This is a genomic window from Pseudoxanthomonas sp. PXM04 (assembly GCF_014851695.1).
GTDB classification, from domain to species: Bacteria; Pseudomonadota; Gammaproteobacteria; order Xanthomonadales; family Xanthomonadaceae; genus Pseudoxanthomonas_A; species Pseudoxanthomonas_A beigongshangi.
In genome coordinates this window covers 223,735-337,831 of the sequence record NZ_JACVAG010000002.1, presented here as the reverse complement: position 1 = coordinate 337,831, position 114,097 = coordinate 223,735, and the positions used below count along the sequence as shown (strand labels likewise).

Here is a 114,097-nt window from a genome sequence, read left to right as displayed (position 1 = left end):
TGGTGCGCGTGACCTGCTAGCGTTCCCCATCCCCTTCTTCATCCTCCTTCATGCAGACAGCGCGCTGGCGTCTCATCCTCAATGGCAAAGCGGCGGGCGACGATGCCCTGCGCGCGGCGGTCGCGCACTGGCGCGAACGCGGGATCACGCTGGAAGTGCGGGTGACCTGGGAAGCCGGCGACGCCGAACGCCACGTATCCGAAGCAATCGCCGAAGGCGTGGACACGCTGGTGGCCGCCGGAGGCGACGGAACCCTGAGCGAGGTGGCGACCGCCCTGGCCCATCGCGAGGAAACCGCCGACGCGCTTCCCACGCTGGCCCTGGTGCCGATGGGCACGGCCAACGACTTCGCCGCCGCGGCCGGCATCCCGCCCGAGCCCGGAGACGCGCTGGGACTGGCGGCCGCCGAACCCGCGGTGCCAATCGATCTGCTGAGGATCGAAACTGGCGACGAGGTCCATTGGTGCGCCAACCTGGCCAGTGGCGGGTTCGGCACGGAAGTGACCGTGGAAACCGATGAAGGCCTGAAGAAAGTGCTGGGCGGGCTGGCCTATCTGGTCACGGGGATTGCCCGCCTCGGCCGCATCGAGCCGATCGTGGCGGAACTGCGCGGCCCGGATTTCGCCTGGGGCGGCGAGTTCATCGCCCTGGGCATCGGCAACGGGCGCCAGGCCGGCGGCGGTCAGGCGCTGTGTCCGGATGCCGTCGCCAACGACGGACAACTCGATCTGACCATCGTGCCGACGCTCAACGGGGAAGTGGGCGCGACCGTGGGAACCCTCCTGACCCATGGCAAGCGCGAGGCGCTGGAGCGGATCGCCACGCATGCGCGCCTGCCCTGGGTCGAGTTGTCGGCAGCCGAACCCATCACACTCAACCTCGACGGCGAACCGGTGCGTTCACGGCATTTCCGCATCACCTGCGTCCCCGGCCGTCTGCGCATGCACCTGCCACCCGACTGTCCGCTGCTGGCGCACGGCTGACCCAGCGTTCGCTGGATGGCGACGGATTTCGCGTCGGACCATATCCAGCCTCCACCAGAGGACGATTTAAAGTCCGCCTCCCACCATCCCAGCGAAAGCCGGGACCCATTTCCACCCAGTGATCCGCAGCCCCGAGGACTGGCCCCGCGGCCCGGCCATCGGGTAGAGTAGCCCCGTGTTCAGCCAGACGACCCCGCTTTCCGTTTCTTCCGCACGCCGCTGCTGGCGATGGTGGCCCGTTGCCGTCGTCTGCCATGCCCCCGCGTCCCGGAAGGAAAGCCGTCTTGATTTCGCTCGAGCAGTTCCAGCGCCACGCCGCTGAAGGTCACACCCGCATCCCCGTTGTCCGTGAAGTGCTGTCCGACCTGGACACGCCGCTCTCGGTCTACCTGAAACTCGCCGACGCCCCGCATACCTACCTGTTCGAATCGGTGGAAGGCGGCGAGCGTTTCGGCCGCTATTCGATCATCGGCCTGCCGGCGCGGCGGGTGATCAGCTTCCGCGGGCACACGCTGGAAATCCGCGAACGCGGCGAACTCGTGGAACGCCGCGAAGTGGCCGACCCTTTCGCCGAGATCGAGTCCCTGCGCGCCGCGCATACCGTGCCGCGACTGGAAGGGCTACCCGGTTTCACCGGCGGGCTCGTGGGCTGGTTCGGTTTCGAGTGCATCGGCTATATCGAGCCGCGCCTGAGCGGCGGCGACAAGCCCGACGAACTCGATACCCCTGACATCCTGTTGATGCTGTCGGAAGAACTTGCGGTGTTCGACAACCTCAAGGGGCGCCTGTACCTGATCGTGCACGCCGATCCGCGCGAGGACGGCGCCTGGGAAGGCGCGCAGGCGCGCCTGGACGCGCTCACCGCCAAGCTGCGCCAGCCCGGCGCGGGCTATCCGGCGCCCATCACCCGCGATGTGCTGGATGAAAGCCACTTCGTCTCCGGCTTCACCCGCGAGGGCTTCATCGCCGCGGTGGAAAAGTCCAAGGACTACATCCGCGCCGGCGACATCTTCCAGGTGGTGCTCTCGCAGCGGCTGAGCGTGCCGTTCAGCGCGCGTCCGGTGGACGTGTACCGCGCCCTGCGTGCGCTGAATCCGTCGCCCTACATGTATTTCCTCGATGTGGGCGACGTCCAGGTGGTCGGTTCGTCGCCGGAAATCCTGGTACGCCTGCAGGACGGCGAGGTCACCGTGCGTCCGATCGCCGGCACCCGTCCACGCGGCCGCACCCACGACGAGGACCTGGCGCTGGAAGCCGAGCTGCTGGCCGATCCCAAGGAGCGCGCCGAACACTTGATGCTGATTGACCTCGGCCGCAACGATGCCGGCCGGGTCTCCGAGGCGGGGACCGTGCAGGTGGGCGAGCAGTTCGTCATCGAACGCTACAGCCACGTCATGCATATCGTCAGCGAGGTGACCGGCCGGCTGCTGCCGGGCCTGAGCTATGCCGACGTGCTGCGCGCGACCTTCCCGGCCGGCACCGTCAGCGGCGCGCCGAAGATTCGCGCGCTGGAAGTGATCCGCGAACTGGAACCGATCAAGCGCAACGTCTACGCCGGCAGCATCGGCTACATCGGCTGGCATGGCGATGCCGACACCGCCATCGCCATCCGCACCGCGGTGATCAAGGACGGCCGCCTGCACGTGCAGGCCGGCGCCGGCATCGTCTACGACTCGGATCCGGACAAGGAATGGGACGAGACGATGAACAAGGGCCGCGCGCTGTTCCGCGCGGTGGCCGAAGCGGCGAAGGGATTGTGAGAATCCACGGGACGAAGGAGCTGTACCGATGCGAATGATGAATCGATTGTTGTGGGCGATAGTGTTCCTGTCCGCCCCGATGCTGGCCGCCGCGCAGATGAATGCCTTGCCGGCCCTGCCGCATCTGTTGGTCAAGGGGCAGGGCACGCGCACGGTGGTGCCGGATCGCTTCACTGTTTCCCTGGACCTGCAGGTGACTGACCTGGACACCGACGCCGCCAGGCGGAAGGTGCAGGCCAGCGCCGCCCAGGTCATCGAGGCCTTCAAGCGCAATCAGGTGATCGAAGACTCCCTGCAGGCATCCTCCCTGAGTGTTTCCCCTGACTATGATTGGCGCGACAACAAGCGGGAGTTCAAGGGAAGCCAGGTGCGCCGGAAGGTCCTTGGAACCTTTTCCCGGTTGGAAGATACGCAGGCTTTCCTGGCGCAAATCAAGGCCAGTCCCGAGCTCCAGATCGCCAGTCTCGAACCGGGCTACTCCGCAGAGGCCAGCTTGCGCGGGCAGCTCAAACGCGAAGCCGGTGAGCAAACCCGGCATACGGCCGAGCAGCTGGCCAAGGCATACGGTACCCGGATTCGTGGCCTGTACAGCATTTCCGATGTGGCCCCGGATTTTGCCTATGGCGTGCAAGCGGGAACATGGCCCAGTGGTCCCGTGGCGGCCATGGAGCCCAGGCCGGCCGATACCTACCTGCCGCCGGCCCCCGCGGCACCGCCGCTGCAGGCGGAAAGCCTCGCGGCCGGCACCCTCACCTTCACCGAAAACGTGTACGCGATCTTCCTGATCGCACCCTAGCCCCCCGCATTCCTCTTTCCATCGAAATGAAAGAGGGGAGTTCCGCATGCTCCTGATGATCGACAACTACGACAGCTTCACCTACAACCTCGTGCAGTACCTGCAGTCGCTGGGCGCCGAGGTGAAGGTGGTGCGCAACGATGCGCTGACGGTGGACGAAATCGTGCGGCTCGCGCCGGAACGCATCGTCATTTCGCCCGGTCCGTGCACGCCCAACGAGGCCGGTGTCTCGCTGGACGTGATTGAATCGCTGGGACGGAATACGCCGATCCTCGGCGTGTGCCTGGGCCACCAGAGCATCGGCCAGGCCTACGGCGGCAAGGTGATCCGCGCCGGCCAGATCATGCACGGCAAGACCTCGCGCATCCGTCACGAGGGTCGGGGCGTGTTCGCCGGTTTGCCGGATGCCTACGAGGCCACCCGCTACCACTCGCTGGTGGTCGAGCGCGGCTCGCTGCCGGACGCGCTGGAGATCACCGCCTGGACCGAGAACGAGGACGGCTCGTTCGAGGAGATCATGGGACTGCGTCACCGGGAGTTCCCGGTGGAAGGCGTGCAGTTCCACCCCGAGTCCATCCTGACCGAGCATGGCCACGCCCTGCTCAAGAATTTCCTTGAACGATAGCGCCACCGGTCGGCCGCCCCACGCCGCCAACCAGCCACGCGGGAATCACACCATGCCCCTTACCCCCCAGGAAGCGCTGCAACGGACCATCGAGCACCGCGAGATCTTCCACGACGAGATGGTCGACCTGATGCGCCAGATCATGCGCGGCGACGTGTCGCCGACGATGACCTCGGCCATCCTCACCGGCCTGCGGGTCAAGAAGGAAACCGTCGGCGAGATCGCCGGCGCCGCCACGGTGATGCGCGAGTTCTCGCGGCCGGTGCCGATTGCCGACACCCGCCATCTGGTCGATATCGTCGGCACCGGCGGCGACGGCTCGCACACCTTCAACATCTCCACCTGTTCGATGTTCGTGGCCGCGGCGGCCGGCGCCAAGGTCGCCAAGCACGGCAACCGCAGCGTGTCCTCCAAGTCCGGCAGCGCCGACGTGCTGGAAGCACTGGGCGCGGCGATCGAACTGCAACCGGAACAGGTGGCGAGTTCCATCGAACAGGCCGGCATCGGCTTCATGTTCGCGCCGGTCCATCATCCGGCGATGAAGGTGGTCGCCCCGGTCCGCCGCGAAATGGGCGTGCGCACGATCTTCAACATCCTCGGTCCGCTGACCAATCCGGCCGGCGCGCCCAACATCCTGATGGGCGTGTTCCATCCCGACCTGGTCGGCATCCAGGCGCGGGTGATGCAAGAACTGGGCGCCGAACGCGCGCTGGTGGTGTGGGGCCGGGACGGCATGGACGAACTGTCGCTGGGCGCGGCCACCCTGGTCGGCGAACTGCGCGACGGCGTGGTGCGCGAGTACGAAGTGCATCCGGAGGATTTCGGCATCGCCATGTCCGCCAGCCGCAACCTGCGCGTGGCCGATGCCGCCGAGTCGAAGGCGATCCTGCTGGGCGTGCTGGACAACAAGCCCGGACCGGCACGCGATATCGTCGCGCTCAATGCCGGGGCGGCGCTGTACGTGGCCGGCGTGGCCGGCAGCATCGAGGACGGCATCGTCCGCGCACGTGAAGCCATCACCGACGGTCGCGCGGCCGCGCGGCTGCAATCCTTCGTCGAGACCACCCGGCGCCTGGCCGGGGAAGGGAAGTAGACATGGCAGGCAACGGTTTCGCCCAGCTCCCCAAGCCGCCGTACTACGCGGTGATCTTTTCCTCTCAACGCAACGGCCAGGATGATCCGGGCTATGGCGCGATGGCCCAGCGGATGGTCGAACTGGCCGTGCAGCAGCCGGGCTTCCTGGGCATCGAGTCGACCCGGGGGGCTGACGGCTTCGGCATCACCGTGGCGTACTGGGACAGCGAGGACGCGATCCGCGCCTGGCGGCAGCACGCCGAGCACACCGCGGCGCGGGAGCAGGGCCGGCGCGACTGGTACGATCACTTCGAACTGCGCGTGGCCAAGGTGGAACGCGCCTACGGCTGGGATCGCGGCTAGGACTTCCCGCGCCGCCGCACCACCGAAGACTGGACATTGATCGGAACCCCATGAGCGACATCCTCAACACCATCCTCGCCCGCAAGACCGGGGAAATCGCCGAGCGCAGCGCCCGCGTGCCGCTGGCCGAACTGGTCGCGCGTGCCGCCGACGTGCCCGACACGCGCGGCTTCGCCGATGCGCTCAACGCGATGATCGCGCAGGGCGACCCGGCGGTGATTGCGGAGGTGAAGAAGGCCAGTCCGTCCAAGGGCGTGATCCGGCCCGACTTCCGCCCGGCCGACATCGCGGTGGGCTACGAGTTCGGCGGCGCGGCCTGCCTGTCGGTGCTGACCGACGTGGATTTCTTCCAGGGCGCCGACGACTACCTGCGGCAGGCACGCGAGGCCTGCACGCTGCCGGTCCTGCGCAAGGACTTCACCATCGATCCCTACCAGGTATACGAAGCGCGCGTGCTGGGGGCCGACTGCATCCTGCTGATCGTCGCCGCGCTGGATGACAACCAACTGGTCGATCTGTCCGGCCTGGCGATGCAGCTGGACATGGACGTGCTGGTGGAAGTGCACGATATCGACGAACTGGAGCGTGCCCTGCAGGTGCCGGTGCCGCTGGTCGGCATCAACAACCGCAACCTGCGCACCTTCGAAGTCTCGCTGGAGACCACGTTGGCGATGAAGGACGCGGTGCCGCGCGACCGGCTGCTGGTGACCGAGAGCGGCATCCTGGTACCGGACGATGTGGCACGGATGCGCGCGGCCGGGGTCAACGCGTTCCTGGTCGGCGAGACCTTCATGCGCGCGGACGAACCGGGCGAGGCGTTGCGTCAGCTATTCTTCGCGTCATGAGCGATCTTTCCTACCCGAAGCCGCGTCCCGAGGCGCCGCTGGTGGTGTTCGATTTCGACCATACCCTGTACGCCGGCGATTCCGGCGGCCATCTGGTGACCTGGCTGATCAGGCGCAACCCGCTGCGTGCCGCCGTGGCGATCCTCGCCTCGGTGGTGCTGGGCCCGATGGTGGCCTTCCTGCCAACCCGCCGGCATGGCATTTCCGGCTACATCTGGATCGGTACCTTTGGCCTGCATGGGCGCCGAAGCTTCGACTCATTGATCGATCGCTACGTCGCCACCCATCGCGAGGAAGTGCGGCAGCGACTGCTGCCGGTGGCGCTGGAGGTATTCCGCCAGCATCGCGCGTCCGGTGACCGGGTGGTGGTGGCCACCGGCGCACCACCGGAACTGGCGCGGGCGATCCTCAGCTTCGTCGCCCACGAGGACGTGCCGGTGATCGGCACCGCGGTGGGGCCGCGCCTGGGCGCGGTGGTCGCGACCCGTCATTGCCACAACGAGGAAAAGATGCGGATGTTGCGCGAACGCGGCTATGGCGAAGTCGCCGTGGCCTATTCGGACAGCAGCGCCGATCTGCCGCTGCTCAAGGCCGCGCGCGCCCCGGTGGTGGTCAACCCGAAACCTGGCCGGATCGAAATGTTCCGGCGGGTATTGCCGGCCGGCACGCCGATCCTCAACTGGGGCTGCCGTGATCGCGGTGGCGAGCCGGTGTCCTGACGGAACGGGCGAAACTTACAGTCGCTCGGGAGCGTTCCAATCCCTGATCAGGTCCATCAGGTCGTGATGGACGAAATCCTGGTACTCGCCGGCGTCATAGAACCGCCCGTAGCAGTTCTTGCAGCTCTCGAACCAGATGTGCGGCTGCTGCGGATCGACCATGCGCACCAGATCCCAGTGGCCGATGCAGACGGGGCACTGGATGCGGTCGACGTCGTTGCATTTTTCGCCCTGCGCCGGATCTCCGGTATCGATCTCGTCCACGCGCTCCTTCAGGAGTTCATGGGTACGCATGTCGAACCACAATCCCTTGCAGTGCGTGCAGCGGTGCACGTCGGCCTCGGGCAGGTTCAGTCGCTCCATCGCGTGGTGGCACTTGGGGCATTGCATGGCGGGGCGGCTCGCGGCGGGAAACGTGGCGGATACGTTAGCGGGCGCGGCCCGGCTTGCCCAGCGCTCAGAACAGCCAGGCCGCGCCGATGTGGTACAGGCTGATGCACAGGACCAGCACGCCCACCACGGTCAGCACGACGCGCTCCGGCACATGGCGCACCAGATAGGCCGCCAGCGGTGCGGCGAGCACGCCGCCGATCAGCAGGCCCAGCACGATTTCCAGGTGCTGCAGGCCGATGGTCAGGAAGAAGGTCAGCGAAACGGCGAGGGTGATGACGAACTCGGCCGCGTTGACCGTGCCGATGGTGGTGCGCGCCTTGCCGCCGCCGGCAAGCAGGGTGGAGGTCGCCAACGGGCCCCAGCCGCCGCCGCCGCTGGCATCCAGCAGTCCGGCGAAAAAGCCCAGCACGGGCACCCGCTGGATCTGCTTTTTCGGCATGAAGCGGCCGAACGAGCGCAGCAGGATCAGGATCGACAGCAACAGCAGGTACAGGTAGACGAAGGGACGGATGGCCTCGCCGGGCAGCCGGGTGAGCACGTAGGCGCCAATCACCCCGCCGAGCGCGCCGGACAGGGTCAGGCGCCAGAACAGGCGCTTGTCGATGTTGCGGAAATAGGCATGCGAGGCGCCCGAGACGCCCGTGGTGAAGACCTCGGCCGTGTGGACGCTGGCGCTCACCGCCGCCGGCGGCAGGCCCATGCCCAGCAGGATCGACGAGGAGACCAGCCCGAAGGCCATGCCCAGCGCGCCATCCACCAGTTGCGCGCCCAGGCCGATGAGGATGAACCAGTAGAACTCGCTTCCAAACGCCATCCAGCGCTTCCCGTGGGGCAGGAATGCCCAGTTTGCGCGGTCAGGATAACCGGAGGCGGGGAGGCCGGGTCCATCTGGACCCGGCGGAGCAAATCAATGTGACCCGTCAGCGCGTGCCGTACAGCACCACGGTCTTGCCGCGCGCATGCAGCGTACCGTCGGCCTGCAGCTTCTTCAGCACGCGGCCTGCCATCTCGCGGGAGCAGCCCACCAGACGGGCCAGTTCCTGGCGCGACACGCGCAGCTGGGTACCCTGCGGATGGCTCATCGCCTCCGGCTCGCGGGCCAGATCGTGCAGGGTGCGCACGATGCGGTCGGTGACGTCCAGGAAGGCCAGCCGGCTGGCTTTCCTGCTGGTATCCAGCAACCGGCGCGAAAGCTGAGCGCCGATGGCGTAGAGCAGCTTGGGCGCATCCGCCGACAGCGAGCCCAGGAACAACTGGTGCAGGCGCTCGTAGCTGATCTCGGCCAGTTCGCACTGGGTCCGGGTCCGCAGGATGACTTCCCGCCGGTCGGACTCGATGAACAGGCCCATCTCGCCGACGAACTCGCCGCCGCCGAAATAGCCGAGCACCAACTCGCGGTCGTCATCTTCTTCCGTGATGATGCTCACGGAACCGCTGACCACATAGTAGAGTGTGCCGGCGGGATCCCCCGGGCGGAACACATCGGCCCGAGCGGGATAGCGCCGGCGATGGCTGTGGGCGAGGAAACGCTCGATCGTGGCTGCATCCGGCGTCAGCGGGCTGGCGGCGGTGCGAGCGGGGGCGGAAAGAGGCAGGCCAGGGCTCATGATGGTCGGGGCGGTGAATTCAGGAAGCTTAGTCCCAATACGCCCCGGACGGCAAACCCGGGCCATGCAAGCGCCGGGCCAAACCCGCGTCGGCCGGCCGTCGGCCCCGGACATTTCGTTGTCACGTCGTTTGCCCCATAATTCCGCCCCTTCCCCATTACCCCCAAAGAGGGACCGCTGCCGTGGTAAAACCACTGCCTCGCCTCAGGCTGCAAGGTTTCAACAACCTCACCAAGGCGCTGAGCTTCAACATCTATGACGTGTGCTACGCCGTTTCCGAAGACGAGCGCCAGCGCTACATCGAATACATCGACGAAGAGTACAACGCCGATCGCCTCACCCAGATCCTGACGGATGTGGCGGAGATCATCGGTGCCAACATCCTCAACGTGGCCCGCCAGGACTACGACCCGCAGGGTGCGTCGGTGACGATCCTGATCTCCGAAGAACCGGTGATCGACAAGAAGCAGGCAGGCAAGGAGATCATCTCCGACGCGGTGGTGGCGCACATGGACAAGAGCCACATCACCGTGCACACCTATCCGGAGACCCATCCGCAGCACGGCATCGCCACGTTCCGCGCCGACATCGACGTCGCCACCTGCGGCGTGATTTCGCCGCTGAAGGCGCTGAACTACCTGATCGAGAGCCTGGAGTCCGACATTGTCATCATGGACTACCGGGTGCGTGGCTTCACCCGCGACGTGAAGGGCAAGAAGCACTACATCGATCACAAGATCAACTCGATCCAGAACTTCCTGGCGAACAACATCAAGTCGCGCTACGAGATGTTCGACGTCAACGTCTACCAGGAAAACATCTTCCACACGAAGATGCACCTGAAGGACTTCGATCTGGATCAGTACCTGTTCGAAGAGAAGGCCAAGAACCTGTCGTTCAAGGAACGGATGAAGATCGAGGCGCTGCTCAAGCGCGAGATCGAGGAACTGTTCCACGGGCGCAACCTGTCCGAGTAATCGGCGGGCCCGCGCCGGTTACATCCGGTTCGGGCGCGCGGGTTCACACTGGCGCGCAAATCAGGCGGGACGACCCGCCCGCGGCCCGCAGGCCGCGAAAGCAGGACCGACGGCGGTCCGGAGCGAAAGTTCCGGGCCGCTTTTTCGTTGGCGGCCCGGGCACAACCTGGAGGAAAGACGTATGGCGTGGGTATATCTGGTGCTGGCCGGCCTGCTGGAAGTGGTGTGGGCGATGGGCCTGAAGTATTCGGAAGGTTTCAGCCGGCTGTGGCCGAGCCTGATCACGGTGGTCGCGATGGTGGCCAGCTTCTGGCTGCTGGCGACGGCGCTCAAGCAGATCCCGCTCGGCACCGGTTACGCGATCTGGGTGGGCATCGGCGCCGTGGGCACCGCCCTGCTCGGCATGCTGGTGCTGAAGGAGCCGGCCACGGTGGCGCGGCTGGTCTGCATCGGCCTGATCATCGCCGGCATCGCCGGGCTCAAGCTCACCTCGAACGGGTAAGTGGCCCCGGGCGCCATCGCCGTTTCCGGCTGGCGCATGGCGATACGCCGTGGTCCCGGGCAAGGCCGGGACCCATTTGCCGTGACTCCAATCGGGACGGACGTGCCGGCGGATCCTGTCGCTTCAGGAAAGGGCGAGAAGCGGGGGGCGGGGCGGTGGGGCCGTAAAGATGGCTTTCCGGACCAGCTACAGGCGGTAGGCGACCGTCTTCATGAACCGCGAGGCGGCGGCCATCAGGGTGGGAATCGGCGGTGGCAACACCCGCGCGCCGGCCTGTTCGGCGTGCTCGGCGTGGCGGGCCTCGTCGGCCTTCATCACCTTGAGGATCTCGCGGCTGCGCAGATCCGCCTCCGGCAGGGTTTCCAGATGCTCGTCCAGGTGCGCTTCGACCTGGTGTTCGGTTTCCACCACGAAACCCAGGCTCCAGCCGTCGCCGCGCAGGCCCGCGAGCGCGCCCAGGGCGTAGCTGCCGCCGTACCAGAGCGGATTGAACAGGCTCGGCCGGCTGTCCAGTTCGCGCAGGCGGTCGGCGCACCAGGCCAGGTGGTCGGTCTCCTCCTGGGCGGCTTCCAGCAGGTGGGCCTTCGTCGCATCGTCGCGTGCGACGGCCGCCTGGCCGAAGTACAGGCCCTGCGCGCAGACCTCGCCGACATGGTTGATCCGCATCAGTCCGGCCGCGTGGCGGCGCTCGCCGGCGTCCAGTTCGACCTCCGGGGTGTCCCCGGCCGGGTTCGGGCGCTGCGCGGCCGGGCTGCCGAACACGGTTTCCAGGGCGCGCTGGGTCTCGATCAGGAACTGGTCCAGCGGGGTGTGCAGGCGGAGCGGACGCATGGGACGGGCAGTGGCGAGTGGGGTGGACGGATTCTCGCCCCCGCCGCTTCCCCTGCCAACCCGGCGAGCGCCGCCGCCCGGATTCCCCCAGGGGGCCGACTTGCACGCCGCTCGACCGACCAGTACAATCCCGCTTCTTTCGCTCCACCCTTCACATCGCGTGGCAAAGTTCCGTCGGCGCCCGCCGGCGCAATCCGCCCGACCCACACCTAGAGTTCCGTCATGAAGACCTTCACCGCCAAGTCCGAGACCGTCCAGCGCGACTGGTATCTCGTCGACGCCACCGGCAAGACGCTCGGCCGTCTGTCCACCGAACTGGCCCGCCGCCTGCGTGGCAAGCACAAGCCCGTCTACACCCCGCACGTCGATACCGGCGATTACCTCGTCGTGATCAACGCCGAGAAGATCGCGGTGACCGGCAACAAGCTGGCGGACAAGAAGTACCACCGCTTCACCGGCTACATCGGCAACCTGAAGACGGAAACCCTGGCGCAGGCGCTGGAACGTCATCCGGAGCGCGTGATCGAGACCGCCGTGAAGGGCATGCTGCCGAAGGGCCCGCTGGGCCGCGACATGTACCGCAAGCTCAAGGTCTACGCCGGCCCGAATCATCCGCACGCCGCTCAGCAGCCGCAGGTCCTGGACATCTAATCATGGCTATCACTCAGAACTACGGCACCGGCCGTCGCAAGTCTTCCACCGCCCGCGTGTTCCTGCGCAAGGGCACCGGCAACATCACCGTCAATGGCCGTCCGCTGGACGAGTTCTTTGGCCGTGAGACCGCGCGCATGATCGTGCGCCAGCCGCTGGAACTGACCAAGAACACCGAGAATTTCGACATCGTCGCCACCGCTTCCGGCGGCGGTACCACCGGCCAGGCCGGCGCCATCCGCCTGGGCATCGCCCGCGCGTTGGTGGAATATGACGAAACCCTGAAGACCGAGCTGCGCAAGGCCGGCTTCGTGACCCGCGACGCCCGCGAGGTCGAGCGCAAGAAGGTCGGTCTGCACAAAGCACGTCGTGCAACCCAGTTCTCGAAGCGCTAAACTACGCTCCACACGTTTTACAGCCCCGTCGCCAAGCGGTAAGGCACCTGACTCTGACTCAGGCATTCGGTGGTTCGAATCCATCCGGGGCTGCCAATTCGAAGACCGGTCACTCTGGCCTCGCCAGGGAACCGGAATCCAGCAAAAGCCCGCCTCGTGCGGGTTTTTGCTTTTGCCGAGGACCATGCGATGGTCGCGACGTTCCTGCCGCCCTTCATTCCCGCCGCGCAACTGCTGCCGCAGATGCACCAGCGCGGCTATGCCGTGCTCGAGCCGGTCGCCGTCGGCGAACTGTGCGGCTTTCCGGTCCCGGCCCTGGACGTGTTCAAGCCGGACTGGGACCACCTGGCGGTCGATGAGTATCTGAAGGACGGCGGACGCTATCGGCGACGGCGGCATTCCTGTTTCGTCGTCGAGGGCGATGAGTTGGGCCAGGCGCCACATCGCGCGCATTGGCAGTCGCTGGACTACAACGCGCTGCACGGTGGCATGCGCCGCTGGTTCGAGCCGATGCGGCCGGAAACCGCTGGCCATCCGCTGTGGCGGCATCTGCTGATGGCGCTGGGCCGGGTCTGCTCCGAGCTGAAAGGCGCGCGTGCCTGGTATGTCGAAGCCCACCAGTTCCGCATCGACACCACCGACGGCATCGGCCGCCCCACGCCCGAGGGCGCCCATCGCGACGGCGTGGATTTCGTGGCGGTGATGCTGGTGGATCGGGTCGGCATCAAGGGCGGCGAAACCCGGGTGTTCGAGGCGGCCGGCCCGGACGGGCAGCGCTTCACACTGGAAGCGCCCTGGTCACTGATGTTCCTGGATGATGCCCGGGTGATCCACGAATCCACCCCCATCCAGCCCGTTGAAGGGCAGGCGGGTCACCGCGATACGCTGGTACTGACTTTCCGCGCGGATGGCTTCCAGGGCGACTGACAGCGTGGCGCGCGGGTAGTTACAATTGAAACCATAATCAGCAGAGGTCCGCAGAGCGATGAAACTGGGTTCTTTGAAGGAAGGCGGCCGCGACGGCACGCTGGTGGTGGTGTCCCGTGACCTGGCCCGCGCCGTGCGCGCGACCGGCATCGCCGCGACCCTGCAGCAGGCGCTGGAAGACTGGTCCAATGTCGCGCCGCGCCTCAATGCCCTGTCCGAGTCACTCAACCATGGCGACGCCGACGGGGTGTTCGATCTGGATCACAAGGCGCTGGCCGCGCCGCTGCCGCGTGCGTACGAATTCGTCGACGGCAGCGCCTACCTGCCGCATGTCGAGCGGGTGCGGCGTGCCCGCAACGCCGAAGTGCCGGAAAGCTTCTATACCGACCCGCTGATGTACCAGGCCACCAGCGCCGGCTTCCACGGCCCGCGCGATCCGGTCCGGGTGGTCAGCGAGGACTACGGCATCGATCTGGAAGCGGAAATCCTCGTGGTCACCGACGACGTGCCGATGGCCGTCACTCCCGAGCAGGCCGCAGGACACATCCAGCTGATCGGCCTGGTCAACGATGTATCGCTGCGCAACCTGATTCCGCCGGAACTGGCCAAGGGCTTCGGCTTCCTGCAGTCCAAGCCGCGTTCGGCGCTGTCGCCGGTGTTCGTCACGCCCGACGAACTCGGTGACGTGTGGCGCGGCAACAAGGTGCACCTCCCGCTGCTGACCCATATCAACGGCGAATGGTTCGGCGCGCCGGAGGCCGGCGTGGACATGCAGTTCGACTTCGCCCAACTGGTCGCCCATGCCGCCAAGACCCGCCCGCTCTCGGCCGGCACCCTGGTGGGTTCGGGCACGATCGCCAACGAGGACGTCTCCAAGGGCGCGTCCTGCTTCGCCGAGCGACGCACGGTGGAGACCCTGCGGGACGGCAAGCCGAGCACGCCGTTCATGAAGTTCGGTGACGTGGTTCGCATTGAAATGCTGAATAGTGACGGCGATTCCATTTTTGGCGCAATCGAGCAGCGCATCGAGCCCCAGTCCTTGCCTTGAGCCGGCCGGAGAGCGCAAATGGACCAGACTGTCGCGTAGGGGGGCTCATGGGCGTTCGGCAACAGGGAAGGCAAAACAAAACGGAACGGAGTTTCCGCCATGGGTGAGCAACTGAAGCTCTATTCGTACTGGCGTTCCAGCGCGGCCTACCGCGTGCGTATCGGCCTGAACCTCAAGGGCCTGGCCTACGAGACGATTCCGGTCCATCTGGTCCGCGAAGGCGGGCAGCAGCACCATCCCGATTACGTCGCCAAGAATCCGCAGCACCTGGTACCCACCTTGCTGCACGGGACCCGGGTGATCCGGCAGTCGCTGGCGATCCTCGAATACCTCGACGAGGCCTGGCCGTCCCCGCGACTGCTGCCAATGACCGCGCGCGACCGGGCGCGGGTGCGCGCGCTCGCGCAGATGGTCACCAGCGACATCCATCCGCTCAACAACCTGCGCGTGCTCCAGTACTTCGAGAACACCTGGCATGTCCCGCATTCCGAGCGCGACGACTGGATCAAGCATTGGATCCTTGAAGGGTTTTCCGCGATGGAGACGCTGCTGTCAGGGGATGCGGCGACCGGCGCCTATTGCCATGGGCAGACGCCGGGCATGGCCGATTGCTGCCTGATCCCGCAGATCTTCAATGCCCGCCGGTTCGGCGTGGACATGGAGGCGTTCCCGACGCTGGTCAGGATCGAACAGGCCTGCCTCGCGCTACCGGCCTTTGACCTGGCGCGCCCGGAAAAGCAGCCCGACGCACAGCCCTGAGGCGGCCGCGTATCGGTGTGGTGGAGCCAGAGCGTAGCGGAGCAAGCTCCGCTCTACCTCTGTCAGCCGAAGCCGTGGGTGATGCGGGGGGACGATGTGCCCGGATTGGAATTCTCGTAGTCCGCGTAGGGATCGTGCTCGCCTTGGCTACCCTCCGAGAGGCGGAACTTCAACGCCAGGCCATCGCGCGAATCCGCGGCGCGCAGCGCCTCCTCCTGCTCGATCTCGCCGTCCTTTGCCATACGGAACAGGCACTGGTCGAAGGTCTCCATGCCTTCCTCCAGCGATTCCTCCATCGCCTGCTTGATCTCGTGGACCTGGCCGCGGCGCAGCAGGTCGCGGATCATCGGCGTGTTGATCAGCACTTCCGCGGCCGGCAGGCGGCGCCCGTCCACGCCCTTGACCAGGCGTTGCGACACCACCGCGCGCAGGTTCAGCGCCAGGTTCATCAGCACGTTCTTGTGCGCGCTCTCCGGGAAGAAATTGAGGATGCGCTCGATGGTCTGGTCGGCGTTGTTGGAGTGCAGGGTCGCCAGGCACAGGTGACCGGTTTCGGCGAAGGCGATGGCCGCCTCCATCGTGGTGGCGTCAAGGATCTCGCCGATGAGGATCACGTCCGGCGCCTCGCGCATCGCGTTCTTCAGCGCGTTGTGGAAGGCATGGGTATCCAGGCCGACCTCGCGCTGGTTGACGATCGATTGCTTGTGCTTGTGCAGGTACTCGATGGGATCCTCGATGGTGAGGATGTGCCCGGTGGTGTTGCTGTTGCGGTGGTCGATCATCGACGCCAGCGTGGTCGATTTGCCCGAGCCGGTGGAACCCACGATCAGGACCAGCCCGCGCGGGGTCATGATGATGTCCTTGAGCACCGGCGGCAGGTGCAGGTCCTCGATGGACGGGATCACGCTGCGGATGGCGCGGATCACCATGCCGACCTCGCCGCGCTGCTTGAACACGTTGACGCGGAAACGCCCCGCATCCTGCAGGGCGATGGCCATGTTCAGTTCCAGCTCGCGCTCGAACACGGGCACCTGGCCCTCGTCCATCAGCGAGTAGGCAATCTTCTTGACCATGCCGGGCGGCAGGCCGGTATTGCCCAGCGGATAAAGCTTTCCCTCAATCTTGATATAGACCGGCGCCCCGGTGGTCAGGAACATGTCCGAGGCGTTTTTCTCGGTCATCAGCTTCAGGAAATAGCCGATGTCCATGTGCGAGCATCCCCATTTGTGGCGGCCCACCGTTGCAACGGGGGCGCAGGCTTCCGACAATGGCCGCGCGATCCCCTGATACGTCACGGCACCCAGATGATTCGTAGCTTCGCACAAATCCGCTTGCCCCTGTATGTGATGGTGGCCGCACTCACGGTCGCCGGCGGGTCGGCATTCCCGATCCGGGCCCAGACCGCGACGACGCCGGAACTGGAAACGGCGCGCCAGGCCGTGGAGCGCGCGGATCAGGCCGACGCCGATCAGTACGCCCCGGACCGCATGGCCATCGCGCGCCAGTTGCTCGCCCAGGCCCAGGCCGCGCAGAGCAGCCGCGACAAGAAGCTGGCCCTGGACCTGGCCATCCGTGCGGCGGCCGATGCCGACGTGGCGCGCGCGCTGAGCCTGGAGGCGGTGGCGAACGCCGACCTGCAGCAGCGACGCGCCGAAATCGCGGATCTCCAGCGCAAGCTCGGTATGGAGGGCGGCCAATGAACCGCAATCTCCGTCGCGCGGGCCTGCTGGTCCTGCTGCTGTCGCTGCCGGCCGGCGCATTGCTGGCAGCGGACAATCCCGTCGTCATCCAGCTCGGCCAGCGCCTGGCGGCATTGCGCGCCAATCCCGAATACGCTGAATTGGCGGCCTTCGAACGCCTGCAGGCCCAGCAGGCCATCAGTGAACTGGCCGAAGCGCGGCGCAGTGTCCGCGAGCGGGCCCAGTACGTCGCCGAGCGGCGGGTGGAAATCGCCGAGATCGCCACCCGCACCCAGGCCGCGCAGCGCGAAGTCGGACGCCTCGATCGCACCCGCAGCGAGCTGCTGGTGGAAGCCAGCCGGCGCGAGGCCGAACGCGCCCGGCAGGAAGTCGAGCGAATGCGCATCCAGGCGCAGATCCAGGCCGAGGAAGCCGAGCGCCTGCGCCAGGCCGCCGAAGCCGAAACCCTGGCCCGCCAGGACGCCGAGCTGGCGCTGACCAGCGTGGCCGGGCAGCAGAGCGCCAAGCTCAGTGCCGCCCGGCAGAAGGAAGCGCGGCTGGCCCGCGAGGAGGCCGAACTGGTGTCGGGGACCAAGCTGCCGGCTTCGAAGTTCGAGGCGCGCGGCGAAGTCTTCACCCTGCCGGCGAGCGCGTTCTCCGGCGGCTCGGCCAAGCTGTCGGAGGCGGGCCAATCCAGCGCGTCCGCGTTGGCCGCCTACCTGCAGGCCAGTCCCAAGGCCAAGGCCCGGATCGAGGGTTTCGGCGACAAGCAGACCCCCGGCCAGCGCCGCGCCGACGCCTTGCGCGATGCCCTGGTCGCGGCGGGCGTGTCCAAGGGCCGGATCCAGGCCGCCGGCAAGGGCAATGGTTCCAGCAGCAAGGCGGCGGAGATCGTGGTCACGCAGTAGTTTTGTTTTTAAAAACAAAGACCTGCACGAAAAACGGGGCGTTCCGGACGAACAGTCTGAACGCCCCGTTTGCCGTTCTTGCCTTGTCGGATCAAGGACTTGTGAAGGGGCTTGTCGGGTCCGGGGACGAGGAGTAGGGTCATATACCCAAGCGACCCCCGTCGCTTGGCTCACCGGAGAGTCGAGCCGATGACGTTGTTCAAAGCCCCAGAGGAGAACGCCCCCGACGGCCAGGTCCGTGCGGGTGTTCCCGGTGGAGGCGCCCGCCATCCCGCTTCGACGTTCCGCTCCCAAGCCAACGCCCCGAGCCTGCCCAGGCCGGGGCGTTCGTTTTTCCGCTGAAGGAGGTACTCCCCATGTTCGAAGGTCAACCGCAGACTGAAATCGACGCACTGATCAAGGCCGACCCGGAATTCAAGCAGCTGTACCAGCGCCATCGCGAACTGGACAAGAAGGTCACCGATGCCGAGCTGGGCGTGCTGCCCATCGACGACAATCTGCTGGGACAGATGAAGCGCGAGAAGCTCGCGACCAAGGAACGGCTGATCCGCATCTACGACGCGAAGCCGCACTGACCCACGACCCGCTCCATCGTCGCGGGCGGCGGCGGCCTCCTCGTCGGCCGTCGCCGCCCGCGTCACTCGATGCGATAATCCGGGCTCCATCACGATCCGTGAGCGCGAGTCCGCAATGGCGATTCAATCTTCCGTTCTCCAGCTGATCGGCAACACGCCGATGATCAAGGCCCAGCGCCTGGACACCGGCGTCTGCGAGCTGTTCCTCAAGCTGGAAAGCGCCAACCCCGGCGGATCCATCAAGGATCGCATCGGCCTGTCGATGATCGAGGCCGCCGAAAAGCGCGGCGATCTGAAGCCCGGCGCCACCCTGGTCGAAGGCACCGCCGGCAACACCGGCATCGGCCTGGCGCTGGTTGCCCAGCAGAAGGGCTACAAGCTGATCCTCGTCGTCCCGGACAAGATGAGCCGGGAAAAAATCTTCAATCTCAAGGCGATGGGCGCGGAAGTCGTGCTGACCCGCTCGGACGTGGCCAAGGGCCATCCGGAGTACTATCAGGACCTGGCCGCCCGTATCGCCAGCGAGACGCCGGGCGCCTACTTCATCAACCAGTTCGGCAATCCCGACAATCCGGCCGCGCACGAATTCGGCACCGGCCCGGAAATCCTGGCCCAGATGGATGGGAAGCTAGACGCGCTCGTGTTCGGCTGCGGCAGTTCCGGCACCATGACCGGCCTGTCGCGCGCGTTCGCCAAGGATGCCCCGGGCGTGGAGATGGTGTTGGCCGACCCGGTCGGTTCCATCCTGACCCAGTACATCAACGAAGGCACCCTCAGCGAGAAGTCCGGTACCTGGCTGGTGGAAGGCATCGGCGAGGATTTCCTGCCGCAGATTTCCGATTTCAGCCGGGTGAAGAAGGCCTATTCGATCAGCGATAAGGAGAGCTTCCTGACCGCGCGCGAGCTGCTGGCGAAGGAGGGCATCCTCGGCGGCTCCTCCACCGGCACCCTGCTGGCCGCGGCCCTGAAATACTGCCGCGAGCAGACCACGCCCAAGCGCGTCGTGGTGCTGGTGCCGGACACCGGCAACAAGTACCTGTCCAAGATGTACAACGACTACTGGATGCTGGACAACGGCTTCATCGAACGCCCCCAGTACGGCGACCTGCGCGACCTGATCCTGCGCCCCTACAGCCAGCGGGACACCGTGGTGGTCAGCCCCACCGACCTGCTCACCACCGCCTACCAGCGGATGAAGCTGTATGACGTGTCCCAGCTGCCGGTCATGGAAGGCGACAAACTGGTGGGCATCGTCGATGAAAGCGACGTGCTGCTGCACGTCTACGGCGACGAGGCCCGGTTCCGCGACCCTGTGTCCACCGCCATGGTCAGCAAGCTGGATCGCCTGGACGTCCGTTCCCCCATCGAGGCCCTGCTGCCGGTGTTCGACCGCGGCCAGGTTGCCATCATCACCGATGGCGACGCCTTCCTGGGCCTGATTACCCGGATCGATTTGCTGAACTACCTGAGGCGCCGGGCGCAGTAACCGCCCGGGGTCCCGGAACCGCGTGAAAAGGACGGTACGTTAAGCCGCGACTGCTAGAATTCGCGGTCGGTTTGAAAGGAACAACTATGTCGGACTCCAAGCCCAATGGCGGGGGAGAAGCCTCCTACGCCCTCGGCACGCTGGCCATCCATGGCGGACAGGCTCCCGATCCGAGCACCGGGGCGGTCATGCCCCCGATCTACGCCACCTCGACCTACGCCCAGGCCAGCCCGGGCGTGCATCAGGGCTTCGAGTACTCACGGACCCACAATCCCACCCGGTTCGCTTACGAGCGCTGCGTGGCCGCGCTTGAAGGCGGTACCCGCGGTTTCGCTTTCGCCTCCGGCATGGCCGCCACCTCCACGGTGCTGGAACTGCTGGACAGTGGCAGCCATGTAATCGCCATGGACGATATCTATGGAGGCAGCTATCGGTTGTTCGAGCGCGTGCGCAAGCGCAGCGCAGGGCTGGAATTCAGTTTCGTCGACCTGACTGATCCCGCCGCGTTCGAAGCGACGGTTCGCCCGAACACCCGGATGGTCTGGATCGAAACCCCGACCAACCCGATGCTCAAGATCGTCGACATCCAGGCGATCGCCGAGGCCGCCCGTAAGCACGGCCTGGTCGTGGTGGTGGACAACACCTTCGCCTCGCCGATCCTGCAACGTCCGTTGCAACTCGGCGCGCACATCGTCATGCATTCTGCCACCAAGTATCTCAATGGCCACTCGGACATGGTCGGTGGAATCGCCGTGGTTGGAGACGACAACGCGCTCGCCGAACAGATGGCATTCCTGCAGAACTCCATAGGCGCGGTACAGGGACCGTTCGACAGCTTCCTGGCGCTGCGTGGCCTGAAGACCCTGCATCTGCGCATGAAGGCGCATTGCGAGAATGCGATGGCGCTGGCCGAATGGCTGCAAGGCCAGTCGGTAATCGACAAAGTCATCTACCCCGGCTTGAAGTCACATCCTCAGCACGCATTGGCCAGCCGACAGATGCATGGCTATGGCGGCATCATGTCGATCGTACTGAAGGGAGGTTTCGAGGCCGCGCGCAAGGTCTGCGAAGGTACTCACCTGTTTACCCTTGCGGAATCACTCGGTGGTGTGGAGAGCCTTATCAATCATCCGGCAGTAATGACACATGCGTCGATTCCGTTGGAGCGACGCACCGCATTGGGGATAAGCGATGGATTGGTGCGCTTAAGCGTGGGTATCGAGATCATCGAAGATCTCAGGAATGAACTTCAGCGGGTGTTCTCTTGAATTCAATGTGGAAAGACTTGTTGGCCAGCTTGAAGGAGCCGGAATTCTGGGCGTACTCATGTTGGCTGGATATCGTGACCAAGTATCGTCGCTCAAGGCTTGGTCTGCTTTGGCTTCTCATTCCGCCGCTAATCTATGTGCTTGGAGTTGGGTTCTATTTCTCCAAGTTGCAGGGCATTCCGCCGCTGGATTTCATTCCGCATCTGGGCTTGGGATATCTTCTTTTCCGCCTGCTGATGACGGTCATCGTTGAATCGTGCAGCATCCTCACGAACAACTCCAGTTTCATTCTGGATGGCCATGGGCGGCTAACGGATTTCGTGATGCGTGTGGTGGCGAAAGGAATTTTCTACTTTGTCGTCGCCATCCCCGTGCTTCTCGTAGCGCTCTTGCTCTCTCCGAAATTCCAGGTTATCGGGTTAGCCACTGTGCTTCCCGCGACCCTGCTCTTGTTGATAAATGCAGTGTGGATAGGCATGGCCGTAGCACTGCTGGGTGCGCGCTTCCCGGATATCCACGAGCTGATGGCCAGCGTGTTTATCTTTGGCTTTATTCTCACGCCTATTCTGTGGAGTGCTTCGGCGGCGCCGATGGGAACAATCCATGGCACCTTCATGAGGATTAATCCTTTGTTCCATTTGATAGAACTGGTACGTGCGCCATTGCTTGGAGAACCCATGGAGACGATGAGCTATGTCTACCTGGCTGTTTTCACTGTCGCCGGCTGGATCATTACGTCAATCCTCTATCGACGCTATGCACGCTTCGTTCCACTTTGGGTTTGAAAAGTCATGACGGTTCGGCTTGTTGCACACCACATCTCGCTACGTTTGCCTATTTATCTGCAGAGCGACCGCTCGGCGCGCTCTTGGTTGGCGATGCTGGCCAAGGCAGCCATAGAGCGTCCCCGTCGCGAGTTCAGGACGATCCTTGACGACGTTCATTTTTCTGCCCAGGAAGGCGACCGAATCGGAATTGTGGGCAGGAACGGAGCGGGCAAATCGACCCTGCTCAGGGTGTTGGCCGGTGCTTACCAGCCGACTGAAGGCTGGCTCGAGTCCCAAGGAACACGGCAAGCCCTGTTAAATATTTCACTGGGCTTCAATAACGAAGCCACGCTCAAGGAAAACATCTATCTGCGGGGAACCGCGATGGGCCTCAGAGCCAGCCAACTTGTCGATCTTGTCGAGCCAGTCCTCGACTTTTCGGAATTGCACGACAAGGCCAATCATCGTTTGAAGACGCTCTCCTCTGGTCAGAGGATGAGGCTTGGCTTTGCGATTGCAACCGCAGTGCAACACGACATCATGGTAATGGATGAGTGGATCGGCGCAGGAGATGCTTCGTTCATTTCCAAAGCCAAGGAGAGAATGGCAAGCCGCGTGAATGGCGCCAAGATTGTCGTGCTTGCCAGTCATAATTTTCAGCTGATGCGCGACGTGTGCACAAAAGGACTGTTGATGGTCGGAGGCAGGGTTGAGTTCTTTGGCGATATCAATAGCACCTTGATTGAGTACGACAAGCTGCTGAAGAGCGGCGGGCCACCTCAGACGGCAGCATGAAAGATGCGAGTTTTGCTGATCGCCTATGATTTTCCTCCTATACCCTCTCCGCAGTCTCTGCGCTGGGCCTACTTGGTCCGGGAACTGGCCGATGCGGGTCATGAGGTGCGCGTGCTTGCGCCGGATGTTGCCGGGTACGGATCCGGGGGACTGCCCGAACTCCCGGCGAGCGTCAAAGTGCACAGGGTCTGGCCCGGCCCCTATGCGGCGACGTTGACCTGGTTGGCGCGACGCAGGCAGCCGCAACGCCACGCAGGATCACAAGCCTCACCGGAACCGCAGGGATTCAATGATTTGCTGGAAGACAATGCCGGCTATGCCGATACCCGACACCCGCAGCTCAAGTTGAACTGGAAAGGAAGAATCGTCGAACGCATTCGTCGATTGAACCGGCGTGTCTTCAATTTGCACACGGTTGTTCCCGACGCACTTGGACGAGTGATGTTTCCGGATATCCGAGCAGAGTGGCTGCCATGGGCGCGACGCAGGCTCAAGCATCTTCTTGGTGAGATGGTGCCGGATGTTGTTATCACATCGCATGAACCTGCGAACTCGATTCCGCTGGGAATCTATGCGAACAAACTCGGATTCAGATGGGTTGCTGATCTGGGGGATCCGGTGCTTGCGCCCTATACGCCTGAGCGTTGGCGGAAAACGGCATGGGAGCTGGAAGAGGAGATCTGCAAGCGCGCAGAGCTCGTGTTGCTGACCAGCCAGCACGCCATCCATGATATGCAGAAGCGCCATGATGTCCACGCCTCGAAGCTGAAGTTGCTGACACAGGGATTCGATGGAACATCGCACCGCGGACCGCACCTGCGTTCGAATGGGCCTTTCGATCCGGAAGTGCTCGAGTTGCTCTATACAGGAAGCTTCTACGCATTTCGTGATCCGTCCTCACTGTTGGAGGCCGTGCGCAGGGTGCCCGGTGTCCGGTTGAACATTGCAACGATTGCTGCACCGCACGGTGTCGCAGAAGCTGCGCGAGACAGCGGTGGCTGCATAAGGCTACTTGGGTTCCTGCCACATACCCTCGCTTTGTCGTACCAGCGGCAATGCGACATGCTTGTCAATATCGCCAATGCGAACCCATTGCAAGTTCCTGGAAAGCTCTACGAGTATTTGGGAGCTCATCGGCCAATACTGCATATTGGCGGTGACCGCGCGGATGCCGCCAGGATTCTTTTGGAAGAAACAGGTGCCGGCAACCCGGTTGCGGCGGAGGCGACAGCCATTGAAGCGGTTCTCCGGAATGCGCTCCACAAGAAACGGCTCGCGCCTCGGGAGCCAAGTGCCGTAGTCGATGATGGGCGCATGCGCTATTCCTGGAAGTCATTGGCATTGCAGTTAGCAGATCTGCTCGAAGCTGGTGGAACAACTTCAAGTAGGGCACAGAATAATCTTAGTAAGGAGTCAGTATGACCGAGTCCATGCAGCAGAAGGATCGCGACGAACATGTTTGTGTAATCGGTCTGGGCTACATTGGATTGCCCACCGCCGCCATGTTCGCCTCCGCTGGAAAGCGCGTTTCCGGCGTGGATATCTCGAAACGAATCGTAGATGCCGTGAATGGAGGCGAGGCGCACTTCGAAGAGGCGGGCCTGTCGGAGCTCGTGGAGGAATCCGTTGGAAGCGGACGCATGCGTGCGATGCCGACACCTATCCCGGCGGATGCTTTCGTGATCGCCGTTCCGACCCCGCTCGACCACGGAAACCACGAGCCCGATATCAGCTTCGTCGAAGCTGCAGGACGTTCTCTAGCGCCGGTGATAGGCCGGGGAAACCTGATCGTACTCGAGTCGACGTCTCCGGTCGGCACCACAGCCAGATTGGCCCGGCTACTGGCGGAACTTCGGCCGGACCTAAAGTTCCCCACCGGCGATTCGCATGATGTTCCGGATGTAAACATGGCGTACTGTCCGGAACGGATCATTCCGGGGAAGATGCTGCAGGAGCTGGTCGAGAACGATCGCATTGTCGGAGGAATGACATCCTCATGTACTGAGCGCGCGTCCTCGCTCTATCGTTCCTTTGTCCGGGGGAGCTGCATTGGGAGCGACGACCGGACGGCCGAGCTCTGCAAGCTGGTGGAAAATTCATTTCGAGATGTGAATATCGCATTTGCCAACGAGCTTTCCATGATATGCGGTGATCTCGGGATCGATGTGCAGAATGTCATTCGCTTGGCCAATCATCATCCACGAGTGAACATCTTGAATCCGGGACCCGGCGTTGGGGGGCACTGCATCGCAGTGGATCCCTGGTTCATCGTGGCGGGTGCAAAGGAGCGGGCACAGCTCATCAGCACGGCCCGACAAGTCAATGATTCGAAACCCGGTTATGTGTTGGCACAGGTTGAGGCAGCAGTAGCAGGATTGGAGAATCCCTCCATATGCTGTCTGGGATTGACCTACAAGGCAGATGTTGATGATTTCAGGGAGAGCCCTGCCCTGGACATCGCGCTCGCGCTATCGGAACGTTATGCCGGCAACGTACGTTGCGCCGATCCCTTCTTTGATGTGCTCGAATCGGTACACGGTATATCAGGGCTGGTTTCCGCAGATGCGGCGTCCGCCATCGCGTCCGCGGATGTAGTGGTGGTTCTCGTGGGTCATACATCTTTCCGACGGCTTCCCAAACCGCAGGGCAAGAAGGTGGTTGACACCATCGGATTCTGGAAGTAACGGGTCGGAACCTCAGCGGAGACAGTAGTCATGCACGACGACCACGCACATGAAGGTACCCAGGGACAGGCTTCCGGGAAGAGCAGCAACCCATGGCCGGATCGGGTAAACGAGGCCTACTACGATCATATGGGGGAGACGTTTGGTCGACAGACTCGCGCACGAATTAATTGGATGTGCTCGCAGGCCAAGCCTGGAAGAGCATTGGATGTAGGCTGTAGCCAAGGTATTGCAGCCATTCTCATGGCACGGGAAGGGAAACACGTGCTGGCCATCGATATCTTCCAGCCGGCCATCGACTATGCAAACGACGAGAGAGCGAAGGAAATCCAGTCAGTACAGGATCGTGTTGAGTTCCGCTGCACAGAGCTTGCTGCGCTGAAGGGCATGCAGTTCGACACCATCCTGATGGGCGAGGTCATCGAACATCAAACGGATGTTCCCGCGTTCATCTCCCAGGCCGTTGATCTTTGCGCTCCGGAAGGACGAATCGTCATCACCGTTCCGTTCGGATATCACCCATGGCCGGACCACAAGGCCACGGTTTTCCCGGATGACTTGCTGGATGCGCTTCGCGAGACGTTTGAAATTTCGGTCCTTGATGTGGTTGATGGCTATATCAGATGTGTGGCGAATCGGATTTTGACAAAGCCGTCTCTTGAAAACAGCTTGGCAATGGCAATCAGGGCTACGGAAGCTGGGGCATGGGAAGTGCAGAAGCGAAATATCGAGCTCAGCACCTCCTTGAGCGATGCGAAAAAAGTTATCGCGGAATACAAGGCGGAGGCCGGAAAGCGGGGTGACGCATCGAGCGAACTGACCGTGGAACGTGCGCTCCATAAAAGGTCAAGCGAAACCATTGTCAACCTCAGCGAAGAGCTTGCTGCTCTGCGGCAACGGTCGGAAGTTTGGATTCGGGAAGCGGCGGAGCAAAAGTCCGTCGTTGATGAATTGGGGCGCGGAATCCAGGTATCCAATCATGAGAGTGCTCTGCTTAGGGAACAACTGTCCGTTCTTCAGGCCGAAGTAGGTCGACTTGGGGAAGAAGTAAATCAAGGGCACGAGGAACTATCAAAGCGTGAGCGCGAATTGGAGCGTGCCCGCGTGTCGCTGCGCCTACTGGGATCCAAGGACAGGGACCACAGGGCCACCATTAAGAGAATGGAGGAAGGCTGGAGGGCGAGGGACAAGCGGCAGAAGGACGTCATCTCTACGATCAATGAGGAATTATCCGAGCTGAAGCTCCGGATGAAGACGCTGCAAGAAACCCTCGTCGATGCACAGCACAAGCGCTCCAGCCATTGGGCGAAGCTTGAAGCCGAGCGCGCGCGCGCGCAGGAACTCATACAACTGTGCGAGTCACTCCACAATGACAATCAGTTGTATCGGAACTCGCTTGCACTTGCTCTAGGCCAGGCACTGATTGGTCTTAAGAGTCCACGTGGAATCCTTGGATTCCCAAAGGCGGTCGCGGCCATATTGCTTCGTTATCGCAGGCGCGGAACGTCGAACCATCAATCACAAGCGCTTAGCTTGCCGAAGCTACGACATGTACACATTCCCGATCCCAAAAAGGTGGTGGATGATTTTGCCGTGGTCGCGAATCCACAAGCGGCAAGAAATGAAGAGGTGGACGCATTATCCATCGACGGATGGGAAGAGGTACGTACCGGAAAGCCTCTATTGATGGGAATTCTTGACGAATTCACCCTCAATTGCCTGCAACCGACGGCTGACTGGTTGCTGCCGCGCCCGGACAACTGGCGCGGACTACTGGAGAAGTTTCAGCCAACCTTGCTGTTTGTCGAATCCGCCTGGAATGGCAACCATCAGGCTTGGCAGTATCGCGTCGCTCGGAGTGAGTACATGCCGGGTGCCGAGCTGGTTGAGTTGGTGGAAGCATGCAAATTGAAGGGAATTCCTACTGTGTTCTGGAACAAGGAGGATCCATTGCACTATGAGGATTTCATCCAAGCAGCGGCCCATTTTGACTACATATTCACGACTTCGATCGAAGCCAAGCCTCGCTATGCGGTGGACGCTGACGTTAGGTCCGTTGACCTGCTTCAGTTCGCTGCTCAGGAAGCAGTTCACAACCCTATCCAGTCAGGCAGTCCGCGTGAATCCAAGGTCTGCTATGCAGGAAGCTTCTATCCAAATCTGGAAGAACGGTCCCACCAGCAGGCCATGCTTCTGGATGCAGCGTCCGGCTTTGACCTTGATATTTTTGACAGGAACTATTCGGATAGTTCTCTCGATTCTCAATATCAGTTTCCGGAACGTCATCAACGGTTCGTGCGTGGAAAGATCCAATATTCGGAGATTGGTGACGTCTATCGAAAGTATCGTGTATTCCTGAATGCCAACAGCATCCAGGATTCCGACACTATGTTCTCCCGCCGCGTATTCGAGCTTCTTGCCTGCGGTACTCCGGTCGTGAGTACGCCGTCGCCGGGATTCGCAGCGACATTCGGACCGGACGTGGTCTGGGAGGTCGCCACGGAAGAAGAGGCACGGCACGCAATTGACACTTTGCTGAATGATGACAAAGAGTTCCGGCGCAGGAGCGCTGCAGGCATCCGCGCCGTCATGTCAAGACATACCTATCGCCACCGGATGGAACAGGTGATGCGGACAGTCATGGGTGTCAGCAAGACGACGATGCGACCACAGCGTGTCAGGGTCGTACTACTCGCGAATCAGGATGGGGTAAATCCCGAGACTATCTCCTGGATCAGGGAACAGCGCATGTGCAATGGCGAAAGTCCGCAGGTCACGGTGCTGGGAAATGTACCTGCTGGAACTGGGAAGGTCGGATTTGACAGTGTGGATGGTGATCCTCGAATGGCTTTCCGCCAGCTCGTAAAGGCAACGCGCGCATCGGATGAACAACTGGTTCTGGCGGTTGGCCATCAGGGACAGGATGCACACCAGATAGAGGACCTCCTCCAGGCGTCACGCTACTCCCGCGCAGGGTTGATCGGAATGGCGGTGATTCCGGAAGACGAATACAGGCTTGGTGGTGCGATAGCGAGAACTTGTCTTCTTATCAATAGTGATGACCCAGATGTCTGTGACGCGGCATTTGCATTCGCGGACGGCACCAGTAAGAAACTGGCGCTGAAGGACGAAACGGACGTGCTTGCCATCCGGATGATGGCTGATGAATGATCCAAAAATACGGCGCCCGCTAGTCACTACAGGGCGGACAAGGTAACTCCATGAAGAAAAGAAAGACACGCGTGGGTGTGAGTGGCCACGACCTCAAGTTCTGGACGCCGATACAACTACAGCTGGAGCAGACAGGGGACTTCGATTTCCGTATCGACGAATGGAGTGGCCACGCAGATCACGACGAAAAGTTGTCGCGAGAGTTGATTGAATGGGCCGATGTCCTGTTCGCGGAGTGGGCGCTTGGCAATGCGGTCTTCTATTCTCGCAACAAGCGACCAGACCAGAAACTGGTTATACGTTGGCATCTTCAAGAAAGGAGGACGAGTTTTCCCAACGATATCAACTATGGCGCGGTTGACGACCTTGTCTTCGTTGGCGCTCATATCCTTGGCGAATGCGTAGAAAAATTCTCCATTCCCCCCGAGAAATGCCGGGTTGTAGGAAACCTGATCGAGCACGAGCGTTTCAATCATGAAAAGCTGCCAGGGCACGAGCGAACCTTGGGCATGATCGGTGTTCTACCTGCTAGGAAGAGGCTGGATCTCGCCCTGGATACACTTGAATTGCTTGTCAGGGCGGATGACCGCTTCCGGTTGCGGATTAAGGGACAGAACCCGGCGGCGGTCGATTGGCTGTGGCAGCAGGGTCAGGAACGCGACTACTATGTCAGCCTGTTCAAGCGGATAAACGCCTCGCCGGTGTTGCGCCACCGCGTCATCTTCGACCCGGCTGGAAAGGATGTCGAACAGTGGCTGAGACTCGTCGGTTCCGTCTTGTCGCCGTCGGATTTCGAGAGCTTTCATGTGGCCGTCGCGGAAGGCGTGGCCTCCGCGGCACTTCCTGTGGTTTGGAACTGGGAGGGCGCCGGGGAGATCTACCCAGGCATCCCCTTGGTTGAATCAGCGGAAGCCGCGGCGCAACTCATCCTCGCAAAAGAGCGTCATGCGGAGATAAAGGAACGGGCGCTTGATGGCGTAAAATCAAGCTTCGGTCCGGAAGCATTACTGCCGATCTGGCGGACTCTTCTTACTCCGATCAATGAACAGGTAGTCGCCTACAATTGGGGGGAGGGGGGCGAGAAGTCAGCTTCGGTAGAGTGCGATAAATCCTTGCGCCGGCTAAAAGTCGCGCTCATCTGCGATGAATTTACTTACAACAGTTTCAAGGGAGAATTTGTTCCCGTCGTGCTGGAGCCAGGAAGCTGGCGTGAACGAATGGAGAGCGAACGCCCGGAGCTGCTCTTCTGTGAATCCGCCTGGTCGGGCGTTGATTCTGAGACGCGGCCGTGGAAGGGAAGAGTTTATGCCAGCTCGAACTTTACTAAAGAAAATCGCGGAGAACTGCTCGCGATTCTGGACTATTGCAAGGAACATAACATTCCAACCGCCTTCTGGAACAAGGAGGACCCATCGCACTATGAAGACAAGGTGCATGACTTTGTAAGTACGGCAAAGCTTTTTGATGTGGTCTTCACTACTGCATCGGAATGCGTCGAGCGGTACAAGAAGGAGCACGGGGTCAAGAACGCTTACTGTCTACCGTTTGCGACGCAGCCGCGCTATTTCAATCCAATCGAGGTGGAAGGCGCTCGCTCGAGAAAAGTTGTATTCGCCGGAAGTTGGTATGCATACCATCAGGAACGCTGCAAGGCGATGGAGGCGATGCTGGACAAGTTCATCGAAGATGGCCTGGAGCTGGAAATATACGACCGGCACTTCGGAACCAGCGATAAGAATCACATATTCCCTCAGAAGTATCATCGCTACTTGAAGGCGGCCGTACCTCATGCCGAGATAGGCAATGTCTACAAGTCGAGCCAGTATGGCTTGAATTTCAATACCGAGACGAGTTCGCCGACCATGTTTGCGCGTAGGGTGTACGAACTCATGTCCAGCAATACATTGTGCGTATCTAACTACTCCAAAGGAATGGACGACATGTTTGGCGATCTCGTTTTTTTCGCCGATCGGGAATCACGAGGGTTGCCAGATTTGGGCGAAGATGAACTGGCGAGCATGAGGGATCGTGCGCTGCATCACGTGCTAAGGGAGCATACGTACAAGCAGAGATTCCGGTTCGTTGCTGAGAAGCTCGGGGTGGCCTTGGCGCAGGAGAGCTTCGCCGCGACGGTCTGCTGCATCGTGGCATGCGACGACGACATCGAAAAAGCAATCGCCTACTACCAGGCACAGAACGTTGCGGAAAAGGGGGCTCCGTTGCTCCTTGTCCTGGACAGGTCCATTGAGGCGAGCAGTCTTAAGGACTATTACGAGACATATAATCGCAACGGAGTAACTGTCGTTTCAGAGCACTATCTACTTTCTTATGCAAACAAGCCGGGCCGAGTAATAGAAACGGACTACCTTGCCTTGGTTGACTACCGCAAGGTTCGACCGGCCGACTATCTGGAAAAAGCGGTGCTGCATACCTCTTATGCAGAAAACGTCGTGATCGTGCCCGGATCCGAAAGGAAGTACGTACAGGTGGAAGAGGCCCTCATCGATGAAGTCATAGCGCCCGCCAGCTTTTTGCCATGGTTGATGAAAATGCGCGGGCGCCGGGCCTCTGCACTGTTCTACTTGGTCTGAACCTCGAAATGAAAGTATCCATCATCATCCCCTGCCACAATGCGATTGGGAAGATAGAGCGCTGTTTGGCATCGCTGCGAAAGCAGACGATGCCGGTCGGTGAGTATGAAGTTATTTTTGTCGACGATTGCTCCAGCGATGGGACGGCCGACTACCTTCTGCGGCAAACGGAGGTCGTGGACGGAACGAGGTGGAGGGTCATCCGCAGGGTCTCCAACAGCGGCTCTCCATCTGAGCCACGGAACATGGGTGTCGATGCGGCCAGAGGCGAATATATCTTCTATCTCGATTGTGACGACGAGATCCTGCCAGATACGTTAGAGCGGCACACGCGCCAGGCAATCGATCAGGATCTCTGTGTCTTGCGCGGGTATTTGAGAGTATTCGATGGCAGTTCATTCACGGATGCCAACAGAATTAAGGGTTTTTCTGCCGGCACGCCAAAGAAGTCAATCATCGAGGGGATAATTCGTCAGCAAAGCACCACCGTGCCGAGCCTGATACGCAGATCCTTGCTGGTCTCGAAGGGGATCCGCTGGGATCCGGTGCTGCGCATGGGGGAGGACACGCTCTACCTGATCGACGTACTTCTGGCTGCAAAGAGGATTGGCTACATCGATCATCCTACCTTTGTGTATAACAAGGTGGCCACGCGGATAGCCTCATCCACCAGGCAGTACGGCGCGCGCGAGTTGCGCAATCATCTTCGGGTATGGCAATCGGCAGACGCGAAGTTGAAAACCATCGGATTGAGCTATGTATCGATGCGCCTGCAAGTAGGATTGCAGACGGCGTTGCTGTCGTTGATAAAGTTCAATCGCTGGGACATTGATGAGTCGCTTTTTGGTGATTTTAGCGTTTTCATCAACGAGCACTGGTCGGCTATAGAGAAGTTCAACTACGGTACGCGCCTGAAGGATCTGGTGAAGTCGATAAGGGCGGGCGATTTTTCGGTTTTCAAGGAGCAGGTGAAACCGCGGTTGCTTGTAGCAGGGTATGGGCTCCAGTTCATCGAAAAGGCGCTGCCTGGCCTCTCGGAGTACTTCAGCATTCGAATCGATGAATGGACCGGACATGCGACGCATGACCTGGCGCGGTCCAAGGAGTGCCTGGATTGGGCAGAAGTAATATTCTGCGAGTGGCTTCTCGGAAACGCGGTATGGTATTCGAACAACAAGCGACCGGATCAGAAGTTAATCGTCAGGGCTCATCGTTTCGAGCTTGCGCGGGACCTGGGAAATCGGGTGAACGATGCGGCAGTTGACCTGTATATCGCGGTATCACTGTTTTACTTCGAGATGTTGATCGAGCGCTTCGGCTACGCGCGCAAGAAAATACGTCTTGTCCCGAACTACATCAACCTAGATAGTTATGCATCCAACGATGACCCCGCCCGAGTATTCAATCTCGCCATTATCGGCACGTTGCCTTCCCGTAAGGGATACCTGCGTTCGCTCGAACTATTGAAGGCATTGGTGGAGTTGGACTCCCGTTACAATCTGTCCGTTTACGGGAAGTCATACTCCGATACTAGCTGGACCACCCGGAACCAGGAAGAAGATGCTTATTTTGAGGAATGTCAAAACTATCTCGAGAGAAATGGTCTGGCGAGTCATGTTCATCAGAAGGGATACAGTGACTTGACCGTCGCACTTAGCAATACGGGCTTTGTCCTTTCGGTCAGTGATGACAGTGAACTCCCGGAGAGCTTTCATATTGCACCGGCGGATGGATTCGCGGCAGGGGCGCAAGGGGTTTTTCTCGACTGGCGGGGGGTCGAGTATATTTATCAATCCGAGACCGTTTTCCCCGATTTGGACGCCATCAAAGCCCATATCGTCGAACATCAGGACTACTCGCGGTTCAAGGAGGCGGCGCTGAGAGGCAGGAATTTCCTGCGTGAAAACTACACAATGAGTGCTTTCGTGAGTAGGTTCAGACGAGAGGTTGCAGATCTCTTCTGACTGTGAGTGTGATCTGCCTTATCAATTTTTCAGGGAAAAATACGATGAAAATTTATGCGCTGATATTCGGGGCCTTGTTGTTGAGCGCATGCAAGCCACCCGAAAATCCGGAATCGACCGGGGCTGCCGCCACGGCGGAAAACCAGGCCGCAACACAGCCGCAGGTGCCGGCCGCCGGCGCGGCGGCTCCGTCGATGCTCCCCGCTGGTTTGCAGCTCACCTTTCCGCACAAGATCAGGTCCACTGGACAGGAGCAGGTCGACGGCAAGGTCATTCACCGGGCGGTGATCGAGTTCATGGATGTCGATGTCGCCGAAGTTGATAGCGCGCTGGAACTGTCGCTGGCTGGAAAGGGGTACCGGCGATATAAGACCTTGTCGCGGGGAGCCGAGATCGTGGGTGACTACGCAAGACCCGAGCGTCGCGTGACGGTGACGGTCAGTCCCGCGGATGGCCGTCTTGCTCTGTCAGAGGGAGCCAAGGGTACGATCTACATGGTCTGGAACGACTGAGATCATGGCCTGGGCATGCCGTTTGTCGGCATGCTCAACGGGAGTGGGGAACGCGATGTGGAATGAACTCAAAGACAGCTTGCCGATTGACACTGCGCGCCAGTTCCAGGCGACGGAATATGCATGGGCGCTCGGTCGGAAACTTCGCGAGAACGCGACCATTGTCGATCTTGGATGCGGAACGGGTGTCTCTTTGGATATTTTTCGTCAGTCGGCGCCGACCGCGAAGTGGATTGGTGTCGATATCGAGGATTCTCCCGAAGTAAGAGCGCGAACGCGTACGGATGGCGAGGTTCGCACGTTCGATGGCGTTAACATTCCGGTGGAAAGTGACAGTGTCGATCTGATCTATAGCCGTCAGGTTTTCGAGCACGTCCGCCATCCTGAGCAATTGCTTTCGGATATAGCGCGCGTGCTGAAAGTGGATGGTTGTTTCGCTGGTTCAACATCGCACCTGGAGCCATATCACTCGTACAGCTACTGGAACTTCACGCCATTCGGTTTCAAGAAACTGGTGGAGGCTGCCGGGCTGAGGTTGCGTGAGATTCGTCCTGGCATCGATGCAATCACCTTGATTACCCGTTTGTATCGAGGCAATGATCCGACTTTCAACCGTTGGTTTGCGGAAGAATCCCCGTTGAACCAGGAAATAGAGCAGAAATCGAAAGAGGCAGGCTGGAGCGTGCAGCAGTTGGCTTACCAGAAACTGACGGTGTGCGGGCAGTTTTGTTTCATTGTTGAGCGTCAGCGCTGAAGCGGTAGTCAACGAAGGTTGCAGCATCCATGCATAACAAAGCACGCAACGTATTCATCCTAGGGAGCTGTGTGTCCAGGGACGCGTTGGAGGGAAATGAGGATTTATTCGCGATTCGGCAGTACGTAGCGCGAACATCCATGGCTAGTTTTGGTCTGGATCCAGTTAGCGAGGTCCAGGTGCGGGATTTGGTCGCTTCCTTGCAAAGCCCTTTCCAGCGGAGGATGCTTTTCAATGACCTCGACAAAACCACTGGGACATTATTAGCGGGGAATCCGCACGATATCCTGCTGCTGGATTTCATTGACGAGAGATTCAAGCTCGTTCTGGCGGGGAATACTTGCTTCAGTCTGTCGGGTGAACTTGAACACGCTGGATTCCAGTCGGAAGGAAGAGTGCTGCTTACCCCAGATTCTGAAGAGTTTCTCACTCTCTGGTTGGCGGGCGTGAGTCGCTTGCTTGGGAGTGTCGATCGAAGCAAGCTCGTGATAAACAGAGCGTTCTGGGCAGAAAAGTTCGAGGATGGCAGCGATGCCTCTAGTATCCGTTGGATTAAGGATAACAATGAGATTCTCTCGCGGCTGTACGATGCGTTGGAGAAGCATTGGTCACTTCGATACATCGATTATCCGGAGTCGGTTGTGCGTGCAGACCCCAACCATCGGTGGGGCAAGGCTCCTTATCACTTCACCCAGACATATTACGACCACACGGTGGCCGAACTCGCGAAAATTACGCAGAGGCAATGATCAGCTGAGTCTGATGTCGCGAACCACTAGCGAAGGGTATCTGCAATAATCGACGCTATACGGGTTGCTGAGAGACCGTCCCCGTATGGATTGTGTGCCTGCGACATGGAAGCGTAGCGAGCGGGATCATCGAGTAATTGCGATACCTGCGCATGGATTCTGTCCGTATCCGTCCCGACTAGCGTGACGGTGCCCGCCTCCACAGCCTCTGGGCGTTCGGTAGTGTTTCTCATGACCAATACGGGCTTGCCCAAAGAAGGCGCTTCTTCCTGGACACCACCGGAGTCGGTGAGAATTACATGTGATTGCTGCATCAGATAGACGAATGGAAGATAGTCCTGGGGAGCAATCAAATGGATGTTTGATGACCCTGAAAGATGGCGATTTACAGGCTCCTGGACGTGGGGATTCAGGTGCACGGGATAGACGATCTGCAGATCATCACGTTCCGCCAGATTCGAGATCGCCTTGCAGATGCGTTCGAAGCCATCACCGAAGTTCTCTCGACGATGCCCCGTCACTAGTAGCAGCTTGCGGTTGGGGTCGAGGAATGGAAATAGTTCCTGCATCCGTGCGGACAGTGTCGGCTCGGTACGCAGCCGGGAATCAACGGCTAGTAGTGCATCGATGACGGTATTGCCCGTTACGTGCACGCTGTCAGCGCGAATTCCTTCGCGAAGCAGATTTTCCCGGGATTGGGCAGTTGGCGCAAAATGGAGATTGGCTAGCGGCGCAGTGAGCCGCCGGTTCATTTCCTCTGGCCAGGGGGCATGCATGTCCCCGGTCCGCAGTCCTGCCTCTACATGGCCAACTGGAACCTTGGCGTAGAACGCCGCCAGCGCTGTCGATAGTGTTGTCGAGGTATCTCCATGGACCAGGACGATGTCCGGGGCCATGGCGCTGATCAAGGGTGACATACCACTGACGATTCGTGCCGTTAGCTCCGGCAGAGTCTGTCCATGGCGCATGATATCGAGATCCTGGTCAGGCTCTATCTGGAAGATATCCAGCACCTGATCAAGCATCTGGCGATGTTGCGCAGTTACCACCACCTGTGGCTGCAACAGAGGGTGAGCCCTGAGTGCGTGTACCACGGGCGCCATCTTGATCGCTTCCGGCCTCGTGCCGAACACCACCATCACTTTCTTCATCATGCTTTACCGCGCGCTCACAGGGCCGCTTCCAGTTCCGGTAGCAACTTGAACAAATCCCCCACCAGCCCGATGTCCGCAATCTCGAAAATCGGGGCTTCCGCGTCCTTGTTGATGGCCACGATGGTGCCGGCGTCCTTGATGCCGGTCAGGTGCTGGATGGCGCCGGAGATGCCGACGGCCACGTATAGCTCGGGGGCGATGATCTTGCCGGTCTGGCCGACCTGGAGTTCGTTCGGGACATAGCCGGCGTCGACCGCGGCGCGCGAGGCACCGACGCCCGCGCCCAGCTTGTCGGCCAGGTCGTAGATGATCTTGAAGTTCTCCGCCGAGCCGACGCCGCGGCCACCGGAGACCACGCGCTTTGCGCTCTGGAGGTCGGGGCGGTCGGATTTGCCGGCAGCCAGGCCGAGGTAGCGGGTATGCGAGGGCAGGGAGGCGTCGGCGGTGACCGCCTCGATGCTGGCGCTGCCGCCCTTGGCCGCTTCCGGCCAGGAAGCGCTGCGGACGGTGGCGACGACGGTCTGATCGGCCGGCGCCTCGACGGTGATGATGGCGTTGCCGGCGTAGATCGGGCGCTTGAACACGTGGCTGCCCTCGACGCTCATCACGTCCGACACCTGGGCCACGCCCAGCAGCGCGGCGACGCAGGGCATCAGATCCTTGCCGAAAGTGGTGGAAGGACCGAAGACATGGGTGTAGCCGGCGGCCAACTGCGCGATCTGCGGAGCCAGCACCTGGGCGATGGCGTTCGCGTTGGCGGGATTGGCGACCGTCAGGACGCGGGCGACCCCGGCGACCTGCGCCGCTTCGGCGGCGATGCCGGCCGGATCGGCGGCCAGCACCACGACATCGATGCTGTCGGGCTTCAGGGCCTGGGCGGCGCTGACGGTCTTGGCGGTGGCGCTGTTGAGCTTGCCGTCCAGGTGTTCGGCGATGACGAGGACTTTGGACATTGCGGAATCTCCAGAATTCTGGCGGTGGCGCGCCTGCGTTTCCGCGTCGCGCCATCGCCGCGACCCTCTTCCCGGAAGAAGAGGGAACGATGGGTTACAGCAGGCCCTTGGCCTTGAGCGCGGCGACCAGTTCGGCCGCATCCTTGACCATCACGCCCTTGCTGCGCTTGGCCGGGGCGGCGTAATGGGTGGTCTTCAGGGTATCGGCCGCCTGCACGCCGAGATCGGCCAGTTGCAGGGTCTCCAGCGGCTTGCTCTTGGCCTTCATGATGTCCGGCAGCTTGATGAAACGCGGCTCGTTGAGGCGCAGGTCGGTGGTGACCACCGCTGGCAGGTCGACTTCCAGGGTTTCCAGGCCGGCGTCCACTTCCCGGGTCACGGTGGCCTTGTCGCCGGCGATTTCCAGCTTGGATGCGAAGGTCGCCTGCGGACGGCCCCACAAGGTGGCCAGCATCTGGCCGGTCTGGTTGGCATCGTCGTCGATGGCCTGCTTGCCCAGGATGACCAGCTGTGGCTGTTCCTTCTCGATCAGCTTGAGCAGGGTGCGGGCGGCGGTCAGCGGCTGGATCGGCTGGTCGGTGACCACGTGGATGGCGCGGTTGGCGCCCATGGCCAGGCCGTTGCGCAGGTGCGCCTGGGCGTCGGCCGGCGCGATGGTGGCGACCACGACCTCGGTGGCGATGCCCTTGTCGCGCAGCCGCAGGGCTTCTTCCAGCGCGATTTCATCGAAGGGGTTGGCCGACAGCTTGACGCCGTCGGTGACCACGCCGGACCCGTCCGGCTTGACCTGGATGCGGACGTTGTAGTCCACCACGCGCTTGTAGGCGACGAGAATCTTCATCCTCTGGGAATTCCTTCAGTGCTACGGAGAGGCCCGGCCGCGGCGGCTGGCCGAGGGCAGAACGCTGATTCTAGCGGTCAGCCGATATCCGTGCGAGTCCGTACGGTGCCGTTCGCGAGCCTTCCCGCCAGGGCCTCGGCCAGCCGGCCGGCGGACTCCGGGGCCTGGGCGAAGAACAGGGAAGGCTCGGTCAGTTCGAGTTCCAGCAGGCGCGGCACGCCGTCCATCCCGCGCAGCAGGTCCACGCGCGCATACAGGAGGGGAGCTTCCAGCTTGAGCAGCCGGGTGGCCGCGGCGAGCACCTGATCGGCCAACTGCCGTTCGTCGTCGGCCGGTTCCCGCGCCTGGATATCGCCGAAAGCATGCGGATCCAGCGGCGGTGTGTCGCCGGCCTTCAGCAATGCGGCCTTGCGGATGGCGTGGCTGAATACGCCGTCGATGTGGATGAGGGCGGTTTCCCCGTCGGCATCCACGGCCGACAGATACGGCTGGAGCATCGCGCTGCGGTTGGCGTCCAGCAGGCGTGCCAGATGGTTGCCCGCGGCGAACTCCTGATCGCGACGGTAACGCTGGGTATCACGCGCACCCGCGCTTACGGTCGGCTTCACCACGAATTCCGCGGACGGGTGTTTTGCCAGGAACGCCTGCAGGGCCTCCATCGGTTCGGCGTCGGGTTCGACGAACTCCGTCGGCACGACGGGTACGCCGAGTGCGGCCAGATCGGCCAGATAGTGCTTGTCGGTGTTCCAGCGGACCACCGGCAACGGATTGAACAGTGCCAGGGAATGCGCCGCGCGCTCGCACCATGCCATGAACTCGGCCAGGCGCTCGGTGTAGTCCCAGGGCGAGCGCAGCAAGGCGGCATCCAGGCGGCTCCAGCCCACCGACGCGTCATCCCAGGCAAGTGCGCGGACCGATAGCCCGGCGCGCTCGCAGGCGGCCAGCAGCGGTGGAAGATCTTCATCGTGGCCGGTGGCGGAGATGGCGGTGATGAGGGCGATGGCAGTCATGGCGTGCAGTGTAGGGGGCATGGTCGAGCGGGTGTTGCCATTGCCCGAAAGTACCTGTTGCGCAGGGGGGGCACGGGTAGAATGGCGGACATTTCCCGAGATGGATCCTGCCAATGGCTGAAACCGCGAACGCGGCCCCCAAGACGGGCAAGCAGAAACTCTTTCCCAGCGCCGCCGCCGCGCTGGATGGCATCGTGGCGGATGGCCAGATCCTGGCGGTCGGCGGATTCGGCCTGTGCGGCATCCCGGAAGCGCTGATCGCCGCGCTGCGGGACAGCGGCGTGAAGGGGCTGACGGCCATCTCCAACAATGCCGGCGTCGACGGTTTCGGCCTGGGGCAACTGCTGGCGACCCGCCAGATCAGCAAGATGATTTCGTCCTACGTGGGTGAGAACAAGGAGTTCGAGCGCCAGTACCTGGCCGGTGAACTGGAGCTGGAATTCAACCCGCAGGGCACGCTGGCCGAGCGTCTGCGCGCCGGCGGCGCCGGCATTCCGGCCTTCTTCACCCGTACCGGCTACGGCACCGTGGTGGCCGAGGGCAAGGAGACCCGTCAGTTCGGCGAGCACTGGTACGTGATGGAAACCGCGCTGGTGGCCGACGTGTCGCTGGTCAAGGCCTGGAAGGCCGACAAGGCCGGCAACCTGGTGTTCCGCAAGACGGCGCGCAACTTCAATCCCGCCTGCGCCATGGCCGGGAAAATCTGCGTGGCCGAGGTCGAGCAGGTCGTGGAGATCGGCGAGATTGACCCCGACCACGTCCACCTGCCGGGCATCTACGTGGATCGCATCGTTCACAACCCGAATCCCGAGAAGCGCATCGAACAGCGCACCGTGCGCCAAGGAGACAAGTGATGGCCTGGACCCGCGACGAGATGGCACAGCGCGCCGCGCGCGAACTGACCGATGGCGCCTACGTGAACCTGGGCATCGGCCTGCCGACCCTGGTAGCCAACCACATCCCCGCCGGCATCGACGTCTGGCTGCAGTCCGAGAACGGGCTGCTGGGCATCGGCCCGTTCCCGACCGAGGACGAAGTCGACGCCGACCTGATCAACGCCGGCAAGCAGACCGTCACCGCCCGGGCAGGTGCCAGCTACTTCGGCAGCCACGATTCGTTCGGCATGATCCGGGGTGGCCACATCGACCTGGCCGTGCTGGGCGCCATGCAGGTCACCGACCGGGGCGACCTGGCCAACTGGATGGTGCCCGGCAAGATGGTCAAGGGCATGGGTGGCGCCATGGACCTGGTCGCCGGGGTCAAGCGCATCGTCGTGCTGATGGAGCACGTGGCGAAGGACGGCAGCCACAAGATCCTGCCCCAGTGCGACCTTCCGCTGACCGGCGTCGGGGTGGTGAACCGGATCATCACCGACCTGGCCGTGTTCGACGTCACCCCGGAGGGGCTGGCCCTGGTTGAAACTGCGGACGGCGTCACCCTTGACGAACTCAGGGACAAGACCGGCGTACCCATCCGGACCTCCTGAAAAAGGAGGGGCAGGGGCGGCTTAAGACAACCTGTACGATGCCGCCCCTCCCGTCGTGTGAAACCCGGCTTCACGGCCGGGAAGCCGCGAGCTGGGTTATATTTCCCGATTCAGGGGCAACACCAGCCAGATTGAGGGTTCGCATGAAGTTTCGCCTCGGCGCATGCGCCGCCGTAGTTTTGTTGGCCGCCTGCAGCGGCCAGAAGTCCGACAGCCAGATGGCTGCGCTGCATGGCTCCGCAGGAGGCGATTCACTCAAGTCACAGGCCCGGGCGGGGATGACCCCATCCGGCCGCGACGTCCATCATTCGATTGCCAACGCACCCGATCGCGGGACGCTGATGGCCTATCAGAACCAGGGGAAGCCGGTGAAGCGCGAAGGCGCCTTTACCTATTACCCGGTGAGCATGAGCGAAGAGCACGCGCTCAAGGGTGTGGTGACCGGCCACATGACCGTGCCCCTGCCGGATGGCAGCGAGGTCAAGCTCAAGTACGAACGCCACGACGAGGGCATCGACGGCAACTGGACCTGGGTTGGCCGCGTGGAAGGTGGTGATCCCATGCAGGAAGCCATCATCACCTTCGGTGAGGAAGCTGTCTTCGCCTCCATTCCGCAGGGCAACGGCAAACCACCGCTCAGCATCCGCACGCGTGGTACCGGCCTCTATGCGGTCCAGATGGATCCGACCAAGGTGCGTTCACCGAATGTTGGCCATAACGACATGGCGATTCCGGAGGCCAGTGGCCTGGTGGACACGGCTGTGAGCCAGGCGTTGGCGGCCAAGGCGCAGGTTGCGCAGAACGCTGTCGCCATGGCGGCTCCTCCGACCGGAGTCAATACGATTGACGTAGCGGTGGGTTACACCGCTGGCTTCCGCAACCAGGCGGCCCTGAAGCAGCAGTCCGTGACGACGGCACTGACCTTCCTGTTGCAGGTCGCGAACCAAGGCCTCAGCAACAGCAAGGTCAATGGCTATCTGCGATTGGTGAACGCCCAGGAAGTCTCCTATACGGACACCAACGCAAATCAGACGGCCCTGTATGAACTCACCGGCAGCAATGGCGCCAGCAACGTCACCATTCCTGCAACACTGACCCCGCTGCGTACCGCGCGTGATCAGTACGGCGCCGATGTCGCGCTTTTGGTTCGTGGATTCCAGCAGCCTGAGCACCAGGGATGCGGTATTGCCTGGTTGATTGGCGCCAACGGTGCCACCGTGACCCCGGCTCAGGATGCCAAGTGGGGTTACGGCGTGGTCAGCTTCGGCGATGATTTGGGCGCGGATGGCAACAGTTACTATTGCGCAGCCGAAAGCATGGTGCATGAGGTTGGCCATCTGCTGGGCTCGGCCCATGATCAGGCCAATTCCAACAACACCCCAGGTCGTTACCCCTACTCGTACGGCTACAAGAACACGGCTGGCAACTTCTATACCATCATGGCTTATGGTGATGCGGGCCAGACGCCGTACCGCCTGTTCTCCAATCCGAACCTCACGACCTGCGGAACCCCAGCCAGCGCTTGTGGAGTTGCGAACTCGGCCGACAATGCGCGCAGCTTGAACCAGACGATTCCGGTGGTGGCGCAGTTCCGGGCGACGGTGGTTCCCTTCCGCGGCACGGCCAATGACTTTGATGGCGACGGGAGGTCGGACGTCCTTTGGCGGAACTCATCGACCGCGGGCAACGTCATCTGGAAAACAGCCAACTCGTCAACGCAGCAGCATGTTTATTCTTTGAATGCTCCCTGGACGGTTGTCGGTATCGGTGATTTTGACGGTGACGGCAAGGCCGATATCCTGTGGCGAAATCTGACCACCGGTGCAAACGCCATCTGGAAAAGTGGGAGCGCAACAACCCAACAGACGATCAGTTCTGTCGCGACTTATTGGAAAGTTGTCGGCATTGGTGATTTTGACGGTGACGGAAAGTCGGACATTCTCTGGCGTAACGGTAGCAACAACACCATCTGGAAGGGAGGTGTTGCATCGTCTCAACAAGCCGTGGGTAAGCTGGATGCCGTGTGGCGGGTCGCCGGAATTGCCGATTTCAACGGAGACGGTCGATCCGACATTCTGTGGCGTAATCCAACTACTGGCGCCAATGTCATCTGGCGTTCCGCCAGTTCCAGCTCTACCCAAGCCGTGACCTCGGTCGCGACCTATTGGTTCGTGGCTGGCGTTGGTGATTTCAACGGTGATGGCAACGCCGACATTTTGTGGCGCAACAGCAGTTCGGCGGGCAGTAACGTCATCTGGAGAAGTGCAATCGCGACGCAGCAGCAAAGCGTCAGCTCCGTTGCTTCGTATTGGAAAGTTGTGGACATCGGTGACTATGACGGTGACGGCAATGCCGACATTCTCTGGCGCAATGCCAGCAATAGCACCATTTGGAAGTCCGCGAACGCAACTACTCAACAAGCGGTTTCCACAATTGACCGGGCGTGGATGCCGCAGCCTGCCAGGTAAAGTCTGACATTTGGCCAAGTGAATGAAGAAGCCCCGCAGTTGCGGGGCTTCTTTTTGCTTACTCCTGTCCCACCGGACAACCGACGGTTCTATAGATTCTGATAGTTCGGCCCCGAACCACCCTCCGGGGTCACCCAGGTGATGATCTCGTAGGGGTCCTTGATGTCGCAGGTCTTGCAGTGCACGCAGTTGGCGGCGTTGATCTGCAGGCGCTTGCCGCTGCTTCCATCCGCCATGGTATCGTCGACGATCTCGTAGACCCCGGCGGGGCAGAAGCGGGTGCAGGGGTTGTCGTATTCCTCGGCGCAGCGGGTGACGCAGATCGAGGTGTCGGCGACCTTCAGGTGGACCGGCTGGTCCTCGTCGTGCTCGGTGGCGGCGTAGTAGACGCCTTGCAGGCGGTCACGCGGGGCGAGCGTGCGCTCGACGTAGTCGCGGCGCGGTTCCTCGTGCTGGCCGATCTTGTCCAGCGACGACCAGTCCGGCTTGACCTTGAGCGTCCACGGCGAGAGTCCGCCGGTCGCGGTTTCCCAGGCGGCGTTGAGCAGGCCGAACCACATGCCCTTCTTGAAGCCGGGCTTGATGTTGCGGACCTGCTTCAGTTCCTTCATCGCCTCGGAGGCGCGCAAACGGGCATCGAAGCCGGCTGGTTCCAGGCTGTTGCCGGCCAGGTGTTCGGCGGCCAGCATGCCGCTGCGGATGGCCTGGTGGGTGCCCTTGATCTTGGGCACGTTGAGCAGGCCGGCGGTGTCGCCGATCAGCAGCGCGCCGGGCATTTCCACCTTGGGCAGCGATTGCCAGCCGCCGGTGACGATGGCGCGTGCGCCGGCGGACAGGATGCTGCCGCCTTCCAGCAGCGGTTTGATCATCGGGTGGTTCTTCCACTGCTGGAAGGCCTCCCACGGCTTGTACTCGGGATCGGCGTAGTCCAGTCCGCTGACGTAGCCCAGCGCAATCTGGTTGTTGTCCAGGTGGTAGAGAAAACTGCCGCCATAGATCTTGCCGTCCGCCGGCCAGCCCATGGTGTGCACGATCTTGCCGGGGCTGACCCGGCCTTCCGGCACCTGCCACAGTTCCTTGATGCCGATCGAATAGCCCTGCGGGTCGCTGTCCTTGTCCAGGCCGAAGCGCTTGACCAGCCGCTTGGTCAGGTGACCACGGGCGCCTTCGGCCAGCACCGTGACCTTGGCGCGGATGTCGATGCCCTGGGTGTAGCCGGGCTTGTGCGAACCATCCTTGGCCACGCCCATGTCGCCGATGCGCACGCCAACCACCTTGCCGCTTTCGTCGTGCAGGGTCTCGGCGGCGGCGAAGCCGGGATAGATTTCCACGCCCAGCGCCTCGGCCTGCGGCGCCAGCCAGGCGCACATCGCGCCGAGGCTGACGATGAAGTTGCCATGGTTGCGCATGCCGGGCGGGACGATGGGCGCCTTACGGCCGCCGGTCTTGCTGAGGAACCAGAACTCATCGTCCTTCGCGGGCACGCAGACCGGTGGCGGATTGTTGCGCCAGCCGGGCAGCAGGGCGTCGAGCGGCGCCGGTTCGATCACCGCACCGGACAGGATCTGCGCGCCGACCGTGCTGGCCTTCTCGATCACGCAGACCGAGATTTCCGGGTTGAGCTGTTTCAGGCGGATGGCGAAGGCCAGGCCCGCGGGACCGGCACCGACGGTGACGACGTCGTACTCCATGACATCGCGTTCGGCTTCGGACATGGCTGGGCTTCCTCGTGGCGTTAGGCTGCGGCTATTTTCGGGGTTTGCGCGGGGTGGGGCAAATCCGCGAGCATGGCGTGCGATGACCATACCCCTGCCGCTGCTGCCGGATGGAATGATTGACCTGCCGGGGGCGCATTTGCGCCTGTGGCCACAGTGGCTGGAACCGGAGGAGGCCGACGTCCTGTTCGCCAGCGTGATGGCGGGGGTGCCGTGGGAAGTGCATCGCATCCGCCTGTTCGGGCGGGAAGTGGATTCGCCGCGGCTGAGCTGCTGGATGGGGGAACCGGAAGCGCGCTATCGCTACTCCGGCGCGCTGTTCGAGCCGCGCGCCTGGCATCCGGACGTGAAGCGGCTGGCATCACGCCTGCGGGATACGCTGGGTACGCCGTTCAACAGCGTGCTGCTCAATCGCTACCGCAACGGGCGCGATGCGATGGGATGGCACAGCGATGACGAACCGGAACTGGGCGAGGCGCCGGCAATCGCCTCGATCAGCCTGGGTGCCACCCGCCGCTTCGCGCTGAAGCACCGTGAACGGGCGGAAAGCCGACTGGCCCTGGATCTGCCGCATGGCAGCCTGTTGCTGATGGCGGGCGACACCCAGCGCCATTACCGCCATGCGCTCCCGCGCACGGCGCGGCCGGTGGGCGAGCGGATCAACCTGACCTTCCGCCTCATCCATCCGGCGCCGGGCCGCGGGTAGCGGCCGGCATGCGCGGACAGGACGGCAAAGCGCTCAGGGGCGACTGGCGTCGGCCTGTCCGCTGACCAGCACCCAGCCGGCAATCTCGCCAGTCAGGGCGGACAGCGCCTGCTCGAACGCGGTCGCCACCTGTGCGACGTCGGTCGAACCGGCTGGCCGGACCTGCTGGAAGGTGCGCGAGGCGACCACGCGCTGGCTGCGGTTCTGCACCAGCTTGGCGTTGACCTCGATGGTCGCGGCCGGCGCCGATTGGCCGGCATAGTCGGCCTCGAAGCGGCGCACGTCCATCACCAGCCGGTAGTCGCCCAGGATGCCGGCGTCGGCACTGGAAACGGCGGGAATCCGGCCGGAATCCTCCAGCGTGCGCTGCACCGCGTCCTGCAGCAGTTCGGTCGCCGGTTGCGACCACGACGCGCCCTTGTAGACCTGCAGTTCACCCGGCGCCGGCCGTACCGAGATGCGCGGGCTGTCGACCACGCGCGCGGCGGTGGGTTTGGCGATGACCAGCGACCAGGCGACGGTCGGCCAGTTCGGGTCGGCCGTGACCCGGACTTCCGGTGCGTAGATGGTGGTGGGTTCACGCGGGCCGCTGCCCAGGATCGAGGAGCAGCCGGCCAGCAGGACCAGCGACAGGGAGACGGGAATGCGCAGCGCCTTCATTTGGGTTCGAACTCCTTGGGTGCGTCGCGGCCGAGCAGGTAGCGGGTGGGGTTGCCTTCCAGCCGATCACTGACCCGGCGCAGGTCGCGGACCAGGCCGCGCAACTCGGTCAGGGTCGGACCCAGCTGGCCCAGGCCATCGTTGGCGAAGCTGTTGATGGCGGCGCGGTTCTCGCCCAGGATGGCGTCGGCGTTGCCGGCGGCCGAATCCAGCTTGGCGAGGGTGGCGTCCAGCTTGTTCAGCAGGGGCGGCAGCTGCCGCACCAGATTCTGATCGATGCGCTCGATGGCGCCGTTGGTGGTGGTCAGGGTCGCATCCAGCTTCTTCGCCGCGTCGCGCGCGCTGACGATCAGCGCCTGCAGGCCCTCGTCGCGGTTGGCCAGCGAACCGCTGATGTTCTCCAGGTTCTGCAAGGTCGCCGCGATGCTGGCGACGTTCTTGTCGCTCAGCACTTCATCCAGCCGTTCGACGATCCGGTTGGCGGTGTCGGTGATGTTCTGCAGCGCGGACGGCGCGGTCTGGATGACCGGGGCCTCGCGCTTGTCCACCGAGGTCAGCGCCGGCGCCTGCGGGGTGCCGCCGCTGAGCTGGATGATGGTGGGGCCGGTCAGGCTGGTGATGGCCAGCTTGGCGCGGGTGTCGGTCTTGATCGGGGTGGAGGACTCCACCCGGATGCTCGCCACCACCTGGCGCGGGTCATTGGGGGCCAGCGACAGCTTGGTGATGGAGCCCACGGCGATGCCGTTGTACTGCACCGGGCTGCCGACCGACAGGCCGGTGACCGCTTCGCGGAACACGATCTGGTATTGCTGCCAGGTGCGTTCGGAGGAGTATTTCGCCGCCCACAGGCCGAACAGCAGCAGCGCCGCCGCCGTCACCAGGGTAAAGGCGCCGATGAGGACGTAGTTGGCACGGGTTTCCATGTTTCAGGCTTCCTCTTGTTCGGGCTCGCCGCGGGCGGCCCTGGCCCGGGGGCCGTGGAAATACTCCTGGACCCAGGGGTGATCGAAACGCTCCACCTCCGCCAGCGGCGCGGTGATCACGACCTTGCGGTCGGCCAGTACCGCGACCCGGTCGCAGATAGCGTACAGGGTGTCCAAGTCATGGGTGATGAGGAACACCGTCAGGCCCAGCGCTTCCTGTAGCGTCTTGATGAGGCGGTCGAACGCGGCGGCGCCGATCGGGTCCAGGCCCGCGGTGGGCTCGTCCAGGAACAGCAGCGGCGGGTCCAGCGCCAGCGCGCGTGCCAGGCCGGCGCGCTTGCGCATGCCGCCGGACAGCTGCGCGGGCAGCTTGTTGAGCGCGTCGGCCGGCAGGCCGGCGAGTTTTATCTTCAGCAGCGCCAGTTCATAGCGCCAGCTGTCGGGCAACTCGCCGTGGTGCTCCTTCAGGGGCACCTGCACGTTCTCGCCGACGGTCAGCGAGGAGAACAGGGCGCCATCCTGGAACAGCACGCCAGTGTTGCGCTCGATGTGCAGGCGCGCCTGCGGGTCTTCTGACAGCGCATCGGTGTCGAGCACGCGGATGCTGCCGGCCTGCGGCGCGCGCAGGCCGAGGATGGCCCGCATCAGCACCGATTTTCCGGTGCCCGAGCCACCGACCACGCCGAGGATTTCACCGCGCCGCACGTCCAGGTCCAGGCCATCGTGCACGACCTGCTCGCCGAACCGGTTGACCAGTCCGCGGACCTGGATGATCGCGTCGTCGCTCGTATCGGCCATCGCGTCACCAGCCCATGTGCATGAACCACAACGCGGCCAGCGCGTCGAGGATGATGACCAGCGAGATCGTCTGCACCACGCTGGAGGTGGTGCGCTCGCCGACCGATTGCGCGGTGCCGGTGACCTGCAGGCCCTGCAGGCAGCCAATCAGGCCGATCACCAGCGCGAACACGGGCGCCTTGGACAGGCCGACCAGGAAATGCCGCACCTCCATGGTGTCGTGCATGCGCGCCAGGTACATCTGCGGGGGAATGTCCAGGTCGAACGCACCCACCGTCACGCCGCCGGCCAGGCCGGCCATCATCGAAATGAAGGTCAGCAGCGGCAGCATCACCAACAGGGCGACCAGCCGCGGAATCACCAGCAGATCCACCGGATCCAGGCCCAGGGTCCGGATCGCGTCGATCTCCTCGCGGCTCTTCATCGCGCCGATCTGGGCGGTGAAGGCCGATGCGGTGCGGCCGGCCAGGACGATTGCCGTCATTAGGACCGCGAACTCGCGCAGGAAGGCGATGCTGACCAGTTCGACCACGAAGATCTCGGCGCCGAAGTCCCGCAGCACCGTCGAGCCGAGGAACGCGATGACCGCGCCCACCATGTACGACAGCAGGATGACCAGCGGTACGGCGTCCAGGCCGACCTGCTCCATGTGCGAGACGGTGGCGATGGCGCGGAAGCGGCGCGGTTCCTTGACCATCCGTGCCAGCTTGACCAGATTCTCGCCGGTGAAGCTGAGCAGGGCGACGATTTCGTGCCCGTTCTCGCTGACCCGTTCGCCCAGGCGCGACAACGCGGCCAGGAAGCCGTAGTCGCGCTTGCGCGGCGGCCGATCATCGGCGACATCCTCGATGGTCGAGACCAGCGCCTGATGATCCTCGCGGAACAGCAGCGCCTCCGGCGCCAGCTTGCGCCGACTGGCGAAGCGCAGCAGTTGCAGCACGCCGGCCGAATCGATGCGGGCGATGCCCGTGGCGTCCAGCTCGGTCACCCCTTCGGGGACTTCGCGCAGGCGCTCGGCCACCTTCAGGGCGGTCGCGAGCGTCCAATCGCCTTCCAGCCGCACCCGCGAGGGTTCGGAGGGGTCGGATTGGAACTGCGGGCGTGCGTCGGTTCGGGTCATGGCGTCGCTCGGCCCAGCAGCATACAGGCTATGCCGCTGAACGTAAGCAGGACGCCGACCGCGCCGCGCCGGCCCAGCGGTTCGCGCAGCCAGACCGCCGCGAGGATCACCAGGAATACCGATGCGGACTCGTTGAGGATGGCCGCCACCGAGGCCGAGGTGTATTTGTAGCCGCCCAGCCACAGCACCATCGACAGCCCCTGGCCGATCACCGCGGCGAGGATCAGCCGGTGCCACGGCACCTTGCCGGGATCGAACGCGCGATGGCGGCGCAGACCGGGCAGGGCGGCGATCAGCAGCAGGCCGGCGACCGCGCCGGCCAGGCGCAGCACGGTGACCCAGAGCAACGGTTGTTCCTCGAGGATGCGCTTGACCATCACGATCGCGATCGCCATCAGCGCAATCGCGCTCATGCCAATCAGCACGCCACGCAACGTGTGGGCGGGATGTGTCCGCCATTCCCGCGGCGGGCGGGTGACCAGCAGCACGCCCAGGCCGACCAGGCCGAAGCCCAGCCATTGGCGCGCGCCCAGGCGCTCGTCCAGCCACAGGAAACCCATCAGCAGCACCAGCGGACTGTAGAGGTTGCCGATGACGCCCATGCGGCCGGCGCCCAGTTCGTTGAGCGCGCGGAAGTACAGGGTGTCGGCGACGGCGATGCCGAGCACGCCGCTGGCCAGCACCAGCGCGACATCGCGCATCGGCATCTGCGGCCATTGGCCGGCGTGCAGGAACAGGACCACCGGCGCCAGCAGCGCCAGTATCAGTCCGTTCTTCATCAGGTTGAGCGCCAGCGGCGGCAGGGTCGCGCCCAGCTGGCGCGCCAGGATCACGCCCACCGCCCAGGCGGCCGCGCTGCCGAGCGCCAGCGCCTCGCCGATACCAATACTCAACGTCCACCTTTATGCTGCGCCGACCGCGATCAGTTTACGCAATACCCTCGCGGCCCACCCCCGGCGAAGCCGGCTCCAACCTTTGTGACATGTCAGAGAATTCGGCTTCCGCCACCTACGCCCAGCGCATCGCCTTCGTCTGCGAGATCGCCAGCCGCCTGCACAGCTACGGCACCACCGCCCAGCGCCTGGAAGCGGCGGTGGCCGCGCTCTCGCAGCGGCTTGGACTGGATTGCGAGCCGTGGTCGAATCCGACCGGGCTGATCCTGAGTTTCAATGATCCGGCGCGTCCGCTGGGCGCCAGCGACACGACCCGGGTGATCCGGCTGGCGCCGGGTGAAAACGACCTGCACAAATTGAGCGAGGCCGACCGGATCGCCGAGGACGTGGTCGCCGGGCGCATGAGCGTGGCCGAGGGGCATACCGCGCTGCGCTCGCTGGATCGCAGGCCGAGCGCCCGCTGGCGGGCGATGCAGGTGCTGGCCTCGGGGCTGGCCTCCGGCGCGGTCGCCGGACTGTGGCGGCTGCCGTGGCTGGATATCGCCACCGCCGGCCTGATCGGCTTGCTGATTGGCCTGCTGGGCCATGTGATCGCGCGACGGCCGCAGATGAAGGAAGCCAGCGATGCGTTGTCGGCGCTGCTGGCCGGCTTCGTGGCGATCCTGATCGCCAACTTCATCGCGCCGCTGAATCTCAACACGGTCATCATCGCTTCGCTGATCGTGCTGCTGCCCGGCATGGCGCTGACCAACTCGGTGAACGAGCTGACCAGCCAGCACCTGGTGTCCGGCGTGGCCCGCTTCGCGGGTGCGATGGCGACGATTCTGAAACTTACCGTCGGCAGCCTGATCGCGGTCACGCTGGCGGAACTGGTGGGCCTGTATCCGGAAGTGCGCGCGTCGCGGCCGCAGCCGGAATGGGTGGAATGGTCGTCGATGGTGCTGGCCGCGTATGCGTTCGCGGTGCTGTTCAAGGCGCATCGGCGCGATTACCCGTGGGTGATGGCGGCGGCTTTCGCCGGTTACGGCATCTCGCGCTTCGCCGGCGAGGCATGGGGGGCGCCGGTGGGCATCTTCCTGTCGGCACTGGTGCTGACCGCCGCGGGCAATGCCTTCGCGCGCTGGGCCAACCGGCCCGGCGCGTTGATCCGGGTACCGGGCATCCTCATGCTGGTCCCGGGCAGCGCGAGCCTGCGCGGACTGATGACGCTGGTCCAGCAGCAGGACGTCGGTGTCGGCCAGTCCGCACTGCTGGGCGTGACCAATATCGTGATGGCGCTGATCGCGGGGCTGCTGTTCGGCAATCTGGTGGTATCGGCGCGAAAGAATCTCTGAATCCTGATGCTGGCCGGATTCCGTCAGGACCGGGCATCGGCCCGAAAATCCACCTCCCAAAACAAGAAACGCCACGGGCCGAAGTCCGTGGCGTTCTTTTTTACTTTGCGATGAAGCGGATTACTTCTTCTTGTTGATCAGGAAGTCTTCCAGCTTCTTGCCCTTGGCGGTGTGCGCGGCCAGCCAGCGCGGCTGCTTGCCGCGTCCGGTCCAGGTTTCCTTGGGATTGGCGGGATTGCGGTACTTGGGCGCCACCTTGCCGAGCTTGCGGCCGGCGCGCGGAGCGGATTTGGCGGCGGCCTTGCGGCCACGTGCCGCGGGAGCCTTGCCTGCCGTGCCGAACAGTTCCTCGATGGTATAGCCCTCGGCCTTGGCGAACTTGGTGATTCTGCTGCGAATGGCAGCGATGGGAGTGCGCTTGGCCAGTTTCGTCTGCTGCTGGCGGGCCTTCTCGATCAGGGTGCCCAGTTCTTTGGCCGACAGGCCACGCAAATCAATCGACATCTAGTTCTCCGGATGTATGGAAAGGGAATATCACCTGTCCATGGCGGGAGTTGCATCTTAGCCATGCGGCTTTGCAGAAACAAATCGGGGCGAATAATGTCAGTGAATCGACAAATATCCGCCCCGAATTGTCATCCGGATTATCGTTCAGCCCGCGAGGCGGCGAATCAATTCCGACTTGTCGAGGTTTTCCGCTTCGCTGGCCTTGCGGAAGCGATATTCGTAGGTTCCGGCGGCGAGACCGCGTTCGGACACGACCACGCGATGCGGAATGCCGATCAGTTCGATGTCGGCGAACATCGCGCCCGGACGCAGGCCGCGATCATCCAGGACGGCATCGACGCCGTCGCCGATCAGTTCCGCCAGCAATTCGTTCGCCGCCTGGGTGACCGCCGGATCGTTCTTGGGATTGATCACGCAGACCGCCACCGACCAGGGCGCCATCGGCGCTGGCCAGATGATGCCGTTGGCGTCGTGGTTCTGTTCGATCGCCGCGGCGACGATGCGGGTGACGCCGATGCCATAGCAGCCCATCGCCGGAATGGCGGCCTTGCCGTTTTCGTCGAGCACGGTGAACTGCATCGCCTCGCTGTACTTGCGGCCCAGCTGGAACACGTGGCCGACCTCGATGCCGCGCGCCAGGCGGATCTGGCCGCCATCGGCGGCGGCTTCGCCCGCGACCACGTTGCGGATGTCGGCGACGGTTTCGGGTTCGGCCAGATCGCGACCCCAGTTGACGCCGGCGAGGTGGAAGCCGGCCTCGTTGGCGCCGACCACGAAATCGGCCATCGCCGCGACGTCGCGATCGGCGATCACGCGGATGGCCGTGCGCGGGTTGATCGGGCCGAGGAAACCGGGTTCGCTGCCCAGGTGGGCCAGGATTTCCGCCTCGCTGGCCAGCCGGTACCCGGCCATGCCGGCCACCTTCGCCAGTTTGATCTCGTTGACCGCGTGATCGCCGCGCACCAGCGCCAACACGAAGCCGCCTTCGGTCATCAGCGCGACCGACTTGACGGTTCGCTGCAACGCGACGCCCATCAGCGCGGCCACGTCCTCGCAGGTCTTCTGGGTGGGCGTATCGATCTTCCGCAGCGCTTCCGCGGCGGCCGGACGCGGCCCGGGCGGCGCGGCCTGCGCGGCTTCCACGTTGGCGGCATAGTCCGAACCGGTGGAGAAGGCGAGCGCGTCCTCGCCGGATTCGGCCAGCACATGGAACTCCTGCGAGGCGTCGCCACCAATCGCGCCGCTGTCGGCCTGCACCGCGCGGAAATCCAGGCCCAGGCGGGTGAAGATGCGGGTGTACGCCGCATGCATGTTGCGGTACTCGCGCACCAGATCCTCATCGGTCAGGTGGAAGGAGTACGCGTCCTTCATGATGAATTCGCGCGCGCGCATCACCCCGAAGCGCGGACGGATTTCATCGCGGAACTTGGTCTGGATCTGGTAGAAGTTCACCGGCAACTGCTTGTAGCTGTTCAGCTCCTGCCGGGCGAACTCGGTGACCGCCTCTTCCGCTGTGGGGCTGTAGCAGAACTCCTGCTCCTTGCGATCCTTGAGCTTGAGCAACTGATCGCCGAACTTGTCCCAGCGTCCGCTCTCGTCCCACAGTTCTCGCGGCTGGATGGTCGGCATGACCATTTCGATGGCGCCGGCGCGATTCATTTCCTCGCGCACGACGGTTTCCACCTTGCGCAGCACGCGCAGGCCCAGCGGCGACCAGGTGTACAGGCCAGCGGCCAGCTTGCGGATCATGCCGGCGCGCAGCATCAGCTGGTGGCTGACCAGTTCGGCGTCGGCCGGGGTTTCCTTGGCGGTGCGGAGATGGAATTGCGACAGGCGCATCGAGATTCGGTTTTTCGGGGGAATGAACGGCCTATTCTGCCAGCCTTGCGCAGTCCGCGCCCGCACGGCGGGGCCCGCAGCGAAGCCGGACCTGCGCGGGATGCACCGATGCCCGCGTCCGGCGCTGGAGAGCGGGTGCGCCGATTACTTGGCCGGGGGCGCGCAGTAAGCCTTTTCGGCCGCCTGCGCCAGTGCCAGCTGGTTGGCCCGCTGGGTGTCGTCCATCGCCTGGCCCGGCTTGCCGTCCTCGCCAGCCTGCGCGACCGGACCGCTGCTGCCGAGGATTTCCAGATTCTTGCGGGCGGTGGTGCATTGCGGGTGTTCGACGGATTTGCCGGCGGCGGCATCGGCCTGCGGAACCGGCTCGCCCCGCGGCGCGATGCGGCGGTCCTGGTATTGCCGGTCCGTCGGTGGCTTGTCCGAATAATGGGTCACGCCCTTGGCGTCCTTCCATTGGTAAACGGGACCGGCGAGGGCCGGCAGGCTGGCCACGACCAGCGTCGCCAACGCCAGTAGCGGAAGGGCGGTGGACGGTCGGGGCGGTGCGCGCACGGTCGGCTCCAGGCGGAAACGGCAGGAACCGGATTGCAGCATTCCCCCGCCGGGCTGGCAAGCCGGCGGCGGCTGGGCTTGGGCTAAACTGGGACGCATGGACGAAATCAAGCCGCCGCCGCGTTCCCGCGGCATCTACCTGTTGCCGAACCTGTTCACCACCGCCGGCCTGTTCGCGGGTTTCTACGCGATCATCGCCGCCGCCGACGGCCAGTTCGTCAACGCCGCCATCGCGGTGTTCGTGGCGGGGCTGATGGACGGCATCGACGGCCGCGTCGCCCGCCTCACCGGCACCAGCAGCGCGTTCGGCGTGCAGTACGACTCGCTGGCCGATCTGGTCAGCTTCGGCCTGGCGCCGGCGCTGGTGATGTATCACTGGTCGCTTTCGGCGCTGAAGCTGGACAGCGCCGCGATGGGCCGCGTGGGCTGGGCGGTGGCATTCCTCTACGCGGCCTGCGCGGCGTTGCGGCTGGCGCGGTTCAACACCCAGGTCGGCACGGTCGACAAGCGCTGGTTCGTCGGCCTGGCCAGTCCGGCGGCGGCCGGGCTGATGATGTCCTTCGTGTGGGCGTTCGCCGATGGCAGCCTGGGCTGGAACGGCGATGAACTGCGCTACGTGGCGCTGGCGGTGACCATCCTGGCGGCATTGTTGATGGTCAGCCGGATCCGGTTCTGGAGCTTCAAGGGCAGCGGTGAAGGCGGCGCGCGCGCGGATCGGGTGCCGTTCGTGGGCCTGTTCCTGGTCGCGGTGGTGATCGCGATCCTGTTCATCGATCTGCCGCGTGTCCTGTTCGCGGTGGGCGTTTGCTATGCACTGTCCGGTCCTGGCTACTGGCTGTGGCAGCGGATGCGCCGTGGCGAGGCGCGGGCATGAGCCTGTCCGCGCAGACGCCATGGTCGGCAGAGCAGCAGGGCTGGCTGGCGGCGCTGGGCTATACGGTCTGGGTGACCGGCGCGCCGTCGCCCGCCGAGCTGGAGCCGGCGGAGGCCGGCCTGGGCGCCGCCGCGCCGTCGCACGCGCCGGCCTCGCCGCCGCGTGCGGAACCGCCGAAACCTCCCGTGGCCCGTGAACCGGCGGCGGCGCGGGTTGCACCCGCCCTCGATCCCGAATCCTCGCCCGCCCCGGAGCGCGTACGCGCCGCGACGCCGCGCTCCCGCCCGGCCTCGCGGTTGCCGGATCGCCTGCATTTCGCCCTGATCCGCGCGTCGGGCTGCAATCCGAACGCGGAAGGCGCCGCGGAGATCTTCGCGCAGTGGCCGGCCTCTTCGGAACTGCGCGGCAATCCGGCCGCCAAGCGTGCCCTGTGGCCGCGGCTGCGGGCATTGCGCAGGCCATCGGCACCGTGAGCGCGGTCAGCGTCGAGCCGGGCATCGTCCCGTCGGCCTCGTTGCGGCCGATGCGCGATGGCGATCTCGACGCGGTGATGGCGATTGAACAGCGCGCCTATCCGTTTCCCTGGACCCGCGGCATTTTCCGCGACTGCCTCAAGGCCGGTTATCCGGCCTGGGTGATGGTCGAGCATGGCCTGGTGATCGGCTATGGCCTGATCAGCATCGCCGCCGACGAAGCCCACATCCTCAATGTCTGCGTGACGCCCGAACGGCAGGGACGCGGCCTGGGCCGGTACTTGCTGCGCGCGCTGGTGAAGCAGGCGGGTGATCTGCGCGCGGGCCGCGTGTTCCTGGAGGTCCGCCCGTCCAACCTGGGCGCGATCCGGCTGTACCACAGCGAAGGCTTCAACGAGATCGGCCGGCGGCCGCGCTACTACCCGGCCCGCGACGGGCGCGAGGACGCGCTGGTGATGGCGATCGAACTGGTCGCCGGCGACATCGAGAAGATGCCGCCGCTGTAGGGTGGGCCTTGGCCCACTCCGTCGGATTACAGCTTGGCGCGCTGTTCGCGCAGGCCGTTGAGCTGGGTGGTCCATTCGGCCAGGCGCTGGCGCTCCTGCTCGACCACCGCCGCCGGCGCGTTCTGCACGAAGGTGGCGTTGCCCAGCTTGCCGTTGCACTTGCCGATTTCGGCTTCCACGCGCTTGATTTCCTTGTCCAGGCGGGTGCGCTCGGCATCCAGGTCGACCAGGCCCTCCAGCGGCACCAGCAGCTTCAGCTCACCGACCATCGCCGCGGCGGAGGCGGGAGCCGCGGCGTCCACCGCCAGCCATTCGATGGCTTCGAGCTTGAGCAGGAACGACAGCGAAGCGGCATGTCGCTCGATCCGCTGGCGATCCTGCGCGGTGCCGGCTTGAAGGAGCAGGCGGACGCTGCGCGAGGGCGCGACGTTCAGTTCGCTGCGCACGCGGCGCAACGCGGTGACCATGGTCTTGAGCCACTCGACGTCCGCCTCGGCGTGGCCGAAATCCTGGCCGGCGAAGTCCCCGCTCGCGGGATACGGGCGCAGCGAAATGGTCTCGCCGGCGATGCCCAGTCGCGGTGCCACCTGCTGCCACAGCTCCTCGGTGACGAAGGGAATCAGCGGGTGCAGCAGGCGCAGCAGCGTTTCCAGCACGTGCAGCAAGGTGTGGCGGGTGCTGTCGGCGGCCGCCGCGTCGCTGCCGTTGAGCGCCGGCTTGGCCAGTTCGACGAACCAGTCGCAGAACTCGTTCCAGGCGAATTCGTACAGGGATTGCGCCAGCAGATCGAAGCGGTAGTTGGCGAAGTGGGTTTCGGCTTCGGCGGTGGCCTTGGCCAGGCGGGCGAGGATCCACTTTTCGGCGTCGGTGACGGGATTGGGGATTGCGGTGCGTCCATCGGCACCGTTGCCTCCACCTGCCGGGCGGCCCCCATCTGCCCTTCGGGCATCTTCCCTCGCTTGCTGGGGAAGAGTAAGGGGAACGGTCCCCGCTTGCGGGGGAAGAGTAGGGGGCACGGTCCCCACTTGCGAGGGAAGGGTGAAGGTGGCGGTGTTCATCAGCACGAAGCGGCTGGCGTTCCACAGCTTGTTGCAGAAGTTCTTGTAGCCTTCGGCGCGGCCGAGATCGAACTTGATGTCGCGGCCATGGGTGGCCAGCGCGGCGATGGTGAAGCGCAGCGCGTCGGCGCCGTGCTGGGCGATGCCGTCCGGGAATTCCTTGCGGGTGGCCTTCTCGATCTTCTCGGCCATCTTCGGCTGCATCAGCCCACGGGTGCGCTTGGCGACCAGATCCTCCAGCGAGATGCCGTCGATGATGTCGAGCGGATCCAGCACGTTGCCCTTGGACTTGGACATCTTCTGGCCGTCCTTGTCGCGGATCAGGCCGGTCATGTAGACGTCCCTGAAGGGCACCTTGCCGGTGAAATGGTCGGTCGCCATGACCATGCGCGCGACCCAGAAGAAGATGATGTCGAAGCCGGTGACCAGCACCGAGGACGGCAGGTAGCGGTCATAGCCGCGTGCCGCCATCGCCTGCGGGTCCGGCCAGCCCAGGGTGCTGAACGGCCACAGCTGCGAGGAGAACCAGGTTTCCAGCACGTCGCTGTCCTGGGTCAGCGCCACGTCGGCGGACAGTCCGGCCCTGGCGCGCGCTTCGGCCTCGTCGCGGCCGACGTAGCAGCGGCCCTCGGCGTCGAACCAGGCCGGAATGCGGTGGCCCCACCAGAGCTGGCGGCTGATGCACCAGTCCTGGATGTTCTCCATCCAGTGGCGGTAGGTATTGATCCAGTTCGGCGGCACGAACTTCACCTCGCCGTTCTCGACCAGTTCCAGGCCGCGACGGGCCAGGCGGTCCATCTTCACGAACCACTGGTCGGTCAGGTACGGCTCGATCACCTGGCCGGTGCGATCGCCGCGCGGCACCTGCAGCTTGTGCGGCTTGGTTTCCACCAGCAGTCCGGCTTCCTCCAGGTCCGCCAGCACCGCCTTGCGCGCGTCGTAGCGATCCAGGCCGCGATATTTCTCCGGCGCGTTGTCATTGATGGTGGCGGTGGGAGTGAACAGGTTGATCAGCGGCAGTTCGTGGCGCACGCTCACCTGGTAGTCGTTGAAATCGTGCGCGGGGGTCACCTTGACCACGCCGGTGCCGAACTCGCGGTCCACGTAGTCGTCGGCGATCACCGGGATCTCGCGATCGGTCAGCGGCAGCTTCACCGCCTTGCCGATCAGGTGCGCATAGCGCTCGTCTTCCGGATGCACCATCACCGCGACGTCGCCGAGCATGGTTTCCGGACGGGTGGTGGCCACGGTCACGCTGCCGCTGCCATCGGCCAGCGGATAGGCGATCGACCACAGGAAGCCGTCTTCCTCGACGTTCTCCACTTCCAGATCGGAAATCGCCGTCTTCAGCACCGGATCCCAGTTGACCAGCCGCTGGCCGCGATAGATCAGGCCTTCCTCGTGCCAGCGCACGAACGCTTCGATCACCGCGCGCGAGGGTTCCGGATCCATGGTGAAAGTGCTGCGCGACCAGTCGCCGGAGGTGCCCAGGCGGCGCATCTGCCGCTCGATGATGTCGCCGGATTCGGCCTTCCACTCCCAGACCTTGCCGATGAAGCCTTCGCGGCCCAGACCGTCGCGGGTCAGGTTTTCCTGGCTCAGGTTGCGCGCCACGACCATCTCGGTGGCGATGCCGGCGTGATCGGTACCGACCTGCCACAACGTGTCGAAACCGCGCATGCGGTGGTAGCGGATCAGCGCATCCATGATGGTCTGCTGGAACGCATGGCCCATGTGCAGGGTGCCGGTGACGTTCGGCGGCGGCAGCAGGATCATGTACGGCTCGCCTTCGCCGCGCGGCTTGAAATGGCCGGCGCTTTCCCACTCGGCGTACAGGCGGGATTCGAAGGTTTTCGGGTCGTAGCTGGAGGCGAGATCGGTCATTGGGGACGGGATTCGGGATTGGGGATTTGGGATTCGTGATGGAGCGGGATGCGGCGAGCGACATCTCCAATCCCCAATCCCGAATCCCGGGCATCACATGTCGTACTTGTTCACGTCGAAGCCGCGCGCCTTGTACTGCTTCCAGCGTTCGCGCAGCGGGTCGCGCGCGGCCGGATCGGCGGGCACCACTTCCAGCACCCGCTCGCAGGTGCCGGCATAGGCATCGTCGCGCAGATTGATAACCAGCGTGCGCGAGGGCGCGTCGAAGTCGGGCGTGGCGATCAGGACCGGGGTCAGATCGTCTTCCTCGTCGGTGCCGGCAATCTGGTGCGGGATGTAGGCATCGTCGTCGAACGACCACAACAGCTCGTCCAACGCTTCGGCCTGCTCGGCGTCACGCGCCAGGATCAGCGTCCAGTGGTTGCCGTCATAGGCCTTGCGCGCCAGCTCGCACACCAGCCGCAAAGGCTCCTCCAGGAACCGGGGCTTGGCGATGAGGTAGAAATCGGCGCGCATGTGGGGGCTGGGATTCGTGATTGGGGATTGGGGATTTGCGGAAGCGTCTTCAGTGGATTCGGGATTCATGCCTGGCACGAATCCCGAATCCCGAATCTCAAATCCCGGCCCTGTCGAGCAACCACTGCGCCAGCAGGCCGACCGGGCGGCCGGTGGCCATGCCGCGCTTGCCTTCGTCGTTGGCGACGCCGGCGATGTCCAGGTGGGCCCAGCGCTGGCCTTCGGTGAAGCGGGCCAGGAAGCAGCCGGCGGTGATCGCGCCGGCCCAGCGGCCGCCGATGTTGTAGACGTCGGCGAAGGTGGAATCGAGCTGGGTCTGGTACTCGTCCCACAGCGGCAGGCGCCAGGCGCGGTCGAAGACCTGTTCGCCGGCGGCCAGCAGTTCGTTGGACAGATCGTCGTGCTTGCTCATAAGACCGGTGGCGTAGCGGCCGAGGGCGACGATGCACGCGCCGGTCAGGGTGGCGGCGTCGACCAGCGCCTGCGGTTCGAAACGCTGCGCGTAGGTCAGCGCGTCGCACAGGATCAGGCGGCCCTCGGCGTCGGTGTTGCCGACTTCGATGGTCTTGCCCGACATGCTGGTGATGACGTCGGACGGGCGGTAGGCGTTGCCGTCGATGGCGTTCTCGACCGCCGGCACGATCACCACCAGGTTCAGCGGCAGCTGCATCTTCACCGCCGCCACGAAGGCGCCGAGGACGCTGCCGGCGCCCAGCATGTCGTACTTCATCTCCTCGATGCCGCCCTGGGTCTTCAGGTTGACGCCGCCGGTGTCGAAGGTGATGCCCTTGCCGACCAGCACGAAGGGCTTGGCATCGCCGCCGTTGTTCCACTTCAGCACGATCAGGCGCGGCCGGTTGGCCGAGCCGCGGGCCACCGCCAGCAGCGAACCCATGCCGAGGGTTTCCATCTGCGCCTCGTCCAGCACCTCGCATTCGGCGCCGTTGTCGGCGGCGAACTTCTGCGACTGCTCGGCCAGGTAGGCGGGATTGCAGATATTCGGCGGCAGGTTGCCCAGCTCGCGGGTGAACTGCACGCCGGCCGCGATCGCCGCGCCCTGCGCCAGCGCCTGCGCGTCTTCGCCGGAAATGGCGAAACGGGCCAGGCCGGGTTCGTCGTTCTTCTTCTTGCCCAGGGTGGCGGTGTAGCGGTAGCAGGCATGGTCGGCGGCGATCACCGCCTGGCGGATCTTCCAGGCCGCGTCGCGGTCCTTGACCTCGACTTCGGCCAGGGTGAACAGCGCGCTGGCCGAGGGGCCGGCCTTCAGCGTGCGGGCGGCGTCGCCGACCGCCTTCAGGTACTGCGGCACCCCGAACTTCGCCGCCTCGCCCAGTCCCACCACCAGCACGCGCGGCGCGGCCACGCCCGGCAGGTCGTGCAGGAGCGCGGTCTTGCCGGTCTTGCCGCTGATGTCGCCGCGCGCGACCAGGGCCGCCAGACGGCCGCCGCTGGCGGCGTCGATGGCCTGGGCGGCCGGGGTCAGGGTCTTGTCGCCATAGGCGCCAACCACCACGCAATCGACGCCGGCGCTGGCCGGGGCGTCATGGTTCAGGGTGAATTCCAGGGTCATTGAGCAGATTCCATGGCCAGTTCCGTACAATCGCGGGTCCTGTCGAAGGGCGGGCTTCCCGTGCGGAAGCGCAAGACCGCCGTCTGCCGACGCCAGCGAACGAACCCCGGATTGTAAAACAAGCACGATGCCGAAGCTGGACCGCTACCTGTTCCGAGAATTCACCCAGAGCTTCCTGGCCACCCTGATCATCCTGCTGATGGTCAGCGTGGGCGGGGTGATGGCCGACATCCTGGGCAAGGTGGCCGACGGCAAGGTGCCGGCCCGGCTGCTGCTGTCCCAGCTGGGGCTGCAGTTCCTGGGCTATCTGCCCTACATCCTGCCGCTGGCGCTGATGCTGGGGCTGCTGCTGGCCTTTTCCCGCCTTTATCGCGACTCGGAGATGGCCGTGTTCACCGGTACCGGGGTGGGCCCGCGCCGCCTGCTGAGGCCGCTGTTGCTGCTGGTCGTGCCGGTGGTGGCCGCGGTGGCGTTGTGCTCGCTGTGGCTCGGCCCCTGGGCCAAGCGGACCGCCGAGAACATGCTGGACCAGGCCAATCGCAGCCTGGTCGTGTCCGGGCTGGAGGCGGGCAAGTTCACCGTGCTCTCGAACGGCACCGTGGTCTACGTCAGCGGCATCTCCGCCGACGGCACCACCCTGAACCGCGTGTTCATGCACCGGCAGAAGGAGGATCGCCTGGACGTGGTCACCGCCCAGCACGGGCAGATGTTCTTCGAGGGCCAGCGCAAGCGCTATCTGCGCCTGACCGACGGATTCCGGGTCGAGGGCCCGGCCGGGGAGGGCCTGGACTACCGGCTGATGCGCTATGCCAGCAACGAATCGGCGCTGCCGGATCGCACCGACACCCTGGACCAGAACGATCCCGAGGTGCTGTCCACGCCGGCCCTGCTGGGTGACGACCGGCCGGGCGCCAATGCCCAGCTGCACGCCCGCCTGACCCCGCCGCTGCTGGCGCTGGCGTTCGCGCTGCTGACCCTGCCGCTGTCGCGCAGTTCGCCGAGGCAGGCGCGCTATGGGCGGGTCATGCTGGGGTTCCTGGCCTACCTGGTCGGCGTCAGCCTGATGTTCAACGGCACCCAGTTGCTCACCGACGGCAAGCTGCCGGGCTTCGTCGGCCTGTGGTGGCTGACCCTGCCGCTGCTGGCCGCGGCCATCTGGTTCTATCTGCGTGACGGCAAGCTGGGCCGTCCGAGGGCGCGCGCATGAGGCTGCGTCCGAATCTGCACGATCTGTATGTTGGCCGGGTGGTGCTGGCCACGGTGTTGCTGACCTGGGCGGTGCTGGTCGGCCTGGACCTGGTGATGGCGCTGTCCAACGAGGTCAGTGACATCGGCAAGGGCAACTACACCTTCGGCCACGCGGTGGCCTGGCTGGCTTACACGGTGCCGCGCCGCGCCTACACGATGTTCCCGACCGCGGCGGTGATCGGTTCGCTGATGGGCCTGGGCCAGTTGGCGGCCAGCTCCGAGCTGACCGCGCTGCGCGCGCTGGGCCTGTCGCGGCGACGCCTGAGCATCTCGGTGGCGGCCGCGCTCGGCATCCTGACCGCGCTGATGGTGTTCAGCGGCGAGACCCTGGGCCCGTGGGGCCAGCGCCAGGCCGACGTGCTGAAGAACAGCGCCCGCAGCGGCGACGTGGCGGTGGATCGCTTCTCCGGCCTGTGGGCGCGCGAAGGCAATACCTTCATGTACGCGCAGAGCGGCGAGGAGCGCAAGGAAGACGGCCGCAACTGGCTGCAGCTGCGCGATGTCCGCCTGTACGAACTGGCTCCCGACGGCCGCCTGGCCTCGATCGCCCACGCGGCGACCGCCGAGCATCTGGAGGGCCACTGGCTGTTGAAGAACGTGCGCCGGACCACCTTCCACGCGCGTTCGGTGACCCAGCAGCAGGTGCTGGGCGAGCGCTGGGAATCCAAGCTCGACGCGGCGGTGTTGTCGTCCGGCCTGACCAAGGCGCGCAACCTGCCGACCCGCGAACTCGGCCAGAACATCGACTACCGCAAGCGCAACGGGCTGGATGCGCGCGAGTACGAGGATCTGTACTGGAGCCGCTGGTTCTATCCGCTCAACGTACTGGCGCTGTGCCTGGCCGCGATCCCGTTCGCGTTCGGCAGCCTGCGCAGCGGCGGCATGGGCAAGCGCCTGTTCCTGGGCATCATCTTCGCGGTCAGCTTCTGGGCGCTGCAATTGCAGTTCGTGCGCCTGGCCAGCGCGTTCCACATGGACTTCCGCATCGCCTACGCGATGCCGCCGATCCTGCTGCTGGCGGTGTCGGCCTGGATGTTCCGACGGCGCAGCGCATAGCGTCGCGCCGCGCCCCGACCCACTTCCGGTGACGGGGTATCGAACGCGCCGCAGCGCGCCGGGAAAACAATGCGTCAGCGCTTCCGCTTCGGCAGACGGATCATCCGCGTGCCGCTGAAGCGGTCATGCCGCGCCCCGACCCACTTCCGGTGACGGGGTATCGAACGCGCCGCAGCGCGCCGGGAAAACAATGCGTCAGCGCTTCTGCTTCGGCAATCGGATCATCCGCGTGCCGCTGAAGCGGTCATGCCGCGCCCCGACCCATTTTCGGTGACGGGGTATCGAACGCGCCGCAGCGCGCCGGGAAAACAATGCGTCAGCGCTCCTGCTTCGGCAATCGGATCATCCGCGTGCCGCTGAAGCGGTCATGCCGCGCCCCGACCCACTTTCGGTGGCGGGGTATCGAACGCGCCGCAGCGCGCCGGGAAAACAATGCGTCAGCGCTTCTGCCTGGGCAGCCGGATCATCCGCGTGCCGCTGAAGCGGTCATGCCACGCCAACCGATCCCGATCGACCCACGCCCACCAGAACCCCAATCCGCCCAGTCCCAGCGACAGCGTGGCGACGGCAAACCGCAGCCACAGTGCGCGCATCGTCGGTGGTCCACCCTGCGCGTCCACCACCTTCAACCGCCACGGACGCATGCCCAGCGTCTGTCCGCCGCGCGCCCAACTGAGCGTCGCGTATAGCCCGGCCACGGTCCAGCAGCACAGCCAGAGCAGGAGCTGCAGCGGACTGTAGGGCGCGATGTTCTCGCGTGCGGCGTGGTGGCCCAGGAAGGTGTAGCCGAGGGTGAAGGCCAGGGAGATGAGCATCCACAGCGCCAGGACCGGCCATACGTCGTAGAGCAGTGACAGCAGGCGCCAGCCGATCAGGGCGCGGGGTTTTTCGGTGGGTGTGGCGGACGCGGTCATCGCAAAAGGATAGCGCGCCGCCGCGCGCGCGGTGCCAATGGACCCGCATTCCCGCATGCGTCCGTGCGCGGATCTGACCTAAGCTTGCGCGATGACTTCCCGCACGCCCGCCGAGCGCCGCCAGCAAGTACAGGCGCTGCCCCCCGTTCCCGACGCCGACGCCGCGGTCATCGCGGCGTTCCTGGATGCCACCTGGGCCGAGAGCGGCCTGGCGCGCCCTTCGCTGGACAGCTACCGGCGGGATCTGGAGGGCTTCGCGCGCTGGCGCAATGGCGCGCACGGCGGCTTGGCGCAGGCCGATCGCGCCGCCCTGTTCGACTACTTCGCCTGGCGTACCCGCGAAGGCTACTCGCCGCGCAGCAACGCGCGGCTGCTGTCGTCGCTGCGGGCCTTCTTCGCCCATCGTCTGCGTCGCGGCGATCGCGGCGACGATCCAACCGCCTTGCTGGACCCGCCGAAGCTGCCGCGCTCGCTGCCCAAGGCGCTGGCCGAGTCGGAGATCGACGCGCTGCTGGCGGCGCCGCTGGCCGATACGCCCGAGGGCCTGCGCGATCGCGCGATGCTGGAGCTGATGTACGCGGCGGGACTGCGCGTCAGCGAACTGGTCAATCTGCCGGCCACCGCGGTCAATCTGCGCCAGGGCGTGATCCGGGTGACCGGAAAGGGCAGCAAGGAGCGGCTGGTGCCGCTGGGCGAGGAATCGCAGCACTGGCTGGAAACCTATCTGGCGCAAGCGCGGCCGGCGCTCGCCAACAAGCGCAGCCTGGCGGCGCTGTTCCTCACGCCGCGAGGCGAAGCGCCAAGCCGGCAGCAATTCTGGACCCTGGTCAAACGTTACGCCGCCGTGGCCGGCATCGATCCGGTACGGATCAGCCCGCACGGTCTGCGCCACAGTTTCGCCACCCATCTGCTCAACCGCGGCGCGGATCTGCGCGCGCTGCAACTGCTGCTGGGCCACAGTTCGCTGTCCACCACCCAGATCTACACCCTGGTCGCGCGCGAGCATCTGAAGCAACTGCACGGCAAGCACCATCCGCGCGCCTGAGACCCGGTTAATCGAACTGACTCGGGGCTGTGCGAGAATTGCCCGCATCCTGACTGGCCGCCCCCGGCGGAATTGAAACGAGATGCCGATGACCCGCCTTCTTTCCATCGCGCTGCTGGGCGCTTTCAGCCTCACCGCATGCGCGCAGGCACCGCAGGCGCCGGGCGCCGACAACAAGTCCGCGCCGGCTTCCGCCAATGCGGCTTCCAGCGGCGGTCCTGCCGATGCCAAGGTGCGCGAGGCGATCAAGCGACTCAATCCGCAGATCAGCGTCGAATATGTCGGCGTGGCGCCGCTGCCCGGCTTCCGCGAAGTGATCGCCGGCGGCCAGCTGGTCTACATCAGCGACGATGGCCGCTACCTGGTGCAGGGCGCGGTGGTCGACCTGCAGGGTGGCAACCGCGAACTGATGAAGGGCAGCCCGGCGATGGCGCGCTATCGCGCCGATCTGCTCAAGTCGGTGCCGCACGCCGATCGCATCGTGTTCTCGCCGCCGAACGCCAAGTACACGGTCAGCGTGTTCACCGACATCGAATGCGGCTACTGCCGCAAGCTGCACAGCGAGATCGCCGAGATCAACCGGCAGGGCATCGCGGTGGAGTACCTGGCGTTCCCGCGCATGGGCCTGGGCAGCCAGGACCACAAGGACATGATCTCGGTCTGGTGCTCGACCGATCGCAAGAAGGCGCTGACGGAAGCCAAGTCCGGCCGCCCGGTGCAGTCGCGCGACTGCACCAACCCGGTCACCATGGAATACAACATCGGCCAGCGGGTCGGCGTGGACGGCACCCCGGCGATCTTCGCCGCCGACGGCACCCAGCTGGGCGGCTACCTGCCGCCGGCCGCCCTGCGCAAGGCGCTGGACGACCTGGCCGCCGAGCAAGCCAAGGCCGGCGGCGCGCCCTGACCGAAGCTCCCGTCTTTTGGGATGCCCGAAGGCCGGTCCCCTTGCAGGGGCCGGCCTTTTTCATGCCCGGGCGCCGGCCCGCGGGCGCCAGAGGTCCGGCCAGGAGCCGGATCCGGGCTGGGTCGGGTCCGGGAACCCGGCCTCCGTTACAATAGCGGGCCCCGTCCTGACGGCACGCTCCCACGGTTCCGGACATGATCGTCCTCGAAGGCCAGCCGGCCTTGTCGCAATTCCGCCGCGCGCGGCTCGAAAGCAAGCTCCAGTCCCTGATCCCCCACGTCCGCATCCGCGGTGCCTGGCACGTCTATTTCATCGATGCCGATGCCTCGGCAAGCCTCGACGAAGCGACCCTGCGCCGCATCCTGCAGGCGCATGAACAGCCAGAGCCGCTGGCCGCGGGCGGGGTCTCCCGCTTCGTCGTGCCGCGCCTGGGCACCCTGTCGCCGTGGGCCAGCAAGGCCACCGAACTGCTGCGCGGCGCCGGCCTGGAACTGCACCGGGTCGAACGCGGCATGCGCATCGATCTGGAAGGCTGGACCGACGACATGCCCGCGCTGGCCAAGGCGCTGCATGACCCGATGACGCAATCCCTGCTGGCCGCCCGCGAACAGGCGGCGGCGCTGTTCACCACGCCGGCACGCGGTGAGCTGGAACGCATCCCGCTGGACCAGTTGGAAACCGCCAACACCCGCCTGGGCCTGGCGCTGGCCGATGACGAGATCGCCTACCTGCGCGATCGCTACCGCGAGCTGGGCCGGGATCCGTCCGACGTCGAACTGATGATGTTCGCGCAGGCCAATTCCGAGCACTGCCGGCACAAGATCTTCAATGCGTCCTGGACCATCGACGGCAAGGAAATGCTGGTCAATGGCGGTCCGCAGTCCTTGTTCCGGATGATCAAGCACACCCACGCGCAGACGCCGCAGTACACGCTGTCGGCCTACCGCGACAACGCGGCGGTGGTGGAAGGCTATCCGGCCGCGCGCTTCCGCCCGGACGGGCAGGGCCGTTACCGGGTCGAGGCGACCCTGGACTCGGCGTTCTGCATCAAGGTCGAGACCCACAACCATCCCACCGCGATTGCGCCGTTCCCCGGCGCCAGCACCGGCGCCGGCGGCGAGATCCGCGACGAGGGCGCGACCGGTCGCGGCGGCAAGCCCAAGGCCGGCCTGACCGGCTTCAGTGTTTCCCATCTGCGCATTCCCACGCTGCCGCAGCCGTGGGAAGCCGGGCGCGCGCTCAATCCGCGCATGGCGCCCGCGCTGGAAATCATGCTGGACGGCCCGCTGGGCGGCGCCGCGTTCAACAACGAATTCGGCCGTCCCAACCTGCTGGGTTATTTCCGCAGCTTCGAACTGGCGCAGGGCGATGCGCTGGCGCGTGCCTACGACAAGCCGATCATGCTGGCTGGCGGCCTGGGTGCGATCGATCGCATCCAGGTGCAGAAGAAGACGCTGTCCGCCGGCGACGCGGTGATCGTGCTCGGCGGTCCGGCGATGCTGATCGGCCTGGGCGGCGGCGCGGCCAGTTCGGTGGCCTCCGGCGAGAGCGCCGAGGAACTGGATTTCGCCAGCGTGCAGCGTGACAACCCGGAAATGGAGCGGCGCTGCCAGGAAGTCATCGATCGCTGCGTGGCGATGGGCGAGGACAATCCGATCCTGTGGTTCCATGACGTCGGCGCGGGCGGCCTGTCCAACGCCATTCCGGAACTGCTGCATGATTCAGGCGTCGGCGGCGTGATCGATCTGGGCAAGGTGCCCACCGACGATCCCTCGCTGTCGCCGATGCAGTTGTGGTGCAACGAATCCCAGGAACGCTACGTGCTCGGTGTGCCGCAGGCGCGGCTGGCCGAGTTCGCCGCGTTGTGCGAGCGCGAGCGCTGTCCGTTCGCGGCGGTCGGCGTGGCGACGACGGAAGAGCGCCTGGTGGTGGCCTACGGCGCGACTGTCGACGCGATTCCCGCCGATGCGCCGATCGATCTGCCGATGGACGTGCTGTTCGGCAAGGCGCCGAAGATGCATCGCGAAGCCCGCCATCCCGCGCCCGCACCGTGGCCTGCGCTGGAAACGGCGAAGCTCGACCTGCATGAGGCCGGCCTGCGGGTGCTCGCGCATCCCACCGTGGCGGCCAAGCAGTTCCTGATCACGATCGGCGATCGCAGTGTCGGCGGCCTGACCGCGCGCGATCAGCTGATCGGTCCATGGCAGATGCCGGTCGCCGACTGCGCGATCACCCTGTCGGACTACAGCCGCTTCAGCGGCGAGGCGATGGCGATCGGCGAACGCACGCCGCTGGCGCTGCTGGACGCCGCCGCCGCCGCCCGCATGGCGGTGGGCGAGGCGATCACCAACCTGTGCGCCGCGCCGATCGAGTCGCTGGACCGAATCAAGCTGTCGGCCAACTGGATGGCCGCCGCCGGCCACGACGGTGAAGACGCGCTTCTGTTCGACGCGGTCCGCGCCGTGGGCATGGAATTGTGTCCGGACATCGACCTGAGCATTCCGGTCGGCAAGGACTCGCTGTCGATGCAGGCGCAATGGCAGGGCGCGGACGGCCCGCAGAAATCGGTGTCGCCGGTGTCGCTGGTGATCAGTGCGTTCGCGCCGGTGACCGACGTGCGCCGGCAGCTCACTCCGCTGCTGCAGCGCGAGGAAGCCAGCGATCTGTGGCTGATCGGCCTGGGCGCGGGCAAGAAGCGGCTGGGTGGTTCGATCCTGGCGCAGGTCCATCCGGAAGCTGGCCATCGCCACGGCCTGCCGGCGTTCGCCGGCGACGAAGCCGATGACGGCGTGCCGGATCTGGACGACCCGCAGCGGCTGCGTGATTTCTTCGCGCTGATCCGCGACGCGCGCGAGGCCGGCCTGCTGCTGGCCTATCACGATCGCAGCGATGGTGGCGCATTCGCGACCCTGTGCGAAATGGCGTTCGCCTCGCACCTGGGACTGGACATCAACCTCGATGGCTGGGGCGATGATCCGTTCCGCACCCTGTTCGCCGAGGAACTGGGCGCGGTGGTGCAGGTGGCCGACGAGGATCGCGCGGCGTTCGCCGATCTGGTCGAACGCCATGCGCTCACCGAATGCGCGCAGCGCATCGCCCGCCCGAGCACGGCCCCGGTGATCCGCGTGCAGCAGGATGGCGAGACCCTGAGCGAATGGCGTTGGGAAGCGCTGTTCGATGCGTGGTGGTCGGTGACCCACGCGATGCAGAAGCTGCGCGACAACCCGGAAGCGGCCGATCAGGAGCGCGACGTGGCGCGCCAGTTCACCGCCGCCGGACTCAAGCCGAAGCTCGCCTTCGATCCGTCCGAGGATGTGGCCGCGCCGTTCATCGCCACCGGCGCGCGCCCGAAGGTCGCGATCCTGCGCGAGCAGGGCGTCAACGGGCAGATCGAGATGGCGTCGGTGTTCGATCGCGCCGGATTCGACGCCTACGACGTGCACATGAGCGACCTGGTCGCCGGCCGTGTGTCGTTGGCCGATTTCAAGGGTTTCGCCGCCTGCGGCGGCTTCAGCTACGGCGACGTGCTTGGCGCGGGGCGCGGCTGGGCCACCTCGGTGCTGGAGCGGGCCGCGCTGCGCGAGGCGTTCGCCACGTTCTTCGCGCGCGGCGACACCTTCTCGCTGGGCGTGTGCAACGGCTGCCAGATGCTGAGCCAGCTCAAGGACATCATCCCCGGTGCGACGCACTGGCCGCGCTTCCTGCGCAATCGCAGCGAGCAGTTCGAAGCCCGCACCTCGCTGCTGGAAGTGCTGGAGTCGCCTTCGATCCTGCTGCGCGGCATGGCCGGCTCGCGCATCCCGGTCGCGGTCGCGCACGGCGAGGGACGCGCCGAGTTCGACAGCGCGGTGGACCAGGCCGCGGTGCGGGTCGCGCTGCGCTACATCGACGGCGAAGGCAACGCGGCCACGCAGTATCCGCTCAACCCCAACGGCTCGCCCGACGGCATCACCGGCCTGACCAGCGACGACGGCCGCTCCACCATCCTGATGCCGCACCCGGAGCGTACCCCGCGCAGCGTCAACCTGAGCTGGGCGCCGTCCGACTGGCACGAGGACTCGCCGTGGCTGCGGATGTTCCGCAACGCGCGGGTGTGGGTGGGCTGAGCGAAGGCCTTATCGCGATGACGGAAAAAGCGGCGCTTCGGCGCCGCTTTTTTTTTTCGGTACCGCACGATCCCAATGCCACTGCGGTGGCGGGATGGCGTTCGCGATACCGACGGAATGTCAATGTTAGTTGACGGCGCCATCCCGTCTGCAGACTATCCGACGGCACAGGTTTGAGGGTTCCGTTCCCGAGCCTGCAACGGAAGCCTCATCGACGGGTGTTTCCGTCCACCCGGGGGTCATCTCCAACCAAGACACCGACAACCGGCACATCCGGTGGTCGCGGGATTTTTTTGCTCAGGAAAAGGGAGTCTCAAAGATGCGCCATTCCATGCCTGCCATCCGCAGGAACCGCACCGCTGGCAATGACAGCCCGGTTTCCACGGCAAGGGCCCGCCGGTCGTCATCATGCCGAACGTGCAGGACCTCGACGTTCGCCATCGCGATCAACATCGCGGTCGCGTCGCTGTTGATGGCGGGGAACGCTTTGGCGACCGAAACCGAAAGCCGGACTCCCGCGGAGTCGTCGCCGGTGCAGGGGAGCAACTCCCGGACAACCATGTTCGGTGCCGGTTCGATGGCGGTCGCGATTCAACATCACGTCCAGTCCAATGGGCCCGGCCTGGCCTATGCGGAAGGCGAGGATGCGGTGGCGTTGGGTTCCGACGCCGCGGCGCTGGGCGATTATGCGGTCGCACTGGGCGCAACCAGTTCCGCCTATGGCCAGCGCGCGTCCGCCTCCGGCAACGGTGCCAGCGCGCTTGCGGACGATGCCACCGCCACGGGTTACAGCGCCCTCGCGGATGGACAGGGTTCGATGGCGGCCGGCAGCCATGCCCATGCTTCCGGTATCGGCGCCGCTGCGATGGGAAGCGCCAGCCAGGCCAGCGGACACGGAAGCATCGCCATCGGCAATGGCGCGTGGAGCCTGGCGGAGAACAGCGTGGCCCTGGGAGCCGGTGCCGTCAGCGAGCGCGGCAACAGCGTGTCGGTGGGACGCACCGGCCAGGAACGCCAGATTGTCCACGTGGCGGCGGGCGTCGTGGAAACCGATGCCGTCAACAAGGGCCAGATGGACGCCGGCCTGGCGGACACGCGGGCGCACGCCGACGCGACGGGAGCGCGGGTGGAGGCGAATGCGAACAGCTACACCGATGCGCGCGCGGCGCGGACGCTGGCCGATGCGAACGCGCATGCCGAAGCGACGGGAGCGCGAGCAGAGACGAATGCGAACGCCTACACCGATGCGCGCGCGGCGCGGACGCTGGCCGATGCGAACGCGCATGCCGAAGCGACGGGAGCGCGGGCGGAGACGAATGCGAACGCCTACACCGATGCGCGCGCGGCGCGGACGCTGGTCGATGCGACCACGCATGCCGACGCGGTGGGCGCGAGGGCGGAGACGAATGCCAACGCCTATACCGACGCGAGTACGACGAAGGCGCTGGCCAATGCAAACGCCCATGCCGATGCCACCGCGGCGAAGACGCTGGCCAACGCCAATGCCTACACGGACACCCGGTTCGCGGCGTGGAACGACGACTTCACCCGGTTCAAGGGCGATCTGGAACGCCGCCTCCATGCCCAGGACCGCCGCATCGACCGGCAGGGCGCGATGGGCGCGGCCATGCTCAACATGGCGATCAGCGCCGCGGGCATTCGCACCGACAACCGCGTCGGCGTGGGCGTGGGTTTCCAGGGTGGCGAACGCGCGCTGTCCGTGGGCTACCAGCGCGCCTTCGGCGAGCGGGCCACATTCAGTCTGGGCGGCGCGCTCAGCGGGGACGAACGCTCGGTCGGCATGGGTGCCGGTTTCGGCTGGTGACGGTGATGGATGCACGACACCGCGTCGGGCGATTAATCAAAGAAGGAACCACGAATATGAAATGCAACGGAAAGGGGATGATGACCGCCATGGCGCTGCTGGTCTGGGCGATCGCGGCGGAGTCGAGCCTGGCGGCGATTCCGCTGGCGCGGACGGCGGAAGTCGAGTCGACGCCGCCAAGGCGCATCGAGGGAGACCGCATCATCGTGCGCCAGCGTATCGCCGGCACGCGCAGCCACGACAAGGCTGCGGTCGTGCGCGCGGCCGTGGCGCGCGCACGCTTGTTGGATACACCGCCACGGCAGCGCGGGAATGGCGGCATGCTTGGCGTCAGGATGCTGCATCCATTGGCCAGCGGCGGCGACGCGTTCTCGCTCTCGCGTGCACTTTCCCAGGCGGAAATGGCGCGGTTGCTGGCTGAACTCAGATCCGATCCCGGCGTGCTGCTCGCGGAGGCGGACGAACGCATGTACCCGCTGTACGCACCGAATGACCCGCCGAATGACCTGCTGTTCGACCTCCAGTGGCATTTCCATCATCCGGTGGGAGGCATCGGCGCGCCGAGGGCCTGGGACATCGCACAGGGTGAGGGTGTGGTGGTCGCGGTGCTCGATACCGGGGTGCTGACCGATCATCCGGATTTGTCCGCGAACCTGTTGCCCGGCTACGACTTCATCAGCAATGCCTGGATATCGCGCAGACCCACCGACGCCCGGGTGGCGGGAGCGCTGGATCTGGGGGACTGGAGTCCGGTGGCGGGCGAGTGCTACGGCGGCTCGCCGGTGCGCAACAGCACCTGGCATGGCAGCCACGTGGCCGGCACCATCGCCGAAGTCACCCACAACGGGCTGGGGGGGGCGGGCGTCGCGTACCGGGCCAAGGTGCTTCCGGTCCGGGTGCTGGGTCGTTGCGGCGGCCTGACCTCGGACATCGCGGATGCGATTGTCTGGGCCTCTGGTGGGCGGGTTCCGGGTGTGCCCGCCAATCCCCATCCCGCCGAGGTCATCAACCTGAGCCTGGGCGGCAATCGCTCGTGTCCGCGCATTACCCAGGACGCCATCGACATCGCGACCGCCAACGGCAGCGTGGTGGTGGTGGCGGCGGGCAACAGCAACGTGGATGCGGCGGATGTCAGCCCGGCCAGCTGTCGTGGCGTGATCACCGTCGGCGCCTCGCGCATCACCGGCGGCAAGGCCTATTACTCAAACTTCGGCGCGGCGGTCGATATCGCGGCGCCGGGTGGTGGCGGGGGGGAGGACACTGGCAATTCCGGCTGGGACGGTTATGTGCTCCAGGCCGGTTCCTCGAGCAAGACGGACCCGGCCTCGGGCGAGTTCGGTTATTTCGGCAAGATCGGAACTTCCATGGCCACGCCGCACGTCTCCGCAGTGGCGGCCCTGGTCCAGGGCGCGCGCGCGCAGGCGGGTCGGGTTCCGTTGACACCCTCGGAAATGGAGAGCCTGCTGCTCAGGACCGCGCGCCCGTTTCCCGCGCGGATACCGGCGACAACGCCCATCGGGATCGGTCTGCTGGATGCGCGTGCCGCGCTGGATGAGGCGCTGAAGCCTGCGTGCGTGGACTGCGGACCGCAGGCCAGCCCGGTGCGGAACCGGGTGCCGGTGACCGGCATGAATGGCGGTGCCGGCAGTCAGTGGCTGTACCGCTTCGAGGCGGCGCCCGGGCGGTTGATCAGCATCATGAGTTACGGTGGGCAGGGCGATGTTTCGGTATACGCGGGCTTCGACCGGGTGCCGACCGCTAGCGCGCACCAGTACGGTTCGCGGCGTCCCGGCACGGTCGAAACCATCCGTATCGCGCCCGCCGAAGCCCGCGCGGGGACCTACTACGTCCTCGTGGTGGGTGAAACCCCTTTCAGCGGAGTCAACCTGCAGGTCCGCCAGTAACCCGCCCCGAAGGATTGCCGTCGTCGGTTCCCGGTCACGCGGGCGACTCCGGTCGATGGTAGACATTGGTAAAGTGGACGCCTGCAACGGGAGTGCGACGTGAACGCCCTGATTGAATCCCAGACCACCGAAGTCGGCGCCGAGGAGCGGATGGTCGAAGCGCTGCTGTCGCGTGGAAAGCTCAAGGAGCCCGATCTGGCGCGGGCGCGGCGGGTGCAGGAGGAAACCGGCGGCAGCCTGTTGTCGCTGCTGTCGCGGCTGGGGCTGGTGTCCGAGCGCGATCATGCCGAGACGGCCGCCGACGTACTGGGCCTGTCGCTGGTCAGCGTCAAGGAACTGCCCGAACTGCCGCCCGAGGCAACGCCGTTGTCGGTGCGCTTCCTCAAGCAGTTCCATGTCTGCCCGGTGGGCGAGGACGAGGCCGGCGTGGATCTGCTGGTGGCCGATCCGCAGGACGGTTACCCGGTCGAAGCCGTGCAACTGGCGACCGGCAAGGCGGTGCGCCAGCGGGTGGCGTTGCGTTCGGAGATCGATGATCTGATCGAGCGTTACTTCGGCCAGGGACGCAGCGCGATGGGCGCCATCGTGGAGAACGCCGACGGCGAGACCGCCGGCGACCTGGACGACGTCGAACACCTGCGCGACCTGGCGTCCGAGGCGCCGGTGATCCGCCTGGTCAACCTGATCATCCAGCGTGCGGTGGAACTGCGCGCTTCGGACGTGCACATCGAGCCGTTCGAGAACCGGCTGAAGGTCCGCTATCGCGTGGACGGCGTGCTGGAGGAGGCCGAGAGTCCGCCCGCCAACCTCACTGCCGCCGTGATCAGCCGCATCAAGATCATGGCCAAGCTCAACATCGCCGAACGCCGGCTGCCGCAGGACGGCCGCATCATGCTGCGCGTGCAGGGCAAGGAACTGGATCTGCGCGTCAGCACCGTGCCCACGGCGCACGGCGAGAGCGTGGTCATGCGTTTGCTGGATCGCGAGACCGTGGTGTTCGATTTCAAGCGCCTGGGCTTCACCGACGCGTTCCTGCCGCAGTTCCAGAAGGTGCTGGAGCAGCCGCATGGCATCCTGCTGGTGACCGGGCCGACGGGTTCGGGCAAGACCACCACGCTGTACACCGCGCTGAGCAAACTCAACACCAGCGACGTCAAGATCATCACCGTCGAGGATCCGGTCGAATACCAGATCGAGGGCATCAACCAGATCCAGGCCAAGCCGCAGATCGGGCTGGATTTCTCGCATGCGCTGCGCAGCATCGTCCGCCAGGATCCGGACATCATCATGATCGGCGAAATGCGCGATCTGGAAACCGCGCGCATCGCCATCCAGTCCGCGCTGACCGGCCACCTGGTGCTGTCCACGCTGCACACCAACAACGCCGCCGGCGGCATCACCCGCATGCTCGACATGGGGGTGGAGGATTATCTGCTCACCTCCACGATCAACGGCATCCTCGCCCAGCGCCTGGTGCGCCGGCTGGAGCCGACCCACGCCGAGCCGTACCGCGCCTCGCCCGAGGAGATCGAGAAGTTCGGCCTGCGCCGCTTCCAGCCGGAAGGCGACATCGTCCTGTACCGCCCGCGTCCGTCGGCCGTCGCGCCGACCGGCTACCTGGGCCGGACCACGATCATCGAATTCCTGGTGATGAACGACGAACTGCGGCGTGCGGTGATGCGCCACGCCGGCATGGGCGAGATCGAGGAGATCGCGCGGGCGGGCGGCATGCAGACCATGTACGAGGACGGCATCGCCAAGGCGCTGGCCGGGCAGACCACGATCGAGGAAGTCCTGCGGGTCACCGAGGAAGCCTGAGGGCCGACGACGGGCAGGGTGTCCGCGGCGCCCGGCGATGGAATGGCCGGATGGGGCAGGGTCGCCATGCCGCGCGTTCCTGGACGAATCCGGGTCGCCTGACATCCCTAGCTTCGAGCGAACGACGTTTCGCTGCACTGCGGCTTTCCCGCGGGCGGACGGGAGGCAATACTCCGGGGACTGAAAACGTTTTCAGTGGACCGTTCCTGGAGGAGTCGTGGCGCGCACCGTTTTCCGCCGGCTGGCCGGCGCCCTGCTGTTTTCACTGGCCGCGGCGGCCCAGGCGACCGGGTCGTCCCCGGCGCCCGAGGGGAGGAAGACCTATGCCAATCCGATCGACATCGATTACCGCTACAACTTCGAACAGTTGAACCAGGAGATCTCCTATCGCACCGGCGCCGATCCGGTGGTGGTCCGGCATGGCGATGCCTACTACCTGTTCCAGACCCTGGCCGACGGCTACTGGCGTTCGACCGATCTGGTGGATTGGCGTTTCATCGAACCTAGTCGTTGGCCCTTCGACAGCATGGTCGCGCCGGCGGCGATTTCCGATGGCGACCGCCTGCTGCTGATGCGCTCGATGTTCGGTCCCGGCGCGGTGCTGGTCAGCCGTGACCCGGAACATGGCGTTTTCGATTTCTTCACCCGCCGGACGCCGGAGCTTCCCAACGCGGTGCGTCCCGGCATGGATCAGTTCATGCAACCCTGGCGCGTCGGTGACCCGCAACCCACCGAGGTTCCGCCTGGACCTTGGGATCCGTCGTTCTTCAAGGACGACGATGGCCGCTGGTACCTGTATTGGGGATCTTCCGATACGTTTCCGCTCTACGGCATCGAGCTCGACATGGATCGCGGCATGCGCTACATCGGCAAGCCACGCGCGCTGATCCTGCTGGATCCGAAGCGGCATGGCTGGGAGCGTTTCGGCCAGGACCATCGCGAGGAGAACAGCCCCACCTACATCGAGGGCGCGTGGATGAACAAGGTCGGCGGCCGCTACTACCTGCAATACGGCGCGCCCGGCACCGAATACAACGCCTACGCGACCGGCGTCTATGTCGGCGACGGTCCGCTGGGACCGTTCGAGTACGCGCCCTACAACCCGGTGGGCTACAAGCCCGGCGGGTTCGTGCATGGCGCCGGACACGGCTCCACCTTCCAGGATGCGCATGGCAACTGGTGGAACACCGGGACGCCCTGGATTGGCTACAACTGGACCTTCGAGCGGCGGATCGCGATGTTCCCGGCGGCGTTCGGCGCGGACGGGCAGATGTCCGTGTCCACGCGCTTCGGCGACTTCCCCCACTATGTGCCGGATGCCGCCAACGCCGATCCGGAAAGCCTGTTCACCGGCTGGATGCTGTTGTCCTACCGCAAGCGCGCCAGCGCGTCGTCGGTGCACAAGGATTTCGCCGCGGCCAACGCCACCGACGAGAATCCGCGCACGTTCTGGGTTGCCGCGGACAATGCGGCCGGACAGACGCTGAGCGTGGATCTGGGCGGCGAGCGCAGCGTGCGCGCGGTGCAGGTCAACTTCGCCGACTACCAGTCCGGACTCTATGGCGATTCGGATGACATCTATACCGAGTTCCGCCTGGAGTACTCGCTCGACGGCCGCCACTGGCAGCCGCTGGCCGCCACCGACGGAGCGCGCCGGGATCGGCCCAACGCCTACCTGCCCCTGGCCGCGCCGGTGCGCGCGCGGCACGTGCGCTACGTGCATGGCCACGTCGGCGCCGCGCACCTGGCGATCAGCGATTTGCGGGTGTTCGGCAATGCAGACGGAAAATCCCCCGCGACCCCGCAACGCGTGCAGGCCAGGCGCGACGCCGATCCGCGCCAGGTGACCGTGCAATGGCATCCGGTGACCGGCGCGGTGGGCTACAACGTGCGCTGGGGAATCGCGCCGGATCGCCTGCATTCCACCTACCAGGTGTTCGCGCATCAGCCGGCACGGCTGGAGGTCCGGGCACTGAACGCGGGCGTTTCCTATCACGTCGCGGTCGAGGCATTCGATGAGAACGGGGTCTCTTCCCTGAGCGAAACGGTTCCGATCCCGTAGCGCGGAAATCCTGCGCGCGTATGCTTAGGGGCTCGGACGCCAAGGAAGCCCCTGCCGATGCCCCTGTACCGCTACAAGGCCCTGAACCCGCGCGGCGAATTGCTGGAAGGCCAGATGGAGGCCACCAGCGACGCCGAAGTGGCGACGCGCCTGCAGGAGCAGGGGCATCTGCCGGTCGAGGCGCGCCTGGCGGCCGACGTCCGCGGGGGCACCTCGCTGCGCGGACTGCTGCGCCAGCAGCCGCTGGCCGGGGATCGCCTGGTCCAGTTCACCCAACAGCTGGCGACCCTGCTGGGCGCCGGGCAGCCGCTGGATCGGGCATTGTCGATCCTGCTGGACATGCCGGAAGAAGGGCGCGCGCGCGACATCATCGCCGACGTGCGCGACGCGGTCCGCGGCGGTGCGCCGTTGTCGGTGGCGCTGGAACGCCAGCATGGCGTGTTCAGCCGGCTCTACATCAACATGGTCCGCGCCGGCGAAGCCGGTGGCAGCCTGCAGGACACCCTGGCCCGGCTGGCCGATTACCTGGAACGCAGCCGCAACCTGCGCGGTCGCGTGATCAACGCGTTGATCTATCCGGCCATCCTGGTGGTGGTGGTCGGGTTCGCGCTGCTGTTCCTGCTGGGCTACGTGGTGCCGCAGTTCTCGCAGATGTACGAGAGCCTGGACGTCGAGCTGTCCTGGTTCACCCGCGGGGTGATGGCGACGGGTGCGTTCGTGCAGCAGGCCTGGTTCGTGCTGATTGCCGTGCCCGCCGTGCTGCTGCTCTGGTTCGACCGCAAGCGCCGGGATCCGGCGTTCCGTGATCGTTTCGATCGCTGGATCCTCGAACGGAGACTGGTCGGCCCGCTGGTGGCACGGCTGGAGACGGCCCGCCTGGCGCGCACCCTCGGCACCCTGCTGCGCAACGGCGTGCCGCTGCTGGCCGCGCTGGGCATCTCCCGCAACGTGCTGTTCAACCGGGCGCTGTGGGCGGACGTGGACGCCGCCGCCGACCAGGTCAAGAACGGCCACGGGCTCGCCGCCTCACTGGGCAAGGGCAAGCGGTTCCCGCGCCTGGCGCTGCAGATGATCCAGGTGGGCGAGGAATCCGGCGCGCTGGACAGCATGCTGCTCAAGACCGCCGATACCTTCGAGCAGGAAACCGGGCAGGCCATGGAACGACTGCTGGCGCTGCTGGTCCCAGTCATCACCCTGGTGCTGGCGCTGGTCGTGGGCCTGGTCATATTGGCGGTGCTGTTGCCGTTGTATGGTCTGACCAACGCCATCGGCTGAGCCCGGTTGGCCGAACAACCGGTTCAGGCACCATCCACCAGACTTTTTCCCCTCACTTCATCAACGCATACAACAGGAATACACCGATGCGCCAGCCCTTCCGAACCCGTTCCGGCCCCCGCTTCCGTTCGCCGGCCTCACAGTCCGGCTTCAGCCTGCTGGAAATCATCATCGTGCTGATCCTGATCGGCGGGATCATGGCGCTGGTCGGCAGCCGCCTGCTGGGCGGCGCCGATCGCGGCAAGGCCAATCTCGCCAAGACCCAGATCCAGACCCTGGCCGGCAAGGTCGAGAACTACCAGCTCGACACCGGCAGCCTGCCGTCGCGGCTGGACGATCTGGTAACGGCGCCGACCAATGCGGCGGGCTGGCTGGGGCCCTACGCCAAGCCGGCGGAACTGAAGGACCCGTGGGGCCATGTGATCGAATATCGGGCGCCGGGCGAATCCCAGCCGTTCGATCTGATGAGTTACGGCAAGGACGGCAAACCCGGCGGCGAGAGCTACGACGCCGACATCCGGTTCCAGTAAGCCGGATACGGCGCGATGCGCGGCCTTCGCACTTCCTTCCGAGCGCCGCGTGATGCCCGCGGCGTTTCGCTGTTGGAAATGCTGCTGGTGGTGATGCTGATCGCCATCGCCGGCACGCTGGCGGCGATGGTGCTGACCGGTGGACTGGACGGCATGCGCCTGCGTTCGGAGGCGCGCGAAATCGCCGCGCAGTTGCGCTACACGCGTGCGCAGGCGATGGCGACCGGCAAACCGCAGCGTTTCGTCATCGATCCGGAAAATCGCCGCTGGCAGGCCCCCAACCGGCATCGCGGCACGGTGCCGGCGTCGCTGGGCATCGCCTTTGTCGGCGCGCGCCAGGTCCAGCCCAAGCCGGGCGTGGGCGCGATCATGTTCTTCCATGACGGCGGTTCCAGCGGTGGCCAGATCCGGCTGAGCAGCGGCCAGGCCGTTTGGCGCATCGACGTGGCCTGGCTGACCGGCGAAGTGCAGGTGGTCCGCGGGGGCGGCGGCACATGAGGCGTCCGCATGGTTTCACCCTGCTGGAGGTGATCGTGGCGTTCGCGCTGATGGCGCTCGCGCTGACGCTGCTGCTGGGTTCCCTGTCCGGCGCCACCCGTCAGATCCGCGCGGCCGACGACGCGACCCGCGCCTCGCTGCACACCCAGTCGCTGCTGGCGCAGATCGGCGTGGGCGAGTTCCTGCAGCCGGGCCGCCGCGAGGGCGAGTTCGAGAACGGCCGCTATCGCTGGGAACTGGAGATCGCGCCGTATGACGATCCGATCAAGGCACTGACGCCGATTCGGGATCCTTCGGCGCCGGAACTGCTGCGCCTGCGCCTGATCACCCGCTGGGGCGACGAGCCACGGCAACGGATCGTATGGGACACGCTGCGGCTGGTGCCGCCGGATCCCAATCGCAGCCGGAGCGTGCCGTGAGCCGCCGCGCGCATGGATTCACCCTGCTGGAGATGCTGCTGGCGCTGGTGCTGCTGGCGGCGGGACTCGCGCTGGCCTTCGCCACGGTGCGCGCATCGACCACGATGGTCGAGCGCGGCGAGATTCGCGCGCAGCAGAACGAACGCGCGCGTGCGGTGGAAGGTTTCCTGCGCCAGCGCATCGGCACCGCGTTGCCGGTGGTGTTCGCCACCGATCCGGCCACGTTCCGGCAGTCGCGTTTCCTTGGCGAGCCGAGGCGCATCCGCTTCGTCGCGGATCTGCCCAACTATCTCGGTCGGGGCGGACCGCACCTGTACGACCTGACCTTCGACGAACGGGGACGCCTGATGGCACGGTTCGCGGTCGTGCAGGCCGGCCAGGCGGTGGAGACGCCGGACCCCATCGCCCCCGAGCTGATGGCCGACGGCCTGCGCAACGCGCGTTTCCGCTATCGCGGCCTGGACGAGAAGGGGCAGCCCGGCCCGTGGCAGGAAGCCTGGCGCACCGCGGAAATCCTGCCCTTGCAGGTGGCGGTGGAGGTGGAAACCGAGGCCGGCGCGCGCTGGCCGGAACTGATCGTCACCCTGGTGCACAGCGAGGGCGGCGCAGGGGGCGGCGCGCAGCCGCCGGGAGGCCTGTGATGCGCGAACGCGGCGCGGCGCTGTTGCTGGTGCTGTGGCTGACCGCCTTGCTGGCGGCGCTGATCGGCGCGTTCGCGGTGACCGCGCGGATGGAATCGCTGCAGGGCCAGGTTGCGCGGGACGGCACCGTCGCCCGCGAACTGGCCCGTGCCGGCATCGACTACGCGTTGGTGCGGATTGCCGATCAGCAGCCGCAGACCCGCTGGATGCCGGATGGACGTGGCTACGACTGGATGTTTTCCGGCAGCCGCCTGCGGATCAATGCGATCGACGAAAGCGGCAAGGTCGATCTGAACCAGGCCGACATCCGCCTGCTGGAACAACTGCTGCGGGTGCGCGGCGTGCCGGAGGAAACCGCACCGCAGCTGGCCGCCGCGATCCTCGACTGGCGCGATGCCGATTCGCTCGGACAGCCGCGCGGTGGCGCCGAGGATCCGGATTACGCCGCGGCCGGCCTGGAATACGGCGCCAAGGACGCGCCGTTCGAGAGCGTGGCCGAACTGCAGCAGGTCCTGGGCATGACGTCCGAGTACTACGAGCGGCTGGCGCCCTACCTGACCCTGTACTCCGGCCGCACCTTGCCGGATGCCAATTACGCGCCCGGACCGGTGCTGGTCGCGATGGGCCTGGACGCCGAACGGATCCTCACCCAGCGTGCATTGCCCTCCGACCAGGCCGGGGCCCAACTCGCCGGCGGCGGAAGCGGCACGTATAGTATCGAGAGCCACGCGACGCTTCGCGATGGACGGGAAGCGACGCTGCGCGCGGTGATACGGGCCGGCGGTGGTCCCGTGCCGGGGATGGCATACACCGTTTTGCGCTGGGAAGAAGGAACTGCACCGCCATGAGCACGATCCGCGACAGCATGGACAGCCTGCGCGCGCGCCTGTTGCCGGGAGCCGGTGGGCTGCTCGGATGGTGGGGCAGGGCGCTGGCCAGTTGGTTGCCGCACCGCTGGCGCTCGCTGCTGGGGCTTACCCAGGATCGCCTGCTGCTCGGCCAGCAGGACGATCAAGTGGTGCTGGCGTGGCAGAGCACGGAAGGCGTGCGTGAGCTGGCCAGCCTGCCGTTGCCGCTGGAAGCCGGCGATCTCGATGGCTTGCTCGGCAAGCGCATGGCCGGACTGCCACGCTGGCTGCTGCTGCCGGCCGACGCGGTGCTGCGGCGGACGCTGGTGTTGCCCGCGGCGGCGGCGGACAGGCTGCGCGACGTGGTGCGATTCGAGATCGATCGGCAGACCCCTTTCGGCGCGGACGATGTCTGCTATGACGCCAGTCTGCGTCAGCGGCGTGAAGATGGGCAGCTCGATGTCGATCTGGTAGTGATTCCGCGGCAGCGCTTCGGTGCTGTCCTGGCACCGCTCGGAGGGCTGGCTGACGAACTCGGTGGCGTTGATGTATCCGGTACCGACGGGCGGCCGCTCGGGGTGAACCTGCTGGCACCCGTTGACCGCCGGGTGCGGCAGGCGCCAATGCGTGGCTGGCATCTGGCCCTGGGCTCGCTCTCAATAGCGGCGGTGTTGTTTTCCGCCTGGACCGTATTGCAGAACCGACGCGAAGCGGCGGACCGGTTCGAGGCCTCATTGCGCACGCGCACCGAGCAGGCGCGAAAAGTGGCGGGCCAGCGACAGCAGTTGATTGACTTGGTCGAAGGCATGAACGCCCTGGAGAGGGCACGCGCACAGCGGCCGACCGCGGTCGAGGTGCTGGACGAGGTCAGCCGGCGCCTGCCGGACAGCACGTACCTAGAAAAGATGTCGATCGAAGGTGATCGGTTGATTCTCATCGGCTTGAGTTCAGAAGCTTCCTCGCTGGTTGCCAAGCTACAGGGCTCCGCACTGTGGCGTTCTCCCGCCTTGAGCGGCGCGCTGCAGCCGGACCAGACGCGGCGCCGTGATCGGTTCACATTGACTGCTCAACTCGTGAGCGCGACGGCGCCCCCCGCACCCACCACGGGAGGGTCGAATGGCGACCGTGCCGACTAGTCGCGACCGATGGCTCGCGCTGGGCCTGTTAGCGGCAGTCCTCCTATTGGGATACATGGTCCTGGTCCATCCCTGGTGGACGCAGCCGATGCTCGAGGTGGATCAACGCATCCAGGCGTTGCGTGAGCGCGAACTTCGTGTGCGCACGCAGTTGCAACAGGCACCGGAGGTGGAGAAGCAATTGGCGGCCGCACTGGCCCAGCAGGCACAACGGCCAGGTTTCCTCGAAGAGGCCAGCATGGAACTGGCCACCGCCGGTCTGGTTCAGCGACTGGAGGGCGTGGTCAAGGAGGCCAGCCCGGGCAACCGCAGCTGCGGAATCGCCAACCAGTCACCGCTGCCTCAGGCTACCGGCGAGCGCTTCACTCGGGTGGTGGTGCAGGTCCGCCTGCGTTGCGGTACTCCGGAACTGCTGGTGGTGCTGCATGCGCTGGAGTCTGGCAGCCCGCGCTTGTTCGTCGACAATTTGGGCATTCTTTCGAGCAGTTACGCCTATATGGCCCCAGAAGGTGGAACGGGAGGCCTCGATGTTACTTTCGAACTGTACGGCTACCTGAAGCCGGGCGTGGTAGCAGCTGCTTCGCCAGCCGTGCCCGCCGCGGTAGCGCTGCCGCAGGCGCCGGAGAATGGCGATGTCCATTGAATCGACGGGACCGCGCACGTTGCTGCTGGCCGCAGTGACCGGCTGGACGGTGCTGGTTGCCATCTTGGCTCAGGCAGGGTTGGGTAGCCGCATTACTCCGCTGGCGGACGACCCGGCCGGTGCGGCGCGGTTGCCGGCACTGCCGAAGACTTCGCCACAGGGGATGGGAGTGCTTGGGCAGTACACTGAGTTCACTCAGCGCCCCCCCTTTTATGAAAGCCGACGCCCACAGCCGTTCTACCTGACGGGGGACGCGGACGCGCAGCCCTCTGGTTTCGATTACGTGTTGACCAGCGTGTTGATGACGCCAGGACTGCACATGGCCATTCTCCAACCCAGTCAGGGCGGTGAGGGAATCCGGATCAAGCAGGGTGAGGCGGCGAATGCTGCTCCCCAATGGAAGCTGGTGGATCTGCAGCCGCGTGCGGCGGTGTTCGAAGGACCTGAAGGACGTCGTACGCTGGAATTGAGGGTGTTTGACGGCACTGGCGGCCAGCCGCCGAGCGTATCGGGCACACCGCCACCGGTTCCCGTGCCGGTGCCTGTGGGACCGCCCACGGGAGGCAATGCCCCCGCGCAACCCATCGCCGGCGGTGTGCCTGCGGTTCCGCCAGCCAAGCCGGCACAGCCGCAAGAACCGGCCGAGCAACCGGCGATGACAACCGAACAGCAAATGGAAGCGATTCGTAAACGCATCGAGGCGCGACGCGCGCAGATGCGCCAGCAGCAAAAGGGCGATGAAGCGTACCCGCCCGCATATACCCCAAATCCGAATCAGTAGAGTGCCGGCATGAAGTCACGCCTATTCCTGTTCTCCGTTTGCCTGGGCCTGCTGGCGGGTTGCGCCACCGCGCCCACGCCGGACGTCCGGCGCGCCGGAGAGACCCCGGCCACCCCGGGTACCGCCCAGACCTCGCCACTGGCTGAAACCGAGGAACCCGAAAGCGGTCCCCGCCCGGTCATCCGCCGCGGCAGCGGCCAGATGATCAACCGCGGCGCGGCGGCGGCGCCGATGCCGTCGCTGGGCGGCGCCAGTTCGGGTTCGGCCAGTTTCAACTTCGAAGGCGAATCCGTGCACGCGGTGGTCAAGGCCATCCTTGGCGACATGCTCGGCCAGAACTACGTGATCGCGCCCGGCGTGCAGGGCACGGTCACCCTGGGCACGCCCAAGCCGGTGTCGCCAGCGCAGGCGATGACCCTGCTGGAACAGGTGCTGGCGCAGAACAACGCGCGCATGGTCTACAGCGACGGCCGCTACAACATCATGCCGGCCGAGCAGGCGATGGTCGGCACGGTCGCCCCGCGCACCGGCGGCGCCGCCAACGCGCGCGGCTACGAGGTGCGGGTGGTGCCGCTGCGCTTCATCGGCGCCACCGAGATGAAGAAGGTGCTGGAGCCCTATGCGCGCCCCAACGCCATCGTCAACATCGACACCACCCGCAACCTGATCACCCTGGCCGGTACGCGTACGGAGCTGGAGAACTACCTGCGCACGGTCGAGGTGTTCGATGTCGACTGGCTCTCGGGCATGTCGGTGGGCGTGTTCCCGCTGGAAACCGGGCAAGCCACCAAGGTGGTCGCGGATCTGGAAAAGGTGTTCGGCGAAACCAGCAAGACCCCGAGCGCCGGCATGTTCCGCTTCATGCCCCTGGAAGGCGCCAACGCCGTGCTGGTGATCACCCCGCAGCCAGCCTACCTGGATCAGATCCAGCAGTGGCTGGAACGCATCGACAGCGCGGGCGAGGGCGCGCGGCTGTATTCGTACGAACTGAAGTACATCAAGGCCAAGGACCTGGCGCAGCGGCTGGCGGAGGTGTTCGGTTCCGGCAGCGGAAACCGCGGCGATACCACCGGCGGCAACGGCAATGCCTCGCTGATGCCGGGAACGGATCCGGTCCAGATCAACGATGGTGGCCTGGACGACCGCAATAGCAGCGTTGATTTCGGCGGTACCGGAGGGACGGGTGGCAGTACCGGCGGCACCCTGGGCGGAGGCAACCTGAGTCTGGGGCCGCGGTCCGATGGCAACGCCAGCCTGACCCTGCAAATCGACGGTGACCGCGTAGGTGTCGCGGCGGTGGAGGAAACCAATACGTTGCTGGTGCGTTCCAGTGCGAGCGCATGGAAATCGATCAGGGAAGTCGTCGAACGACTCGACGTCATGCCCATGCAGGTCCACATCGAAGCGCAGGTTGCGGAAGTCAAGTTGACAGGCAAGCTGAGCTATGGCGTTTCCTGGTTCTTCGAGAACGCAGTGACCCAGGAGACCGACCCGGCTCTTCCCAGTGCCCTGGGACGTCGCATCTGGGGTTCCATCAGTGGCAGCATTCGTCCGGATACCGGTATCGGCTGGACGTTCCTCGGTAACAACGCGGCCGCCATCATCAGCGCGCTTGATCAGGCCACGGATGTGCAATTGCTCCAGACGCCATCCCTGTTGATCCGCAATAACGCGGAAGCCACCCTGAATGTCGGTACCCGGATTCCGATCGATTCCGTCACGATCGATAACGGCCAGAACACGAATACCTATTCGCAGGTGCAGTACCTGGATACCGGTACGCTGCTGAAGGTTCGTCCGCGCATTGCGCGGGACGGCATGGTGTTCCTCGACATCGTCCAGGAACTGAGCGTGCCCGGCTCCCGCCCGGCCACCTGCGGTGGTACCACCGGCCGCTCATGCAACGTCGACATCGACACGCGCAGGATGAAGACCGAAGCCGCAGTCCGTAGCGGGGATACCATCATGCTGGCCGGCCTGATCAGCGACAGCCTCGACAAGGGCTCTTCGGGCATACCGGGCCTGAGCAAGATTCCGGTGCTTGGCGCCTTGTTTGGCTCGCAGCGTCAGAACCGCAACCGTCAGGAAGTCATCATTCTGTTGACCCCGACCATCATCCGCGATCCGCAGGAAGCGAGAGATCTGACCGACGAGTACGGCCAGCGCTTCCGGGCGATGAAGCCGTTGAACCAGCCCGACAATAAGTGAGCGCAGCCGCAGCCGCCCTGCCCATCATCCTGCTGCCGATAGGCGCGGACGACGACGCGCTGGACGCCTGCCTGGGTTCGCTGGACGCGGGCACGCCCGACGGCACGCGGATCTGGCTCGCCGACGACGGCCAAGCCGGTCCGCGCGGACTGGCCATCGTCGAGCGCTGGCTGCAGCGCACCCGTTTGCAGGCGGACTACACGCGGCGCCCGCGCCCGGTCGGCGAGGTCGCGCATCTGGACGAAATGCTACGGGCCTGTGGTGATGCGGACGTGGTGGTCCTCGCGCCGGATGCGCAGCCACTGCCGGGTTGGCTGCAGCAGCTGGCCGCCTGCCTGGCGCGCGATGCTTCCATCGCCACCGCCACGCCCTGGTGCAATGCGGGCGAGGCCGCCGCGTGGCCGCGTCTCGGTGAGATCTCGGCCCCACCCGCTGATTTCGAGCGTACCGCGCATGCCTGCGCGGCGATGCCTCCGATGCATCCGGAACTTCCCGCGGGCGTCGCCCACGCCGTCGCCATCCGCGGCAGCGCCCGCAAGCGGGCCGGGGGACTGGATGCCAGCAGTTATGCGTCCTGGTACGCCGCGCTGATCGATCTTTCATTGCGTCTTTCCGGCCTCGGCTGGCGCAACGCGCTGTGCGAAACCGCCTTCGTGGCGCGGGGGGGCGAAGGCTTGCCCGCCGACGGTGACATGGACACGATCAACGCGCGCTGGCCGGCCTGGCATGCGCGGCTCGCGAATTTCCTGATGGAAGACCCCGTGCGCACGCTGCGCGAGCAACTGACATCGCTTTACCTGGAGGCCGGCGCGCCGGAACCGCAACGTGAACTCTTCGATTGATTCGCGCGCCATCGCCGCGATCGTCGTCACCCACGAAAGCGCCAGCACCATCGACGACTGCCTGCAGCGCCTTCGCGATGCGGTGGACGTGGCGGAAATCCGGGTGGTGGACAATGCATCCAGCGACGACACCGTGAGCGTGGTCCAGCGCCACGCGCTGGCGGATCCGCGCGTACGCTTCGTCGCCAACCCGGACAATCCGGGCTTCTCGGTCGGCTGCAACCAGGGCGCGGACGATTCGGCATCGCCCTGGCTGGCGTTCGTGAATCCGGATCTGCAGGTGTTGCCGGATACCCTGGCCCGATTGCGCGATCTGGCGGCCGCCACCGGTGGGGAAGCGTTGCTGGGTGCGGATCTGGTGGACGAAGCAGGGATTCGAGACACCGCCGCGCGTCGCCGCGATCCGGATTTCGCCGCGATGCTGACCGCGCCGGGCGCCGCCTCGCGATTGGGTGTGGAGGTGGACGATGCGCAGGCGCTGCAACCGCTGGAAGCACTCTCCGGCGCGCTGATGGTGATGCCGCGTTCGCTGTTCCGCCGGCTTGGCGGGTTCGACGAGGGCTATCGGTTGCACGCGGAGGATCTCGATCTGTGCCGGCGCGCGCGTATGGCCGGCGCGTTGGTGGCCGTGGCCAACCGCGTGCGCGTGGTGCATATCCGCGGTGTCTCCAGTCGCGCGCGGCCGTTCTTCGTGGAGTGGCACAAGCATCGGGGCCTGTGGCGGTATTTCAGCAAGTTCGAGGCCAGCCAGCGTGGCCTGGGAGTGCGCATCGGAGTATTCGGTGCGATCTGGGCGCATTTCGCGACGGTGGCGCTGCGGTTGCTGTTCCGTCGTCGCTGACCCCGCCGGGGCCTGTCGTCGCGGCGGCGGACACGGCGCATGCGCCTGGAGCGCGTGGAGTATGCTGACAGCGCTCCCGCACGGCCCGGCCCGATGATCATCACCTCGCTGCTCGATACCGATCTCTACAAGTTCACGATGATGCAGGCGGTCCTGCATCACTATCCGGCCGCGCAGGTGCAGTACCGCTTCAAGTGCCGCACGCCGGGCGTCCCGCTGGCGGACCATCTCGATGAGATTTCCGCGGAAATCGATGCGTTGTGCACGCTGCGCTTCCGGACCGATGAACTCGATTATCTGCGCGGGCTGCGTTTCATCAAGTCGGATTTCGCCGATTTCCTCGGCCTGTTCCACCTGGATCGCAAATACATCCGGTTGCGGGTCTCACCGACGATTCCCGGGGAAATCGAACTCGACATCGTCGGTCCCTGGCTTCACACCATCCTGTTCGAGGTGCCGCTGCTGGCGATCATCAACGAGGTCTGGTTCCGCCATGCGGGCGTCGCCGACGTCGCGGAAGGCGAACGCCGGCTGGATGCCAAGATCGCGCGTCTGCGCGAAGGCGGCGAGGATTGCGTCATTGCCGACTACGGCACCCGGCGCCGTTACTCGCGGGATTGGCATGCGCGCGTGCTGCCGATTCTCAAGGCTGGGCTGGGGGCGCAATTCGTCGGCACCAGCAATGTGTACTTCGCGCGCGAATACGGCATGACCCCGCTGGGCACGATGGCGCACGAATGGCTGCAGGCATTCCAGGCACTGGGTCCGCGCCTGCGCGATTCGCAGGCGGTGGCTTTCGATATCTGGGCCAAGGAATATCGCGGCGATCTGGGGATCGCGTTGTCGGACGTGGTGGGCCTGAAGGCGTTCTTGCGCGATTTCGATCTGTACTTCTGCAAACTGTTCGACGGCATGCGCCACGATTCGGGCGAGCCGCTCCAGTGGGGCGAGGAAATCCTCGCGCACCTTGAAAGGATGCGCATAGATCCGCGCACCAAGACGCTGGTTTTCAGCGATGGCCTGGACGTCGAGAAAGTGCTGCGGCTTTACGAGCGCTTCCGTGGCCGCTGCCGGCTGGCGTTCGGCATCGGTACCAACCTGACCAACGATCTGGGGCCGACACCCTTGCAGATTGTCATCAAGATGATCCGCTGCAACGGCCAGCCGGTCGCCAAGCTGAGCGATTCGCCCGGCAAGAGCATGTGCGAGGACGAAGGCTACGTGCGTTATCTGCGGCAGGTGTTTGAACTGCCGGACGTGGAGGAAACGACATGATTCATCCCATCCTGAAAATGGGTGACCCGCGGCTGTTGAAGATTGCCAACCCGGTGGAACGGTTCGATACCCCGGAACTGCACGCACTGATCGCCGACATGTTCCAGACCATGGCTGCGGCCAGCGGCGTCGGCCTGGCCGCGCCGCAGATCGGCGTGGACCTGCAACTGGTCATCTTCGGCTTTGACAACAGCGATCGCTATCCGGATGCGCCGCCGGTGCCGCGCACCATCCTGCTCAATCCCGTCATAGAACCGCTGTCCGACGAAATGGAGGATGGCTGGGAAGGTTGCCTGTCGGTGCCGGGCCTGCGCGGCGTGGTGCCGCGCCATCGCGCGATTCGCTATCGCGGTTTTGATCCACAGGGCCATCCCATTGATCGCGAGGCCGAAGGCTTCCACGCGCGGGTGGTGCAGCACGAGTGCGACCACCTGATTGGCCGGCTGTATCCCTCGCGCATCCGCGACTTCAGCCAGTTCGGCTATACCGAGATCCTGTTCCCCGGTTTGCAAGGCGACGACTGAAGCAAGGGGGCCGGGATATCCGCCAAAGGCTCGCGCCGGGACGGCGCTCCTACACCGCGAAGGTAAAACCCAGGGTAGGAGCGGCCTCCGGCCGCGAGCTCTTCCGCCGGTTTCCGCAAAACAACATCGTCACCCTACGCCAACGCGTAGCGCAGGATGAACAACCCGGCCACCAGCCACACCGCCGGATGCACTTCGCGCCAGCGGCCGGTGCCGAGCTTGAGCGCTGCGTAGGCGATGAAGCCGAACGCCAGGCCGTTGGCGATGGAGTAGGTGAACGGCATCGCCAGCGCGCACAGCGCGGCCGGCACCGATTCGGTCAGATCGCTCCAGTCCACGTCGACCAGTTCGCGCAGCATCAGGCCGGCCACGTAGAGCAGCGCGGGCGCGGTTGCGTAGCCTGGGACCATCGCCGCCAGCGGCGAGAACAGCAGGGCTACCAGGAACAGCAGCGCCACCACCAACGCGGTCAGGCCGGTGCGTCCGCCGACCTGCACGCCGGATGCGCTTTCGGCATAGGCGGTGGTGCTGCTGGTGCCCAGCAGCGAACCGGCGATGATGGCGCCGCTGTCGGCGAGCAGGGCGCGGCCGAAACGCTTCTGCCCATCCGGCAGTTTCAGCAGGCCGGCGCGTCCGGCCACGCCGTAGAGCGTGCCGGTCGCGTCGAACACTTCCACCAGCACGAACACCAGCACCACCTGCAACAGCACGGCGATCGGCGTGCCGTCGTCGCGATGCAGCAGGCCGGGCAGATCCAGTTGCAGCCAGGTCGGCGCCAGGCTGGGCGGCGCCGCGACGATGCCCTGGTAATCGACATGGCCGAGCAGTCCGGCGAACGCCGTCACCACCAGGATGCCGATCAGGATCGCGCCGCGCACGCCACGTGCTTCCAGCACCGCGATCAGCAGGAAGCCGCCCAGCGCCAGCAGCGGTTCGTGCGAATGCAGCGTTCCCAATGCGACCAGCGTGTCCGGATTGCCAACGATGACCTGCGATTTCTGCAGCGCGATGATCGCCAGGAACAGGCCGATGCCGGCGACGATCGCCGCGCGCAGCGACGGCGGGATGCCGGCGACCAGCCAGGCGCGTACGCCGGTGAGGCTGAGCAGCAGGAACACCAGGCCGGAGATGAACACCGCCGCCAGCGCCTGCTCCCAAGGCAGGCCGGCCGTACCGACCACCGTGAAGGCGAAGAACGCGTTCAGGCCCATGCCCGGCGCCATGCCGACCGGGAAGTTCGCGGCGAACGCCATGATCAGCGATCCGAGCGCGGCCGCCAGGCAGGTGGCGACGAACACCGCGCCCGCATCCATGCCGGTGGTCGAGAGGATCTCCGGATTGACGAAGACGATGTAGGACATCGTCAGGAAGGTGGTGGCGCCGGCCAGCAGTTCGGTGCGGACGCTGGTGCCGTGCTCGCTCAGGCGGAACAGGCGATCGATGGACATGGGGCTACCTCTTCATCCGGGGGCAGGGTACCGCAGCGCGTGCCGCGACGGATGCCCGGCGAGTTGGGATAAAAAAGAATGGGCCGGATTCGGGGGAATCCGGCCCTTCGGGATTTATTGCCGGTGGACGATGGATCCCCGCTTTCGCGGGGATGGCGGTTCGGCAAAGCCGTGGCCGTTGCCGGCCACGGGCCGAATCGTCACTTCAGTGCCTTGAAGCGCAGGCGATGCGGCTGCGCGCCTTCGGCGCCGAGGCGGCGCTTCTTGTCTTCCTCGTACTCGCGGTAGTTGCCCTGGAAGAATTCCACGTGCGAGTCGCCCTCGAAGGCGAGGATGTGAGTGGCGATGCGATCCAGGAACCAGCGATCGTGCGAGATCACGAAGGTGTTGCCGGGGAATTCCAGCAACGCGTCTTCCAGCGCGCGCAGGGTTTCGATGTCCAGATCGTTGGACGGTTCGTCGAGCAGCAGCACGTTGCCGCCCTGCAGCAGGGTCTTGGCCATGTGCAGGCGGCCGCGCTCACCACCGGACAGCGAACCGACCAGCTTCTGCTGGTCCTGGCCCTTGAAGTTGAAGCGGCCGATGTAGGCGCGCGACTGGATTTCCACGCCGTTGATGTTGAGGATGTCCAAGCCGCCGGAGACTTCCTGGAACACGTTGTGGTTGCCTTCCAGCTTGTCGCGGCTCTGGTCGACGTAGGCCAGCTTGACGGTCGGGCCGATGTTGATGGTGCCGGAGTCGGGCTTCTCCTGTCCGGTGATCATCTTGAACAGGGTCGACTTGCCGGCGCCGTTCGGGCCGATGATGCCGACGATGGCGCCGGCCGGGACCAGGAAGCTCAGGTCGTCGATCAGCAGGCGGTCGCCGAACTTCTTGGAGACGTTCTTGAACTCGATGACGCTGTTGCCCAGGCGCTCGCCCGGCGGGATGAAGATTTCGTTGGTCTCGTTGCGCTTCTGGTAGTCGACCGACTGCAGTTCATCCAGGCGGGCCAGGCGCGCCTTGCCCTTGGAGCGGCCGCCCTTGGCGTTCTGGCGCGACCATTCCAGTTCCTTGGCGATCGCCTTCTGGCGCGCCTTTTCCTGGTTCTCTTCTTGCTTCAGGCGCTCTTCCTTTTGCACCAGCCAGTCGGTGTAGTTGCCCTTCCACGGAATGCCGCGGCCACGATCGAGTTCCAGGATCCACTCGGCCGCGTTGTCGAGGAAGTAGCGATCATGGGTGACCGCCACCACGGTGCCGGTGTAGCGGGCCAGGAACTGTTCCAGCCATTCCACCGACTCGGCGTCCAGGTGGTTGGTCGGTTCGTCGAGCAGCAGCATGTCCGGCTTCTGCAGCAACAGACGGCACAGCGCGACGCGGCGCTTCTCGCCGCCGGACAGCTTGCCGACGATGGCGTCCCACGGCGGCAGGCGCAGCGCGTCGGCGGCCACTTCCAGCTGCTGCTCCAGCATGTGCGCGTCACCGGCGGCGAGAATCGCTTCCAGGCGCTGCTGCTCGGCGGCCAGCTTGTCGAAGTCGGCGCCTTCCTCGGCGTAGGCGGCATACACCGCGTCCAGCGCGGCCTGCGCCTGCAGCACTTCGCCGACGCCTTCCTCGACCGCTTCGCGCACGGTCTTGTTCGGATCCAGTTCCGGTTCCTGCGCCAGGTAGCCGACCTTGATGCCCGGTTGCGGACGCGCTTCGCCCTGGAAGTCGGTGTCCACGCCGGCCATGATCTTCAGCACGGTGGACTTGCCGGCACCGTTGAGGCCCAGCAGGCCGATCTTGGCGCCTGGGAAGAACGACAGCGAGATGTCCTTGATGATCTGGCGCTTGGGAGGAACGATCTTGCTTACACCGTTCATGGTGTAGATGTATTGCGACATGGGGCTCTCCGGAACCGGGACGCGCCGAGCCCGGCCGGATGGCCTGGGACAGGGCGGGAAGACGGGGATTATCCCGCAGGGTGGGGGCGCGTTGCCAGCGCGGAAGGGGCCGGCCGGGCTTTCCCCGCCGGCCGTTCAGGCCAGGAACGGCTGGAGCCGGCGGCGCGGAAACGGCCGGGGCCGGCTCAGATCCAGATGATCAGGGCCACCACCAGCGCCACGCCCAGGTACTTGAGCGTGTAGTACAGGCCCTTGCTGCGCTCGCGCAGGGCCTTGCTCTTCAGGCGCAGGGCGTAGAAGTACTTGAAGGCCCGGTTGAAGCCGCCGGTCTTGTCGCCTTCCTGGTTGGGCGAGGCGCCCGCGGCAATCAGGTTGCGGGCGACGAAGCGGTTCAGCGCCGCCGCCCAGCGGTACTTCATCGGCCGCTCGATGTCGCAGAACAGGATGATCCGGTTGCCGGCGCTGTCGTTGCGGGCGCTGTGGATGTAGGTCTCGTCGAACATGGTCCATTCGCCGTCGCGCCAGCTGTAGCGCTGGCCATCCACGTCGATGAAGCAGGCATCGTCGTTGGGGGTTTCCAGGCCCAGGTGCAGGCGCAGCGAGCCGGCGTAGGGGTCGCGATGCGGCCGCAGCTCGCTGCCCGGCGGCAGCTCGGTGAACATGGCGGCCTTCACCCCCGGCAGCTCGCGCAGCAGGGCGGTGGTGGCCGGGCACAGCTCGGCGGCGGACGGATGGGCGTCGTCGTACCACTTCAGGTAGAAGCGCTTCCAGCCGCGCCGGAAGAACGAGTTGAAGCCGACGTCGGTATAGCCGTCGGCGGCCTTGATCTGCTGCATTTCACGCAGGTGCCGGGCCTCGGCGCGGATTTCCTGCCAGCGGGCGCGCAGCGGCGCCAACTCGGGAAAATGCTTGTCCGGGTCCAGGAACGGGGTGGTCGGCACCCGCGAGCAGGCGTACATCAGCACGTTGATGGGCGCCATGAAGGTCGAGTGGTCCAGCAGCTGCCGGCCCAGGCGATGACGCACGCGTCCGCGGAAGTGCACGTAGACGGCGCAAGCGACGAACAGGAAGACGAGAACCCATTTCACGGTCGGGGGCATCCAGTGGGGAGGGGACCGGCTGGCGGAGGGGCTGGCGGGTCGGGCGGCGGGGTCGCGGTCGGGCGAATCCGCCCATTGTCGGGCAGAACGGGCCTGGTGGCACCTGTCCGAGTTGGCCGCCATACGCCCGTGGGCTAATATTTCAAGTCTTATCCCGACCGCCTGAACGCCGGTCCGCCGGTTCGGCCTGGTCTCATCTTTCCTTCAGCTTCCCCTTGCGAGGCCCCGCGAATGTTCCCCAGCACCACCCGTATTGCCGGATTCGATGACGAACTCGCCCAGGCCATCGCCGCCGAGGCCCGTCGCCAGGAGGACCACGTCGAGCTGATCGCCAGCGAGAACTACGCCAGCCCGCGGGTGATGGAAGCCCAGGGCAGCGTGCTGACCAACAAGTACGCCGAAGGCTATCCGGGCAAGCGCTACTACGGCGGCTGCGAGTACGTCGACATCGCCGAACAGCTGGCGATCGACCGGGTCAAGCAGTTGTTCGGCGCCGACTACGCCAACGTGCAGCCGCATTCCGGCTCGCAGGCCAACCAGGCGGTCTATTTCGCGCTGCTGCAGCCGGGCGACACCATCCTGGGCATGTCGCTGGCGCATGGCGGCCACCTGACCCACGGCGCCAAGGTCAATGCCTCGGGCAAGCTGTTCAACGCCGTGCAGTACGGCGTCAACGACCAGGGCCTGATCGACTACGACGAAGTCGAGAAGCTGGCGCTGGAGCACAAGCCGAAGATGGTGGTGGCCGGTTTCTCCGCCTATTCGCAGGTGATCGACTGGGCGCGCTTCCGCGCCATCGCCGACAAGATCGGCGCCTACCTGTTCGTGGACATGGCGCACGTGGCTGGCCTGGTCGCCGCCGGCGTGTATCCGAACCCGCTGCCGCACGCCCACGTGGTCACCTCGACCACCCACAAGACCCTGCGCGGTCCGCGTGGCGGCATCATCCTGGCCAAGGGCGCCGGCGAGGACATCGAGAAGAAACTGCAGAGCATCGTGTTCCCGGGCATCCAGGGCGGTCCGCTGATGCATGTCATCGCCGCCAAGGCGGTGGCCTTCAAGGAAGCGCTGGAGCCGGAATTCACCGCCTACCAGCAGCAGGTGGTGAAGAACGCGCAGGCGATGGCCACGACCATCATCCAGCGCGGCTACAAGATCGTCTCCGGCGGCACCCAGAACCACCTGATGCTGGTCGACATGATCGGCAAGGGCATCACCGGCAAGGCCGCCGAGGAAGCGCTGGGCAAGGCGCACATCACCGTCAACAAGAACGCGGTGCCCAACGATCCGCAGAAGCCCTTCGTCACCTCGGGCCTGCGCATCGGCACCCCGGCGGTGACCACCCGCGGCTACAAGGAAGCCGACTGCGTGGCCCTGGCCAACTGGATCTGCGACGTGCTGGACGCGCCCGGCGACGACAAGGTCATCGCCGGCGTGCGCGAGAACGTCACCCTGCAGTGCCGGCAGTTCCCGGTCTACGGCTGATCGGCTGACCGCCGCCACCATCGCCGCGATGGCGGCGCTGCTGGTCCGGCAGCGCCGTGGCGGCACGGCTTTTTCCGCCGTCCCGTCGCGCTCGCCGCCCGCGGGCCCGGGCGGATCGTGACCGGGAGCGGCAGCGGCAGTACACTCAGCCGTTCGGGTGGAGTTCCCGCCCATTGCCGCCGCTCCCCGCGACGGAAAGCCCCAGAGCCGATGCACTGCCCCTTCTGCCAGCACACCGACACCCGCGTCATCGATTCGCGCGTCTCCGAAGACGGCGCGACGATTCGCCGTCGGCGCGAATGCGAGGCCTGCGGCGAGCGCTTCAGCACGCTGGAGAACATCGAAATCAAACTGCCCGCGGTCATCAAGAGCGATGGCCGCCGGGATGCGTTCGACGCGCGCAAGCTGCGCGCCGGCTTCGATCGCGCGCTGCAGAAGCGCCCGGTCTCGGAAGAACAGATCGAGGCGGCGGTGCGCGCGGTGGTGCACAGCATCCGCATGAGCGGCGAGCGTGAGATTCCCTCGCGGCGGATCGGCGAGTTCGTGATGAACGAACTGCGCAAGCTGGACCACGTGGGTTATGTCCGCTTCGCCTCGGTCTACCGCAGCTTCGAGGACGTGGCCGACTTCCGCGAGGAAATCGAGAAGCTCGAGCGCGATCTGCCGGCCGGTGCCGGCCAGCTTTCGCTGCTGGGCGGTGAAGTCGTGCCCTTCGACAAGAACCTCGACAAGCACAAGAAGCGCTGAGCCATGCGCATCGAATGGATTGGGTGCCACCCGCAGCACGTGGCCGTGCTGGCGCGCTGGCATCACGCCGAGTGGGGGGCGCTGTACGACGATTGGACCCTGCCGGTGGCGACCGCCGAACTGGAAGACCACACCCGTCGCGCATCCCTGCCGACCACGCTGGTGCTGCTGGATGGCGACACCCTGATGGGTTCGGTCAGCCTGCTGATGGAAGACGCGCCGGAACTGCAGGATCGCGGCAGCCCCTGGCTGGCCAGCCTGTTCGTGTCGCCGGAAGCGCGCGGACGCGGGGGCGGCAGGCACCTGGTGGAGGCGGCCGTGGCGCATGCGGCGGCGCAGGGGGTGGAACGGTTGCGCCTGTTCACCCTCTGGCACGAGGACTTCTATTCCGGGCTCGGCTGGGAACTGGAGGAACGTGCGCAACTGCACGGGGTGCCGATCAGCATCATGGGCATCGTCCCGGCGCGCCACGTGGCGGAGTCGCCGCCGCCTTCCCTGCCGTATCCACTCCAAACCACGGGAACCCGGGCATGACCGATACCGCCGCCTTCACCGCCACCGATCACGCGCTGATGGCGCAGGCCCTGCGCCTGGCCGAGCGCGGCGCCTACACCACGCGACCCAATCCGATGGTGGGCTGCGTGCTCGCGAAGGACGGCGAAGTGGTGGGCGAGGGCTGGCACCAGCGCGCCGGTGAGCCGCATGCCGAAGTGCTCGCCCTGCAGGTGGCCGGCGAGCGCGCCAGGGACGCGACCGCCTACGTGACCCTGGAACCGTGCGCGCACACCGGTCGCACCGGTCCCTGCGCGGATGCGCTGATCGCGGCGGGCGTCACCCGCGTCGTCGCGGCGATGCGGGATCCGTTCCCGCAGGTCGACGGAGCGGGCTTCGACAAGCTGCGCGCCGCCGGCATCACCGTGCAGTCCGGTTTGCTGGAGGCGCAGGCGCGCCAGCTCAATCGCGGCTTCCTGTCGCGCGTCGAGCGCGGCCGGCCGTTCGTGCGGGTCAAGCTGGCGACCAGCCTGGACGGACGCACCGCGATGGCCAACGGCGATTCCAAATGGATCAGCGGTGATGCCTCGCGCCTGGACGTGCAGCGTTGGCGCGCGCGCGCCGGCGCCATCCTGACCGGCGCCGGCACCGTGCTGGCCGACGATCCCTCGCTGACCGTGCGGCTGGAGGACGACACCCCGTTCGTGCCGCCGCTGCGGGTGGTGCTGGATCCGGGACTGGCGACCATCGCGCGCGGGCGGGTTCGCGAAGGCGACGCGCCCACCCTGTACATCCACACCGCCGACGCCAAGCCGCCGCGCGAAATCGCCGCGCAGCGCGCGGTGGCGCCGGCCGATGGCAGCAACTTCGATCTGCGCGCGGTGCTGGAGCTGCTGGCCGCGCGTGGCGTCAATGAGGTCCAGGTCGAAGCGGGCGCGACCCTGGCCGGGGCGTTCATCGCCGCCGGCCTGGCCGACGAAGTCCTGCTCTACGTCGCGCCAGTGCTGCTGGGCGACCAGGCCCGGCCGCTGTTCGCCGGCCTGGGCATCCAGAGCATGGCCGAGCGCGCGCGACTGAAGATTGTCGACGCGCGCGCGATTGGCGAGGATCAGCGCCTCCTCCTGCAACCCGTGCCCGCCACCTGAGCCAGCCCCCGACCATGGCCGCCTTCAAGGATCATTTCTCGGCGCTCGCCGACACCTACGCCAGTTCGCGGCCGACCTACCCCGAAACGCTGTACGACGCGATCGGCGCGGTGGTGCCGGCCAGCGCGCGGGTATGGGAGCCGGGCTGCGGCAGCGGCCAGGCGACCCGTGGCCTGGCCGCGCACTTCGCCCACGTCCACGCCACCGATCCCAGCGCGGCCCAGATCGCGCGCCACTGGGCGCAGCGCGAGCCGATCGGCAACGTGACCGTCGCGGTCGAACTGGCCGAAACGCCCTCGCTCGCCGATGCCAGCGTCGAGCTGATCGCGGTGGCGCAGGCGCTGCACTGGTTCGACCGGCGGGCGTTCTTCGCCAGTTGCGAGCGGGTGCTGGCGCCGGGCGGCGTGCTGGCCGCATGGACGTACCAGGACATCGTGTTCTCCGACGATCTCGCCGACGTGGCCGAGGCGGTGCGCGACGACATCGATCCGTACTGGCCGCCGGAGCGCAACGACGTGGACGTCGGCTACACCGGCTACGACTGGCCGTTCGAGGCGATGCCGGCACCGGCCGACCTCTGGCTGACCGCGGACTGGACCCTGCCGCAACTGCTGGGCTACTTCGCCAGCCTGTCCGCGACGGCGTGCTTCCAGGCCGCCACCGGCCGCGACGCCATCGAAATCCACGGCCCCGAACTGGCCGCCGCCTGGGGCGATCCGCAGCGCGTGCGGCGGATGCGCTGGCCGCTGGTCCTGCACCTGCGACGCAAGCCCGCCTGAATCCGGCCTCGCGTCGTTGCGGCCGGCGCGACACAGCGTCCGGCCGGGCGCGGCGGACGGCGGTGCTACAATGCGCGCGCCGGTTCGCCGGCAACCAAGACGTCTTCAGGGCGGGGCGAAACTCCCCACCGGCGGTAGGTGCGCAAGCACGAGCCCGCGAGCGCCTCCGGCCACGCCGGAGGGTCAGCAGACCCGGTCCAATGCCGGGGCCGACGGTCACAGTCCGGATGAAAGAAGACGGCAACGCGGGCACCGCGAGGTGTGCGATGGCCTGCGCCTGCCTCAATGCCTTGGGGCGTTTTTCGCTTTTTTCATTTCCGCGAGAAACGTTCATGCTCCCAGTATTCCCTGTTGTTGTTCCCGTCCCGGCCGCGCGCGCGGAGGTGCCCTGATGTTCACTGGCATCATCGAGGGCGTGGGCGCGCTGGCCGCGTCCGAAATCCGTGGCGGTGACGTCCGCCTGACCATCCAGGCCGGAACCCTGCCGTTCGACCACGTGCAGCCCGGCGAAAGCATCGCGGTCAACGGCGTCTGCCTGACCGTGATCGATTTCGACGCCGGCTCGTTCCAGGCCGATGCCTCCAACGAGACCCTGGCGTTGACCACCCTGGGCCGGCTCAAGCCCGGCGCGCCGGTCAACCTTGAGCGGGCGATGCGGCCGACCGATCGCCTCGGCGGCCACCTGGTCAGCGGCCACGTCGACGGCATGGGCCAGGTGCTCGACATCCGCGAGGACGCGCGCGCGCAGCGCTGGCGCTTCGCCGCGCCGTCCGCGCTGCTGCGCTACATCGCCAAGAAGGGATCGATCTGCGTCGATGGCGTCAGCCTGACCGTCAACGAGGTCGACGACGCCGGTTTCGAAGTCGCGCTGATCCCGCACACGGTCTCGCACACCGCCTTCGCGCAGACGCGGGTGGGCGATGCGGTGAACCTGGAAATCGATCTGGTCGCGCGTTACGTCGAGCGCCTGCTCGGTGCGCGCGACATGGAGGCGCAGGCATGAGCTTCGCCACCGTCCCCGAACTGCTGGAAGAAATCCGCAACGGCCGCATGGTCGTCATCGTCGATGACGAGGATCGCGAGAACGAAGGCGACCTGATCATGGCGGCCGAACTGGTCAAGCCGTCGGACATCAATTTCATGGTCACCCATGCGCGTGGCCTGGTCTGCCTGTCGCTGACCCGCGAGCGCTGCCGGCAACTGGGCCTGCCACCGATGGTCCAGGACAACACCTCGCCGCACCACACCAACTTCACCGTCAGCATCGAGGCGGCCGAAGGTGTCACCACCGGCATTTCCGCCTACGACCGCGCGCATACCGTGCGCACCGCCGTGCGTCCGGATGCCAAGCCGCAGGATCTGGCCCAGCCGGGCCACATCTTTCCGCTGGCATCGCAACCCGGCGGCGTGCTCAATCGCGCCGGCCATACCGAAGCGGCCAGCGATCTCGCGCTGATGGCCGGGCTGGAACCGGCCGGCGTGCTGGTGGAGGTCCTCAATCCCGACGGCAGCATGGCGCGGCGCCCGGAACTGGAAGCCTTCGCACGCGAGCACGGCCTGAAGATGGGCTCGATCGAGGAGCTGATCCGCTACCGGCTCAGCACCGAGCACACGGTCGAGCGCGTGGACGAGCGCGACATCCAGACCGAGCACGGTTCTTTCCGCCTGTTCACCTATCGGGATCGGTTGAGCCACGGCCTGCACTTCGCGCTGCTGCGCGGCGCTGCCGTGGCTGACGTGCCCACGCTGGTGCGCGTGCACATGCAGAACCCGCTCGCCGACGCCCTGCATTGGCGCCGCGCCGATTTCGGCCCGGCCATCGGCGACGTGCTGCGCCGGATCGCCGCCGAGGAGCGCGGCGCGCTGGTGCTGCTGGGCGACGCGGCGACCCCGGACGCGTTGCTGGATCGCATCCGGGAGTGCCCGGAGGCTCCGGCCAGCCGGGCCGGCGCGCTGGCCGAATGGCGCCGCAACGGCGCCGGCAGCCAGATCCTGGCCGATCTGGGGCTGGGTCGCCTGCGCGTGCTCGGCACGCCGCGCCGCCAGGTCGGCCTGGCCGGTTTCGGCCTGGACGTGGTCGAGTACGTCGAACCCTGATGCCCGCGACCCGGCCGGCCCCCGGCGCGCGGGGCCGGCCCTGCTAAACTTCCCAACCCCCAAGGAAACCCTGCCCATGGCCCACTACGAAGGCGATCTGCGCGCCCCCGAAGGCGCCCGCTTCGCGATCATCGCCAGCCGCTGGAACGCACGCATCACCGACGTGCTGGTGGCCGGCGCGCGCGAAAGCCTGGCCGGCAACGGCGTGGGCGAGGAAGCCATCGACGTCATCCGCGTGCCCGGCGCCTGGGAAATCCCGGTGGCCGCCGCGCGCGTAGCCGCGGGCAGCGGGCATGCCGCGATCATCGCGCTGGGCTGCGTGATCCGCGGCGACACCCGCCATTACGAGCATGTCGCCGACAGCTGCGCCGAGGGCCTGATGCGGGTGCAACTGGATTTCGGCGTGCCGGTGCTCAACGGCGTGCTGGCGGTCGAGCGCATCGAGGATGCCGAGGCGCGCGCCGGCGGCAGCCATGGCAACAAGGGCGAGGAGGTCGCGCTCGCGGCCGTCGAGATGGCGCAACTGCTGGAACAGTTGCCGTAACCACATTCAGGCTGGAGAACCCGTGAGCCGACAGTACCGAAAAGATGGCGTCGATCCCGTGACCCGCGCGCGTGCGCGCCGTCGCGCCCTGCAGGCGCTGTACGCGTGGCAGCTGTCCGGTGGCGAGGTCGGGCAGGTGATCGCCCAGTTCGCGCACGAGCAGGCGCACGAGATCGCCGATCTCGAATATTTCGAGGATCTGGTGCGCGGCGTGGTGAAGCATCGCGCGCAGCTGGACGAGGCGCTGGCGCCGTACCTGGACCGCACGGTGGAGGAGGTCGACCCGATCGAGCGCGCGGTGCTGCGCATCGCCGCCTACGAACTGCTGCACCGCCTCGACGTGCCGTACCGGGTGGTCCTGAACGAGGCCATCGAAACGGCCAAGCGTTTCGGCGCCGAGCACGGCCATACCTACGTCAACGGCGTGCTGGATCACGCCGCGGTCGCATGGCGTCCGGCCGAGACTTCGGCGAAGGCGCGCTGAGTCCGACGCGATGCGGAGCGGATCCGCATCCCGAAATCCCCGCCCCATGGACACCGGCGAATTCGATCTGATTGCCCACATCCGCGCGCGCGCCGGCCAGCGCGCGGACGTGGTGCTGGGCATCGGCGACGACGCCGCGTTGCTGCAAGCGCCCGCCGGCCGGCAACTGGTCGTCACCGCCGACACGCTCAACGCGGGCGTGCACTTTCCCGAAGCCACCGCGCCGCGGGACATCGGCTGGAAATCGCTGGCGGTGAACCTGTCGGATCTGGCCGCGATGGGCGCGGAACCGGCCTGGTGCACGCTGTCGCTGTCGCTGCCGGCAAGCGATCCGGCATGGCTGGACGCGTTTCTCGATGGCTTCCTGGCGCTGGCACGGCGGCATGGCGTTGCGCTGATCGGCGGCGATACCACCCGCGGTCCGCTGGCGATCGCGGTGACCGCGATCGGCACGGTCGAACCCGGTCGCGCGCTGCGGCGCGATGGCGCCAGGGTCGGCGATGACGTCTGGGTCAGCGGCACGCTCGGCGACGCGGCGGCCGCGCTGCATCTGTTGCCCACGCCGCCCGCCGACCTGCGCGAGCGCCTGGATCGTCCAGTGCCGCGAGTGGAACTGGGCCGCCGCCTCGCCGGTCTCGCGCATGCCGCGCTGGATGTTTCCGATGGCCTGCTCGCCGATCTGGGCCATATCTGTCGCGCCAGCGGCGTGGGTGCGGAGGTGGAACTGGGTCGCCTGCCGGCTTCCGCCACGCTGCGTGCGTATCCGCCATCGGAGCGCTTCGCGTGGCAGGCAACCGGCGGCGACGACTACGAACTCTGCTTCACCGCCCCGGCCTCCGCCCGGAACGCATTGGCCGAACTCGGCGTGTCGCTCGCCCTGCCGTTGACGCGCATCGGCCGCGTCGTGGACGGCGCGGGCGTGCTGGCCCTCGACGCCGAAGGGCGTCCCTGGCAACCGCCACGAGCCGGCTACACCCACTTCTGAACCAACACGCGTAGAGCGGAGCTCGCTCCGCTGCTTTTCCGACACCACACACCGCCGAGCAAGCTCGGCGCTACAGATCCGGTTCCGCAGCCTCCAGCAAGGCAGGCAATTCGGCGGCGCCGAGGGTCACCGGACGCACCTGCGCGTTGAGCGCTTCATTGCGCTCAAGCGGCAGGTTGTCGTCCATGCGACTGCCGGGCGGCAGCAGTGGGAAATCCAGGCGCAGGTCCGCCGCGCGTGCGCCGTGGCCGGCCATCTCGCGATACAGCGCCGCCGTCACGATCAACGATGCGCGCAACGAAGGATGCAGACTGTCGTCGGTGAACAGGACGACGCCGCGATGTTCCTGCTGGTAGGCGCGCAGGCGATGGCCGGCGAACACCGGCACGGCCTGCGTCACGCGCGCGGCCTGGCGCAATCCGCGATCCAGATTGTCCTGCCAGGTCGCATCCGGTCCCCAGGTTCCCAGCAGCAGCACCCGCGCGCCGGCCTTTTCCGCCAGATCGGCGAACTGCCGGTGCGCGCGCAGGCTGTTGCGGCAGACATCCTCCTCCTTCTGCGCGGGACTGGCGGCGCAGGCCAGCACACCGCCGCGTTCCTGCAGCACGACCACGTCCCAATGGCTCCCTTGCAACGCTTTCGCCACGGCGCCGCGCTTCCAGTGCTGCGCCAGCTCGGCCCCGGGCATCACGTAGGTTTCGGTTTCGATCAGCGGGCCATCAGCCTGCGCACGCGCCAGGCTGCGCAATAGGCCGGGCAGGTTGTTGACGTAGATCAGGCTGTTGCCGACCAGAAGGACCCGCAGGGTGGGGCGTTCTGTCGGCGCGTTGGCGGGAGACTGCGCGGCGGCGTGGGCGATGCTCGCGCCCGCCAGCACAAGCAGCAGCCCCAGGCGCTTCACGGCGGCAGCACCTTGCCCGGGTTGAGGATGCCGTCCGGATCCAGCGCGCGCTTGACCGCGTGCATCGCCGCCAGCGTCGCCGGCGTGAAGGCCTGCGGCATGAAATCGCGCTTGGCCACGCCGATGCCGTGTTCGCCCGACAGGGTACCGCCGAGCGACAGGGTCAGTTCGAACAGGCGCGGAAGCGCCAGGCGCGCGCGCGCGGTCTGGGCCGGGTCCTGCGGGTCATAGAGGATGTTGACGTGCAGGTTGCCATTGCCGGCATGGCCGAACGCGACGATGGGCAGGTCGAATTCCGCCGCCATCCTCTCGACTCCACCGACCAGATCCGGGATGCGGGAAACAGGCACGACGACGTCTTCGTTGATCTTGCCGTCGGCGATCGTGCGCAATGCCGGCGAGAGCGATTTGCGCGCCGCCCACAGGCGTTCGCGCGCGATTTCATCCGGCGCTTCGTCAAGCGCGATCAGTCCGTCGCCCGCGGCCGCGGTGGCAACGGCCTCGAGTGCGTGCGGGAGGGTTTCGCGTTCGCCATCGACCTCGATCATCAGCAGTGCGCCAGCATCGGGAATGTCGGCGCCGCCGACCTCGCGCGCCAGCCGGATACAGGCCCGATCCATGAACTCCAGCATCGCCGGCGCGACCGGCTGCGCCATCACCCGCGATACCGCCGCCGCGGCCTGGGTGACGTCGTGATAGAGCGCGCGCAGGCTGGCGCGGCGCGGTGGCCTGGGCAACAGGCGCAGGGTGGCCTCCACGATCAGCCCCAGCGTGCCCTCGCTGCCGACCAGCAGATGGGTGAGGTCGTACCCGGTCGCGTCCTTGGTGGTGACGCTGCCGCAGGCGATCAGATCGCCGGTGCCGGTCACCGCCTGCAGGCCCAGCACGTTGTCGCGGCTGGTGCCGTACTTCACCGCGTGCGGGCCACCGGCGTTGCAGGCGAGGTTGCCGCCGATGGTGGAAACGTCGGCGCTGGCCGGATCCGGGGCCCAGAACAGGCCATGCGGCGCCAGCGCGGCTTGCAGTTCGCCGTTCAGCACGCCGGGCTCCACCACCGCATAGCGATCGCCGGCCTCGATGCGCAGGATCCGGTTCATCCGTTCGAACGACACCGCCACGCCACCGGCATATGGAATCGCCGCACCGGTACTACTGGTGCCACTGCCGCGGGCCACGATCGGTACGCCGTATTCGCGGCACGCCCGCACGATCGCCTGGACCTGTTCACGGGTGCGCGGCACGGCGACCGCGTCGGCGAGGGCGAAACGGCGCGAATTGTCTTCGCCGTAGCGGCGGCGGGCGTCGGCGTCGGTCAGCCAGCCATCGCCGAGCAATTCGCCCAGCGCGGCATCCAGTGAGGCGGGAAGGGAGGGATTCACCCGCCCATTCTAAGGGAGCGGGCGGGCCTGGGATTCAGGCATCGTCGGCGCGGAAGGCGTCCGCGATCCAGTCCAGCCGCGGAGAATCCGGATCGCCGCGGGCATCGACCACGTCGAAACGGCAGGGCAGGTCGGCATAGCGGGGATGGGCGGCGAGAAACCGCGAGGCGGCATGGATCAACCGGCGACGCTTGCCGGCATCGATCGAGCCGGCGCCGCCGCCGAATGCATCCGAACGGCGATGGCGCACCTCGACGAACACCAGCACCGCCTCGCCGCGGCGTTCATCGCACATCACCAGATCCAGTTCACCGCCGCGGTAGTTCACGTTCGCGGCCAGCGGACGCAGGCCGGCGCGGATCAGGAACCCGCGTGCGGCCAGCTCGATCCGCGCACCCTGTGCGCGGCGATCAACCGCCATCGGCGATGGGAACCACCGCGCCGCTGCGGAAGGTCGACCAGGCCGGCGAGCGCAGCACGTTGCCGAAGCCGTCCAGGCGCAGGACGCCGGTGGCGCCACGCAGGCCCTCGTTGGTGTCGTTGGTCAGCTTCTCCAGATACGCGGTCAGCAGCCAGGCGTCGTAGCCGAACGCGAACAGGCGCGCGGCCGGACCGCGCGCGGTCGCCAGGCGTTCGCCGGTCACGCTGGCCGGCGGCAGGCCGGGCACGCCGCGGGTGGTCCAGGCTTCGGTCGGGAACACGATGCCGTCCAGCGCCACGTCATCCAGTACCTTGCCGGTGCCGGACAGCAGCTGCGAGGTGGCCACCCGGCTCTTGCCGCCGAGGCCGGCAAGCGCCAGTTGCGGCGCCAGCACGCGCGCGGTCGCGCCCTTCACCGCCAGGAACACCGCATCCACATTGGCCTGCGCGGCCGAGGCCAGCGCCGCCGACAGATCGCCGGGCGTGTCGCCGACACTGAGGTTAGCCGCGACCTTGCCGCCGCGCTCGCTGAAGCGTTCGGCGAACGCCTGCGCCGCGCGCCGGCCGTTGTCGTCGGCGCCACCGATCACCAGCACGTTGCGGCGCTCGCGCTCGAGCAGGTACTCGGCGGCCATGATGCCGTCGTCTTCCGGGGTCAGCGAGAAGCCGGCCATGCCATTCGGCGGCGGCACGTTGCCGCGGTTGAGCACCAGCGTGGGCACCTTGAGCGCGGGCTCGCGGAACAGCGCGCTGACCTCGTCGCGGCCGAGCGGGCCGATCACGAAATCGGCGCCGGCGGCGACCGCGCGGCCGTAGGCGGCAATCGCGCCACCGGCGGTGCCGCTGGTGTCGAAGAACTCCACTTCCGGCCGGCGCCGGCTCTCGCCGTAATAGCCGGCCATCAGGCCGTCGCGGACCGGCTGCGCGGCGGTGGCCAGATCGCCGGACAGCGGCAGCAGCACGGCCAGCTTCACCGGCGGACGGTAGCCGTCGCGTTCGGCCGGCGGACGGTTGCCGAATTGCCATTGGTCGCGATCGAACGGACGGGGCAGCGGCAGGCCGCGCCGCAGCAGGGCGCGACCGGCGAACTTGTACAGCGGATCGCCGGCCGGCAGGGCGGCGGCGTCGCGCGCCAGGGTGGTGTCGTCCAGGCCGGACAGCAGCCGATCGATCTCGCGCGCGTTGTCGGCGCGGGCCTGGCCGGTGAGGGCCGCATCCTGCCGCGCCAGCTCCGCGGCACGGGCGATGGCGGCGGAGGCCTGTCCCTTCGGCGTGGTCGGGCCGCTGACCTGGGTGGTGGCGCAACCGGCGAACAGCACGGCCAGCAGCAGCGGGGCGAGAATCCTTGCGAAGCGCATTTCCATAGGCATCGGCGGCGACAGGACGGAGGAACCGGCTACGATTCTACCCCTGCCGAAGGATCCCCACTGAATGCCCGCCGGAACCCTGTTCATCGTCGCCACGCCCATCGGCAACCTGGCCGATCTGTCGCCCCGGGCGCTGGAGACCCTCCGCCAGGTCGCCGCCATCTGCGCCGAGGACACCCGCCGCAGCGGCCAGCTGCTGGCGCATTTCGGCATCGAGCGGCCGCTGATAGCCCTGCACGAACACAACGAGGACGCACTGGCCCAGCGCATCGTGACGCGCCTGCAGGCAGGTGAATCGCTGGCGCTGGTCAGCGACGCCGGCACGCCGCTGGTCAGTGATCCCGGCTATCGCGTGGTGCGCGCGGCGCGCGCGGCCGGAATCCCGGTCAGTCCAGTGCCCGGCGCCTGCGCGGCGATCGCCGCGCTGAGCGTGGCCGGATTGCCGAGCGATCGCTTCGTGTTCGAGGGATTCCTGCCCGCCAAGGCGTCGGCGCGCCGGGATCATCTCGCGCAACTGGCCGGCGAAACCCGCACGCTGGTGTTCTACGAGTCCTCCCATCGCATCGCCGAGTCATTGGCGGACATGCGCGCGGCGTTCGGCGACGAGCGCCCGGCGGTATTGGCCCGCGAGCTGACCAAACTGTTCGAGACCGTGCTGGACGGCAACCTGGCCGATCTGCAGCGGAAGGTCGACACCGACGACAACCAGCGCAAGGGCGAGTTCGTGGTCATCGTGCAGGGCGCCGGCGAGGACGCCGATGCGCAGATCGCGGAGGGACGCCGCGTCTATGCGCTGCTCAACGCGCACCTGCCGCCGTCGGCGGCCGCCAAGCTGGCGGCGGAAATCACCGGCGCGCCGCGCAAGGCGCTGTACGGACAGAAGGACTGAGGAGACTCCGGCGGGGAGCGTCGTCCTGCGGTCGCCGGGAAACTGCTAACGTGCGTGCGACTTCCGGGGAAGCCGCCATGATCAGGATCCGATCCGCGTTCGCGACGCTGGTGTTCTGCCTTGCCCCATGGACGGCGCACGCGGCCGAGCCGGCTCCCCCGAAGCAACACTTCGTCGACATGGAACAGGGCCAGCGCCTGCGGCTGGATATGTTCGAACCGCAGACCGGATCCGCGCCACGCCCGGTCATCGTGCTGTTCCATGGCGGGGGCTGGTCCGTGGGCGAGGCGTCCTGGATCCATCCCACCGCGCGCCTGCTGGCGGAGCAGGGCATGGTCGCCATCTCGGTGGAGTACCGGCTCTCGGATCAGAAGACGGTCACGCCATTCGACGCGGTGGCGGATGCGCGCGCGGCCATCCGCTGGGTCCGCGCCAACGCCGCGGAGCTGGGGGTGGATCCGGCACGGGTGGCGGCGGGCGGCATTTCAGCGGGCGGCCATCTGGCGGCATCGACGGCCGTGTTCGACGAGCCGGGAGGCGCATCGATGTCCGCGCGCCCGGATCTGCTGGTGCTGTGGTCACCCGCCGTGGCGGTGGCAAACGATGGTTGGTTCACCCGGCTCAGCGGCGGCCCCGCGCAGGCGGCGGCGCTGTCGCCGGATCGGCATGTCCGCGCCGGGCTGCCACCGGCGATCCTGCTGCAGGGGGCGGAGGACAGCGTAACGCCGGCCGCGGGCGCGGCCCGCTTCTGCGATCGCATGCGGCAGGCGGGAAACGTCTGCGAGCTGGTGATCTACCCGGCTGTGGGGCACTTGTTCACCCGCAACCTGCAGCAGCAGGAGGAGCCCGACTACAAGGCGATCGATATGGCGATCGACGCCGACGCCGACCGCAAGGCGATCGCATTCCTGCAACAGCACGGGTTCATCACCAAACCGCGCGCGCCATGAGACAATGCGCGCGGCGGAGCCGGCCAGACAGTCGCGTCATGCGCAAGCATGCCGAGGAAAGTCCGGGCTCCACAGGGCACGGTGCCAGGTAACGCCTGGGCGGCGCGAGCTGACGGAAAGTGCAACAGAAAGATACCGCCGAACGGCTCTCCGGAGTGCGTGGCAAGGGTGAAATGGTGCGGTAAGAGCGCACCGCGAGTCCGGCAACGGACCGGCACGGCAAACCCCACCGGGAGCAAGACCAAATAGGGAGGCTATGCCGCGGCCCGCGGTGCCTCCGGGTAGGTTGCTTGAGCGTAGCGGTGACGCTGCGCCTAGAGGAATGACTGTCCAAGACAGAACCCGGCTTATCGGCCGGCTCCGCCTCATGTTTACTGGGCTTGTGCCCAGTAAACCCCAAAGTTCGCTGCGCGAACTTCGGGCCCCGATGCGCACTTCCATACCCCCGTCGTTCGCGCCGCTGGCGCGAACTCGCCCCCTGACTCAGGGGGCTTGTGCTTTCGGACAGGTCGAGCCGCGTGACGCGTTTGTCGTGCCAGTAAACCCCAAAGTTCGCTGCGCGAACTTCGGGCCCCGATGCGCACTTCCATACCCCCGTCGTTCGCGCCGCTGGCGCGAACTCGCCCACTGACTCAGGGGGCTTTTGCTTTCGGACAGGTCGAGCCGCGTGACGCGTTTGTCGTGCCAGTAAACCCCAAAGTTCGCTGCGCGAACTTCGGGCCCCGATGCGCACTTCCATACCCCCGTCGTTCGCGCTGCTGGCGCGAACTCGCCCCCTGACTCAGGGGGCTTGTCTTTCGGATGGATCAGGCTTGCGTGTTCGTGAGCGGGTTTGGCGCCATCGCGTAGAGCGGAGCTTGCTCCGCTGCTCCTTGGGCGGCCGGATGCGGCATCCCCCTTACGGCGGCATCCGGTTGGAGAGGGTGGTTTCGCCCAGCAGGTGGCCGTCGGGGCCGAAGCGGCGCTCGCTGATCCAGCCGTGGCCCTGGTGGTCGATGGCGATGAGGGTGCTGGCCCGGGTGCCATAGATCGGGTTGCGGATGAAGGCGGCCGACAGCAGACGTTCGCGTTCCAGTCCGACGCCGGTGTCGGGCAGTTCCGGGTCGGGGGCGAGGTGTTCGTCGGCCAGGCCGCGCCAGAGCAGGTCCACGTCCTCCGTCTCGCGTGACACCCAGTCGGACATCGCCTGCATCAGCCGCAGGGTCTTGGGCCAGGGCTCGTCGAGGTCGCCATTGGATAGTCCGTGCACGCCGTCGGCCAGGAGCATTCGACGTGGATGCGGGTAGTTGCTGACGTATTCGCAGACGTTGGCATCGGCAACCAGCAGATTGAAGGGGGCATAGGCGTCTGCCGCCGACCCGGTCGCGCCCGCGTATGCGGACGCGGACAGGCCGCTGCCGAGGAAATCTGCCGCCAGCGCGCCCCGCGACGGGGCCTGCGGGACGACGATGCGGGGATCCCGGACGTTGGTCACCACCGTCATCCGCCCCGAGAGGTCCAATCCCGCCCAGGTGCCGCCGGAGCGCAGATCGCGTCCGGCCAGCACCTCCGGCCGGTCGGACCAGCGCGCCAGGGCGGCGGTCGGACGCTCGTGCGCCTCGTCGCGGTTGCCGGCCATGACCAGGCGCCAGCGGGGATGGATGTTCCAGGCGATGGCGAGCAGGCACATGCCCCGCATTCTGGCCCCTTGCGCGCCTCGCCGTCAGCAGTCGCAATCCACGGCGAGACTGAGATCACGTCGTGCTCACGTCGGTGAATCTGACCCGAATCTCAAAATATGAGACGAAACAGCAACTTGTGGATAAGGCTTGAACAAGTCTCTGAAGTTCGCTGCAAGCCCTTGATACATCAAGCGATTTTTTGTCGATCTGCCTGTTGACAACCCTGTGCGCGATGCTAATGTGGGCATCCGAGGGAAAACCGGGTTTTTAGTGGGTTTTCGTGGTTCAATTACCGCCTTCGTGCGGACGGGCAAGGGCAGGATTCGTGTTTCAGGGTGAGACCGCCATCACGGTTGACGACAAGGGACGGCTAGCGGTGCCCACCGCTTACCGCGACCTCGTCGCGCGCGAGTGCGGCAACCGGCTGGTCATCACCTACAACCCGTTCGAGGCCGGCAGCCTGTACCTGTACCCCGAACACGAATGGCAGCGGGTCAGGGACGAGGTCAGCAAGCTGCCGAGCACCCAGCGCGCCCACCGCAGCCTGCAGCTGAAGCTGATCGGCGCCGCTTCGGTGGTGGAACTCGATGGCAATGGCCGCATCAGCATCCCGGCGAGCCACCGCAGCGCGGTCGGCATCGAGAAGAAAGCGGTGCTGCTGGGCATGGGCGACAAGTTCGAATTGTGGAGCGAGCAGGCACACCACGCGCAGATCCGCCAGACCATCGGCGACGAGGATCTCAGCGCGCACATGCTCGAGTTGCGCTTGTGAGGACCGGTGACGGCACGCGGCAGTCCGCGCAGGCCGGTCACCTTTCAGCGCTGCACTTGCCGGTGTTGTACACGCAGGTCATGGAAGGGCTGCAGGTGAAACGGGACGGGACGTATCTGGACGGCACGTTCGGGCGTGGAGGACACGCGCGCGGGGTGCTGGAACGACTGGGGCCGGGAGGTCGGCTGCTGCTGATGGACAAGGATCCCGAAGCGATCGCGCACGCCGAACATACGTTCGCGGACGATGCGCGCGTCGCGATCCGCCGTGGCAGCTTCGCCGGCATGGCGGAGTGGGACGCCACCGCCGCAGGCCTGGATGGCGTGCTGCTGGATCTCGGGGTCTCGTCGCCGCAGCTGGACGTGGCCGAGCGCGGCTTCAGCTTCGGCAAGGATGGCCCGCTGGACATGCGCATGGATCCCGAATCCGGCGAGAGTGCCGCGGCGTGGCTGGCTCGCGCCGACGAACGCGAGATCGCGGATGTGCTGTGGACCTACGGCGAGGAACGCATGAGCCGCCGGATCGCCCGCGCGATCGTAGCGCGCCGCGCGTCGCAGCCGTTCGTCCGCACCGCGGACCTGGCCGAGGTCATCGCCTCGGCGATGCCGCGCGGCAAGCAGGACATCCATCCGGCCACCCGCAGCTTCCAGGCCATCCGCATCCATATCAATCGCGAGCTGGCCGACCTGGAAGCCGGCCTCGACGCCGCGCTGGCGCGCCTGAAAACCGGCGGACGGCTGGCCGTGATCAGCTTCCATTCGCTGGAAGACCGCATCGTCAAGCGGTTCATTGCCGCGCACGCCAAGGCGCCGCCGGCCAACCGCCGGTTGCCGGTGCAGGAAGAATTCGTGCCGACCCTGCGCATGATCGGCGATGCCCAGAAGGGCACGTCCGAAGAAATCGCTGGCAATCCGCGCGCCCGCAGCGCGGTGCTGCGCGTGGCCGAGAAACTGGAGGCCGCCGCATGATGCGCTTCCTGATCGCGGTGCTGCTGGTGGCGAACGTGGCTTCGGCCATCGGCGTGATCTACGCGCGCCACCGCCATCGCCAGCTGTTCGTCGAACTTTCGCGGCTGGAACGCTCGCGCGACGAACTGAACGTCGAATTCGGCCGGCTCCAGCTGGAGCAGGCCACGGTGGCCGAGAGCACCCGCATCGACCAGATCGCGCGCGTGCGGCTGGGCATGAAGTTCCCCGAGACCAACGATGTCGTGGTGGTGCGCCCGTGAACTCGCGCAGCACGCCGCCGCTGAAGAACCGCAACCGCGCCCGCTTCAACCTGCGCGGACGGCTGGCGCTGGTCATCGGTGCGCTGGGCCTGTGCTCGGTGAGCCTGATCGGACGCGCTGCCTACGTGCAGCTGATCAACAACGACTTCTACCAGCGCCAGGGCGACTCGCGCTTCCTGCGCGAGATTCCGATCCCGACCTCGCGCGGCATGATCACCGATCGCAACGGCGAGCCGGTGGCGGTGTCCTCGCCGGTGGAATCGGTGTGGGCCAATCCGCGCGAACTGCTGAAGACGCCGGATCGCCTGCCGGAGCTGGCGCAGGCGCTGGGCGTGCCGCTGGAGCACCTGACCAACCGCCTGTCGCAGCGTGCCGACAAGGAGTTCGTCTACCTCAAGCGCCGGATCAATCCGGACGAGGCGCACCGCATCCTGGCGCACAAGATTCCCGGCGTGTTCTCGCAGCGCGAGTTCCGTCGTTTCTACCCGCAGGGTGAGGCGATGGCGCACGTGCTGGGCTTCACCAACATCGACGATCGCGGCCAGGAAGGACTGGAGCTGGCGTTCGACGAATGGTTGCGCGGCAAGCCCGGCGCCAAGAAGGTGATCCGCGACAACCGCGGCCGCATCGTCGAGAACGTCGATCTGGTGCGTTCGGCGGAGCCGGGCAAGGACCTGACCCTCAGCATCGATCGCCGCATCCAGTTCCTGGCGTTCCGCGAACTGCGCAACGCGCTGATCGAACACCAGGCCAGCAGCGGCTCGATGGTGATCATGGACGTGACCACCGGTGAAGTGGTGGCGATGGTGAGCCTGCCGACCTACAACCCCAACGCGGTCGGCCAGGCCGGCGCCGAGACGCGCCGCAACCGCGCGGTGACCGACATCGTCGAACCCGGTTCGACGATGAAGCCGATCACCGTCTCGGCCGCGCTGAAGGCGGGCGCGGTGACGCCGTCCACCCTGATCAACACCTCGCCGGGCTACATGTCGCTGGGCCGCTACACCATCCGCGA

The 114,097-nt window shown here is 65.8% G+C and carries 105 protein-coding genes, 1 tRNA gene, 1 other RNA gene, 2 pseudogenes and 1 riboswitch (1 of these 110 cut by a window edge); of the genes and pseudogenes, 79 read left to right on the top strand and 30 right to left on the bottom strand.

The features are described 5' to 3' along the window. Positions 1–50 precede the first annotated feature (50 nt). The 8 genes from yegS (at position 51) to IB228_RS07465 (ending at position 7,165) form a co-directional block, all read left to right on the top strand. The gene (yegS, locus tag IB228_RS07500) at positions 51–983 is read left to right on the top strand and encodes a lipid kinase YegS (RefSeq protein ID WP_183639187.1); all 933 of its coding nucleotides are present in this window, start codon (positions 51–53) and stop codon (positions 981–983) included. Positions 984–1,267: 284 nt separating this feature from the next. Then, positions 1,268–2,743 (top strand): anthranilate synthase component I, encoded by a 1,476-nt coding sequence (trpE, locus tag IB228_RS07495; protein WP_183639185.1) that lies wholly within the window; start codon positions 1,268–1,270, stop codon positions 2,741–2,743. A gap of 37 nt (positions 2,744–2,780) precedes the next feature. Beyond that, positions 2,781–3,539 carry an SIMPL domain-containing protein gene (locus IB228_RS07490; protein WP_225562314.1) on the top strand — a complete coding sequence of 253 codons (759 nt, stop codon included), beginning with the start codon at positions 2,781–2,783 and terminating at the stop codon, positions 3,537–3,539. Positions 3,540–3,585: 46 nt separating this feature from the next. Continuing rightward, positions 3,586–4,164: an aminodeoxychorismate/anthranilate synthase component II gene (locus IB228_RS07485; RefSeq protein WP_183639181.1), complete on the top strand. Its 579-nt coding sequence runs from the start codon at positions 3,586–3,588 to the stop codon at positions 4,162–4,164. Between the two features lie 52 nt (positions 4,165–4,216). Beyond that, positions 4,217–5,257, top strand: a complete 1,041-nt coding sequence (trpD, locus tag IB228_RS07480) for an anthranilate phosphoribosyltransferase (protein WP_183639179.1) — start codon at positions 4,217–4,219, stop codon at positions 5,255–5,257. 2 nt (positions 5,258–5,259) lie between these two features. After that, entirely contained in the window at positions 5,260–5,601 is a 342-nt protein-coding gene (locus tag IB228_RS07475; RefSeq protein WP_183639177.1) for an antibiotic biosynthesis monooxygenase, read from the top strand. Between the two features lie 50 nt (positions 5,602–5,651). Beyond that, positions 5,652–6,446: an indole-3-glycerol phosphate synthase TrpC gene (gene trpC, locus IB228_RS07470; protein WP_183639175.1), complete on the top strand. Its 795-nt coding sequence runs from the start codon at positions 5,652–5,654 to the stop codon at positions 6,444–6,446. Further along, on the top strand, positions 6,443–7,165 hold the full coding sequence (locus IB228_RS07465; RefSeq protein WP_183639172.1) for an HAD-IB family phosphatase: 723 nt from the start codon (positions 6,443–6,445) through the stop codon (positions 7,163–7,165). The genes trpC and IB228_RS07465 overlap by 4 nt, the downstream gene beginning before the upstream one ends. Positions 7,166–7,180: 15 nt before the next feature. Here IB228_RS07465 and IB228_RS07460 read toward each other — a convergent pair whose 3' ends face one another. The 3 genes from IB228_RS07460 to crp all read right to left on the bottom strand — a co-directional run bounded on the left by IB228_RS07460 (position 7,181) and on the right by crp (position 9,165). Continuing rightward, positions 7,181–7,555, bottom strand: a complete 375-nt coding sequence (locus IB228_RS07460) for a zf-TFIIB domain-containing protein (RefSeq protein ID WP_183639170.1) — start codon at positions 7,553–7,555, stop codon at positions 7,181–7,183. A gap of 67 nt (positions 7,556–7,622) precedes the next feature. After that, positions 7,623–8,372: a sulfite exporter TauE/SafE family protein gene (locus tag IB228_RS07455; protein ID WP_183639167.1), complete on the bottom strand. Its 750-nt coding sequence runs from the start codon at positions 8,370–8,372 to the stop codon at positions 7,623–7,625. A gap of 106 nt (positions 8,373–8,478) precedes the next feature. After that, positions 8,479–9,165, bottom strand: a complete 687-nt coding sequence (gene crp / locus IB228_RS07450; RefSeq protein ID WP_141455566.1) for a cAMP-activated global transcriptional regulator CRP — start codon at positions 9,163–9,165, stop codon at positions 8,479–8,481. A 182-nt stretch (positions 9,166–9,347) separates the two neighbouring features. Between crp and speD the strand changes: the two genes are divergently transcribed. Together speD and sugE are read left to right on the top strand one after the other, a co-directional pair. Then, positions 9,348–10,142 carry an adenosylmethionine decarboxylase gene (speD, locus tag IB228_RS07445; protein ID WP_141455567.1) on the top strand — a complete coding sequence of 265 codons (795 nt, stop codon included), beginning with the start codon at positions 9,348–9,350 and terminating at the stop codon, positions 10,140–10,142. A gap of 181 nt (positions 10,143–10,323) precedes the next feature. After that, positions 10,324–10,644, top strand: a complete 321-nt coding sequence (sugE, locus tag IB228_RS07440; RefSeq protein WP_183639165.1) for a quaternary ammonium compound efflux SMR transporter SugE — start codon at positions 10,324–10,326, stop codon at positions 10,642–10,644. Positions 10,645–10,830: 186 nt separating this feature from the next. Here sugE and coq7 read toward each other — a convergent pair whose 3' ends face one another. After that, positions 10,831–11,475 carry a 2-polyprenyl-3-methyl-6-methoxy-1,4-benzoquinone monooxygenase gene (gene coq7, locus IB228_RS07435; RefSeq protein ID WP_192197981.1) on the bottom strand — a complete coding sequence of 215 codons (645 nt, stop codon included), beginning with the start codon at positions 11,473–11,475 and terminating at the stop codon, positions 10,831–10,833. Positions 11,476–11,697: 222 nt separating this feature from the next. On the opposite strand from coq7, the gene rplM reads away from it, so the two are divergent. The 6 genes from rplM to maiA all read left to right on the top strand — a co-directional run bounded on the left by rplM (position 11,698) and on the right by maiA (position 15,255). Then, positions 11,698–12,126 carry a 50S ribosomal protein L13 gene (rplM, locus tag IB228_RS07430; RefSeq protein WP_141455570.1) on the top strand — a complete coding sequence of 143 codons (429 nt, stop codon included), beginning with the start codon at positions 11,698–11,700 and terminating at the stop codon, positions 12,124–12,126. A 2-nt stretch (positions 12,127–12,128) separates the two neighbouring features. Next, positions 12,129–12,521: a 30S ribosomal protein S9 gene (rpsI, locus tag IB228_RS07425; protein ID WP_141455571.1), complete on the top strand. Its 393-nt coding sequence runs from the start codon at positions 12,129–12,131 to the stop codon at positions 12,519–12,521. Positions 12,522–12,542: 21 nt separating this feature from the next. Continuing rightward, positions 12,543–12,617 (top strand) — tRNA-Gln (locus IB228_RS07420). Between the two features lie 93 nt (positions 12,618–12,710). After that, complete coding sequence (locus IB228_RS07415) at positions 12,711–13,448, top strand: 2OG-Fe dioxygenase family protein (RefSeq protein ID WP_192197980.1); 738 nt, start codon at positions 12,711–12,713, stop codon at positions 13,446–13,448. A gap of 58 nt (positions 13,449–13,506) precedes the next feature. Then, entirely contained in the window at positions 13,507–14,496 is a 990-nt protein-coding gene (locus tag IB228_RS07410; protein ID WP_183639159.1) for a fumarylacetoacetate hydrolase family protein, read from the top strand. A 99-nt stretch (positions 14,497–14,595) separates the two neighbouring features. Beyond that, positions 14,596–15,255: a maleylacetoacetate isomerase gene (maiA, locus tag IB228_RS07405; RefSeq protein WP_141455574.1), complete on the top strand. Its 660-nt coding sequence runs from the start codon at positions 14,596–14,598 to the stop codon at positions 15,253–15,255. 62 nt (positions 15,256–15,317) lie between these two features. Here maiA and IB228_RS07400 read toward each other — a convergent pair whose 3' ends face one another. Next, on the bottom strand, positions 15,318–16,463 hold the full coding sequence (locus tag IB228_RS07400) for a PilT/PilU family type 4a pilus ATPase (RefSeq protein ID WP_183639157.1): 1,146 nt from the start codon (positions 16,461–16,463) through the stop codon (positions 15,318–15,320). 96 nt (positions 16,464–16,559) lie between these two features. Here IB228_RS07400 and IB228_RS07395 point away from each other — a divergent pair, with 96 nt between their 5' ends. The 15 genes from IB228_RS07395 to IB228_RS07325 all read left to right on the top strand — a co-directional run bounded on the left by IB228_RS07395 (position 16,560) and on the right by IB228_RS07325 (position 35,158). After that, positions 16,560–16,955 (top strand): DUF4398 domain-containing protein, encoded by a 396-nt coding sequence (locus IB228_RS07395; protein WP_183639156.1) that lies wholly within the window; start codon positions 16,560–16,562, stop codon positions 16,953–16,955. Next, on the top strand, positions 16,952–17,842 hold the full coding sequence (locus IB228_RS07390; protein ID WP_183639154.1) for an OmpA family protein: 891 nt from the start codon (positions 16,952–16,954) through the stop codon (positions 17,840–17,842). The genes IB228_RS07395 and IB228_RS07390 overlap by 4 nt, the downstream gene beginning before the upstream one ends. A 356-nt stretch (positions 17,843–18,198) precedes the next feature. Next, positions 18,199–18,417, top strand: coding sequence for a YdcH family protein (locus IB228_RS07385; RefSeq protein ID WP_183639152.1), 219 nt, complete (start codon positions 18,199–18,201; stop codon positions 18,415–18,417). Positions 18,418–18,532: 115 nt separating this feature from the next. Then, positions 18,533–19,903 carry a pyridoxal-phosphate dependent enzyme gene (locus IB228_RS07380; RefSeq protein ID WP_183639151.1) on the top strand — a complete coding sequence of 457 codons (1,371 nt, stop codon included), beginning with the start codon at positions 18,533–18,535 and terminating at the stop codon, positions 19,901–19,903. Between the two features lie 86 nt (positions 19,904–19,989). Next, entirely contained in the window at positions 19,990–21,171 is a 1,182-nt protein-coding gene (locus tag IB228_RS07375) for a cystathionine gamma-synthase (RefSeq protein WP_183639148.1), read from the top strand. Positions 21,172–21,191: 20 nt separating this feature from the next. Then, the gene (locus IB228_RS07370) at positions 21,192–21,956 is read left to right on the top strand and encodes an ABC transporter permease (RefSeq protein ID WP_181444254.1); all 765 of its coding nucleotides are present in this window, start codon (positions 21,192–21,194) and stop codon (positions 21,954–21,956) included. A gap of 6 nt (positions 21,957–21,962) precedes the next feature. Then, the gene (locus IB228_RS07365; protein WP_183639146.1) at positions 21,963–22,733 is read left to right on the top strand and encodes an ATP-binding cassette domain-containing protein; all 771 of its coding nucleotides are present in this window, start codon (positions 21,963–21,965) and stop codon (positions 22,731–22,733) included. Between the two features lie 3 nt (positions 22,734–22,736). Continuing rightward, a complete protein-coding gene (locus IB228_RS07360) occupies positions 22,737–24,155 on the top strand; it encodes a hypothetical protein (protein WP_183639145.1) in 1,419 nt (472 codons plus the stop codon). Next, entirely contained in the window at positions 24,152–25,417 is a 1,266-nt protein-coding gene (wecC, locus tag IB228_RS07355; protein WP_225562313.1) for a UDP-N-acetyl-D-mannosamine dehydrogenase, read from the top strand. Before IB228_RS07360 ends, wecC begins: the two co-directional genes overlap by 4 nt. A 30-nt stretch (positions 25,418–25,447) precedes the next feature. Next, positions 25,448–28,588 (top strand): glycosyltransferase, encoded by a 3,141-nt coding sequence (locus tag IB228_RS07350; protein WP_183639143.1) that lies wholly within the window; start codon positions 25,448–25,450, stop codon positions 28,586–28,588. 50 nt (positions 28,589–28,638) lie between these two features. Continuing rightward, positions 28,639–31,179, top strand: a complete 2,541-nt coding sequence (locus tag IB228_RS07345) for a glycosyltransferase (RefSeq protein WP_183639141.1) — start codon at positions 28,639–28,641, stop codon at positions 31,177–31,179. An 8-nt stretch (positions 31,180–31,187) separates the two neighbouring features. After that, positions 31,188–33,143, top strand: a complete 1,956-nt coding sequence (locus IB228_RS07340; RefSeq protein WP_183639139.1) for a glycosyltransferase — start codon at positions 31,188–31,190, stop codon at positions 33,141–33,143. 8 nt (positions 33,144–33,151) lie between these two features. After that, a complete protein-coding gene (locus tag IB228_RS07335; RefSeq protein ID WP_192197979.1) occupies positions 33,152–33,655 on the top strand; it encodes a hypothetical protein in 504 nt (167 codons plus the stop codon). A gap of 55 nt (positions 33,656–33,710) precedes the next feature. After that, complete coding sequence (locus IB228_RS07330) at positions 33,711–34,409, top strand: class I SAM-dependent methyltransferase (protein ID WP_183639135.1); 699 nt, start codon at positions 33,711–33,713, stop codon at positions 34,407–34,409. A gap of 29 nt (positions 34,410–34,438) precedes the next feature. Next, positions 34,439–35,158, top strand: coding sequence for a DUF6270 domain-containing protein (locus IB228_RS07325; protein ID WP_220094184.1), 720 nt, complete (start codon positions 34,439–34,441; stop codon positions 35,156–35,158). 26 nt (positions 35,159–35,184) lie between these two features. On the opposite strand, the gene wecB is transcribed toward IB228_RS07325, so the two are convergent. The 4 genes from wecB to IB228_RS07305 all read right to left on the bottom strand — a co-directional run bounded on the left by wecB (position 35,185) and on the right by IB228_RS07305 (position 39,116). Then, positions 35,185–36,309 carry a UDP-N-acetylglucosamine 2-epimerase (non-hydrolyzing) gene (gene wecB / locus IB228_RS07320; RefSeq protein ID WP_183639131.1) on the bottom strand — a complete coding sequence of 375 codons (1,125 nt, stop codon included), beginning with the start codon at positions 36,307–36,309 and terminating at the stop codon, positions 35,185–35,187. 17 nt (positions 36,310–36,326) lie between these two features. Continuing rightward, positions 36,327–37,265, bottom strand: coding sequence for an electron transfer flavoprotein subunit alpha/FixB family protein (locus IB228_RS07315; RefSeq protein WP_183639128.1), 939 nt, complete (start codon positions 37,263–37,265; stop codon positions 36,327–36,329). A 94-nt stretch (positions 37,266–37,359) separates the two neighbouring features. Beyond that, complete coding sequence (locus IB228_RS07310; protein ID WP_183639126.1) at positions 37,360–38,106, bottom strand: electron transfer flavoprotein subunit beta/FixA family protein; 747 nt, start codon at positions 38,104–38,106, stop codon at positions 37,360–37,362. 77 nt (positions 38,107–38,183) lie between these two features. Then, on the bottom strand, positions 38,184–39,116 hold the full coding sequence (locus IB228_RS07305; protein ID WP_183639124.1) for a hypothetical protein: 933 nt from the start codon (positions 39,114–39,116) through the stop codon (positions 38,184–38,186). A gap of 113 nt (positions 39,117–39,229) precedes the next feature. Between IB228_RS07305 and IB228_RS07300 the strand changes: the two genes are divergently transcribed. The 3 genes from IB228_RS07300 to IB228_RS07290 all read left to right on the top strand — a co-directional run bounded on the left by IB228_RS07300 (position 39,230) and on the right by IB228_RS07290 (position 43,070). Then, on the top strand, positions 39,230–39,970 hold the full coding sequence (locus IB228_RS07300; protein WP_141455594.1) for a CoA transferase subunit A: 741 nt from the start codon (positions 39,230–39,232) through the stop codon (positions 39,968–39,970). Further along, positions 39,970–40,602, top strand: a complete 633-nt coding sequence (locus IB228_RS07295; RefSeq protein ID WP_183639122.1) for a CoA transferase subunit B — start codon at positions 39,970–39,972, stop codon at positions 40,600–40,602. Before IB228_RS07300 ends, IB228_RS07295 begins: the two co-directional genes overlap by 1 nt. Before the next feature lie 143 nt (positions 40,603–40,745). Continuing rightward, positions 40,746–43,070, top strand: coding sequence for an FG-GAP-like repeat-containing protein (locus IB228_RS07290; protein WP_183639120.1), 2,325 nt, complete (start codon positions 40,746–40,748; stop codon positions 43,068–43,070). 89 nt (positions 43,071–43,159) lie between these two features. Here the strand turns inward: IB228_RS07290 and IB228_RS07285 are convergent, their stop codons facing one another. Continuing rightward, a complete protein-coding gene (locus IB228_RS07285) occupies positions 43,160–44,785 on the bottom strand; it encodes an electron transfer flavoprotein-ubiquinone oxidoreductase (protein ID WP_183639118.1) in 1,626 nt (541 codons plus the stop codon). 115 nt (positions 44,786–44,900) lie between these two features. Between IB228_RS07285 and IB228_RS07280 the strand changes: the two genes are divergently transcribed. Beyond that, positions 44,901–45,491, top strand: a complete 591-nt coding sequence (locus tag IB228_RS07280) for an alpha-ketoglutarate-dependent dioxygenase AlkB (RefSeq protein ID WP_183641210.1) — start codon at positions 44,901–44,903, stop codon at positions 45,489–45,491. A gap of 33 nt (positions 45,492–45,524) precedes the next feature. On the opposite strand, the gene IB228_RS07275 is transcribed toward IB228_RS07280, so the two are convergent. Genes IB228_RS07275 through IB228_RS07255 form a run of 5 tightly spaced genes read right to left on the bottom strand, consistent with a single transcriptional unit; the run spans position 45,525 to position 49,885 of the window. Continuing rightward, positions 45,525–46,151 carry an ABC-type transport auxiliary lipoprotein family protein gene (locus IB228_RS07275; protein WP_183639116.1) on the bottom strand — a complete coding sequence of 209 codons (627 nt, stop codon included), beginning with the start codon at positions 46,149–46,151 and terminating at the stop codon, positions 45,525–45,527. After that, positions 46,148–47,074, bottom strand: a complete 927-nt coding sequence (locus IB228_RS07270) for an MlaD family protein (protein WP_141455600.1) — start codon at positions 47,072–47,074, stop codon at positions 46,148–46,150. Before IB228_RS07270 ends, IB228_RS07275 begins: the two co-directional genes overlap by 4 nt. A gap of 3 nt (positions 47,075–47,077) precedes the next feature. Next, positions 47,078–47,872 (bottom strand): ABC transporter ATP-binding protein, encoded by a 795-nt coding sequence (locus IB228_RS07265; protein ID WP_183639114.1) that lies wholly within the window; start codon positions 47,870–47,872, stop codon positions 47,078–47,080. 4 nt (positions 47,873–47,876) lie between these two features. Beyond that, on the bottom strand, positions 47,877–48,992 hold the full coding sequence (locus IB228_RS07260; protein WP_183639112.1) for an ABC transporter permease: 1,116 nt from the start codon (positions 48,990–48,992) through the stop codon (positions 47,877–47,879). Further along, a complete protein-coding gene (locus IB228_RS07255) occupies positions 48,989–49,885 on the bottom strand; it encodes a DMT family transporter (protein WP_183639110.1) in 897 nt (298 codons plus the stop codon). The genes IB228_RS07260 and IB228_RS07255 overlap by 4 nt, the downstream gene beginning before the upstream one ends. Before the next feature lie 89 nt (positions 49,886–49,974). On the opposite strand from IB228_RS07255, the gene IB228_RS07250 reads away from it, so the two are divergent. Next, complete coding sequence (locus IB228_RS07250; RefSeq protein ID WP_183639108.1) at positions 49,975–51,219, top strand: threonine/serine exporter family protein; 1,245 nt, start codon at positions 49,975–49,977, stop codon at positions 51,217–51,219. 120 nt (positions 51,220–51,339) lie between these two features. Here the strand turns inward: IB228_RS07250 and IB228_RS07245 are convergent, their stop codons facing one another. The 3 genes from IB228_RS07245 to IB228_RS07235 all read right to left on the bottom strand — a co-directional run bounded on the left by IB228_RS07245 (position 51,340) and on the right by IB228_RS07235 (position 54,117). After that, positions 51,340–51,723 carry an H-NS histone family protein gene (locus IB228_RS07245; protein ID WP_183639106.1) on the bottom strand — a complete coding sequence of 128 codons (384 nt, stop codon included), beginning with the start codon at positions 51,721–51,723 and terminating at the stop codon, positions 51,340–51,342. Between the two features lie 147 nt (positions 51,724–51,870). Next, positions 51,871–53,565, bottom strand: coding sequence for a proline--tRNA ligase (locus IB228_RS07240; protein ID WP_183639105.1), 1,695 nt, complete (start codon positions 53,563–53,565; stop codon positions 51,871–51,873). Positions 53,566–53,709: 144 nt separating this feature from the next. Further along, a complete protein-coding gene (locus tag IB228_RS07235; protein ID WP_318287731.1) occupies positions 53,710–54,117 on the bottom strand; it encodes a DUF4124 domain-containing protein in 408 nt (135 codons plus the stop codon). 97 nt (positions 54,118–54,214) lie between these two features. Here IB228_RS07235 and pssA point away from each other — a divergent pair, with 97 nt between their 5' ends. Genes pssA through rimI form a run of 3 tightly spaced genes read left to right on the top strand, consistent with a single transcriptional unit; the run spans position 54,215 to position 55,970 of the window. Further along, positions 54,215–54,991: a CDP-diacylglycerol--serine O-phosphatidyltransferase gene (gene pssA / locus IB228_RS07230; RefSeq protein ID WP_183639101.1), complete on the top strand. Its 777-nt coding sequence runs from the start codon at positions 54,215–54,217 to the stop codon at positions 54,989–54,991. After that, positions 54,988–55,464 (top strand): hypothetical protein, encoded by a 477-nt coding sequence (locus IB228_RS20060; RefSeq protein ID WP_183639099.1) that lies wholly within the window; start codon positions 54,988–54,990, stop codon positions 55,462–55,464. Before pssA ends, IB228_RS20060 begins: the two co-directional genes overlap by 4 nt. Before the next feature lie 50 nt (positions 55,465–55,514). Then, positions 55,515–55,970, top strand: coding sequence for a ribosomal protein S18-alanine N-acetyltransferase (gene rimI, locus IB228_RS07220; protein ID WP_183641208.1), 456 nt, complete (start codon positions 55,515–55,517; stop codon positions 55,968–55,970). Between the two features lie 26 nt (positions 55,971–55,996). On the opposite strand, the gene IB228_RS07215 is transcribed toward rimI, so the two are convergent. From IB228_RS07215 to IB228_RS07205, 3 genes are all read right to left on the bottom strand, one after another. Further along, a complete protein-coding gene (locus IB228_RS07215) occupies positions 55,997–58,912 on the bottom strand; it encodes a valine--tRNA ligase (RefSeq protein WP_192197978.1) in 2,916 nt (971 codons plus the stop codon). A 93-nt stretch (positions 58,913–59,005) separates the two neighbouring features. Beyond that, on the bottom strand, positions 59,006–59,428 hold the full coding sequence (locus tag IB228_RS07210; RefSeq protein WP_183639097.1) for a DNA polymerase III subunit chi: 423 nt from the start codon (positions 59,426–59,428) through the stop codon (positions 59,006–59,008). Between the two features lie 97 nt (positions 59,429–59,525). Beyond that, positions 59,526–60,998 carry a leucyl aminopeptidase gene (locus IB228_RS07205; RefSeq protein WP_183639096.1) on the bottom strand — a complete coding sequence of 491 codons (1,473 nt, stop codon included), beginning with the start codon at positions 60,996–60,998 and terminating at the stop codon, positions 59,526–59,528. A 127-nt stretch (positions 60,999–61,125) separates the two neighbouring features. Between IB228_RS07205 and lptF the strand changes: the two genes are divergently transcribed. Then, entirely contained in the window at positions 61,126–62,205 is a 1,080-nt protein-coding gene (gene lptF / locus IB228_RS07200; RefSeq protein WP_183639095.1) for an LPS export ABC transporter permease LptF, read from the top strand. After that, complete coding sequence (gene lptG / locus IB228_RS07195; protein WP_183639094.1) at positions 62,202–63,302, top strand: LPS export ABC transporter permease LptG; 1,101 nt, start codon at positions 62,202–62,204, stop codon at positions 63,300–63,302. Before lptF ends, lptG begins: the two co-directional genes overlap by 4 nt. Positions 63,303–63,739: 437 nt before the next feature. Here lptG and IB228_RS07190 read toward each other — a convergent pair whose 3' ends face one another. Continuing rightward, positions 63,740–64,216, bottom strand: a complete 477-nt coding sequence (locus IB228_RS07190) for an RDD family protein (RefSeq protein WP_192197977.1) — start codon at positions 64,214–64,216, stop codon at positions 63,740–63,742. A 91-nt stretch (positions 64,217–64,307) separates the two neighbouring features. On the opposite strand from IB228_RS07190, the gene xerD reads away from it, so the two are divergent. The 21 genes from xerD to def all read left to right on the top strand — a co-directional run bounded on the left by xerD (position 64,308) and on the right by def (position 90,344). Beyond that, positions 64,308–65,261 carry a site-specific tyrosine recombinase XerD gene (gene xerD, locus IB228_RS07185; protein ID WP_183639092.1) on the top strand — a complete coding sequence of 318 codons (954 nt, stop codon included), beginning with the start codon at positions 64,308–64,310 and terminating at the stop codon, positions 65,259–65,261. Between the two features lie 88 nt (positions 65,262–65,349). After that, a complete protein-coding gene (locus tag IB228_RS07180; RefSeq protein ID WP_141455615.1) occupies positions 65,350–66,168 on the top strand; it encodes a thioredoxin fold domain-containing protein in 819 nt (272 codons plus the stop codon). Positions 66,169–66,362: 194 nt separating this feature from the next. Continuing rightward, a complete protein-coding gene (purL, locus tag IB228_RS07175) occupies positions 66,363–70,274 on the top strand; it encodes a phosphoribosylformylglycinamidine synthase (RefSeq protein ID WP_183639091.1) in 3,912 nt (1,303 codons plus the stop codon). A 331-nt stretch (positions 70,275–70,605) separates the two neighbouring features. Then, positions 70,606–72,099, top strand: coding sequence for a YadA-like family protein (locus IB228_RS07170; RefSeq protein ID WP_183639090.1), 1,494 nt, complete (start codon positions 70,606–70,608; stop codon positions 72,097–72,099). 5 nt (positions 72,100–72,104) lie between these two features. Then, a complete protein-coding gene (locus IB228_RS07165; protein ID WP_225562312.1) occupies positions 72,105–74,003 on the top strand; it encodes a S8 family peptidase in 1,899 nt (632 codons plus the stop codon). 150 nt (positions 74,004–74,153) lie between these two features. Further along, a complete protein-coding gene (gspE, locus tag IB228_RS07160; RefSeq protein ID WP_192198092.1) occupies positions 74,154–75,821 on the top strand; it encodes a type II secretion system ATPase GspE in 1,668 nt (555 codons plus the stop codon). A 217-nt stretch (positions 75,822–76,038) separates the two neighbouring features. After that, on the top strand, positions 76,039–77,883 hold the full coding sequence (locus IB228_RS07155) for a family 43 glycosylhydrolase (protein ID WP_192197976.1): 1,845 nt from the start codon (positions 76,039–76,041) through the stop codon (positions 77,881–77,883). A 57-nt stretch (positions 77,884–77,940) separates the two neighbouring features. Then, positions 77,941–79,158, top strand: a complete 1,218-nt coding sequence (locus IB228_RS07150; protein WP_183639088.1) for a type II secretion system F family protein — start codon at positions 77,941–77,943, stop codon at positions 79,156–79,158. A gap of 86 nt (positions 79,159–79,244) precedes the next feature. Next, a complete protein-coding gene (gspG, locus tag IB228_RS07145; protein WP_183639087.1) occupies positions 79,245–79,688 on the top strand; it encodes a type II secretion system major pseudopilin GspG in 444 nt (147 codons plus the stop codon). 15 nt (positions 79,689–79,703) lie between these two features. After that, positions 79,704–80,186, top strand: a complete 483-nt coding sequence (locus tag IB228_RS07140) for a GspH/FimT family pseudopilin (protein ID WP_225562311.1) — start codon at positions 79,704–79,706, stop codon at positions 80,184–80,186. Next, complete coding sequence (locus IB228_RS07135) at positions 80,183–80,605, top strand: prepilin-type N-terminal cleavage/methylation domain-containing protein (RefSeq protein WP_183639086.1); 423 nt, start codon at positions 80,183–80,185, stop codon at positions 80,603–80,605. Before IB228_RS07140 ends, IB228_RS07135 begins: the two co-directional genes overlap by 4 nt. Next, positions 80,602–81,246, top strand: coding sequence for a prepilin-type N-terminal cleavage/methylation domain-containing protein (locus IB228_RS07130; RefSeq protein WP_318287722.1), 645 nt, complete (start codon positions 80,602–80,604; stop codon positions 81,244–81,246). The genes IB228_RS07135 and IB228_RS07130 overlap by 4 nt, the downstream gene beginning before the upstream one ends. After that, positions 81,243–82,094, top strand: coding sequence for a type II secretion system protein GspK (locus IB228_RS07125; protein WP_183639083.1), 852 nt, complete (start codon positions 81,243–81,245; stop codon positions 82,092–82,094). Before IB228_RS07130 ends, IB228_RS07125 begins: the two co-directional genes overlap by 4 nt. Further along, positions 82,091–83,230 (top strand): PilN domain-containing protein, encoded by a 1,140-nt coding sequence (locus IB228_RS07120; protein ID WP_225562310.1) that lies wholly within the window; start codon positions 82,091–82,093, stop codon positions 83,228–83,230. The genes IB228_RS07125 and IB228_RS07120 overlap by 4 nt, the downstream gene beginning before the upstream one ends. Then, on the top strand, positions 83,220–83,873 hold the full coding sequence (gene gspM / locus IB228_RS07115) for a type II secretion system protein GspM (protein ID WP_183641197.1): 654 nt from the start codon (positions 83,220–83,222) through the stop codon (positions 83,871–83,873). The genes IB228_RS07120 and gspM overlap by 11 nt, the downstream gene beginning before the upstream one ends. Then, positions 83,863–84,654 carry a general secretion pathway protein GspN gene (locus IB228_RS07110; RefSeq protein ID WP_183639081.1) on the top strand — a complete coding sequence of 264 codons (792 nt, stop codon included), beginning with the start codon at positions 83,863–83,865 and terminating at the stop codon, positions 84,652–84,654. Before gspM ends, IB228_RS07110 begins: the two co-directional genes overlap by 11 nt. A gap of 9 nt (positions 84,655–84,663) precedes the next feature. Continuing rightward, positions 84,664–86,862: a type II secretion system secretin GspD gene (gene gspD, locus IB228_RS07105; RefSeq protein WP_183639079.1), complete on the top strand. Its 2,199-nt coding sequence runs from the start codon at positions 84,664–84,666 to the stop codon at positions 86,860–86,862. Then, on the top strand, positions 86,859–87,704 hold the full coding sequence (locus IB228_RS07100) for a glycosyltransferase (RefSeq protein ID WP_183639077.1): 846 nt from the start codon (positions 86,859–86,861) through the stop codon (positions 87,702–87,704). Before gspD ends, IB228_RS07100 begins: the two co-directional genes overlap by 4 nt. Then, complete coding sequence (locus IB228_RS07095) at positions 87,700–88,545, top strand: glycosyltransferase family 2 protein (RefSeq protein WP_183641195.1); 846 nt, start codon at positions 87,700–87,702, stop codon at positions 88,543–88,545. Before IB228_RS07100 ends, IB228_RS07095 begins: the two co-directional genes overlap by 5 nt. A 93-nt stretch (positions 88,546–88,638) precedes the next feature. Continuing rightward, a complete protein-coding gene (gene pncB, locus IB228_RS07090) occupies positions 88,639–89,820 on the top strand; it encodes a nicotinate phosphoribosyltransferase (RefSeq protein WP_183641193.1) in 1,182 nt (393 codons plus the stop codon). Beyond that, entirely contained in the window at positions 89,817–90,344 is a 528-nt protein-coding gene (def, locus tag IB228_RS07085) for a peptide deformylase (protein ID WP_183639075.1), read from the top strand. Before pncB ends, def begins: the two co-directional genes overlap by 4 nt. Positions 90,345–90,478: 134 nt before the next feature. Here def and IB228_RS07080 read toward each other — a convergent pair whose 3' ends face one another. The 3 genes from IB228_RS07080 to lpxO form a co-directional block, all read right to left on the bottom strand. Beyond that, positions 90,479–91,792 carry an NCS2 family permease gene (locus tag IB228_RS07080; protein ID WP_183639073.1) on the bottom strand — a complete coding sequence of 438 codons (1,314 nt, stop codon included), beginning with the start codon at positions 91,790–91,792 and terminating at the stop codon, positions 90,479–90,481. A gap of 200 nt (positions 91,793–91,992) precedes the next feature. Continuing rightward, positions 91,993–93,657, bottom strand: coding sequence for an energy-dependent translational throttle protein EttA (ettA, locus tag IB228_RS07075; RefSeq protein ID WP_183639071.1), 1,665 nt, complete (start codon positions 93,655–93,657; stop codon positions 91,993–91,995). Positions 93,658–93,842: 185 nt separating this feature from the next. Then, positions 93,843–94,757: a lipid A hydroxylase LpxO gene (gene lpxO, locus IB228_RS07070; protein WP_183639069.1), complete on the bottom strand. Its 915-nt coding sequence runs from the start codon at positions 94,755–94,757 to the stop codon at positions 93,843–93,845. Positions 94,758–94,988: 231 nt separating this feature from the next. Here lpxO and glyA point away from each other — a divergent pair, with 231 nt between their 5' ends. From glyA to thiL, 10 genes are all read left to right on the top strand, one after another. Further along, a complete protein-coding gene (gene glyA, locus IB228_RS07065; protein ID WP_192197975.1) occupies positions 94,989–96,242 on the top strand; it encodes a serine hydroxymethyltransferase in 1,254 nt (417 codons plus the stop codon). Positions 96,243–96,452: 210 nt separating this feature from the next. Then, on the top strand, positions 96,453–96,989 hold the full coding sequence (gene nrdR, locus IB228_RS07060) for a transcriptional regulator NrdR (protein WP_183639066.1): 537 nt from the start codon (positions 96,453–96,455) through the stop codon (positions 96,987–96,989). A gap of 3 nt (positions 96,990–96,992) precedes the next feature. Further along, positions 96,993–97,523, top strand: coding sequence for a GNAT family N-acetyltransferase (locus IB228_RS07055; protein WP_192197974.1), 531 nt, complete (start codon positions 96,993–96,995; stop codon positions 97,521–97,523). Then, on the top strand, positions 97,520–98,626 hold the full coding sequence (ribD, locus tag IB228_RS07050; protein WP_183639061.1) for a bifunctional diaminohydroxyphosphoribosylaminopyrimidine deaminase/5-amino-6-(5-phosphoribosylamino)uracil reductase RibD: 1,107 nt from the start codon (positions 97,520–97,522) through the stop codon (positions 98,624–98,626). The genes IB228_RS07055 and ribD overlap by 4 nt, the downstream gene beginning before the upstream one ends. A gap of 14 nt (positions 98,627–98,640) precedes the next feature. Further along, a complete protein-coding gene (locus IB228_RS07045; protein WP_192197973.1) occupies positions 98,641–99,405 on the top strand; it encodes a class I SAM-dependent methyltransferase in 765 nt (254 codons plus the stop codon). A gap of 97 nt (positions 99,406–99,502) precedes the next feature. After that, positions 99,503–99,648, top strand: a riboswitch (FMN riboswitch). Positions 99,649–99,796: 148 nt separating this feature from the next. Then, entirely contained in the window at positions 99,797–100,408 is a 612-nt protein-coding gene (locus IB228_RS07040; protein WP_183639057.1) for a riboflavin synthase, read from the top strand. Then, positions 100,405–101,502: a 3,4-dihydroxy-2-butanone-4-phosphate synthase gene (gene ribB, locus IB228_RS07035; protein WP_192197972.1), complete on the top strand. Its 1,098-nt coding sequence runs from the start codon at positions 100,405–100,407 to the stop codon at positions 101,500–101,502. Before IB228_RS07040 ends, ribB begins: the two co-directional genes overlap by 4 nt. 76 nt (positions 101,503–101,578) lie before the next feature. After that, the gene (ribH, locus tag IB228_RS07030) at positions 101,579–102,046 is read left to right on the top strand and encodes a 6,7-dimethyl-8-ribityllumazine synthase (RefSeq protein WP_183639053.1); all 468 of its coding nucleotides are present in this window, start codon (positions 101,579–101,581) and stop codon (positions 102,044–102,046) included. A gap of 4 nt (positions 102,047–102,050) precedes the next feature. After that, complete coding sequence (nusB, locus tag IB228_RS07025; protein WP_318289383.1) at positions 102,051–102,530, top strand: transcription antitermination factor NusB; 480 nt, start codon at positions 102,051–102,053, stop codon at positions 102,528–102,530. A 46-nt stretch (positions 102,531–102,576) separates the two neighbouring features. Further along, on the top strand, positions 102,577–103,515 hold the full coding sequence (gene thiL / locus IB228_RS07020) for a thiamine-phosphate kinase (RefSeq protein ID WP_183639049.1): 939 nt from the start codon (positions 102,577–102,579) through the stop codon (positions 103,513–103,515). A 70-nt stretch (positions 103,516–103,585) separates the two neighbouring features. Here thiL and IB228_RS07015 read toward each other — a convergent pair whose 3' ends face one another. The 4 genes and pseudogenes from IB228_RS07015 to IB228_RS07000 form a co-directional block, all read right to left on the bottom strand. Beyond that, complete coding sequence (locus tag IB228_RS07015; protein WP_192197971.1) at positions 103,586–104,416, bottom strand: SGNH/GDSL hydrolase family protein; 831 nt, start codon at positions 104,414–104,416, stop codon at positions 103,586–103,588. Further along, positions 104,413–105,795 carry an FAD-linked oxidase C-terminal domain-containing protein gene (locus tag IB228_RS07010; RefSeq protein ID WP_192197970.1) on the bottom strand — a complete coding sequence of 461 codons (1,383 nt, stop codon included), beginning with the start codon at positions 105,793–105,795 and terminating at the stop codon, positions 104,413–104,415. Before IB228_RS07010 ends, IB228_RS07015 begins: the two co-directional genes overlap by 4 nt. A gap of 34 nt (positions 105,796–105,829) precedes the next feature. Then, positions 105,830–106,216, bottom strand: a complete 387-nt coding sequence (locus IB228_RS07005) for a YraN family protein (protein WP_183639044.1) — start codon at positions 106,214–106,216, stop codon at positions 105,830–105,832. Continuing rightward, positions 106,206–107,480: pseudogene (locus IB228_RS07000) on the bottom strand (penicillin-binding protein activator); the annotation flags it as partial. The gene IB228_RS07005 and the pseudogene IB228_RS07000, both read right to left, overlap by 11 nt. A gap of 166 nt (positions 107,481–107,646) precedes the next feature. On the opposite strand from IB228_RS07000, the gene rsmI reads away from it, so the two are divergent. The 3 genes from rsmI to rnpB all read left to right on the top strand — a co-directional run bounded on the left by rsmI (position 107,647) and on the right by rnpB (position 109,787). Continuing rightward, the gene (gene rsmI, locus IB228_RS06995; protein ID WP_192197968.1) at positions 107,647–108,471 is read left to right on the top strand and encodes a 16S rRNA (cytidine(1402)-2'-O)-methyltransferase; all 825 of its coding nucleotides are present in this window, start codon (positions 107,647–107,649) and stop codon (positions 108,469–108,471) included. Positions 108,472–108,548: 77 nt separating this feature from the next. Next, entirely contained in the window at positions 108,549–109,421 is an 873-nt protein-coding gene (locus IB228_RS06990) for an alpha/beta hydrolase (RefSeq protein ID WP_192197967.1), read from the top strand. 15 nt (positions 109,422–109,436) lie between these two features. After that, an RNA gene (gene rnpB, locus IB228_RS06985) (RNase P RNA component class A) lies at positions 109,437–109,787 on the top strand. Positions 109,788–110,319: 532 nt separating this feature from the next. Here rnpB and IB228_RS06980 read toward each other — a convergent pair. Next, positions 110,320–111,090, bottom strand: a complete 771-nt coding sequence (locus tag IB228_RS06980) for an NRDE family protein (protein ID WP_192197966.1) — start codon at positions 111,088–111,090, stop codon at positions 110,320–110,322. A 317-nt stretch (positions 111,091–111,407) separates the two neighbouring features. Here IB228_RS06980 and mraZ point away from each other — a divergent pair, with 317 nt between their 5' ends. The 4 genes and pseudogenes from mraZ to IB228_RS06960 form a co-directional block, all read left to right on the top strand. Then, on the top strand, positions 111,408–111,854 hold the full coding sequence (gene mraZ / locus IB228_RS06975) for a division/cell wall cluster transcriptional repressor MraZ (RefSeq protein ID WP_141455681.1): 447 nt from the start codon (positions 111,408–111,410) through the stop codon (positions 111,852–111,854). Beyond that, positions 111,851–112,822: a 16S rRNA (cytosine(1402)-N(4))-methyltransferase RsmH gene (rsmH, locus tag IB228_RS06970; protein WP_343227056.1), complete on the top strand. Its 972-nt coding sequence runs from the start codon at positions 111,851–111,853 to the stop codon at positions 112,820–112,822. The genes mraZ and rsmH overlap by 4 nt, the downstream gene beginning before the upstream one ends. Then, the gene (gene ftsL / locus IB228_RS06965) at positions 112,819–113,082 is read left to right on the top strand and encodes a cell division protein FtsL (protein ID WP_141455682.1); all 264 of its coding nucleotides are present in this window, start codon (positions 112,819–112,821) and stop codon (positions 113,080–113,082) included. Before rsmH ends, ftsL begins: the two co-directional genes overlap by 4 nt. Positions 113,083–113,102: 20 nt before the next feature. Next, positions 113,103–114,097, top strand: a pseudogene (locus tag IB228_RS06960) (penicillin-binding protein 2) (its annotated part continues 697 nt past the right edge of the window); the annotation flags it as partial.

Bases quoted from the DNA above. Each gene is read 5' to 3' on its own strand.
- ettA (WP_183639071.1), bottom strand. From the start codon at position 93,657: ATGTCGCAATACATCTACACCATGAACGGTGTAAGCAAGATCGTTCCT.
- IB228_RS07360 (WP_183639145.1), top strand. From the start codon at position 22,737: ATGCGAGTTTTGCTGATCGCCTATGATTTTCCTCCTATACCCTCTCCG.
- IB228_RS06980 (WP_192197966.1), bottom strand. From the start codon at position 111,090: ATGTGCCTGCTCGCCATCGCCTGGAACATCCATCCCCGCTGGCGCCTG.
- IB228_RS07150 (WP_183639088.1), top strand. From the start codon at position 77,941: ATGCCCCTGTACCGCTACAAGGCCCTGAACCCGCGCGGCGAATTGCTG.
- IB228_RS07460 (WP_183639170.1), bottom strand. From the start codon at position 7,555: ATGCAATGCCCCAAGTGCCACCACGCGATGGAGCGACTGAACCTGCCC.
- IB228_RS07385 (WP_183639152.1), top strand. From the start codon at position 18,199: ATGTTCGAAGGTCAACCGCAGACTGAAATCGACGCACTGATCAAGGCC.
- IB228_RS07005 (WP_183639044.1), bottom strand. From the start codon at position 106,216: ATGGCGGTTGATCGCCGCGCACAGGGTGCGCGGATCGAGCTGGCCGCA.
- IB228_RS07290 (WP_183639120.1), top strand. From the start codon at position 40,746: ATGAAGTTTCGCCTCGGCGCATGCGCCGCCGTAGTTTTGTTGGCCGCC.
- IB228_RS07120 (WP_225562310.1), top strand. From the start codon at position 82,091: ATGAGCACGATCCGCGACAGCATGGACAGCCTGCGCGCGCGCCTGTTG.
- IB228_RS07040 (WP_183639057.1), top strand. From the start codon at position 99,797: ATGTTCACTGGCATCATCGAGGGCGTGGGCGCGCTGGCCGCGTCCGAA.
- IB228_RS07375 (WP_183639148.1), top strand. From the start codon at position 19,990: ATGTCGGACTCCAAGCCCAATGGCGGGGGAGAAGCCTCCTACGCCCTC.
- IB228_RS20060 (WP_183639099.1), top strand. From the start codon at position 54,988: ATGAGCCTGTCCGCGCAGACGCCATGGTCGGCAGAGCAGCAGGGCTGG.
- IB228_RS07475 (WP_183639177.1), top strand. From the start codon at position 5,260: ATGGCAGGCAACGGTTTCGCCCAGCTCCCCAAGCCGCCGTACTACGCG.
- IB228_RS07295 (WP_183639122.1), top strand. From the start codon at position 39,970: ATGGCCTGGACCCGCGACGAGATGGCACAGCGCGCCGCGCGCGAACTG.
- IB228_RS07260 (WP_183639112.1), bottom strand. From the start codon at position 48,992: ATGACCCGAACCGACGCACGCCCGCAGTTCCAATCCGACCCCTCCGAA.
- IB228_RS07045 (WP_192197973.1), top strand. From the start codon at position 98,641: ATGGCCGCCTTCAAGGATCATTTCTCGGCGCTCGCCGACACCTACGCC.
- IB228_RS07395 (WP_183639156.1), top strand. From the start codon at position 16,560: ATGATTCGTAGCTTCGCACAAATCCGCTTGCCCCTGTATGTGATGGTG.
- IB228_RS07300 (WP_141455594.1), top strand. From the start codon at position 39,230: ATGGCTGAAACCGCGAACGCGGCCCCCAAGACGGGCAAGCAGAAACTC.
- IB228_RS07485 (WP_183639181.1), top strand. From the start codon at position 3,586: ATGCTCCTGATGATCGACAACTACGACAGCTTCACCTACAACCTCGTG.
- IB228_RS07170 (WP_183639090.1), top strand. From the start codon at position 70,606: ATGCCTGCCATCCGCAGGAACCGCACCGCTGGCAATGACAGCCCGGTT.
- sugE (WP_183639165.1), top strand. From the start codon at position 10,324: ATGGCGTGGGTATATCTGGTGCTGGCCGGCCTGCTGGAAGTGGTGTGG.
- IB228_RS07380 (WP_183639151.1), top strand. From the start codon at position 18,533: ATGGCGATTCAATCTTCCGTTCTCCAGCTGATCGGCAACACGCCGATG.
- rsmI (WP_192197968.1), top strand. From the start codon at position 107,647: ATGCCCGCCGGAACCCTGTTCATCGTCGCCACGCCCATCGGCAACCTG.
- nrdR (WP_183639066.1), top strand. From the start codon at position 96,453: ATGCACTGCCCCTTCTGCCAGCACACCGACACCCGCGTCATCGATTCG.
- IB228_RS07190 (WP_192197977.1), bottom strand. From the start codon at position 64,216: ATGACCGCGTCCGCCACACCCACCGAAAAACCCCGCGCCCTGATCGGC.
- yegS (WP_183639187.1), top strand. From the start codon at position 51: ATGCAGACAGCGCGCTGGCGTCTCATCCTCAATGGCAAAGCGGCGGGC.
- IB228_RS07340 (WP_183639139.1), top strand. From the start codon at position 31,188: ATGAAAGTATCCATCATCATCCCCTGCCACAATGCGATTGGGAAGATA.
- pssA (WP_183639101.1), top strand. From the start codon at position 54,215: ATGGACGAAATCAAGCCGCCGCCGCGTTCCCGCGGCATCTACCTGTTG.
- trpC (WP_183639175.1), top strand. From the start codon at position 5,652: ATGAGCGACATCCTCAACACCATCCTCGCCCGCAAGACCGGGGAAATC.
- IB228_RS07285 (WP_183639118.1), bottom strand. From the start codon at position 44,785: ATGTCCGAAGCCGAACGCGATGTCATGGAGTACGACGTCGTCACCGTC.
- IB228_RS07250 (WP_183639108.1), top strand. From the start codon at position 49,975: ATGTCAGAGAATTCGGCTTCCGCCACCTACGCCCAGCGCATCGCCTTC.
- IB228_RS07415 (WP_192197980.1), top strand. From the start codon at position 12,711: ATGGTCGCGACGTTCCTGCCGCCCTTCATTCCCGCCGCGCAACTGCTG.
- IB228_RS07390 (WP_183639154.1), top strand. From the start codon at position 16,952: ATGAACCGCAATCTCCGTCGCGCGGGCCTGCTGGTCCTGCTGCTGTCG.
- IB228_RS07310 (WP_183639126.1), bottom strand. From the start codon at position 38,106: ATGAAGATTCTCGTCGCCTACAAGCGCGTGGTGGACTACAACGTCCGC.
- IB228_RS07330 (WP_183639135.1), top strand. From the start codon at position 33,711: ATGTGGAATGAACTCAAAGACAGCTTGCCGATTGACACTGCGCGCCAG.
- IB228_RS07275 (WP_183639116.1), bottom strand. From the start codon at position 46,151: ATGAAGGCGCTGCGCATTCCCGTCTCCCTGTCGCTGGTCCTGCTGGCC.
- gspE (WP_192198092.1), top strand. From the start codon at position 74,154: ATGGTCGAAGCGCTGCTGTCGCGTGGAAAGCTCAAGGAGCCCGATCTG.
- xerD (WP_183639092.1), top strand. From the start codon at position 64,308: ATGACTTCCCGCACGCCCGCCGAGCGCCGCCAGCAAGTACAGGCGCTG.
- IB228_RS07240 (WP_183639105.1), bottom strand. From the start codon at position 53,565: ATGCGCCTGTCGCAATTCCATCTCCGCACCGCCAAGGAAACCCCGGCC.
- IB228_RS07410 (WP_183639159.1), top strand. From the start codon at position 13,507: ATGAAACTGGGTTCTTTGAAGGAAGGCGGCCGCGACGGCACGCTGGTG.
- maiA (WP_141455574.1), top strand. From the start codon at position 14,596: ATGGGTGAGCAACTGAAGCTCTATTCGTACTGGCGTTCCAGCGCGGCC.
- ribD (WP_183639061.1), top strand. From the start codon at position 97,520: ATGACCGATACCGCCGCCTTCACCGCCACCGATCACGCGCTGATGGCG.
- trpD (WP_183639179.1), top strand. From the start codon at position 4,217: ATGCCCCTTACCCCCCAGGAAGCGCTGCAACGGACCATCGAGCACCGC.
- IB228_RS07315 (WP_183639128.1), bottom strand. From the start codon at position 37,265: ATGTCCAAAGTCCTCGTCATCGCCGAACACCTGGACGGCAAGCTCAAC.
- thiL (WP_183639049.1), top strand. From the start codon at position 102,577: ATGGACACCGGCGAATTCGATCTGATTGCCCACATCCGCGCGCGCGCC.
- pncB (WP_183641193.1), top strand. From the start codon at position 88,639: ATGATCATCACCTCGCTGCTCGATACCGATCTCTACAAGTTCACGATG.
- IB228_RS07365 (WP_183639146.1), top strand. From the start codon at position 21,963: ATGACGGTTCGGCTTGTTGCACACCACATCTCGCTACGTTTGCCTATT.
- IB228_RS07140 (WP_225562311.1), top strand. From the start codon at position 79,704: ATGCGCGGCCTTCGCACTTCCTTCCGAGCGCCGCGTGATGCCCGCGGC.
- IB228_RS07110 (WP_183639081.1), top strand. From the start codon at position 83,863: ATGTCCATTGAATCGACGGGACCGCGCACGTTGCTGCTGGCCGCAGTG.
- wecB (WP_183639131.1), bottom strand. From the start codon at position 36,309: ATGAAGAAAGTGATGGTGGTGTTCGGCACGAGGCCGGAAGCGATCAAG.
- gspD (WP_183639079.1), top strand. From the start codon at position 84,664: ATGAAGTCACGCCTATTCCTGTTCTCCGTTTGCCTGGGCCTGCTGGCG.
- rpsI (WP_141455571.1), top strand. From the start codon at position 12,129: ATGGCTATCACTCAGAACTACGGCACCGGCCGTCGCAAGTCTTCCACC.
- IB228_RS07325 (WP_220094184.1), top strand. From the start codon at position 34,439: ATGCATAACAAAGCACGCAACGTATTCATCCTAGGGAGCTGTGTGTCC.
- purL (WP_183639091.1), top strand. From the start codon at position 66,363: ATGATCGTCCTCGAAGGCCAGCCGGCCTTGTCGCAATTCCGCCGCGCG.
- IB228_RS07270 (WP_141455600.1), bottom strand. From the start codon at position 47,074: ATGGAAACCCGTGCCAACTACGTCCTCATCGGCGCCTTTACCCTGGTG.
- ftsL (WP_141455682.1), top strand. From the start codon at position 112,819: ATGATGCGCTTCCTGATCGCGGTGCTGCTGGTGGCGAACGTGGCTTCG.
- gspG (WP_183639087.1), top strand. From the start codon at position 79,245: ATGCGCCAGCCCTTCCGAACCCGTTCCGGCCCCCGCTTCCGTTCGCCG.
- IB228_RS07350 (WP_183639143.1), top strand. From the start codon at position 25,448: ATGCACGACGACCACGCACATGAAGGTACCCAGGGACAGGCTTCCGGG.
- IB228_RS07265 (WP_183639114.1), bottom strand. From the start codon at position 47,872: ATGGCCGATACGAGCGACGACGCGATCATCCAGGTCCGCGGACTGGTC.
- IB228_RS07455 (WP_183639167.1), bottom strand. From the start codon at position 8,372: ATGGCGTTTGGAAGCGAGTTCTACTGGTTCATCCTCATCGGCCTGGGC.
- crp (WP_141455566.1), bottom strand. From the start codon at position 9,165: ATGAGCCCTGGCCTGCCTCTTTCCGCCCCCGCTCGCACCGCCGCCAGC.
- IB228_RS07215 (WP_192197978.1), bottom strand. From the start codon at position 58,912: ATGACCGATCTCGCCTCCAGCTACGACCCGAAAACCTTCGAATCCCGC.
- coq7 (WP_192197981.1), bottom strand. From the start codon at position 11,475: ATGCGTCCGCTCCGCCTGCACACCCCGCTGGACCAGTTCCTGATCGAG.
- IB228_RS07205 (WP_183639096.1), bottom strand. From the start codon at position 60,998: ATGACCCTGGAATTCACCCTGAACCATGACGCCCCGGCCAGCGCCGGC.
- lptF (WP_183639095.1), top strand. From the start codon at position 61,126: ATGCCGAAGCTGGACCGCTACCTGTTCCGAGAATTCACCCAGAGCTTC.
- IB228_RS07080 (WP_183639073.1), bottom strand. From the start codon at position 91,792: ATGTCCATCGATCGCCTGTTCCGCCTGAGCGAGCACGGCACCAGCGTC.
- def (WP_183639075.1), top strand. From the start codon at position 89,817: ATGATTCATCCCATCCTGAAAATGGGTGACCCGCGGCTGTTGAAGATT.
- rplM (WP_141455570.1), top strand. From the start codon at position 11,698: ATGAAGACCTTCACCGCCAAGTCCGAGACCGTCCAGCGCGACTGGTAT.
- IB228_RS07400 (WP_183639157.1), bottom strand. From the start codon at position 16,463: ATGGACATCGGCTATTTCCTGAAGCTGATGACCGAGAAAAACGCCTCG.
- ribH (WP_183639053.1), top strand. From the start codon at position 101,579: ATGGCCCACTACGAAGGCGATCTGCGCGCCCCCGAAGGCGCCCGCTTC.
- glyA (WP_192197975.1), top strand. From the start codon at position 94,989: ATGTTCCCCAGCACCACCCGTATTGCCGGATTCGATGACGAACTCGCC.
- IB228_RS07180 (WP_141455615.1), top strand. From the start codon at position 65,350: ATGACCCGCCTTCTTTCCATCGCGCTGCTGGGCGCTTTCAGCCTCACC.
- IB228_RS07465 (WP_183639172.1), top strand. From the start codon at position 6,443: ATGAGCGATCTTTCCTACCCGAAGCCGCGTCCCGAGGCGCCGCTGGTG.
- IB228_RS07135 (WP_183639086.1), top strand. From the start codon at position 80,183: ATGAGGCGTCCGCATGGTTTCACCCTGCTGGAGGTGATCGTGGCGTTC.
- IB228_RS07280 (WP_183641210.1), top strand. From the start codon at position 44,901: ATGATTGACCTGCCGGGGGCGCATTTGCGCCTGTGGCCACAGTGGCTG.
- IB228_RS06990 (WP_192197967.1), top strand. From the start codon at position 108,549: ATGATCAGGATCCGATCCGCGTTCGCGACGCTGGTGTTCTGCCTTGCC.
- IB228_RS07490 (WP_225562314.1), top strand. From the start codon at position 2,781: ATGAATCGATTGTTGTGGGCGATAGTGTTCCTGTCCGCCCCGATGCTG.
- IB228_RS07165 (WP_225562312.1), top strand. From the start codon at position 72,105: ATGGATGCACGACACCGCGTCGGGCGATTAATCAAAGAAGGAACCACG.
- IB228_RS07345 (WP_183639141.1), top strand. From the start codon at position 28,639: ATGAAGAAAAGAAAGACACGCGTGGGTGTGAGTGGCCACGACCTCAAG.
- wecC (WP_225562313.1), top strand. From the start codon at position 24,152: ATGACCGAGTCCATGCAGCAGAAGGATCGCGACGAACATGTTTGTGTA.
- rimI (WP_183641208.1), top strand. From the start codon at position 55,515: ATGCGCGATGGCGATCTCGACGCGGTGATGGCGATTGAACAGCGCGCC.
- lpxO (WP_183639069.1), bottom strand. From the start codon at position 94,757: ATGCCCCCGACCGTGAAATGGGTTCTCGTCTTCCTGTTCGTCGCTTGC.
- ribB (WP_192197972.1), top strand. From the start codon at position 100,405: ATGAGCTTCGCCACCGTCCCCGAACTGCTGGAAGAAATCCGCAACGGC.
- IB228_RS07305 (WP_183639124.1), bottom strand. From the start codon at position 39,116: ATGACTGCCATCGCCCTCATCACCGCCATCTCCGCCACCGGCCACGAT.
- IB228_RS07055 (WP_192197974.1), top strand. From the start codon at position 96,993: ATGCGCATCGAATGGATTGGGTGCCACCCGCAGCACGTGGCCGTGCTG.
- IB228_RS07245 (WP_183639106.1), bottom strand. From the start codon at position 51,723: ATGTCGATTGATTTGCGTGGCCTGTCGGCCAAAGAACTGGGCACCCTG.
- IB228_RS07210 (WP_183639097.1), bottom strand. From the start codon at position 59,428: ATGCGCGCCGATTTCTACCTCATCGCCAAGCCCCGGTTCCTGGAGGAG.
- lptG (WP_183639094.1), top strand. From the start codon at position 62,202: ATGAGGCTGCGTCCGAATCTGCACGATCTGTATGTTGGCCGGGTGGTG.